This is a genomic window from Streptomyces sp. NBC_00536, from assembly GCF_036346295.1.
Classification (GTDB): domain Bacteria; phylum Actinomycetota; class Actinomycetes; order Streptomycetales; family Streptomycetaceae; genus Streptomyces.
This window is the reverse complement of sequence record NZ_CP107819.1, coordinates 402,009-516,651: the sequence shown is the minus strand read 5'-3', so window position 1 is coordinate 516,651 and position 114,643 is coordinate 402,009. Positions and strand designations below refer to the sequence as shown.

General features: G+C 73.4%; 97 protein-coding genes, 1 tRNA gene and 1 pseudogene (2 of these 99 only partly in view). 57 read left to right on the top strand and 42 right to left on the bottom strand.

Going from position 1 to position 114,643, the window contains the following annotated elements; all coding sequences use genetic code 11:
• The 3 genes from OHS33_RS02290 to OHS33_RS02280 form a co-directional block, all read left to right on the top strand.
• Positions 1–1,003: the 3' portion of a xanthine dehydrogenase family protein molybdopterin-binding subunit gene (locus OHS33_RS02290; RefSeq protein WP_330328682.1), read on the top strand. Its footprint begins 1,241 nt before the window's first position; the window shows 1,003 of its 2,244 coding nt (coding positions 1,242–2,244); its start codon lies beyond the left edge, outside the window; its stop codon occupies positions 1,001–1,003.
• Between the two features lie 9 nt (positions 1,004–1,012).
• Positions 1,013–1,468 carry a (2Fe-2S)-binding protein gene (locus OHS33_RS02285; RefSeq protein WP_330328681.1) on the top strand — a complete coding sequence of 152 codons (456 nt, stop codon included), beginning with the start codon at positions 1,013–1,015 and terminating at the stop codon, positions 1,466–1,468.
• Between the two features lie 105 nt (positions 1,469–1,573).
• A complete protein-coding gene (locus OHS33_RS02280) occupies positions 1,574–3,505 on the top strand; it encodes an APC family permease (protein ID WP_330328680.1) in 1,932 nt (643 codons plus the stop codon).
• Between the two features lie 31 nt (positions 3,506–3,536).
• On the opposite strand, the gene OHS33_RS02275 is transcribed toward OHS33_RS02280, so the two are convergent.
• The 3 genes from OHS33_RS02275 to OHS33_RS02265 all read right to left on the bottom strand — a co-directional run bounded on the left by OHS33_RS02275 (position 3,537) and on the right by OHS33_RS02265 (position 7,090).
• Positions 3,537–5,153: a hypothetical protein gene (locus tag OHS33_RS02275; protein WP_330328679.1), complete on the bottom strand. Its 1,617-nt coding sequence runs from the start codon at positions 5,151–5,153 to the stop codon at positions 3,537–3,539.
• A 140-nt stretch (positions 5,154–5,293) separates the two neighbouring features.
• A complete protein-coding gene (locus tag OHS33_RS02270; protein WP_330328678.1) occupies positions 5,294–6,514 on the bottom strand; it encodes a PucR family transcriptional regulator in 1,221 nt (406 codons plus the stop codon).
• A gap of 81 nt (positions 6,515–6,595) precedes the next feature.
• Complete coding sequence (locus tag OHS33_RS02265; RefSeq protein WP_330328677.1) at positions 6,596–7,090, bottom strand: hypothetical protein; 495 nt, start codon at positions 7,088–7,090, stop codon at positions 6,596–6,598.
• 177 nt (positions 7,091–7,267) lie between these two features.
• On the opposite strand from OHS33_RS02265, the gene OHS33_RS02260 reads away from it, so the two are divergent.
• The 9 genes and pseudogenes from OHS33_RS02260 (at position 7,268) to OHS33_RS02220 (ending at position 15,618) form a co-directional block, all read left to right on the top strand.
• Positions 7,268–7,507, top strand: coding sequence for a hypothetical protein (locus OHS33_RS02260; protein ID WP_330328676.1), 240 nt, complete (start codon positions 7,268–7,270; stop codon positions 7,505–7,507).
• Positions 7,508–7,564: 57 nt separating this feature from the next.
• Positions 7,565–8,509, top strand: coding sequence for a DUF4304 domain-containing protein (locus OHS33_RS02255; RefSeq protein ID WP_330328675.1), 945 nt, complete (start codon positions 7,565–7,567; stop codon positions 8,507–8,509).
• Positions 8,510–8,644: 135 nt separating this feature from the next.
• Positions 8,645–8,890, top strand: a pseudogene (locus OHS33_RS02250) (helix-turn-helix domain-containing protein); the annotation flags it as partial.
• Between the two features lie 209 nt (positions 8,891–9,099).
• On the top strand, positions 9,100–9,516 hold the full coding sequence (locus tag OHS33_RS02245) for a hypothetical protein (RefSeq protein WP_330328674.1): 417 nt from the start codon (positions 9,100–9,102) through the stop codon (positions 9,514–9,516).
• Entirely contained in the window at positions 9,513–10,307 is a 795-nt protein-coding gene (locus OHS33_RS02240) for a transcriptional regulator (protein ID WP_330328673.1), read from the top strand. Before OHS33_RS02245 ends, OHS33_RS02240 begins: the two co-directional genes overlap by 4 nt.
• 71 nt (positions 10,308–10,378) lie before the next feature.
• Positions 10,379–10,804 (top strand): roadblock/LC7 domain-containing protein, encoded by a 426-nt coding sequence (locus OHS33_RS02235; RefSeq protein WP_330328672.1) that lies wholly within the window; start codon positions 10,379–10,381, stop codon positions 10,802–10,804.
• 94 nt (positions 10,805–10,898) lie between these two features.
• Positions 10,899–11,270 (top strand): hypothetical protein, encoded by a 372-nt coding sequence (locus OHS33_RS02230; RefSeq protein ID WP_330328671.1) that lies wholly within the window; start codon positions 10,899–10,901, stop codon positions 11,268–11,270.
• Between the two features lie 169 nt (positions 11,271–11,439).
• Positions 11,440–15,015, top strand: a complete 3,576-nt coding sequence (locus tag OHS33_RS02225) for a bifunctional glycosyltransferase/CDP-glycerol:glycerophosphate glycerophosphotransferase (protein ID WP_330328670.1) — start codon at positions 11,440–11,442, stop codon at positions 15,013–15,015.
• 120 nt (positions 15,016–15,135) lie between these two features.
• Complete coding sequence (locus tag OHS33_RS02220; RefSeq protein ID WP_330328669.1) at positions 15,136–15,618, top strand: VOC family protein; 483 nt, start codon at positions 15,136–15,138, stop codon at positions 15,616–15,618.
• Between the two features lie 31 nt (positions 15,619–15,649).
• On the opposite strand, the gene OHS33_RS02215 is transcribed toward OHS33_RS02220, so the two are convergent.
• Both OHS33_RS02215 and OHS33_RS02210 read right to left on the bottom strand, forming a co-directional pair.
• Positions 15,650–16,384: an SIR2 family NAD-dependent protein deacylase gene (locus OHS33_RS02215; protein ID WP_330328668.1), complete on the bottom strand. Its 735-nt coding sequence runs from the start codon at positions 16,382–16,384 to the stop codon at positions 15,650–15,652.
• Between the two features lie 79 nt (positions 16,385–16,463).
• Positions 16,464–16,940, bottom strand: a complete 477-nt coding sequence (locus OHS33_RS02210; protein ID WP_330328667.1) for a VOC family protein — start codon at positions 16,938–16,940, stop codon at positions 16,464–16,466.
• Between the two features lie 170 nt (positions 16,941–17,110).
• On the opposite strand from OHS33_RS02210, the gene OHS33_RS02205 reads away from it, so the two are divergent.
• Positions 17,111–17,737 carry a hypothetical protein gene (locus OHS33_RS02205; RefSeq protein WP_330328666.1) on the top strand — a complete coding sequence of 209 codons (627 nt, stop codon included), beginning with the start codon at positions 17,111–17,113 and terminating at the stop codon, positions 17,735–17,737.
• 75 nt (positions 17,738–17,812) lie between these two features.
• Complete coding sequence (locus tag OHS33_RS02200) at positions 17,813–18,697, top strand: GNAT family N-acetyltransferase (RefSeq protein ID WP_330328665.1); 885 nt, start codon at positions 17,813–17,815, stop codon at positions 18,695–18,697.
• Between the two features lie 21 nt (positions 18,698–18,718).
• On the opposite strand, the gene OHS33_RS02195 is transcribed toward OHS33_RS02200, so the two are convergent.
• The 3 genes from OHS33_RS02195 to OHS33_RS02185 form a co-directional block, all read right to left on the bottom strand.
• Complete coding sequence (locus tag OHS33_RS02195; protein WP_443065186.1) at positions 18,719–19,141, bottom strand: SSI family serine proteinase inhibitor; 423 nt, start codon at positions 19,139–19,141, stop codon at positions 18,719–18,721.
• Between the two features lie 294 nt (positions 19,142–19,435).
• Positions 19,436–19,882, bottom strand: a complete 447-nt coding sequence (locus OHS33_RS02190) for a Crp/Fnr family transcriptional regulator (RefSeq protein WP_330328663.1) — start codon at positions 19,880–19,882, stop codon at positions 19,436–19,438.
• 103 nt (positions 19,883–19,985) lie between these two features.
• Complete coding sequence (locus tag OHS33_RS02185; RefSeq protein WP_330328662.1) at positions 19,986–20,288, bottom strand: hypothetical protein; 303 nt, start codon at positions 20,286–20,288, stop codon at positions 19,986–19,988.
• Between the two features lie 272 nt (positions 20,289–20,560).
• Between OHS33_RS02185 and OHS33_RS02180 the strand changes: the two genes are divergently transcribed.
• Complete coding sequence (locus tag OHS33_RS02180) at positions 20,561–22,537, top strand: glycoside hydrolase family 5 protein (RefSeq protein WP_330328661.1); 1,977 nt, start codon at positions 20,561–20,563, stop codon at positions 22,535–22,537.
• Positions 22,538–22,709: 172 nt separating this feature from the next.
• A complete protein-coding gene (locus OHS33_RS02175; RefSeq protein ID WP_330328660.1) occupies positions 22,710–25,451 on the top strand; it encodes a CBM96 family carbohydrate-binding protein in 2,742 nt (913 codons plus the stop codon).
• Between the two features lie 62 nt (positions 25,452–25,513).
• Here OHS33_RS02175 and OHS33_RS02170 read toward each other — a convergent pair whose 3' ends face one another.
• The 3 genes from OHS33_RS02170 to OHS33_RS02160 are packed head-to-tail and all read right to left on the bottom strand — an operon-like array spanning position 25,514 to position 28,431.
• On the bottom strand, positions 25,514–26,185 hold the full coding sequence (locus OHS33_RS02170) for a hypothetical protein (RefSeq protein ID WP_330328659.1): 672 nt from the start codon (positions 26,183–26,185) through the stop codon (positions 25,514–25,516).
• 48 nt (positions 26,186–26,233) lie between these two features.
• Positions 26,234–27,223 (bottom strand): 4-hydroxythreonine-4-phosphate dehydrogenase PdxA, encoded by a 990-nt coding sequence (gene pdxA / locus OHS33_RS02165; RefSeq protein WP_330328658.1) that lies wholly within the window; start codon positions 27,221–27,223, stop codon positions 26,234–26,236.
• The gene (locus OHS33_RS02160) at positions 27,220–28,431 is read right to left on the bottom strand and encodes a four-carbon acid sugar kinase family protein (protein WP_330328657.1); all 1,212 of its coding nucleotides are present in this window, start codon (positions 28,429–28,431) and stop codon (positions 27,220–27,222) included. The genes pdxA and OHS33_RS02160 overlap by 4 nt, the downstream gene beginning before the upstream one ends.
• Before the next feature lie 115 nt (positions 28,432–28,546).
• On the opposite strand from OHS33_RS02160, the gene OHS33_RS02155 reads away from it, so the two are divergent.
• The gene (locus OHS33_RS02155) at positions 28,547–29,467 is read left to right on the top strand and encodes a LysR substrate-binding domain-containing protein (RefSeq protein WP_330328656.1); all 921 of its coding nucleotides are present in this window, start codon (positions 28,547–28,549) and stop codon (positions 29,465–29,467) included.
• Between the two features lie 2 nt (positions 29,468–29,469).
• Here OHS33_RS02155 and OHS33_RS02150 read toward each other — a convergent pair whose 3' ends face one another.
• Together OHS33_RS02150 and OHS33_RS02145 are read right to left on the bottom strand one after the other, a co-directional pair.
• The gene (locus OHS33_RS02150) at positions 29,470–30,057 is read right to left on the bottom strand and encodes a GNAT family N-acetyltransferase (RefSeq protein ID WP_330334869.1); all 588 of its coding nucleotides are present in this window, start codon (positions 30,055–30,057) and stop codon (positions 29,470–29,472) included.
• A gap of 83 nt (positions 30,058–30,140) precedes the next feature.
• Positions 30,141–30,626 (bottom strand): hypothetical protein, encoded by a 486-nt coding sequence (locus OHS33_RS02145; RefSeq protein WP_330328655.1) that lies wholly within the window; start codon positions 30,624–30,626, stop codon positions 30,141–30,143.
• 106 nt (positions 30,627–30,732) lie between these two features.
• On the opposite strand from OHS33_RS02145, the gene OHS33_RS02140 reads away from it, so the two are divergent.
• Positions 30,733–31,053: a hypothetical protein gene (locus OHS33_RS02140; protein ID WP_330328654.1), complete on the top strand. Its 321-nt coding sequence runs from the start codon at positions 30,733–30,735 to the stop codon at positions 31,051–31,053.
• Here OHS33_RS02140 and OHS33_RS02135 read toward each other — a convergent pair.
• A complete protein-coding gene (locus tag OHS33_RS02135; RefSeq protein WP_330328653.1) occupies positions 31,025–31,855 on the bottom strand; it encodes a MerR family transcriptional regulator in 831 nt (276 codons plus the stop codon). The genes OHS33_RS02140 and OHS33_RS02135 overlap by 29 nt on opposite strands.
• Positions 31,856–31,981: 126 nt before the next feature.
• Positions 31,982–32,470, bottom strand: coding sequence for a hypothetical protein (locus OHS33_RS02130; protein ID WP_330328652.1), 489 nt, complete (start codon positions 32,468–32,470; stop codon positions 31,982–31,984).
• A gap of 366 nt (positions 32,471–32,836) precedes the next feature.
• Here OHS33_RS02130 and OHS33_RS02125 point away from each other — a divergent pair, with 366 nt between their 5' ends.
• On the top strand, positions 32,837–33,613 hold the full coding sequence (locus tag OHS33_RS02125; RefSeq protein WP_330328651.1) for a peptidoglycan-binding domain-containing protein: 777 nt from the start codon (positions 32,837–32,839) through the stop codon (positions 33,611–33,613).
• A gap of 21 nt (positions 33,614–33,634) precedes the next feature.
• Here the strand turns inward: OHS33_RS02125 and OHS33_RS02120 are convergent, their stop codons facing one another.
• A complete protein-coding gene (locus tag OHS33_RS02120) occupies positions 33,635–34,399 on the bottom strand; it encodes an SDR family NAD(P)-dependent oxidoreductase (RefSeq protein WP_330328650.1) in 765 nt (254 codons plus the stop codon).
• 183 nt (positions 34,400–34,582) lie between these two features.
• Here OHS33_RS02120 and OHS33_RS02115 point away from each other — a divergent pair, with 183 nt between their 5' ends.
• From OHS33_RS02115 to OHS33_RS02085, 7 genes are all read left to right on the top strand, one after another.
• Positions 34,583–35,893 (top strand): ATP-binding protein, encoded by a 1,311-nt coding sequence (locus tag OHS33_RS02115; protein ID WP_330328649.1) that lies wholly within the window; start codon positions 34,583–34,585, stop codon positions 35,891–35,893.
• Positions 35,890–36,987, top strand: coding sequence for a tetratricopeptide repeat protein (locus tag OHS33_RS02110; RefSeq protein ID WP_330328648.1), 1,098 nt, complete (start codon positions 35,890–35,892; stop codon positions 36,985–36,987). Before OHS33_RS02115 ends, OHS33_RS02110 begins: the two co-directional genes overlap by 4 nt.
• Complete coding sequence (locus OHS33_RS02105; protein ID WP_330328647.1) at positions 36,984–38,141, top strand: tetratricopeptide repeat protein; 1,158 nt, start codon at positions 36,984–36,986, stop codon at positions 38,139–38,141. Before OHS33_RS02110 ends, OHS33_RS02105 begins: the two co-directional genes overlap by 4 nt.
• Before the next feature lie 109 nt (positions 38,142–38,250).
• Positions 38,251–38,712, top strand: coding sequence for a hypothetical protein (locus OHS33_RS02100; protein ID WP_330328646.1), 462 nt, complete (start codon positions 38,251–38,253; stop codon positions 38,710–38,712).
• A 205-nt stretch (positions 38,713–38,917) separates the two neighbouring features.
• Complete coding sequence (locus OHS33_RS02095) at positions 38,918–41,407, top strand: glycoside hydrolase family 3 C-terminal domain-containing protein (protein ID WP_330328645.1); 2,490 nt, start codon at positions 38,918–38,920, stop codon at positions 41,405–41,407.
• A gap of 37 nt (positions 41,408–41,444) precedes the next feature.
• Positions 41,445–42,551, top strand: coding sequence for a LacI family DNA-binding transcriptional regulator (locus OHS33_RS02090; RefSeq protein ID WP_330328644.1), 1,107 nt, complete (start codon positions 41,445–41,447; stop codon positions 42,549–42,551).
• A 281-nt stretch (positions 42,552–42,832) separates the two neighbouring features.
• Positions 42,833–43,600, top strand: a complete 768-nt coding sequence (locus tag OHS33_RS02085) for a YoaK family protein (protein WP_330328643.1) — start codon at positions 42,833–42,835, stop codon at positions 43,598–43,600.
• Between the two features lie 10 nt (positions 43,601–43,610).
• Here OHS33_RS02085 and OHS33_RS02080 read toward each other — a convergent pair whose 3' ends face one another.
• Positions 43,611–44,906: an ROK family transcriptional regulator gene (locus tag OHS33_RS02080; protein ID WP_330328642.1), complete on the bottom strand. Its 1,296-nt coding sequence runs from the start codon at positions 44,904–44,906 to the stop codon at positions 43,611–43,613.
• A gap of 183 nt (positions 44,907–45,089) precedes the next feature.
• Here OHS33_RS02080 and OHS33_RS02075 point away from each other — a divergent pair, with 183 nt between their 5' ends.
• The 5 genes from OHS33_RS02075 (at position 45,090) to OHS33_RS02055 (ending at position 50,749) form a co-directional block, all read left to right on the top strand.
• The gene (locus tag OHS33_RS02075) at positions 45,090–46,409 is read left to right on the top strand and encodes an ABC transporter substrate-binding protein (RefSeq protein ID WP_330328641.1); all 1,320 of its coding nucleotides are present in this window, start codon (positions 45,090–45,092) and stop codon (positions 46,407–46,409) included.
• A 30-nt stretch (positions 46,410–46,439) separates the two neighbouring features.
• Positions 46,440–47,408 carry a carbohydrate ABC transporter permease gene (locus OHS33_RS02070; RefSeq protein WP_330328640.1) on the top strand — a complete coding sequence of 323 codons (969 nt, stop codon included), beginning with the start codon at positions 46,440–46,442 and terminating at the stop codon, positions 47,406–47,408.
• Positions 47,401–48,267, top strand: coding sequence for a carbohydrate ABC transporter permease (locus tag OHS33_RS02065; protein WP_330328639.1), 867 nt, complete (start codon positions 47,401–47,403; stop codon positions 48,265–48,267). Before OHS33_RS02070 ends, OHS33_RS02065 begins: the two co-directional genes overlap by 8 nt.
• On the top strand, positions 48,264–49,697 hold the full coding sequence (locus tag OHS33_RS02060) for a GH1 family beta-glucosidase (protein ID WP_330328638.1): 1,434 nt from the start codon (positions 48,264–48,266) through the stop codon (positions 49,695–49,697). The genes OHS33_RS02065 and OHS33_RS02060 overlap by 4 nt, the downstream gene beginning before the upstream one ends.
• 134 nt (positions 49,698–49,831) lie before the next feature.
• Positions 49,832–50,749, top strand: a complete 918-nt coding sequence (locus OHS33_RS02055) for an NADP-dependent oxidoreductase (RefSeq protein WP_330334868.1) — start codon at positions 49,832–49,834, stop codon at positions 50,747–50,749.
• 10 nt (positions 50,750–50,759) lie between these two features.
• Here OHS33_RS02055 and OHS33_RS02050 read toward each other — a convergent pair whose 3' ends face one another.
• From OHS33_RS02050 to OHS33_RS02010, 9 genes are all read right to left on the bottom strand, one after another.
• Positions 50,760–51,551, bottom strand: coding sequence for a bestrophin-like domain (locus OHS33_RS02050; RefSeq protein WP_330328637.1), 792 nt, complete (start codon positions 51,549–51,551; stop codon positions 50,760–50,762).
• A 161-nt stretch (positions 51,552–51,712) separates the two neighbouring features.
• A complete protein-coding gene (locus tag OHS33_RS02045) occupies positions 51,713–53,443 on the bottom strand; it encodes a discoidin domain-containing protein (protein WP_330328636.1) in 1,731 nt (576 codons plus the stop codon).
• A gap of 43 nt (positions 53,444–53,486) precedes the next feature.
• Positions 53,487–54,563 (bottom strand): DUF1996 domain-containing protein, encoded by a 1,077-nt coding sequence (locus OHS33_RS02040; protein ID WP_330328635.1) that lies wholly within the window; start codon positions 54,561–54,563, stop codon positions 53,487–53,489.
• 169 nt (positions 54,564–54,732) lie between these two features.
• The gene (locus OHS33_RS02035; RefSeq protein ID WP_330328634.1) at positions 54,733–56,892 is read right to left on the bottom strand and encodes a discoidin domain-containing protein; all 2,160 of its coding nucleotides are present in this window, start codon (positions 56,890–56,892) and stop codon (positions 54,733–54,735) included.
• Between the two features lie 379 nt (positions 56,893–57,271).
• Positions 57,272–60,208 carry a poly(A) polymerase gene (locus tag OHS33_RS02030; RefSeq protein ID WP_330328633.1) on the bottom strand — a complete coding sequence of 979 codons (2,937 nt, stop codon included), beginning with the start codon at positions 60,206–60,208 and terminating at the stop codon, positions 57,272–57,274.
• Positions 60,208–62,037: an RNA ligase family protein gene (locus tag OHS33_RS02025; RefSeq protein ID WP_330328632.1), complete on the bottom strand. Its 1,830-nt coding sequence runs from the start codon at positions 62,035–62,037 to the stop codon at positions 60,208–60,210. Before OHS33_RS02025 ends, OHS33_RS02030 begins: the two co-directional genes overlap by 1 nt.
• A gap of 86 nt (positions 62,038–62,123) precedes the next feature.
• Positions 62,124–62,615: a hypothetical protein gene (locus OHS33_RS02020; protein ID WP_330328631.1), complete on the bottom strand. Its 492-nt coding sequence runs from the start codon at positions 62,613–62,615 to the stop codon at positions 62,124–62,126.
• A 115-nt stretch (positions 62,616–62,730) separates the two neighbouring features.
• On the bottom strand, positions 62,731–63,969 hold the full coding sequence (locus OHS33_RS02015) for a DUF418 domain-containing protein (RefSeq protein WP_330328630.1): 1,239 nt from the start codon (positions 63,967–63,969) through the stop codon (positions 62,731–62,733).
• The gene (locus tag OHS33_RS02010; RefSeq protein ID WP_330328629.1) at positions 63,966–64,427 is read right to left on the bottom strand and encodes a hypothetical protein; all 462 of its coding nucleotides are present in this window, start codon (positions 64,425–64,427) and stop codon (positions 63,966–63,968) included. The genes OHS33_RS02015 and OHS33_RS02010 overlap by 4 nt, the downstream gene beginning before the upstream one ends.
• Positions 64,428–64,685: 258 nt before the next feature.
• Between OHS33_RS02010 and OHS33_RS02005 the strand changes: the two genes are divergently transcribed.
• From OHS33_RS02005 to OHS33_RS01995, 3 genes are all read left to right on the top strand, one after another.
• Positions 64,686–65,828 (top strand): NUDIX hydrolase, encoded by a 1,143-nt coding sequence (locus tag OHS33_RS02005; protein WP_330328628.1) that lies wholly within the window; start codon positions 64,686–64,688, stop codon positions 65,826–65,828.
• 104 nt (positions 65,829–65,932) lie between these two features.
• On the top strand, positions 65,933–66,574 hold the full coding sequence (locus OHS33_RS02000) for a GNAT family N-acetyltransferase (RefSeq protein WP_330328627.1): 642 nt from the start codon (positions 65,933–65,935) through the stop codon (positions 66,572–66,574).
• Between the two features lie 1,452 nt (positions 66,575–68,026).
• On the top strand, positions 68,027–68,953 hold the full coding sequence (locus tag OHS33_RS01995) for a class I SAM-dependent methyltransferase (protein WP_443065185.1): 927 nt from the start codon (positions 68,027–68,029) through the stop codon (positions 68,951–68,953).
• A 74-nt stretch (positions 68,954–69,027) separates the two neighbouring features.
• Here the strand turns inward: OHS33_RS01995 and OHS33_RS01990 are convergent, their stop codons facing one another.
• Both OHS33_RS01990 and OHS33_RS01985 read right to left on the bottom strand, forming a co-directional pair.
• A complete protein-coding gene (locus OHS33_RS01990) occupies positions 69,028–70,419 on the bottom strand; it encodes a DEAD/DEAH box helicase (protein WP_330334867.1) in 1,392 nt (463 codons plus the stop codon).
• Positions 70,420–70,780: 361 nt separating this feature from the next.
• The gene (locus OHS33_RS01985; RefSeq protein ID WP_330328625.1) at positions 70,781–71,275 is read right to left on the bottom strand and encodes a MarR family transcriptional regulator; all 495 of its coding nucleotides are present in this window, start codon (positions 71,273–71,275) and stop codon (positions 70,781–70,783) included.
• An 87-nt stretch (positions 71,276–71,362) separates the two neighbouring features.
• On the opposite strand from OHS33_RS01985, the gene OHS33_RS01980 reads away from it, so the two are divergent.
• Positions 71,363–71,698, top strand: coding sequence for an HGxxPAAW family protein (locus OHS33_RS01980; protein ID WP_330328624.1), 336 nt, complete (start codon positions 71,363–71,365; stop codon positions 71,696–71,698).
• A 10-nt stretch (positions 71,699–71,708) separates the two neighbouring features.
• Here OHS33_RS01980 and OHS33_RS01975 read toward each other — a convergent pair whose 3' ends face one another.
• Complete coding sequence (locus OHS33_RS01975; protein ID WP_330328623.1) at positions 71,709–73,979, bottom strand: MMPL family transporter; 2,271 nt, start codon at positions 73,977–73,979, stop codon at positions 71,709–71,711.
• Positions 73,980–74,225: 246 nt separating this feature from the next.
• Here OHS33_RS01975 and OHS33_RS01970 point away from each other — a divergent pair, with 246 nt between their 5' ends.
• The 6 genes from OHS33_RS01970 to OHS33_RS01945 all read left to right on the top strand — a co-directional run bounded on the left by OHS33_RS01970 (position 74,226) and on the right by OHS33_RS01945 (position 83,493).
• Positions 74,226–75,554, top strand: coding sequence for a sensor histidine kinase (locus OHS33_RS01970; RefSeq protein ID WP_330328622.1), 1,329 nt, complete (start codon positions 74,226–74,228; stop codon positions 75,552–75,554).
• A 29-nt stretch (positions 75,555–75,583) separates the two neighbouring features.
• Positions 75,584–76,324: a response regulator gene (locus OHS33_RS01965; protein ID WP_443065405.1), complete on the top strand. Its 741-nt coding sequence runs from the start codon at positions 75,584–75,586 to the stop codon at positions 76,322–76,324.
• 125 nt (positions 76,325–76,449) lie between these two features.
• Complete coding sequence (locus tag OHS33_RS01960) at positions 76,450–79,599, top strand: amino acid adenylation domain-containing protein (RefSeq protein ID WP_330328621.1); 3,150 nt, start codon at positions 76,450–76,452, stop codon at positions 79,597–79,599.
• 327 nt (positions 79,600–79,926) lie between these two features.
• Positions 79,927–80,769 carry a hypothetical protein gene (locus tag OHS33_RS01955; protein ID WP_330328620.1) on the top strand — a complete coding sequence of 281 codons (843 nt, stop codon included), beginning with the start codon at positions 79,927–79,929 and terminating at the stop codon, positions 80,767–80,769.
• 489 nt (positions 80,770–81,258) lie between these two features.
• The gene (locus OHS33_RS01950; RefSeq protein ID WP_330328619.1) at positions 81,259–82,293 is read left to right on the top strand and encodes a metallophosphoesterase; all 1,035 of its coding nucleotides are present in this window, start codon (positions 81,259–81,261) and stop codon (positions 82,291–82,293) included.
• A gap of 123 nt (positions 82,294–82,416) precedes the next feature.
• On the top strand, positions 82,417–83,493 hold the full coding sequence (locus OHS33_RS01945; RefSeq protein ID WP_330334865.1) for a DUF2330 domain-containing protein: 1,077 nt from the start codon (positions 82,417–82,419) through the stop codon (positions 83,491–83,493).
• A gap of 43 nt (positions 83,494–83,536) precedes the next feature.
• Here the strand turns inward: OHS33_RS01945 and OHS33_RS01940 are convergent, their stop codons facing one another.
• Positions 83,537–84,103 (bottom strand): DJ-1/PfpI family protein, encoded by a 567-nt coding sequence (locus OHS33_RS01940; RefSeq protein WP_330328618.1) that lies wholly within the window; start codon positions 84,101–84,103, stop codon positions 83,537–83,539.
• A gap of 251 nt (positions 84,104–84,354) precedes the next feature.
• On the opposite strand from OHS33_RS01940, the gene OHS33_RS01935 reads away from it, so the two are divergent.
• Entirely contained in the window at positions 84,355–85,176 is an 822-nt protein-coding gene (locus tag OHS33_RS01935; protein ID WP_443065404.1) for an endonuclease I family protein, read from the top strand.
• Positions 85,177–85,256: 80 nt separating this feature from the next.
• Here OHS33_RS01935 and OHS33_RS01930 read toward each other — a convergent pair whose 3' ends face one another.
• The 4 genes from OHS33_RS01930 to OHS33_RS01915 all read right to left on the bottom strand — a co-directional run bounded on the left by OHS33_RS01930 (position 85,257) and on the right by OHS33_RS01915 (position 90,810).
• A complete protein-coding gene (locus OHS33_RS01930) occupies positions 85,257–86,315 on the bottom strand; it encodes an ABC transporter permease (protein ID WP_330328617.1) in 1,059 nt (352 codons plus the stop codon).
• A complete protein-coding gene (locus OHS33_RS01925; RefSeq protein WP_330328616.1) occupies positions 86,312–87,931 on the bottom strand; it encodes a sugar ABC transporter ATP-binding protein in 1,620 nt (539 codons plus the stop codon). The genes OHS33_RS01930 and OHS33_RS01925 overlap by 4 nt, the downstream gene beginning before the upstream one ends.
• A gap of 26 nt (positions 87,932–87,957) precedes the next feature.
• Entirely contained in the window at positions 87,958–89,013 is a 1,056-nt protein-coding gene (locus tag OHS33_RS01920) for a substrate-binding domain-containing protein (RefSeq protein ID WP_330328615.1), read from the bottom strand.
• A gap of 75 nt (positions 89,014–89,088) precedes the next feature.
• Positions 89,089–90,810 carry an NPCBM/NEW2 domain-containing protein gene (locus tag OHS33_RS01915; RefSeq protein ID WP_443065184.1) on the bottom strand — a complete coding sequence of 574 codons (1,722 nt, stop codon included), beginning with the start codon at positions 90,808–90,810 and terminating at the stop codon, positions 89,089–89,091.
• A 283-nt stretch (positions 90,811–91,093) separates the two neighbouring features.
• Here OHS33_RS01915 and OHS33_RS01910 point away from each other — a divergent pair, with 283 nt between their 5' ends.
• From OHS33_RS01910 to OHS33_RS01900, 3 genes are all read left to right on the top strand, one after another.
• A complete protein-coding gene (locus OHS33_RS01910; RefSeq protein WP_330328614.1) occupies positions 91,094–91,903 on the top strand; it encodes a DeoR/GlpR family DNA-binding transcription regulator in 810 nt (269 codons plus the stop codon).
• 397 nt (positions 91,904–92,300) lie between these two features.
• Positions 92,301–93,383, top strand: a complete 1,083-nt coding sequence (locus OHS33_RS01905; RefSeq protein WP_330328613.1) for a quaternary amine ABC transporter ATP-binding protein — start codon at positions 92,301–92,303, stop codon at positions 93,381–93,383.
• A complete protein-coding gene (locus OHS33_RS01900; RefSeq protein ID WP_330328612.1) occupies positions 93,383–95,188 on the top strand; it encodes an ABC transporter permease/substrate binding protein in 1,806 nt (601 codons plus the stop codon). The genes OHS33_RS01905 and OHS33_RS01900 overlap by 1 nt, the downstream gene beginning before the upstream one ends.
• 60 nt (positions 95,189–95,248) lie before the next feature.
• Here OHS33_RS01900 and OHS33_RS01895 read toward each other — a convergent pair whose 3' ends face one another.
• The gene (locus OHS33_RS01895) at positions 95,249–96,289 is read right to left on the bottom strand and encodes a hypothetical protein (protein ID WP_330328611.1); all 1,041 of its coding nucleotides are present in this window, start codon (positions 96,287–96,289) and stop codon (positions 95,249–95,251) included.
• 297 nt (positions 96,290–96,586) lie between these two features.
• Between OHS33_RS01895 and OHS33_RS01890 the strand changes: the two genes are divergently transcribed.
• From OHS33_RS01890 to OHS33_RS01870, 5 genes are all read left to right on the top strand, one after another.
• Complete coding sequence (locus OHS33_RS01890; RefSeq protein WP_330328610.1) at positions 96,587–97,120, top strand: GNAT family N-acetyltransferase; 534 nt, start codon at positions 96,587–96,589, stop codon at positions 97,118–97,120.
• Between the two features lie 79 nt (positions 97,121–97,199).
• Positions 97,200–97,553: a hypothetical protein gene (locus OHS33_RS01885; protein WP_330328609.1), complete on the top strand. Its 354-nt coding sequence runs from the start codon at positions 97,200–97,202 to the stop codon at positions 97,551–97,553.
• Between the two features lie 178 nt (positions 97,554–97,731).
• Positions 97,732–100,017 carry a D-alanyl-D-alanine carboxypeptidase family protein gene (locus OHS33_RS01880; RefSeq protein ID WP_330328608.1) on the top strand — a complete coding sequence of 762 codons (2,286 nt, stop codon included), beginning with the start codon at positions 97,732–97,734 and terminating at the stop codon, positions 100,015–100,017.
• A 42-nt stretch (positions 100,018–100,059) separates the two neighbouring features.
• Positions 100,060–100,224, top strand: a complete 165-nt coding sequence (locus tag OHS33_RS01875; protein ID WP_330328607.1) for a hypothetical protein — start codon at positions 100,060–100,062, stop codon at positions 100,222–100,224.
• Positions 100,225–100,291: 67 nt separating this feature from the next.
• The gene (locus OHS33_RS01870; protein WP_330328606.1) at positions 100,292–101,323 is read left to right on the top strand and encodes an alpha-hydroxy acid oxidase; all 1,032 of its coding nucleotides are present in this window, start codon (positions 100,292–100,294) and stop codon (positions 101,321–101,323) included.
• Between the two features lie 66 nt (positions 101,324–101,389).
• On the opposite strand, the gene OHS33_RS01865 is transcribed toward OHS33_RS01870, so the two are convergent.
• Positions 101,390–101,463: transfer RNA gene (locus tag OHS33_RS01865), tRNA-Met, on the bottom strand.
• 317 nt (positions 101,464–101,780) lie between these two features.
• On the opposite strand from OHS33_RS01865, the gene OHS33_RS01860 reads away from it, so the two are divergent.
• Genes OHS33_RS01860 through OHS33_RS01840 form a run of 5 tightly spaced genes read left to right on the top strand, consistent with a single transcriptional unit; the run spans position 101,781 to position 106,602 of the window.
• The gene (locus OHS33_RS01860) at positions 101,781–102,878 is read left to right on the top strand and encodes a UbiA family prenyltransferase (protein ID WP_330328605.1); all 1,098 of its coding nucleotides are present in this window, start codon (positions 101,781–101,783) and stop codon (positions 102,876–102,878) included.
• Positions 102,879–102,922: 44 nt separating this feature from the next.
• Positions 102,923–104,350, top strand: a complete 1,428-nt coding sequence (locus tag OHS33_RS01855; protein WP_330328604.1) for a cytochrome P450 — start codon at positions 102,923–102,925, stop codon at positions 104,348–104,350.
• Positions 104,347–105,474 (top strand): methyltransferase, encoded by a 1,128-nt coding sequence (locus OHS33_RS01850; RefSeq protein WP_330328603.1) that lies wholly within the window; start codon positions 104,347–104,349, stop codon positions 105,472–105,474. The genes OHS33_RS01855 and OHS33_RS01850 overlap by 4 nt, the downstream gene beginning before the upstream one ends.
• Positions 105,471–106,124, top strand: coding sequence for a DUF6875 domain-containing protein (locus OHS33_RS01845; RefSeq protein WP_330328602.1), 654 nt, complete (start codon positions 105,471–105,473; stop codon positions 106,122–106,124). Before OHS33_RS01850 ends, OHS33_RS01845 begins: the two co-directional genes overlap by 4 nt.
• 58 nt (positions 106,125–106,182) lie before the next feature.
• Entirely contained in the window at positions 106,183–106,602 is a 420-nt protein-coding gene (locus tag OHS33_RS01840) for a DUF962 domain-containing protein (RefSeq protein ID WP_330328601.1), read from the top strand.
• On the opposite strand, the gene OHS33_RS01835 is transcribed toward OHS33_RS01840, so the two are convergent.
• Positions 106,599–106,970: a MerR family transcriptional regulator gene (locus OHS33_RS01835; protein WP_330328600.1), complete on the bottom strand. Its 372-nt coding sequence runs from the start codon at positions 106,968–106,970 to the stop codon at positions 106,599–106,601. The two genes, OHS33_RS01840 and OHS33_RS01835, sit on opposite strands and share 4 nt — an antisense overlap.
• A gap of 66 nt (positions 106,971–107,036) precedes the next feature.
• On the opposite strand from OHS33_RS01835, the gene OHS33_RS01830 reads away from it, so the two are divergent.
• Positions 107,037–108,167 (top strand): alkene reductase, encoded by a 1,131-nt coding sequence (locus tag OHS33_RS01830; protein ID WP_330328599.1) that lies wholly within the window; start codon positions 107,037–107,039, stop codon positions 108,165–108,167.
• 24 nt (positions 108,168–108,191) lie between these two features.
• Here the strand turns inward: OHS33_RS01830 and OHS33_RS01825 are convergent, their stop codons facing one another.
• The 4 genes from OHS33_RS01825 to OHS33_RS01810 all read right to left on the bottom strand — a co-directional run bounded on the left by OHS33_RS01825 (position 108,192) and on the right by OHS33_RS01810 (position 112,020).
• Positions 108,192–108,611: a hypothetical protein gene (locus tag OHS33_RS01825; RefSeq protein ID WP_330328598.1), complete on the bottom strand. Its 420-nt coding sequence runs from the start codon at positions 108,609–108,611 to the stop codon at positions 108,192–108,194.
• Between the two features lie 144 nt (positions 108,612–108,755).
• Positions 108,756–110,090: an MFS transporter gene (locus OHS33_RS01820; RefSeq protein ID WP_330328597.1), complete on the bottom strand. Its 1,335-nt coding sequence runs from the start codon at positions 110,088–110,090 to the stop codon at positions 108,756–108,758.
• Position 110,091: 1 nt separating this feature from the next.
• The gene (locus tag OHS33_RS01815) at positions 110,092–110,682 is read right to left on the bottom strand and encodes a GNAT family N-acetyltransferase (RefSeq protein ID WP_330328596.1); all 591 of its coding nucleotides are present in this window, start codon (positions 110,680–110,682) and stop codon (positions 110,092–110,094) included.
• 21 nt (positions 110,683–110,703) lie between these two features.
• The gene (locus OHS33_RS01810; protein ID WP_330328595.1) at positions 110,704–112,020 is read right to left on the bottom strand and encodes an MFS transporter; all 1,317 of its coding nucleotides are present in this window, start codon (positions 112,018–112,020) and stop codon (positions 110,704–110,706) included.
• Between the two features lie 292 nt (positions 112,021–112,312).
• Here OHS33_RS01810 and OHS33_RS01805 point away from each other — a divergent pair, with 292 nt between their 5' ends.
• Positions 112,313–113,953, top strand: coding sequence for an AMP-binding protein (locus OHS33_RS01805; RefSeq protein ID WP_330334862.1), 1,641 nt, complete (start codon positions 112,313–112,315; stop codon positions 113,951–113,953).
• 25 nt (positions 113,954–113,978) lie between these two features.
• Here OHS33_RS01805 and OHS33_RS01800 read toward each other — a convergent pair whose 3' ends face one another.
• Positions 113,979–114,643: the end of an alpha/beta hydrolase gene (locus OHS33_RS01800; protein WP_330328594.1), read on the bottom strand. The gene runs 955 nt beyond the window's last position; 665 of the gene's 1,620 nt are visible here — the last part of the coding sequence; the start codon falls outside the window, past its right edge — the gene reads right to left on this strand; its stop codon occupies positions 113,979–113,981.

Sequence of the window (114,643 nt, the reverse complement as noted above, 5' to 3'; positions counted from 1 at the left end):
CTTCGACGCGGCCCTGGAGGCGGCGCGGGTCTCGAAGGCCTGCCGCCGCCCGGTCCGGCTGATGTGGACCCGGGTGGACGACACCCGGCACGGGCGGATGCGCCCGGCCACCCACCACCGGATCCGCGCCACCTACGCGCTCGGCGAGGTGCTCAGCTTCGAACACCGGGTCGCGGCCGTCGAGACCGACTTCCGGCACGGCCTGGGCGAAATCATCACCGCGACCGCCGCCAGCCTGCCGCTGGGCATCGGCAACGCGACCCTGGCCCAGACCCTCTTCCTGACCACCGTGAAGTCCCCCTACAACTTCGGCCTCACCACCCAGTTGCTCACCGAGGTGCCCACCGGTGTCCCCACCGGGTCCTGGCGCTCGGTCTACTCCGCCAACACCCGGGGCGCGGAGGAGATCATGGTGGACGAGCTGGCGGCCCGGCTCGGCAAGGACCCGTACGCCTTCCGGCGCTCCTTCCTCAAACGGGCCGACCAGCGCGCGGTGCTCGACAAGGCGGCCACCGAGGGGCAGTGGGGGCGGACCCTGCCCGCGGGCTGCGCCCAGGGCATCGCCTTCCACGAGGAGTACAAGTCCCGCACGGCCTGCCTGGTCGAGATCGACACCCGCGATCCGCAGCACGTGCGGGTCACCAAGGCGGTCATCGCCGTGGACGTCGGCCGCCCGGTCAACCCGCGCGGGCTGGAGGCCCAGATGATCGGCGGGCTCACCGACGCCATCTCCACCACCCTGCGGGCCGGGCTGCACCTGGACAAGGGGCTCCCGCTGGAGGGCAGTTACAGCCAGTTCCACTGGGCGCTCCAGCGCGACACCCCGCCCGACGTGCGGGTCTTCGTCCTGCCCGCCACCGGTGAGGAGCCGGGCGGGGCGGGCGAACTCGGCGTACCGGCCGCGGTCGGGGCGATCGCCAACGCCTACGCGCGCGCCACCGGCACCAAGCCGCGCAGCTTCCCCCTCGACTTCGACGTCGACTTCACCCCCTACCCGCGCTAGGAGTACGCCGTGCCCTCGCACACCTTCACCGTCAACGGGCGGAGCGTCACCGTGGACGCGCCCGACGACCTGCCCCTGCTGTGGGTCCTGCGCGACCTGCTGGGCATCCGCGGACCCAAGTACGGCTGCGGGGTCGACGTCTGCAAGGCCTGCACCAGTCACCTCGACGGCGCCGACATCCGCCCGTGCGTGGTGCCGGTCAAGGCCTGCGCCGGGCGCGAGGTCACCACGATCGAGGGGCTCGCGGACGGCGACACCCTCCACCCGGTCCAGGAGGCCTGGCTGGAGCAGGACGTCTCGCAGTGCGGCTTCTGCCAGCCCGGCCAGATCATGGCCGCCGTGGCGCTGCTGAAGCGGACCGCCACCCCCACGGACGCGGACATCGACGCGATCGCCAACATCTGCCGCTGCGGGACGTACGTCCGCATCCGCGAGGCCATCAAGTCGGCGGCCGCCCGGATGTGACGCGGCGGTCCGGCCGCCGTGGTGCTTCCCGGCGGGTTTCCCGCGCTTCCCCCGGGTGCCCCATAAAACGGGCAGGAACCGTCACGAACAGCTGATCATGCATGAATGAGGCGCATCAACGCGAAACGGGTGCTGGTCGGCGAACCGCTCGACACCGCCCGGCTGGGCGAGACCCTGCTGCCCAAACGGCTCGCCCTGCCGATCTTCTGCAGCGACCCGCTCTCCTCGGTGGCCTACGCCACCGAGGAGATCCTGCTGATCCTCGCCCTCGGCGGCGTCACCCTGCTGCACCTCGCCTGGTACGCGGCCGCCGCCATCGTCTTCCTGATGGTGGTCGTCGTCGCCTCCTACCGGCAGACCTGCCACGCCTACCCGGGCGGCGGCGGCGCCTACATCGTCAGCTCCGAGAACCTCGGCCCGACCGCCGCGCTGACCGCCGCCAGCGCCCTGCTCGTCGACTACGTCCTCACCGTCGCCGTCTCCGTGGTCTCCGGCGTCGCCGCGATCACCTCGGCCATCCCGTCCCTGCACGACCACATGGTCCTCCTCTCGGTCTGCTTCGTGGTGCTGCTGACCTTGATGAACCTGCGCGGCGTGCGCGAGTCGGGCCGGGTCTTCGCGATCCCCACCTACGGCTTCGTCCTCGTCATCTACATCATGTTCGCGGTCGCGGCCGTCCGGCTGGGCACCGGCACCACCATCCGCGCGGAATCAGCCGAGCTGCCCATCACCGCCGAAGGGACCTACGCGGGACTCGCCGTGGTCCTGCTCGCCCTGCGCGCCTTCGCCTCCGGCTGCACCGCCCTCACCGGCGTCGAGGCGATCAGCAACGGCGTCCCCGCCTTCCAGAAGCCCAAGGCCCGCAACGCGGCCACCACCCTCGCCGCCATGGGCGTGCTCTCCGTGACCATGTTCGTCGGGATCACGGTGCTCGCGATGTCCTACAAGGTGCACGTCGCCGCCGACCCCACCGAGCTGGGCCTGCCCGCCGGAACAGCCACCTCCACCGCGCTCGCGCAGATCGGCCGCGCCACCTTCGGCAGCTGGGACTTCCTCTTCTACCTGCTCCAGGCCGTCACCGCGGGCGTCCTGATCCTCGCCGCGAACACCGCCTTCAACGGATTCCCGATGCTGGCCTCGATCCTGGCCAAGGACCGCTACGCACCGCGCCAGCTCTTCAACCGCGGCGACCGGCTCGTCTACTCCAACGGCGTCGTGGTCCTCGCGCTCGCCGCCATCGCCCTCATCGTCGCCTTCGACGCCGAGCTGACCCGGCTCATCCAGCTCTACATCATCGGCGTCTTCGTCTCCTTCACCCTGTCCCAGGCCGGCATGGTCCGGCACTGGCGCAAGGAACTCGCGGCCCCCGAGACCCGCCGCGAAGAGCGCGTCCACATCCACCGCCGCCTCGCCATCAACGCGATCGGCGCCGCGATGACCGCGGTGGTCCTGGTCATCGTCCTGATCACCAAGTTCACGCACGGCGCCTGGCTCGTCGTCATCGCCATGCCGCTGCTCTTCCTCGGCATGAAGGGCGTACGCCGCCACTACGACCTGGTGGCCCGGCAGGTCGCCGTCGCCCCCGGCGTCAAACCGCGCAAACCCGCCCGCCACCACGTCGTCGTCCTCGTCGCCTCCGTGCACGCCCCCACGCTCAAAGCCCTCGGCTTCGCCCTCGGCCTGCGCCCCGACACCCTCACGGCCCTCAGCGTCGCCGCCGACGAGGAGGACGCGGAACAGCTGCGCGCCGCCTGGGGCGAGCACGACCCGGGGATCCCGCTCAAGATCCTCCACTCGCCGTACCGGGAGGTCGTCGGCCCCGTCCTGTCCTACGTGCAGGAACAGGCCGCCAAGGAGGGCACGGACATGCTGTCCGTGGTCATCCCGGAGTACGTCGTGGGCCACTGGTGGGAGCAGCCCCTGCACAACCAGAACGCGCTGCGGCTCAAGGCGCGGCTGCTGTTCACCCCCGGGGTCGCCGTGATCGACGTACCGTACCTGCTCGAATCCGCGCGGCACGACGAACCCGTGGCGTAGCGACGGCTCCAGTCCCCGGTCCCACGGGCTGCTACCCGGCGGCCGTGTCCACGACCACCGCGCCCCGGGCGGTGAGATGGCGGTCGGGGGAGAAGTTCGGCGAGAAACCGAAGGGGAAGCCGTCGTTCTTGTCCGGGCTGTCGCACGGCACGTCGTAGGTCCACTCGACCACGTACCGCCCCGAGTCCACGGGCAGGGTGAAGGACAGCTCGCCCGCGTAGCCCCCCGTCGCACACCGGCCGTGGGTGCGGCGCACCGTGTGGGCGGCGGCGCCCGTGGCGTACCGGGCGCGGTACCCGGCCTCGGTGCGCACCTCGGCGGTGGCGACGTACCGGTGGTCGCGCCAGTCCCAGAAGAGGACGTCCCAGCTGAAGGTGTCCGCGCACACGGCCACCTTCACCGTCCACTCCCCGGCGTCCCGGTCCGTCAGGTCCATCGTGACCCGGCAGCGGGCGTTGACCTTCTCCCGGCCGCGGTAGGACCGCTGCGTACGGCACGACCCGTCGGCCGGATCCATCGCGGTGCGCCGGGTCATGACATCGGCGAACGAGCCGGAGCCCTCGTAGGACTCGCCGCCCCCGAACGCCTCGAAGTCCTCGTACGTCCCGTACCCTCCGTGCTGCTCCCCGTAACCGGGGTATCCGCCGTACACCGGCCAGGGCTCCGAGAGCCCCTGCGCGGGCGGCACGCTCTCGTCGGCCGACGGCAGCCGCCCGCCGTCGTCCGCCAGCACCCTGACCCCGGAGATGTCCTGGTCCTCGGAGAGCGCGAGCGTGGCGAAGTTGTCGCCGTCCTCGGCCGGGCGGGGCACCCCGCCACGGCTGAACTCGTGGTCCGCGGGGCACCGGCGGAGCACGAAGAACTCCTCGCTCTCGTGCTTCTCCCAGAACAGGTTCGCGTAGCGGGTGTGCCGGCGGTCCGGCGCCGCCGCGGTCAGCTCCGTCGGCTGGGTCTCGACCAGATCGCCGTACTCCGCGCGCACCACCGGCCGCTTGCCCTTGAGCAGATCGCGGCGCCGGGTGTCATGGGTGAGCGCGCTGTAGTCGCGGTCGCCCCCCGCGATCAGCAGGCAGTGCTCCCGGGCCAGCCGGTAGAAGGGGTGGGCGCGCAGCTCGTCCAGGGCCGGGCCGTCCAGACCCTGCGCGCCGTAGTGCTTCGCCTGCATCGCGACATCGCTGAGCAGCATGTCCAGCTCGTACTGGAGCTGCCGCGAGCGCGCCTGCTCGCGCTCCGCCGCATAGAACTCGTGGGCCGCCTTCAGCCCGGCGGTGCGGGCGGTGGCGCCGGTGAGGTCCGCCGCGAGTTCGTCGACCCGGCTCACGTCCGTGTCGTGGCCCGCGAGCGTGACGAAGAAGTCGGTCGTCTCCCCGTACGGCTGGGGGGACCGCGCCCCGAAATGCGTCCAGTGCAGCAGTGTGAGCCGGCCGCTATAGAGGTCCTTGAACACCACATACCGGTGGTCGTCCTCGCGCGGACTGGTCGGACCGAAGTACCGCGCCCGGATCTCCTTCTCGAACGTGATCCGCCGGCCGTCCGGGGTGATCCGCAGCTGGAACATCCGGCGGCCGTCACCCCCCGGCCGCTCCAGCTCGCGCAGCAGCTCGGAGGTCGGTTCGTCGAACGTGGGGGGAAGGAAGCCCTGGGACATGGAGTCTCCCGGTGTGGGGGTCGGTGCGGTGCGTCACCGAGCCTGACCGAAACACGGACGCCCGCGGGACCCGGTCGCACGAGCCTGACCGGATCGCGTCCCCGGCAGGGCCTGGTGACGGGGCGGCACCACCCGGCTGATCACCCGGCCGGGCCGGACCGGCGCGGCGTGCGCGGCGGGGACTTTGGCGCGGATGCGCCCTGCCCGTCGGCCGCCCGCTGGACCACCGCCGCGTGCGCCAGCGCCAGCTCCACGACGTGCGCCGGGTCCGTCAGCGACCGGCCGGTCAGCTGCTCCAGCCGGCGCAGCCGGTTGGAGACCGTGTTGCGGTGGCAGTACAGCCGCTGCGCCGCGTACGTCGTCGAACCCTGGCAGGCCAGCCAGGTGCCCAGCGTGGTCAGCAGCACCCGGCCGTCCTCCGGGGCCAGCGCCAGCACCGGGCCCAGCACCACCTGGCGCAGCCGCCCCGCGAGTTCCCCCTGGCCCGCGACCAGCGCCGCCGGGAGCCGCTCGTCCAGCAGGGCCGTGCGCGGGCTGCCCGGGCCGGTCGTCGTGCGCAGCGCGAGGACCGCGAGGCGCCGGGCCCGCGCGAACTCGGCGGGCGCCGCCACCACCGGGCTCACCCCGGCCCGTACCCCCAGCGGGGCCAGTAACTCCCGCACCGCCTCCAGCGGATGGTGGCCCAGCTCCACCAGGGCGCTCTCCCCGTCCGCCCGGATCCGCCACAGCACGCGCGGTCCGGCCGCGGCGAGCGGCGGACGCTCCACCGGGTCCGCGCCGGCCCGCAGCACGAGCACCGCGAACCGCCCCTGCCCGGGCAGCCCCAGCTGGGCGGCCGCGGCGGCCGCCGCCTCGGGAGCGCCGCCGTCGAGGAGGGAGTCGAGCAGGGCCGCCCGCCGCTCCCGGTCGCGGCCGCCGCGCGCGGTCTCCGCCTGCCGGTACGCCTCGGCGGTGGCGTCGGTCTGCTGGTCCAGCACGTCCCACAGCACGCTCGCACCGGGCAGCAGCCGGGGGAGCGCGGCCCGGTCGTGCGCGGTCACCGCCTCGGTGAGGGTCTGCCACAGCAGCCGCCCCGCCTGCCGGTGGCTGCGGAGCAACGAGGAGAGCGGCAGCCCCTGTTCGGCCCGCAGCACGCCCACGGAACGCGCCTCCGTCAGGTCCACCGGCAGCCCGCGGGAGCTGCGGACCACCCCCTCGACGGTCTGCCGCAGCTGCCGGTGGGCGCGCTCGCGCAGCTCGGCCCGGCCGAGCGGAGCGGCGTACGCGGGATCCTCGGCCAGGGTCCGCTCGGCCAGCCGGTCCGCCGCCACGGCGATCCGCCGGGCCAGGTCCTCGCGTATCTCCTCGATGATCCGCTCCATCCGGGCAGCGTGACACGGGAACCGCTCCGGTGGGGAGGGCCTGGACCCAAGCGGCCTCCCAGCCGGTGCCCGGGCCGTGGCCTACGGCGCGTGCAGTTCGTCCTCCGCGGTCCCCGGTATGCCCAGGCCGGCGAAGAGCAGCGCGGTGAGCTGCTCGGCGAAGACGGCCGACTCGGTCAGGGCGCGGCGCACGAGGGGCTCGTCCGGGGTCAGGCCCGCCGCCGCGGACCAGGCGAGCGCCCCGCTCAGCGCCGGGGCGACGGGATAGCGGTCCACCGGTATGTCGTACCCCGCGGCCGTCTCGCGGTCCAGCAGACCGCGCCAGCCGCTCCCGTCCGGCGCGGCGCCCTGGACGAACCCGACATCGCTGTCGAGGTAGTTGACCACGATCGCGGCCGCCCCCGTCGCCGTGACCAGGTGTGCGAGCGAGCGGCCCGCCGCGTCGCCGAACTCCGCGAACTGCCAGCCGGCGGCGGGCGGTGTCGCCTCGCCGACGTCCGTGAAACCGGCCGCGTCCATCAGGTCCGCCAGCCGCGCCGTGGACCGGATCGCCAAAGATCCCCCTGAGTTACCCATGACCGGACGGTAGCGGACGCCACCGACAGCGCCCCCGCCCGGCGTTCGGACGCTCCGGCCCCCGCCCGGACCGATACGAAAGTCGCCGCGCGCGGGCCCCCGCAGTCCCCGAAAGTCGCGGAACGCGGCGCCGGAAGCCCGACGCGGGGGTCCGCCCCCGCCTCCTACCGTCGGAGGATGACGACCTCCACCACCCGTTCCCCGCTCGGCGACACGCTCGGCCTCGTCGGCTTCGTCCTCATCGTCGGCGGCGCGAGCGGCCTGCTCCACGAGTGGTACGGCTGGATCCGCTTCCTCGGCTTCCTGCGCCACCTCATCCCCGCCGGGTACGAGGTCCTCGGCTACGTCGTCATGATCGCGCTCGGCACCGCCGCGAGCGCGGGCGCGTCCCTCGCGGGGCGGCGCCGCACCGGGTGAGCGCGGTCGTGACGCACCGCTTTGCCCCCGGAGGGTCCGGCTTGGGAGACTGCGGGAGTGAACGCGACCGACTTGTTCCATCAGATGCTCCGCGAGCGCATAGCCCCGGCACTGCGCGAAGCGGGCTTCACCGGCACCGGCCGGGAGTACCGGCTCGCAGTCGCCGCCCCCGACCACGCGCTGATCGGCTTCCAGCGCAGCGCCGCCTCCACCCCGGACCGCTGCCGTTTCACCGTCAACCTCCGCGCCGTCGGCTACCAGGAGCACGAGGACCTGCGGCGGCTGCGCCCCGCGCTGGGCACCCGGCTGTCGGCCAACCACGTCGGCCCCGTCGGCTGGCACGCCCGGATCGGGCAGCTGCTCGGCCACCCGCACGACCACTGGTGGACGATCACCGACGAGCGCAGCGCCTCCGCCGTCGCCGAGGACGTGGTGGACCTGGTGCAGCGCCATGCCGTGCCCGCGCTGTGGGGCCGGCTCACCGGGCACGCCCCGGTCCCCGGTCCGGTGATCGACCCGCTCCCCGAGTGCCTCGACACCGGGTGCGTGAACCGTCCGGGGCCCGCGGGCGCCGGGCCGGGCGCTCTCGCCTTCGACGCGGCCGATCTCGTCGGCACCGTCGTCTACGAGGTCGGCGAACGCCAGGCCTGGCCGTACCTCGTCTTCCACGACGACGAGGAGGACGTGGAGGGCCGCATCACCATCGACGCCTCGTGGCGGCTGGAACAGCCGGACTTCGGCTGGATCCGGGTAGGCCACGACCCGGCGGGCGACGAACGGATCGTCCGCTCCCCGGGCGCCACGCTCCCCGCGCACAAGATGGCCGTGCTCGGCGAACTGGGCCTGTGCCGCGTCTCGGACGCCGAGGTCAAGCGCGACGGCTCCCTGCACATCTGCTTCGAGGCGGGCACCCCGCGCGATGCCTGCATCACGGTCTCCGGCACCCCGCACGCGCTGACGGTCACCACGCCCTGGCGGTTCGACGGCTGGGTCCACGCCTGACCGCCGACGCCCGGAGGGGCGGATTCCGGCCTTAGTTGATCTTATGCTCAGGTTTACGCGAGTCAGCTGGTTTTGCGGTCGGTGAGCGACTTTGATGGGTTTGCCAGGCCGCCTACCGGAGCAGGGGGACTACTCATGGGCACCGAGCAGACTCAGCAGGACAGCGCACCGCACAACGCACCACACAGCGCACCCACCCTCATCGGCTCCGTCCAGCGGGCGCTGCGCCTGGTGGAGGCCATGTACGCGGAGGACGGCGCCACGGCCAAACGGCTGGCGCGGATCACCGGGATCCCCCTCCCGACCGTCTACCACTTGCTGCGCACCCTCACCCACGAGGGGTACGTCCGCCGCGAGGGCGGGGCCTTCCGGCTGGCCGACGGCATGCCCCTGCCGCTGGCCTCCTGACCGCCGATGAGCAGGGGATGACCGGTCTTGATCGGCATCCGGCCACCCGTGCGTAAGCATCAGGCGCATGTTCCAGGCGAAAATGCCAGAACACCCTTCCGCAGTGTGGAACTTCAGTAAGTTCCTCTCTGTCGCGCCGCACGACCGTGCACCACGCACGACCGGCCGGGAGGGGAACCCGCGTGCCCGGGATCGACGAATGCCTGCTCGAAGCCATGACCCTGCCCGGTGCGCGCGGGGCCGCGCTGGTGGACTGGAGCAGTGGACTGGCCCTCGGCACCGCGGGGGAATCACCCGTGGGGGACCACGAGACGACCGCCGCCGAGACGGCCGAGCTGGCCCGGGCCGCCGCCGAGTACGAGTCCTTCGCACCCGCCGCCGAGGATGCCGGCGGACCCCCCGACCCCGCTGACGGGGCCGGTCCCCCCATCGAGGACCTGATCGTCACCACCCGCACGGGCTACCACGTCCTGCGCTTCGTCGAGACGAGCTTCGACAGCAGCGTCTTCCTGCACCTCTGGCTGGACCGGTCCCACGGCAACCTCGCCCTCGCCCGGCTCAGACTCAGGGACCTGGCGGAAGGGCTGGTGCTCAGATGACCACCGCGCCGCCCACCGACAGCACCCCCGCCCACGCCGCCGTCTCCCCGCTGCTCACCCGGCTCGCCGCCGAGCGGGCCACCGGAGCCCTGCTGCGCGACCGCGGCACCCTCTTCCTTGAGGACGGGCGGATCGTGCACGCCGAGAGCCCGGCCACCCCGGGACTCGACGTCCTGCTCACCACCGGCGGCGGACTCGCCCCCGAACGCTGGCGGGAGGCCGTGGACCGGGCCGGCGCCCGCCGTCAGGTCGCCCGGTTCCTCGTCGACAGCGGCGGGCTCGCCGGGGGCGAACTGGAGATCTGCCACCTCGCCGCGATCTTCGACGCCGCCTTCTTCGCGCTCTCCCCGGGCAGCGGCCCCTCGCGCTTCCGGCGCGGGGCCACCCACTGGATCGGCTCCGTGCGCTCCGTGGCGGCCGCGGCCGTCGAGCGCGAGACCCGGCGGCGGCGCGAGCTGCTGGACGCCGTGTGGCCGTACCCGCTGCTCGACACCTCGCCGGTGGTGCCCCGGGCGGCCGCGCCCGGCCAGACGGTCACCAGCCGCCAGCGGTTCCTGCTGCGGCAGACGGACGGGGTCCGCACCCCCGCCGCGCTGGCCTGGGTGCTGGGCCGGCCGGCCTTCCACACCCTGCTCGACGTACGGCGGCTGGCCGCGGCCGGACTGGTCGAGACCCCGCACGCACCGGCGCCCGCGCCCGCCCCCGAGCCGCTGCCGGACTGGATGACCCAGGCCCAGACCCCCGACGTGGCCCTGCTCCGCCGGTTACGCGACGCACTGGAGGCACTGTGAGGCTCCCGCTGCGACCGCGCGCCGACCGGCGCGGCGAGGGACGGGGGCGGCAAACCGAAAGGAGACTGTCGATGGTGCCCGCCGAGGCCCAAGCCGAGATCCTCGCCGAGCTGCGGCGGCTGCGGGCCCGGGTCCCCCAGCTCACCGGGGCCCTCGCCGCCAGCGCCGACGGTCTGGTGCTCGCCCAGGACACGGCCGCCACCGAGGCAGAAGCCGTGGCGGCGCTGACCGCCGCCGCCCTCGGGGTGGCCCAACGGCTCAGCGACAGCACCGGACAGGGCGACTTCCGGGAGCTGCTCGTCCGGGGCGAGCACGGGTACGTCGCCACCTACGCCGCCGGAGACGCGGCGGTCCTGACCCTGATCGCGGAGCCGCGCGCCAACGTGGGCCGGCTCCACCTGGAGGCCCGCCGCTCCAGCCTGCGGATCGCCGAGCTGATCGACGGCGTCCTCGGCCGGCGCGGCCCGGACGCCCCCGCCCCCGAGAGACCCCGCTGACCCCCTGACCCCGAGCACCACCCGCAGCACCACCCCGGCACCACCGCACCATCCATCGCCCCATCACCAGCAGGAACACCGGAAAGGAACCCCCATGGCCAACGTGGAGACCGCCCTCAAGGAGACCAGCACCATCGACGGAGCCCTCGGCGCCGCCCTGGTCGACTACGGCAGCGGCATGGCCCTCGGCACCATCGGCGGCAGCAAGGAACTGGACCTCGCGGTCGCCGCCGCGGGCAACACCGACGTGGTGCGCGCCAAGGTCCGTACCATGGAGCTGCTCGGGATCAAGGACGAGATCGAGGACATCCTGATCACCCTCGGCTCGCAGTACCACCTCATCCGGCTGCTGCGCGGCCGCAACTCCCAGGGCCTCTTCCTCTACCTCGCGCTGGACAAGGACCGGTCCAACCTCGCGATGGCCCGGCACCAGCTGAAGCGGATCGAGTCAGAACTCGAAGTCTGACGGTACGAGCGCCTACGGTGGGGCGGCGAACGGTCGAATTCTTTGCCGTTCGCCCCCACCACCTGCGGAGCTTTGTCCGGATTGGGTGGAGTTTATAAGCCCGTTACAGAGTAAGATGCTGTAATTAGCTGATCATTGACTGATAAACCCGCTGGAGAATTCGTCACCCATGCCCCCGCGCCTGAGCATCGTCGTCCCTGTCTACAACGTCGAGCTCTACCTCGACGAGTGCCTGGAGTCTCTCGCCGCGCAGACATTCGGCGACTTCGAAGTCGTCATGGTCGACGACGGCTCCACGGACACGAGTGCCGTCATAGCCAAGGCCTTCGCCGCCCGTGACAGCCGCTTCCGGCTGGTCCTGCAGGAGAACGCCGGACTCGGCGCGGCCCGCAACGCCGGTGCCCGGTACCTGTCCGAGGGCACCGAGTACCTCGCCTTCGTCGACAGTGACGACACCCTGCCGGCCAACGCGTACCAGCTGATGGTGGACACCCTCGACGAGACCGGTTCGGACTTCGTCGGCGGCAACGTCCTGCGCTTCCGCTCCGTCGGCATGAACCAGTCGTGGGGACACAAGGCGCCCTTCGCCAAGACCCGGCTGAAGACGCACATCTCCAAGTTCGCCCCGCTCGTCACCGACCGGACCGCCTGGAACAAGGTCTACCGGCGCACCTTCTGGGACGAGCACGGCTTCCAGTACCCGGAAGGCATCCTCTACGAGGACGCCCCCGTCAGCATCCCCGCGCACTACTTCGCCGCCAGCGTCGACGTCCTCAGCGACGTCGTCTATCACTGGCGCGTCCGCGAGACCGGCGAGCGCTCCATCACCCAGCGCTCCACCGACCCGGTCTCGCTCGTCGACCGCGTCACCTCCGTCCGCCTGGTCCGCGACGCCCTCAAGGCCAAGACCGGCGCCAAGTACGCCCGTTACCTGCGCGACTACGACCACAACGTGCTGAGCGAGGAACTCCCGCTCATCTACAAGTACGTACCCGAGGGCGGCCAGGACTTCCGCGACGCGTTCGTCCGCGACGTCGGCGCCCTGGTCCGCGAGATCGGCAGCGAGCCCTGGAGCGACCTCACCGTCGCCGACCGGCTCAAGGCCTACCTCGCCCGCGAAGGCCGCGTCGAGGACTTCATCGCCCTCCTCAAGCACCAGGGCGACTTCTCCTACAGCGTCCCCGTCAAGGGGCTCGCCCGGCCGCAGGCCGACTACCCCTTCCTCCAGGGCCGCCCGCCCGTCCCCGCCAAGGTGCTCACCCTCGGCCCCCGCGAACGACGCGTCGTCAGCAGGCTCGAACAGGCGGCCTGGAGCGGCGGCAAGCTGCTGCTGCGCGGCTACGCCCTGCCCGGCCACCTCGGCGCCGAGAGCCGCCTGGGCTCCCGCAAGATGCTGATCTTCCGGGAGAAGGGCAAGCGCCGCCGTACGGTCGTCAACACCCGCACCGTCGCCGCGCCCATGGCCACCGTGAACGCCGCGCACCTCGCGCTGCGCCACGCCGACTGGGCCGGTTTCACCGCCGTCGTCGACCCCTCCGTCTTCCAGCAGGGCGGCAAGTGGCGCGACGGCACCTGGACCACCTCGGTCGCCGTCACCGGCGCCGGCGGTCTGCACCGCGCCCGGCTCAAGGGCGGCGACCACGACAGCGGCCTGACCCCGCCCGCCCACTGGGTGGCGCCCGACGTCCGGATCGTGCCCACCGTCTCCGGTGCGCTCACCGTCACGGTCGAGGTCGTCCGGGCCCGGGTCCTGGACGTCCGCCCCGCCGCCGACGACACCGCCTTCGAGATCAGCGGCGAACTCGCCGCGGACTTCGGCGCCGGAGCCGCGCTGCGCGCCGAGCACCAGAACTCCGGCACCGTCCTGACGCTGCCGCTGGAGACCACCGCCGACGCCCACGGCGGCCGCAGCGCCTTCACCGTGCGCGTGCCGATCGCCGACCTGGCCGCCGTGCCGGACGCGGTGCCCGCCCCCGGCGAATGGCTCCCCGAGCCGTGGAACCTGACCGTGACCCGCGCCGACGGCACCGCCGTCGACCTCGCGCACGACGAGCGCGGCGGGTTCACCGGCCTGGTCCTGCCCGTCCCCGGAGACGGCACCGGCCGCGCCGTGTTCGTCAAGCGCACCGCCACCGGGCAGCTCTGCTTCTCCCTCCAGCCGTCGCCCCCGCTGGTGGAGACGGTCACCGCCGAGGACGGCACGCTGACCCTGCGCGGTACGTTCCTCCCGCCCGCCGACAGCGCCGACGAGCCGTACGAGCTGGTCCTGCACAACTGGCACGGCGAGGAGTACAGCTACCCCGTCACCACCGGCGACGGCCGCTTCGAAGCGGTCTTCACCCCGGTCCTGCCGGAGCACTTCGCCGGGAAGACCACGCTGCCGCACGGCCGCTGGTGGCCGACGCTGCGCCCGGTCAGCCAGGGCGGCGCCACCGCGAGCCTGCTCGGAGTCGACCGGGGCGCCCCGGTCCAGCTGATCGCCCCCGCCCTCGGCACCGGCCCCGCGGCCGTGACCGTGGACGGCCGCCGGATGCGCGTGGAAGCACGCTTCTTCGACCGCATGGCGCTGGTCACCGACCCGCTGCTGACCCCGCACGACCGCTCCCGCTACGCACAGCGCATCGCCCGTGACGTCACCTACCCGGCGCAGCGCCGTGCCCCGCTCAAGGACGTCATCGTCTACGACACCTTCCAGGGGAACGGCGCCGGCGACTCGCCGCGCGCCATCCACGAGGAGCTGCTGCGCCGCGGCGCGGACCTGGAGCACATCTGGCTGGTCAACGACGGCCGCGCCGAGGTCCCGCCGACCGCCCGCGCCGTGCAGTACCGCAGCCTGGAGGCGTGGGACGTACTGGCCCGCGCCCGCTACTACGTCGTGAACGACAGCGTCCCCGCGCCGTTCTTCCGCCGCGAGGGCCAGGTCGTCGTACAGACCTGGCACGGCACGCCGCTCAAGCAGATCGGCCACGACTTCATCCACGACTACTACTCGTCCCCCGAGGTGCTCGAAGCGCTGGAGCACGACAGCGCCCAGTGGTCCCTGCTCGCCTCGCCGAGCAGTTTCGCCACGCCGATCCTCAAGCGCGCCCTCGCCTTCAAGGGCGAGGTCATGGAGGTCGGCAGCCCGCGCACCGACGCGCTGGTCCGCCCCGACGCCGACCGGATCGCCGGCATCCGCCGCCGCCTCGGCCTGCCCGAGGGCAAGAAGGTCGTGCTGTACATGCCGACCTGGCGCGAGAACAACGAGGGCTGGAGCGGCGGCTACAAGCTCGACCTGCGCATCGACCTGGACGAGGCCCGGCGCGAGCTGGGCGAGGACCACGTGCTGCTGGTCCGCGGCCACTACCGGGTGACCGAGCAGGTCCGCGACGCGGTCCGCGACGGCTTCGTCATGGACGTGTCCCGCTGGGCCGACGCCACCGACCTGCTGCTCGTGGCCGACGTACTCGTCTCGGACTACTCGTCCGCGATGTGCGACTTCGCGCTCACCGACCGCCCGATCCTGCTGTTCACCTACGACCTCGACCACTACCGCGACACGCTGCGCGGCCTCACCCTCGACCTTGAGGCCAAGGGGCCGGGCCCGCTGCTGCACGACTCGGCGAGCCTGATCGCCGCGGTGCGCGACGCGGACGCGGTGGGCGCCGAGTACGCCGAGCGGCGCGCCGCCTTCCGCGCCGAGTTCTGCGACCTCGACGACGGCCGCGCCGCCGAGCGCGTCGTCGACCGCATGCTGGAGATGTAGCCGCAGATGTAGCCCGTACGGGTGCTTCACGGACTGGTCCCGGGCCCACCGATGAGAATCGGGCCCGGGACCGGTCTGTATGGGTGGGACAACAGCTCACACCACCCGCAGGAGGCAGTCATGATCGGCAACGGTTTCACCACGTGCCTGTGGTTCGACGACAACGCGGAAGCGGCCGCCGACTTCTACCTGTCCGTCTTCAAGGACGGCAAGCGGGGCCGCGTCGGCCACTACAACGATGCCGGTCCCGGCGAACCCGGGTCCGTGATGGTCGTCGAGTTCGAGATCAACGGGCAGAAGTTCATCGGGCTCAACGGCGGCCCCATGTTCACCTTCAGCGAGGCCGTCTCCTTCCAGATCCACTGCGAGGACCAGGCCGAGGTGGACCACTACTGGGCGGCGCTGACCGCCGACGGCGGCGAGGAGTCGCAGTGCGGCTGGCTCAAGGACCGCTTCGGGCTGTCCTGGCAGGTCGTCCCGGCCGAGGTGATCGACCTGATCAGCGACCCCGACCCGGAGAAGGCCGCCCGGGCCAGCGCCGCCGTGTACACGATGAAGAAGATCGACCTGGCCGCGGTGAAGAAGGCCCACGCGGGCGGCTGACCCGCCCCGGCCCTGATCCACCGGGCACCCCCTACACCTGGACGTCCTGGAGCCGGTCGAGGAGCGCGGGCAGCGCGCTCCCGATCGGCTCGCGGATCAGTTCGTCGGCGAGCGCGTCGTACGGGGTCTCCTCGGCGTTCACGATGATCAGCCGGGCCCCGTGCTCGGCCGCGATCCCGGCCAGCGAGGCGGCGGGCTGCACCTGGAGCGTGCTCCCCACCGCGATGAAGATCTGGCAGCCCTTGGCCACGGCCATGGCCTGGGCCAGCACCTCGGGGTCGAGCCGCTCGCCGAACATCACGGTGCCCGCCTTGAGGATCCCGCCGCAGATCAGGCACGGGGGATCGGGCTCGCCCGCCGCGACCCGCTCCAGGGTCTCCGCCATCGGGGAGCGGACGTGACACCGGGTGCAGACGACGGCCCGGGCGGTGCCGTGCAGCTCGAAGACCTTGCGGTCGGGCATTCCGGCGAGCTGGTGCAGCCCGTCGACGTTCTGGGTGACGACCCGGACCGGGGTCCCGCCGCGCTCCAGGGCGGCGACGGCCAGGTGCGCCGCGTTGGGCCGGGCGCCGAGCGCCGCGATCTCGGCCCGCATCAGCCAGGACCGGCGCCGGATCTCCGGATCCTCCATGTAGTACTCGTACGTCACCAACTTCTCGGCGCCGGGATCCCGGCGCCACAGACCCTGCGGCCCCCGGTAGTCCGGAATCCCGGAATCCGTGGACATTCCGGCCCCGCTGAACACGACGACAAGTGGCTTCCCCATGGCTGCGACCCTACGCAGCACCCCGCTGCCGCGGCGAAGCATTAACCGGCGCGCCGGACAACCGGGGCCGACCGCCGGGTCACTGCACGCAGAACTCGTTGCCCTCGGGGTCCGCCATCACCACATGCGCACCGCCGTGTTCCTCCACGGCCCGGATCACCGTGGCCCCCAGCGCGGTCAGCCGCTCGCTCTCGGCCACCCGCCGCTCCGGGCCGAAGTGCAGATCGATGTGCAGCCGGTTCTTGCCCTGCTTGGGCTCCGGTACGGCGTTGAACAGCACCCGCCGCCCGAGCCCGACCCCGGTCTGCGGATCGACCGGGTCCCCGGGGTGGCGTACGGCCGCGGCCGACCGCCAGACCTTGCGGCCCTCCACCACCTTCCAGTCGTCGTCCGTGACCGCGCCGAAGCCGATCAGCCGCTCGATCAGCTCGGCATGGTCCTCGCGCTCGTAGCCCAGCGCGGCGGACCAGAAATGCGCCAGGCGCAGCGGATCGGCGCAGTCGACGACGAGCTTCCAGTGCACGGGGGTCGCGGCAGTGGTCATGGCTGTGGTCATGGCGGTCTCCAGGGACGGACGGGCCCGGTCTTCACGTCCGTTATAGCCGGGCCCACTGACACCGGCCCCGGCTGAGTACCCGTACTCAGGTGCCCGCGGGGTGGGGTGTGGATACTGATCGCTGCCGCCCCGCCCGCCGGGGACCGTCCGTCAGGGAGCATGGAGACGCCTTGATATCCCGCCGCACCCCCGCCGCCGTCCTGTTCGCCTCCGGTCTGCTCGCGCTGACCGCCTGCGGCACCATGTCGACCACGGGCGACGCCGCCCCGGGTCCGTCGGGCTCCCCGGCTTTCTCCCCGGCCGCCTCCCCGTCCGTGGACTACGCCGCCCGGGCCCGCGAGGCCGTCGTGCGGCACGACCGGCAGTTTCCGGAGATCGCGGCCCGGTGCGCGGGCCGGGCCACCAGCCTTCCCAAGGCGCCGGGCGCCACCGGGACGGACCCGGAGGCGAACAAGTACGCCGAGAACAACGCGTTCAAGCAGGAGCTGCCGGACACCCCCATCGAGCAGTGCCGTGGCGAGGCCCACGCGGAGCGCATCAAGGCGGCCCTGACCGGTGAGGGGAAGACCGCGCCGCGCACCGCGGCCGAGCTGCGGACCGCGCTGGAAGGTCTCGGCTACACGGTGGGACCGGAGGTCATCAAGGGGGCCTCGGCCGAGGGCAGCGGGCTCTGGTTCGAACTGCGGGTCCACGAGTCCGGTCCCTGCGTCGGCGGCCAGCTGAAGGCTCCGGTGCGGATCGACACCCACGGCTCGTACATGGAAGGCGGCTGCTGGCAGCCCCGCGGCGGCCACTGACGGCCCGTCGGGCCCCGCCCGGGACGCGCCGGGCGCCGTACCGCCACGCACCGTTCTTCTGGTACAACACCGCGCATGACGGCATTCGAGATCGCCGGCGCGAGCGCCGCGGACATGGAACTGTTCCGGGCCTGGGCCGACGACGAGGGGTGGAACCCCGGCGCGTCCGACCCGCTGGCCTTCGCCGTGGCCGACCCCGGCGGCTTCCTCGTGGGCCGGCTCGGCGGCGAGCCCGTGGCCTGCGTCTCCGCCGTCCGCTACGGCGCCGGGTTCGGGTTCATCGGGTTCTACATCGCCCGCCCCGCCGTGCGCGGGCAGGGGTACGGGATCCAGCTCTGGAACGCCGCGATGCACCGGCTCGACGGGCGCCTCGTCGGCCTCGACGGGGTCGTCGCCCAGCAGGACAACTACCGCAAGTCCGGGTTCCGTTCCGCCTGGAACAACGTCCGTCACGAGGGCGTCCCCGCGGCGGACGGGAGCGGCGGCGCCGCTGGGAGTGACGGCTCCGGCGTCGAGGTGATCGACGCCCGCTCCCTGCCCTTCGCCGAACTCGCCGCCTACGACCGCCGGTTCTTCCCCGAACCGCGCGACTCCTTCCTCGCCGCCTGGACCGGCTTCCCCGGCCGCAGTGCGCTCGCCGCCGTCCGTGACGGGCGGATCGAGGGCCTCGGGGTGATCCGGCCGTGCAGCGCGGCCTCGCGGATCGGTCCGCTCTACGCCTCCACCCCGGCCGTCGCCGCCGCCCTGATCCGGCGGCTGGCGGCGACGGTGTCCGGGGCCCCGGACGGGGGAGCGGGACCGGTGGCGGTGGACGTCCCCGACGCCAATCCCGCCGCCCTCGCCCTGATGTCCGGACTCGGCCTGGTCCCCACCTTCGAGGCCGCCCGGATGTACACGGGCCCGGCGCCCGAGGTCGATCTCCCCGGTCTCTACGGGGTGACCAGCCTCGAACTGGGCTGACGGCTCACGGGAGTCGGCAGGTCAGAAGGCGAAGACGGCGCCGCTGCCGGCCCGCATCGCGCACCGGTTGGCGAAGGTGTGGTCGTAGGTGAACCGCTTGCCCTGCCAGACCCCGTCGGCCGTCACCGTCACCGGGTCGTACTCCCTGGTACAGACCGCTGCGGCACCGCCTTCCGTGATCATGTCGGGCCGGCCCGCTGCCGCGAGTAACTCCGTACACGCGGCGGCCGGGTCCGGGTGCGTCCCGCTCGGCCGGGGCGCGCAGACGAGCGTCACGGCGCGCAGGACCGTCCCGTGGCGGGCGTCGTCGCCCGCCGTGACCCCGAGCACCAGCGCGGACGGCGCGTAGAGGCTCTCGGCGCCGGACGGGGCGGCGTCGGCCGCCCCCGACCCGGCCAGTGCGGTGAGCGCGGTGAGCGCCATGGCCGCTGAAGCGAGACCCATACCCCTTGCGATGGACCGCATTTCGAACACTCCCTTGGGTGGTTGTTTCGGATAACGGACACGAGTGTTGCCCACCCAGGGCATGACCGCGTACGCCCACCCCCATTTCGCGTCACCGAAAGCGACCGCATGATTGCAGGTTGTGCCGGTCCGGGCTCCTGTGACCTGGAGGAAGAGCGGTATGGAACGTGTATACGAAACGGCCGAAGATCGGTCCGTCGACATCGGGCCACCACGGACCCGCGCGCGGCCGGTACCCGGCCGGTGCGGGGGCCGGTACGACCCGCAAACGCCCTAGTGGGGGGCGTACAGGTCGAGCAGGCGGGTGCGGGTCTGGTGCAGCCGGTGAGCCAGAACCCGGCCCACCCACTGCCCCACGGCCGAGCCGAAAGCGGGATCGGCGTCCATGAGCATCCGCACGGTCATGCCGTCGAACTCGTACGCGCGGACCGGGGTCATCGCCTCGGCGCCGAGCTGCCAGACGTACGGCGGGAACAGCCATGACCAGCCCACCAGCTCACCGGGACCGAGGTTCTCCACCGGGGCGGGGCGGCGGCCGGGGACCGGGATCTCCAGGGTGACGGTGCCGGAGCGGACGATCCAGAAGGTTTCGGCGCGGTTTCCTTCGTCGAAGATCCGCGTACCCTCGGGGAAATTGACCTCACGGGCGTGACTCATCAGCCGTCCACGGTGTTCGGTGGACAGGGCTGCAGCGAGCCGGATGGGGGAAGGGTTGCTCACGACGGCCTCCGTTCGGGACCCCCCGCTCCACCAGTGTCGCCGAACGGCGGCCGGATGGCCGTACCCCGTCGCGAACCGGTGTCATACCGGTCCCGTACCGGTGTTATTCGTCGCCGTTGGCCTCCATGCAGGCCAGCTCCATCGCGTCGAGCACCGCCTCGTAACTGCGCTGGCTCAGCTCCGCGACGTTCTCTATCTGGGCGGTCGCCCACGCCGACAGGGTCATGACCAGGACCCGGAGCCCGTCCGTGCCGTGCTCGGCGAGGATCGCGTCCGCCAGGACCATCGCGTCCTCCGGCACCCGCTCCGGCGGCTCCAGCCCGGCCAGCTCCCGCAGCAGGGTGATGGTGCGGCGCGAGATCTCCGGGGTGATCCTCGCCAGCCGCATGTCTTCTTCCCTGTCCATCCGCCCCCGCCTTCCGCCGACCGAGAGGAGCCCCCTGGAGGCACCGTAGAGGGGCCGGGCCCACGGCGTGGCGCTTTCGCCAGGGTGGGTTCCCGCCGTACGACCGCCCCCGTGCTTCCCCGTGCCGCCCCACGCCTTCCCACCCGCACCCCCGCTCGCCCTTCCACTGTGTGCGACCGGCCGGTAACTTGACCGCGTCCCTTCACGTCGGACATGCGGCGGTCCGACGACGGGCCGACGACGGACACACGACCGGACCCGGCAGGTGCCAGATGCAGAGCCCCCTACGCGTGGCCCGCCACGCCCTCCTGCGATGCGCGCCGCTGCTGTGCGCGCTGCTGCTGTGCGCACTGTTGGCGGCCCTCGCCGTACCGGCCGGACCCGCGCGGGCCGCCGTACCGCAAGGGCCGCGGGACGCGGCGGCGGGAGCCTCCGCGCAGGACGCCGCGGCCGACTGGACCCCGCCGCTGTCCACCCGCGGCCGCTACATCGTGGACGCGAAGGGCGACCGGTTCCGGCTGCGCTCCGGGAACTGGGACGGCGCCCAGGGCTCCTGGAACGGCTCCGGAGACGCGGCCGACCCCGCCACCCACCACGCCGGCCAGGATTCCCACGGGATCCCGCTCGGCCTGGACCGCACCCCGCTCCCCGCCCTGCTCGCCGACTTCCACCGGCTGGGCCTCAACAGCATCCGGCTGCCCTTCTCCGGCGAGATGCTCCGCACCACCGCCCCCGTCCCGGACGCCGCGGTCGCCGCCAATCCGGCGCTGCGTGGCAAGACCCCGTTCCAGGTGTACGACGCGGTCGTGGCGGCGCTGACCGCCGACGGGTTCGCGGTCATCCTCAACAACCACACCAACACCACCCGTTGGTGCTGCGGCCTGGACGGCAACGAGCGCTGGAACAGCGGCCGCACCACCGCCCAGTGGGCCGACGACTGGGTGTTCCTCGCCCGCCACTACCGCGACAACCCGCGCGTGGTCGGCGCCGACCTCTACAACGAGGTGCGCCGCGACACCCTCGACGACCCCAACTGGGGCCTGGGGGACGGCCACGACTGGTACGCGGCCGCCGAGGAGGCCGCCGACCGGATCCTCGCCGAGGCCAACCCGGACCTGCTCATCGTCATCGAGGGCATCAACTGGACCGGCATCCCGCTGGACGGCCTGCCGCACGGCCGCCCCGCGCTGAGCCCCGTACGGACGCTGTCCCACACGCTCGTCGTCTCCGGCAAGCTGGTCTACTCCGCCCACTTCTACGGGTACACCGGCCCCCACCACAGCGGCGCGACCGGCCTCGGCGAGACCCATGACCCGCGCTACCAGGACATGACGGCCGCCGAACTCGAACAGGCCCTGTACGACCAGGCCTTCTACGTCTCCGCGGAGACCGGCAACCACTTCACCGCCCCGGTGTGGGTCAGCGAGTTCGGCATCGGAGCCGACGAGGGCGGCGCCGCGCCGCGCACCTGGTTCACGCGCATGACCTCGTACCTGGCCACCTCCGACGCCGACTTCGCGTACTGGCCGCTGGTCGGCTGGAGCACCACCGCCCAGGGAGCGCCGGGCGGCGACAGCTGGGCCCTGCTCCGCTACGACGCGACGGGCCGCCGCTCGGGCGTCCTGGACCCGGGGGACTGGCGCACGGCGCCCTGGTCCGGCCTCGCCGCCTCCGCCGGGCGCAGCGGCCCGGTCGCCCCCGTCACCCGCTGGTCGATGCTCACCACCGACCACCGCGACCAGGTCGCCTCGCTGCTCACCCGGGCCGGCGGCGACTGGGACGGCGGGGCCCGCAAGGCGGTCTGCCCCGATGGCTCCGGGCTGGCCGGGCTGAGCCACACCGGTGGCCGGGGCCTGTGCGTCGGCTCGGACCTGCGGGCTCCGGCGGGCGCCCAGAGCGTGGTGAGCGACGAACGGTACGTGCCCGCTGGCGGCGACTGGGCGAGCGGCTACACCAAGTTCCAGTGCCCGGCGGGCCAGTTCCTGATCGGGTACAGCGTGCGCGGCGAGCGGGTCTCCGCGGCCCTGTGCGCACCCGGCCGCGCCGCGCTGGCGGGGGCGGGCCGCACGGTCTGGTTCGACCGGGGAGACAACCGGCCGCCGGGCGCGCCGGGCGGGGAGTTCGCCTACGGCGCCTACAAGGGCCAGTGCCTGCCCACCGAGTACGCGGCGGGCATCGCCTTCACGACCCGGGCCGGATCCCGGCCCTCCGCGGCCGCGCTGCTGTGCCGCGCCACGGCGGGCGGCTGAGGGGGCGGGCGCACGGACGGGCGTACGGGCCGGCGTATCCCGTTCGGCATCCGATGGGTCAAGTGTGATGAATGGACGGCGAATTCCCCCTAAGGTGCGCCCGTACGCATGTTCCGGATCAGCTGTTTCCGGCCATGCGCACACCGTGCCCGCACACTGAACTGGGGGGTTCATGCACAGATCCAAAGGCCTGGCGACCGCGCTCGCCCTGGCCCTTTCCGGCGGCGCCGCCGCCGTCGGACTCGGCCTGGTGCCACAGGCGGCGGCGCTCACGCCGCCCGTGGCCTTCACGGCCGACGCGCTGTCGACCTGGCAGCCCAACGGCGTCGTCTGGGCGCTCGCGGAGGCGGGCGGCACCATCTTCGCCGGTGGTACCTTTTCGGCCGTCCGGCCGCCCGAGGGCGGCGCCGGAGCCGAACAGTCGGCGGTCAACTTCGTCGCCCTCGACGCGGCGACCGGCGCGCCGACCGCCTGCAAGCTCTCCTTCACCCTCGGCGGTGGCGGCACCGCCACCGTCCGTACGCTGGTCCTGTCCCCGGACAAGCAGACCCTGTACGCGGGCGGCTACTTCGGCGCCGTCAACGGCACCCCGGTCTCCAGCCTCGCCGCGATCGACGTGGCGACCTGCACCCCGAAGGCCTCCTTCCACCCGTCCTTCGCGGCCACCGTCCGCGCACTCGCCGTCACCGACGACACCGTCTACGCGGGCGGCGACTTCCTGACCGTCCAGGGCCAGCCCCGCCAGCGCTTCGCCGCCGTCACCACCACCGACGGCGCGCTCACGCCCTTCACGGCCGACGCCGACGAACCGGGCCGCGCGGTCGAGATCACCCCAGACGGCCACAACGTGCTGCTCGGCGGCGACTTCTTCACCGTCAACGGCACGAACACCCACGCGCTCGCCGTCGTGGACGCCACCAGCGGCGCGCTCACCAAGTCCTACCCGGGCTTCATCGAGACCAACTCGGTCGTCAAGGACATCGCGGTGGACGCCACCGGCTTCTACACCGGCAACGAAGGCACCGGCGGCGGGGTGTTCGACGGCCGGATCGCGCTCAACCTCAGCGACTTCAACCAGCGGTGGCGCGACACCTGCCTCGGCGCCACCCAGGCCGTACTGCCCTACCAGAACGTGCTCTACAGCGCCTCGCACGCGCACGACTGCTCCAGCGTCGGCGAATACCCCGACGGACAGCGCCACCACCTGCTTGCCGAGCCCACCACCGGCACCGCGAAGCTGGGCTGGGCGCCCGACACCAACGACGGCATCGGCGAGGGCATCGGCCCGCGCGTGATGACGGTCGGCTCCAAGGCCGGGGTCCAATACCTGTGGGTCGGCGGCGAGTTCACCGCCGTCAACGGCGCGGCGCAGCAGAGCCTGACCCGCTTCGCCTCCACCGGGGACACCGGGGCGCCGACCGTCCCGGTCGCGAGCGCGGTCAGCTACAAACCCGGCCAGGCGCAGGTCCGCTGGCGCACCAGCCTCGACCTCGACGACAGCACGCTCACGTACAAGATCTACCGCAACGGCTCGGCCACGCCCATCGCCACGGTCGACGCCGACTCGCTGTTCTTCCGGCGCCCGCAGGCGTCCTGGACCGACACCACCGTCTCGGCGGGCCAGTCCTACAGCTACCGGGTGACCGCGACCGACGGCGCGGGCAACACCAGCGCCCTCTCCGCGACCGCCTCGGTGACCGTCCCGGCCACCGTGGACGCCTACCCGAACCAGGTGCGCACGGACGGCGCCACGCAGTACTGGCGCTACGACGAGAGCGTGCTCCCCTTCGTCGCCGACTCCTCGGACGGCGGCAACTCCAGCGGCGTGCACCTGAACGCCCCGGCGCTGCGCCAGACGCCCGGCGCGGTCACCGGCGCGAGCACGGCGATCGGCTTCAACGGCACGAACACCCAGGTGTACGGCGACCGCCGCACGACGGTCGGGAACACGTACACGCTGGAGACCTGGTTCAAGACGAACACCACGCGCGGCGGCAAGCTGTTCGGGTTCGGCAGCAACCAGTCGAACAACAGCAACCAGTACGACAAGCACCTCTACATGACCAACGACGGCCGCCTGACCTACGGCGTCTACACCGGCGCCACCCGCACCATCACCACCGGCGGGACCGCCCGCTACAACGACAACCAGTGGCACCACGTCGTCGCGACCCAGGGCGCGGGCGGCATGGTCCTGTACGTCGACGGCGCACAGAAGGGCACTCTGAACGTCACCACCAACGAGAACTTCGCCGGCTACTGGCACGCGGGCGGCGACAACCTCAACGGCTGGCCGGAGCGGCCCACGAGCGACTACTGGGCGGGCCAGCTCGACGAGACCGCCGTCTACCCGACGGTGCTCACCCCCGCGCAGGTGCAGAACCACTTCGCTCTCGCCACCGCCCCGGCGGACTCGGTGGTCCAGGTCCAGGCCGCCGAGGACACCTACGCCAACGCGGGCGCGCCCGGCAGCAACTTCGGCACCTCCGGTTCGCTGGCGGTGGGCGGCAGCGCGCTCTACCAGAGCTACCTGCGCTTCAACCTGCCCGCGGCGCCCGCCGGTACGGCCTTGAAGTCGGCCACGCTGAGCGTGAAGACCAGCACGATGAGCGGAGCGGGAACGACGGACACCGTGTCCGTGGTCCCCGTCACCGGGGCGTGGACGGAGACGGGCACGACCTACAACAACCGCCCGGCCCTCGGCGGCACGCCCCTCGGGAGCTTCGCGGGGATCGCGGACGGTTCCGCGGTCGCCACGACCACGCTCGACGTGGCCACCGTCGCGGCGGCCCTGAACGGCTCGTACAGCCTGGCGCTGACCGACCCGGGCACCGACCCGGCGTGGCTGTGGTCCTCGGAAGCGGGCGCGAACGAGGGGACCCCGCAGCTGACCCTGACCTTCGGACCGCAGTAGCGGCGGTGCCGTAGCGGCGATGCTGGTCGAGGGGGCGCGGGCCGAGGTGGCCCGCGCCCCCTTCACATGCTTGCTGACAGACCGACCACGGGTGCCAGTTGGGACCGGATGGTTCCGGCGTGGGGCTGGAGGGAGCCGTCGAAGGCGGCGGATCCGATGGTGAAGGCGTCGGCTCCGGCTGATGCGAGTTCCTGTATCTGATCGGTGCCGGTGATGGAGCCGGCGACGACGAGGCGGCCGGTGGTGGCGGCGCGGGCGGCGCGGACCAGGTCGAGGGGGTCGGCATCGGTGGCGCGGTAGGCGAGAAGGTCAATGCCGGCGCAGCCCGCGGCTTCCGCGCGTCGGCAGTCGTCGGCGATGCGGTCCGGTGTGCCGGCGAGGCGGGTGGGGTGCCCGAAGGGTTCTCCGGCGAAGGGCAGGTAGCCGATGGACGTGCCGTGCAGGAGGCTGAGGGTCTCCTCGGTCCAGGTACCGCCCATCAGCCAGTCGACGCCGAGTTCGGCGGCCGTCCTCACCGAGGCGAGGGCCTGGCTCCGGTCGGTGCTGACGACTTCGAGGTACGTGGTGGCGCCCCTGTCCTTGATGCGGGCGTGGAGCCGGCCAAGGGTGTCGCGGTCGACGCCGATGTCCTTGAATCCGATGTGGGTGATGCCGAGGTCCTCGATGGTGTCGAGGACCTCAAGGCAGTCGGTGACGGTGCGATCGTCGCGGGTCAGCATGAAGATGAAGTCCACGGTGTCCTCCGGCCCTCTGTCGCGGGGTTGATGTGAGTCGGTCATCGGTCAGGGGCGGTCCGGTGCCCCTGAGGACAGGCGGTCGGCGTGGCGCAAGGCGGTCAGCAGACTGGTGTGGTCGGCCGTGCCGAGACCCGCGATGTCGAAGGCGGTGCCGTGGTCGACGCTCGTGCGGACGAAGGGCAGGCCGATGGTGATGTTGACGCCGTGCTCGATCCCGAGGTACTTGACGGGGATCAGGCCCTGGTCGTGGTACTGGGCGACCACGGCGTCGAAGGCTCCGGCGCGGGCTCGCATGAAGACCGTGTCGGCGGGCCAGGGTCCGCTCGCCCGGATGCCTTCGCTCTGCGCGGCATGGATGGCGGGGGTGATGACGTCCAGGTCCTCGCGGCCGAACAGGCCGTTCTCCCCCGCGTGGGGGTTGAGGCCGGCCACGGCGATGCGCGGGGCGGGCAGACCGCCGCGCTGGAGCGTGCGGTGGGTGAGGCGGATGACGTCGAGTTCGCGGGCGGTGGTGATCGCGTCGATCGCGGTGCGGAGGGACTGGTGCACGGTGACCAGGACGACCCGCAGCTCGTCGGTGGCCATCATCATCGCGTAGTCCGTGGTGCCGGACAGGTCGGCGAGGATCTCGGTGTGCCCGGGGTGGGGGACGCCGGACATGCGCAGTGCTTCCTTGTTGATCGGAGCGGTCACCAGGGCCCGTACCTCGCCGGCCATGGCGAGCTGGATACCGCGGCGGACGTACTGGAAGGACGCCGCTCCGGCACGGGCGTCGAGCGTGCCCCAGGGCAGGTCGACCGGAAGGCCGTTCTCGGTGAGGACGTCCACCGTGCCGGGTGCGAACGTCGCGTGGCCGACGGATGTGATGGGGCGGATGGTGAGCTGTGTGCCGGCGATCCTGTCGGCGCGGGCGAGGACGTCCGCGTCGCCGATGACGACGACGGGCACCGTGCGCCGGGGATCGGCACACGCTTTGAGGGTGATCTCGGGGCCGATGCCGCAGGGGTCGCCCATGGTGATGGCGATCGGGGTCATGGGTGGTCTCCCGGGTCGGGGTCGCAGGGATGTCGGATGAGATGGCACAGGCGCAGGAGCATGGCGTCGTCGCCGAAGCCGCCCGCCTTGATCAGCACGGGGAGGGGGAGCCGCCCGAGCAGGGTTCCGCGGGCGACGCCGGGTTCGGGTTCGTCGACCAGGCCGATGCCGGTGGCATCGAGGGTCCGGAGCACGGTCGCGGCCGTTTCTCCCCCGGTGACGACGAGCGCGTCGACCAAGCCCTCTTCGATCAGCGCCTGGACGACCGCTGCCAGCGAGCGGGCGAGTGCTCGCGCGGTGTGTGGCGCGTGGCGCTCATCGGGTGTCCGCAGGGTGAGGACGGGGGCCGTCAGGCCGCGCAGCGTCTCCACTGCCGTGGCCGGATCGCCGCTGACGGTGATCCCCTGGACATCCGCCCGGGCACGGAGCGCGGCCAGCTGAGCCCGGCTCGTGGGGTTGGCGCTTCCTACGACGATCAGTGGGCGCCGGGCCGGCGCGGGCACCGGAGCAGCGCTGCCGGCAGCGCGTGCGCACCGTCGGGCGAGGGCGGCCGCCAGACCCGGGGAGCCGACCCACAGCACGTCGTCGAGGCGTGGCACCGCCGCCACCAGGCGGTCGAGGTCGCCGTCACTGGCGGCGGAGCAGACGATCAGGTCACCGTTGCCGATCAGCCCGGGCAGCTCGGCCGCGAACCCCGGCCCCGGCCCTGGCTCTGCGAGAACGGCCTCCGGGAACAGGGTCACGAGGTCCGAGCACCGCACGGGGTGTACCGGGTCACGTGCGAAGTCGCTCTCGTGGACCGGCACACCCCGTACGTACTGGACTCCCGCCACCGTCACCCTGCCCTCCGCCGGGAAGGCCGGAGCGATGACGACGGCCCGCCGCCGCGATCCCGCCCGCGCGGCCCGGACCTCTGCCGCGACATGACCGCGCAGGGTGGAATCCACCGTCTTGAAGAGCAGCTCGGAGCCGGCGAACAGGCGCGCCGCGCGCCACGTGTGCAGAGCGGCGGACTCCTCGTCCAGGACGCGGCTCCCGAGGTCGACCGCGGTCACGCCCGTGGCGTGCCGCGGCACCGCCGCCGGGGCGGCGAGCAGGATCCGGGCCTCGTGGCCGGTCCGGCGGAACGGTGCGGCACCGTCCCCGGCGCTGGTGAGGTCATCCGCCAGGACGGTGATGCCCGACCGCACCTCGTCGCGGAATGTCATGTCATGTTCCACCTCTCCGCAGGCCAGCATTTTCTGTGACTGGATCGATGGTCGTTCAGGCAAAGGGGCTGGACAAACGATTCGTTCTCACGGGACCTGTGAATAAAATTCACGCATGCGATGGCCGGGTCTGCCCCCTCTGAACACTCTGCTGCCCTTCGAAGCGACCGTCCGGCACGCGAGCATGACCGCGGCGGCGCAGGAACTGCACGTGACGCACGGCGCGGTGAGCCGACAGATCCAGAACCTGGAGCGGTCCCTCGGGACAACACTGTTCGAGCGGCAGGCACGCGCGCTGCGCCCGACCCCGCAGGCTCGTCAGCTGGCGGCCGTCGTCCGGGACGCACTCGATCAGATCGATGCGGCCGCCCGGCAGATCTCGCACCGCACCACCGCAGGACCGCTCACCCTCTCGTGCGAGCCCACGCTCTTGATGCGGTGGCTCATTCCCCGCCTGCCCGATCTGGCCGCGAACGTCCCGGGCGTCACGGTCCACCTGTCCGCGGGCGGCGGTCCCGTCTTCTTCGAGCGGGACGACATCGACCTCGCGATCCGCCGGGACGACTTCCCGTTTCCCGAAGAGGTGAGCCGGACCCGCTTGTTCGCGGAGCGGATCGGACCCGTCTGCCGGCCCGATCTCGCGGCCCGCCTGACCGGCGCCGCCGACCTGGTGGGGGCTGCCGACCTGACGGGGGCCGCCCTCCTGCACACCGGCACGCGGCCGCAGGCGTGGGACGACTGGCGACGCATCACCGGCATGACAGCGGAGCCCGCCTCCGAGCAGACCCTGGAGCACTTCTACCTGACTCTCCAGGCTGCCGTGGCAGGCGTCGGGGTCGCGATCGCCCCGTACGCCGTCGTCCGCGACGACCTGGAGCGAGGACAACTCGTCGCACCCTTCGGTTTCGTTCCCGACGGCACCGGCTACCACCTCCTCAGCCGTCAACCACCCGAGCGGGACGCACGCGTCCGTCGGCTGACGGCATGGCTGCGGGCCGAGACGACCCGGCTCGAAGCCGATTCAGACCAGGCGTGACATCAGCGCGCGCGGGGAGGCCCGCCCCGCCGCCAGCGGACCTCGCCGTCCTGCACCTCGGAGGTGGGGGCGAGTCCGCAGGCGGCGGCCACCGCCGCCGAGGCGTGGTGGTCCGGATGGACGTGCGCGACCACCGTGTGCGCGACGGTGGCCCGGCCGTCGGAGGCGTCCGTCAGCCGGGCCACCAGCGCGTACGCGGCCTCCCGCGCGAACCCCCGGCCCTGCCAGGCCGTGCCGATCACCCAGGCCACCTCCGCGGCGCCGTCCGCGACGGTGGCCTGTACGGTCCCCACCAGCCGCCCGTCACCGCGCACCCGCACCACCCAGTTGCCCCACAGGACCGCCGGGTCGGGCGAACCCGCACTCTGCCGGGCGTAGCGTGCGCGCAGCGCGTCGACATCTTCCGGTTCCCCACCGGTGAAGCGGTACAGCGCAGGGTCACCCAGCACCCCGGCCATCTCCTCCGCATGCCCCACGGCCAACGGCACCAACTCCACCCGCGCCGCCGGAATCACCCCGGGCAGCCCCGGCGGCCCGGAGGGCCCCACCGTCTCGCCGTCGGTGACCCGGGTCGCGAAGGCGTCCATCATGCTCATCCGACGAGCGTGCACGAACGGCGTCGGGAGCGACAGTGGATTTCGGCGCGGGGGACGGGCCGGGCCGGGGGCCGTGTTCAGTGCCGCGGTTCCACCTCCAGGAAGCGGCGGCGGCGCGGGCCCCGGTAGAGCAGGCACTCCCAGCCGTGCCGCCCGAGCGTCTCGGCGCAGGCCGTCAGCCGCTCCTCCTCCGCCCCGGCGGCCCCGCCGCCCGGGGGACCCACCCAGGTCACCTCGACCCGTTCCGGGGCTTCCCCGGGCCGTACCCGGTAGCCGGTGGCGGTGCGCCCGCCCGCCGCGTCCAGCGCCGACGGCGCGAAGCCCGCCGCCTCCAGGACGAGCGCCACCGCGCGCGGCATCCGCTGCCGCTCCCAGGGCGCGGGGACGGCGTCCGGCCCCTCGGCCGCCGCGGAGCCGCCGCCCAGGATCCGGCGCATCGTGAGCAGGCCCTCGTAGGCCGTACGCACCTCCGCGGCCCGGGCCTTCGCCGCCGCCGGACCGCCCGTGGGCGCCGGTCCGTCACCCGTCGCGGGCTCGAACCCGCCGCTGTCGCCGTGCGCCATGGTGTCCTGCCCCTCCCGGCTCGCGCCGCCGACTGAGTACCACCCACCCAACGACCTGAGTACGCCGCCCGATTCCCCGCGCGGCCGCCGCTGGTCGAATGAGCACATGACATCCGACGCCGCCCTCCGCACCCGCCGCCCGAGCCTGCGGAACGTCACCACCGCCGGGAGCGCCCTCGCCGTGGCCCTGCTCCCGCTGGTCGTCGGCGTGCTGGTGGCCAAGGGGATGGCCGCCGACCCGCACACCCCGGTCAACGCCCTGATCACCGGCGGCGGGCAGCGGGCGGGCATCCCGCGCGCCGAGTGGCGCCGCCGCGGCCACCAGGCTCGTACCACCCTGCGCCGCCTGCGCCCCGCCGCGCTGCCTGCGCCGCCCGCGCGGACCCGCGGAAGAGCGGCTAGGCGATCGGCTCCTGGAGCTCGGTGACCCACTCCGCCCGGTCGGGCGGGCACGCGAGGGTCACTTCGCGCGCGTAACCGGCCGATCGCAGGCCCCGCGCGTCGATCCACCGCGCCAGGGCCTGCGAACTGGGCAGTACGTCGTCCATCGCGCCCCGGTGCACCACGGTGGCCGCGCGCTCCACCGCCGGGAGCACGACGATCGCCGTATCCGGGCCCAGGTCCTCGGCGCGGACCGCCGCCGCCACCGGCAGGGCCGCGTGGACGAGGATCGCCCCGCCGTCCGGCTCCGGCGCGTCCTCGTAGTACGCGACGCCGGGCCCCGTGGGCGTCACCCGGGCCGCCTCCAGCCGGGCGCACAGTTCGTCGTACAGCGGGCCGATGACCGGCCCGATGTCCTGCGGCGCGTAACTCGCGGCGATCCCGGTCAACTCGGCCAGCCGCACGGCGGGCAGGCTCTTGACCACGATGTCGTCGGTGGACATGGTTCCCTCGCTCTCGATGCTCCGGAGCCTCGTCTCGACCTGGCCGAGCCGGTCCGCCGCGGCGGCCATGGCGCTCTCCAGTTCCGCCCGGCGCAGCCGCAGCATGCCGCGCAGCTCTTGCGGACCCACCCGCTCGTCGAGGATCGACCCCACCTGCTGGAGGCTGAAGCCGAGTTCCTTGAGCGCGATGATCCGGTTGAGCCGCGAGAGCTGGGCGGCCTCGTAGTGGCGGTAGCCACTGCCGGGGTCGACACGGGCGGGGCGCAGCAGCCCGATGGCGTCGTAGTGACGCAGCATGCGGACCGACACCCGGCCGTGTTTGGCGAAGTCTCCGATGGTGAACATGACGCCTTCCAGTGCAGGGCCTCACACAGGGGGAGGGTCAAGTGATGATCGCGCTTTCCGGTGCGCGTTCTCCAGTGCGGTCGTTCACCTGCTGTCGTTCACCCGCGGTCGTTCACCTGCTGTCGTTCAGCCGCCGGACCGGCCCACGCACAGGTCCAGGACCGACGGCGGGAGGGCGCCCTCGGCGGCCGTGCACAGGTCGTCCATCTCCGGCTGCGCGGGCAGCCGCGCGGGCGGCGGGGCCGCGTACCGGCGCGGGTGCGACGGCGCGGGCTTGCGGGGGGCGGTCCGCCGGGGCGCCGACGGCGTCATGGCGCGCTCGCCGGTCCGGCGCGATTCCCCGGCCGCGGGTGCGGGTGCGGGCGGGGACGCGTCGGTGCCGGGGCCGGGCCGGACGGCCGGCGCCGGGTCGCTCTCCACGAACAGCGGGCCCGAGGGCGTACCGGCACGCATCGGCCCGTTGGGCCTGCCGAGCGGAGGCGGCGCGGGGGAATCGGCGGCCGGAACGGTGGGACGGGCGGGGGCCGGAGCAGGGGCGCCGTCACCGACGGAGCCGCATCCGGCGCTCGCGAGGAGCACGGCGAGGGACAGGGGAACGGCCCGGCGCAACTGCATCCCTCCACCATGCCCCATGCGCGGCCCGCACGACGGAGTCCCGTACCGCTTACGGGTGACGCCCGCTGGTCATCACGCTCGCGCTCCCGGTGGTACTGGCTCTGATCGGGACCCCGACCGGACCGGCCGCCGCGGAGGCGGCCACCTCGCTGGTGGTCGCCCCGTTCAACCCGGCCGTCGCCGCGGGGGCGTTCACCGGCGGGCCGGCGGTCGACCACCTCTCCACGCCCGCCGCCACCGTCCCGGCGGGCGTTTCCGGCCGGGGGGAACGGCCGGTTCCGGCCCCGCCGTCGGGGAGGCGTCGGGTTCGCGCTACGTTGACGCCGGGGGCCGCCCCCTGACCGCTGTCCCTGCCAGGAGACGACCGTGCCCCACCACCCCGATGAGAACGGCCCCGTCATCGACGACCGGCTCCTCGTGCGCCCCTACGTCGCCCACGGCGGGCGGCCGTCCCGCCGGGCGGCCCCGCACCGCACGGGCGCCCCGCCCTGGCCGCGGCACACCCCGGAGCCCGCACCGGCCCCCGCCCCGCGCGCCGAGGCGGCGACCGCGGCCGTGCCGACAGCGGCACCAGCACCGGCACCGGAACCGCCCACGGCCGGGCGGCGCGAACACGGCACGCGCAACTCGCTGGTGGTCCTCGCCCTCCTCGCGCTCCTCACCACGGGCACCCTGCTGGCCCTGCTCCACTCCCCGCCCGACGACCCGCCGCGCCCGGTGAGCCCGCCCGCGGCGGCCGGTCCCCGGCTGCTGGGCCGCAGCCCCGGCGCCGAGGAGCCCGCCGCGTCCTCGACCGGGTCCGTACGCCCTTCCGCGCCCGCCCCGTCGGCCTCCGCCCCGGCGGCTTCCGGCAGCCCGTCACCGGGCCGCTCCCCGTCGTCCGGGGGGCCCGTCGTCGAGCGGCCCCCGACGCCGACCGCCCCGACGGGCGGCGGCACCCTGCGGCCCGGCGACTCCGGGGCCGAGGTGCGCACCCTGCAGGAACGGCTCTTCGCGCAGGGGTTCACGTACGTCTCCGTCTCGGGCGTGTACGACGAGCAGACCCGGCGCGGCGTCAGGCAGTTCCAGCGCGACCGCGGCCTGACCGGCGACCCCTCGGGCATCTACGGCCCCCGGACCCGCGCCGCGATGGACGGCAGCTAGGCCTCTGCACGTGTGCGGGGGTCAGCGGCCGCCGGAGACGCGCAGGACCGTGCCCGTCGTGTACGAGGCGTCGGCGGACAGCAGCCAGGCGATCGCCGCCGCCACCTCCCCGGGCCGGCCCGGACGTCCCAGGGGGATCCCGGGGCCCGAGCGGGCCGCGCGGTCCGGGTCGCCCATCGCCGCGTGCATGTCGGTGTCGATGATGCCGGGCGCCACCGCGTTCACCCGGATCCCGTCCGCGCCGAGTTCCTTGGACAGGCCCACGGTCAGGGCGTCGGTACCGGCCTTGCTGGCCGCGTAGTGGACGTAGTCCCCGGGCGCCCCGAGCGTGGCGGCGGCCGAGGAGACGTTGACGATCGCCCCGCCGCCCGAGGCGGCCATGTCGCGGGCGGCCCGGCGGCAGCACAGCAGGTACCCGAGCAGGTTCACGTCCAGCACCCGCCGCAGGTCCTCGGTGCGCGCGTCCGCGAGGCGGCCCAGCGGCCCCGTCACCCCCGCGTTGTTGACCAGCCCGGTCACCGTGCCGAGTTCGGCCCGCGCCCGGTCGAACAGCCGGTCCACGTCGGCCTCCTCGGAGGTGTCCACGCGCACGGTCACGCACCGTCCGCCGGCCGCCCGCACCTTCGCCGCGGTGGCTTCGGCGGCGACGGTGTCGTGGACGTAACCGAGGGCCAGGTGGTGTCCGTCGGCGGCCAGGCGCAGGCAGGTCGCCGCTCCGATGCCCCTGCTGCCCCCGGTGACGACGGTGACCGGAGTGGTGGCGGGGGTGCTGGCCGGAACTGCCATGTGCTCTCTCCTACGGTTGGCGGGACAGGGGGGTTCCGCGAGCCGCTGGTCCGCGGCCCGGACACCCATGATCCACCGTCGCGCTGCGGGAGCACCTGTCGGCCGGCCAGTCAACAGGGGCCGGGTTTCGTCCCGACGGGGGCCGGGTTTCGTCCCCTCGGGTTCACTCCATAGGGTGAAGCCATGTCCGACGAGTCCCCCCTGATCCGGAGCCTGCGCACGGCGGTCGCCGCCGCGCCCGAGGACGTTCCCCTGCGCCTGCACCTCGCCGAGATGCTGCTCGCCGCGGGCCGCCCCGACGCCGCCGTGGCGGAGGCCGCCGTCGCCCTCCAGTACGCGCCCGCGGACGCCGACGTCCGCGCCCTGATGGTCCGTGCGATGGGCCTCCCGCCCGCCGGACCCGCGGCCCCGCCCGCCGCCCCGGCCACCCCCGGGACCCCCGCGGCCGCCCCCCGCTTCGACTGGGCCGCCGCGGAACAGGACCTCGACGGGGTCGTCGGCCCCCGCTTCGTGGCGGACTCCGGTGCCGGTGCCGGTGCCGAGGACGGCCGCGAACGGCCCCTCACCAGCGACGGCGCGGGCGGCCCGGACGGAGACGACGCCGACTCCCCCTGGGACATCGACGCGCCCGGGACCGTACGCCTCGCCGACGTCGGCGGCATGCAGGACGTCAAGGACCGGCTCGAAGCGGCCTTCCTCGCGCCCATGCGCAACCCGGAACTGCGCAAGCTCTACGGCAAGAGCCTGCGCGGCGGCCTGCTCCTCTACGGCCCGCCCGGCTGCGGCAAGACCTTCATCGCCCGCGCCGTGGCGGGCGAACTCGGCGCGAGCTTCATGTCCATCTCGCTCTCCGACATCCTCGACATGTGGATCGGCCGGTCCGAGAAGAACGTCCACGACATCTTCGAGACCGCCCGCCGTCAGGCGCCCTGCGTGGTCTTCCTCGACGAACTGGACGCCCTCGGCGCCAAGCGCAGCCGCACGGCCCACAGCGGTCTGCGCAATGTCGTGAACCAGCTGCTCACCGAACTCGACGGGGTCGGCAGCGGCGCCCACGAGGGGGTCTTCGTCCTCGCCGCCACCAACGTCCCCTGGGACGTGGACATCGCCCTGCGCCGCCCGGGCCGGCTCGACCGCACCCTGCTCGTGCTGCCGCCGGACGCCGCCGCCCGCGAGGCGATCCTCCACTACCACCTGCGCGAACGCCCCATCGAAGGCGTCGACCTGGGCAAACTCGCCAAGGCCACGGAGGACTTCTCCGGCGCGGACCTCGCCCACGTCTGCGAGACGGCCGCCGAGACCGCCCTGCTCGACTCCGCACGCACCGGCACCGTCCGCATGATCGGCATGAAGGACCTGCTCTCCGCCGCGAAGCAGATCCGCCCCTCCAGCGAGCCCTGGTTCGCCTCCGCCCGCAACGTGGCCATGTTCGCCAACGACGGCGGCATGTACGACGACCTGCTCGCCTACCTGAAGAAGAAGCGCAAGCTGTGACCGGGCAGCCCACCGTCAGGCCGCCGCGGCACGGGCGGGACCCGCTCGCCGAGCAGGGCATGGCCCTGGTCGATCTGGGCCGCGCCGACCGGGCCCTGGAGGTGCTCGGGCGCCGGCTGGCCGAAGACCCCGAAGACCTCTTCGCCCGGGTCTGGTTCGCCCGCGCCCACTTCCAGCTCCGGGACTACCAGCAGGCATACGACGCCACCGCCGAGGTGCTCGTCCGCGACCCCGAGCACTACGACGCCTACTTCGTCCGCTCCTTCTGCCTGCGCCGGGTCGGCCGCTACGCCGACGCGCTGGACATGATGGAACGCGCCGTCCGGATCGACCCGGACAACTGGCTCGCACGCGCCGGACGCGCCGAACTCCTCATGCTCGCCGACCCGCAGCGCCCCGACGAGGCCTGGGAGGAGGCGCGCGCCGCCGCCCGCCTCGGCCCCGAGGAGCGGTGGGTCCTCGAAGTGCTGCTCTACGTCGCCACCGAGACGGGACGCGCGGAGGCCGCCGAGGAAGCCCGCAAGACCCTGCTCGGCACGGACCCGGGCAACACCTTCGCCGTGCCCTACCTCGCCCGCCGCGAGGCCGACAAACCCGGGACCAGCGCGGCCCGGGCCGCCGACACCTTCGCCGCCGCGCTGGCCGCCGTACCCGGCTCGGCCGACCTGCGCTCCGGGCTTGACGCCGCCGTCTACCGGATGCTGCGCGGCACCCGCTGGCTCGCCCTCGCCTGCCTGGCCATCGCCGCGGCCGCCCTCGACGTCTTCCCGACCGAGGGCGAGGTGCCCAAGGCCCTGCCGCTGCCGATCGGCATGCGGCTGTGGGCGCTCGCCCTGATGAGCGCCGTCTGGGGCTTCGGCGCCTGGCGCCGCTACCGGCGGATGCGGCTCGGCGCGCGCCTGAGCGTGCGCCCGCTGATCGCCCGCGAGCCGTGGGCCCGGGTGGTGCTCGGCCAGGCGGCCTGGGCGACGCTCGCCGGAGTGCTGCTCGCCGTCGTCCCGTGGACCGCTCGCGGCGTTCCGCAGGTGGTGTTCTGGACCGGACTCGTCCCGGCCCTGGTGACCGTCCTCCACGACCGGAAGAAGATCAAATGAGCGCCGAGCCGCCCCGAGCCGACCCGCCCCACGACGAGGCGCCCCACGACGAGCCGCCCCGCGCGGAGCGGGCCGACGGCGACGGCGGCCTCGACCGCGCCGAGGCACTGCACGACCTCGGCCGCTTCGCGCAGGCCGCGGCGCTCGTCGGCGCCCATCTGGCCGAACACCCCGACGACGGAAGGGCGTTGATCCTGCTCGCCCGCTGCCGCCGCTCGCTCGGAGATCCGGCCGGCGCGCTGCGATGCGTCGACGAAGCCCTGCGCGTCGCACCCGACGACACCTACGCATGGCTCGTACGGGTCGACACCCTCACCAAGCTGGGCCGGTTCGCCGAGGCCGAACAGGCCGCGCACCGCTGCATCGCGCTCAGCCCGCTCTTCTGGGGTGGCCACCACTGCCTCGCGGTCGTCCTGGAACAGGGTGGACAGCGCGGCCGCCGCAAGGAGGCGTACGACGCCGCCCGGCGCGCCACCGAGCTGGAACCCCAGGCCCCGGCGGCCCACTTCATGGTCGGACTGCTCGCCCACCGCCTCGGCGACCGGGCCACCGCCCGGCTCGCCTACGAGACCACCCTCCGCCTCGATCCGGAGAACAGCGAGGCCCACAACAACCTGGCCACGCTCCACATGCGGCGCAGCTGGTTCAGCCGCGCCGCCTGGACCCGCGCCGCCGAGGGGTTCGTCGATTCCGCCGCCCTCGACCGGGACGACCGGCACGCCCGGCACAACCTGGAGGCCATGGCCTGGGGGGTCGCGGCCGGAGCCCGCTGGCCCGCCCTGATCGGATTCGTGCTCGCCATCGGCTCCCGGGCTCCGCAGGACGCCGGAGACACCGCCCGGACCGCCGTCACCGCGACCGTGGCGGTGCTGCTCGTGGGGCTGTGGGCGGGCTGGGTGCTGTGGCAGCGCGGCAAGATCTCCCCGAGGCTGCGGCGCCCGATGCTGCTCACCGCGCGCGCCTGCCCGCCGGTGGTCGCGATGGCCGTGCCGGTGGCGGTGATGGCCCTGTGCTCGGTGGTCGTCCTGGCCCTTCCGGGGCTCGGCGCCGGACTGGTCGGCGGGCTGGCCTTCCCGGTCTTCTGGGGGCTGATCCTCACGTACTGGATCAGCCGAGCGGCACTGAACCGGCGCTCACCGTCCCGGCGGCCATGATCGAGTCGACACGCGTCGGCGGAGGTCCGTAGCATCGAACCCGCATGAATCGCCCCATTGTGGGTGTTTTCGCTCCACATGGGGGAGACCGTCACGACGGGAGTCCAATGTGAACGCCACACCGAGTGACCTGCGCGGCCCGCGCGGCGCGTACGGCCCGCGCGGTCGCCGCGTCCGGATGGCCGCCGTCGGCGCGCTGTCCGCGGCCTTGCTGGCGGCCGGAGCCGCCGGTACCTTCGCCTCCGCCGCCGCGAGTCCCAAGCCGAGCCCCTCCGCCTCCGCCTCGGCCTCCACATCGACCGCCACCGTGACCCTCACGGCGACCCCGACCACGGTCAAGGCGGGCGGGAAGGTCACCTTCACCGGCCGGACGAAGGGCGTGCCGATCGGCGCCAAGGTGGTGCTGCAGCACAAGTACGGCACCAAGTGGACGACGCTGCACGCGAGTACGACCGTGAAACAGGGCAGTAGCTACTCCCTGGACAACACCTTCCGGGACAAGGGCAAGGAACAACTGCGGGTGATGGTCGGCGATGCCGTGTCGCCCACCGTGACCGTGACGGTGAACTGACCGCCCGGGAGCACCACTTCGCCGGGAAAACCTCTTCATCCGGAACAGCGCGGGAACCGAGCGGCCGCCGAGGCGTGCCGCTCGGTTCGCATGGCGTTCCGAACTCGCCGAGTGTTCACCACCGTTGACAGGCTCCGGAGGGGCCCGGGATCATCTGGGAGAGCGCTCTCCCGAGAACCCGGCGATCCGACGTGAAGGGGCCCGCATGCGCGGCGGTGGTGGTGGTGACGGCGAGGAATGCGTGCGACTGCTGGCGGACAAGCTGGACCTGCGGCAGAAGGTGCGGCTGCTGACCGGCGCGGACACCTGGCGGACCGCCGCCGAACCCGCCGTCGGGCTGCGGGAGATGGTCTTCTCGGACGGACCGGCCGGAGTGCGCGGCCCCGGCTGGGACGAGCGCGACACCTCCGCCCTGCTGCCCTCGGCGAGTGCGCTCGCCGCGCTCTGGGACGAGGACCGGGTACGCCGCCTCGGCGCGCTCCTCGGCGACGAGGCCCGGCGCAAGGGCGTCCACGTCCTGCTCGCCCCCACGCTCAACCTGCACCGCGGCCCCCTCGCCGGACGGCACTTCGAGTGCTTCTCCGAGGATCCGCTACTGGCCGGTCGCACCGGAGCCGCGCTGATCCGGGGCATCCAGTCCCGGGGTGTCGCGGCCACCGCGAAGCACTACGTCGCCAACGACTCGGAGACCGGCCGGCTGACCCTGGACGCCCGGATCGACGAGCGCGTGCTGCGCGAGCTGTACCTGGCGCCGTTCGAGCTGGCCGTGCGGGCCGGGGTCTGGCTGGTGATGTCGGCGTACAACGGGGTCAACGGCACCACCATGAGCGAGAGTTGCCTGCTCGCCGAGCCGTTGAAGGGGGAGTGGGGATTCGACGGGGCCGTGGTCTCCGACTGGGGCGCGGTCCGCTCGACGGCCGCCGCCGGGGCGGCCGCCCAGGACCTCGCGATGCCGGGGCCCTGCGGTCCGTGGGGCGAGGAACTGGTCCGGGCGGTACGGTCCGGCCGGGTCCGGGAGGAGGCCGTGGCCGACAAGACCCGCCGCCTGCTGCGCCTGGCGGCCCGGGTCGGCGCCCTGAACCCACCCGGGGGCCGTGCGGCAGCGCAGGGCCCCGCGGAGACGGGATCGGCCGCGGCGACGGAAGCGGCCGCGGCGACGGGAGCGGCCGCGGTGTTGCGGGATGCCGTGGCGGCCAGCGCCGTGCTGCTGGAGAACCGGGGGGTACTGCCGTTCGACGCGGGGCGGCTGCGCACCCTCGCGGTCATCGGCGCCCACGCCGGGGACCCGCGGGTCCAAGGGGGCGGCAGCGCCGAGGTGTTCCCGCACTCCGTGGTGAGCCCGCTCGACGGTATCCGGGCCGCGCTGCCCCCGCAGGTGCGGGTCCTGCACGCCCCGGGCCCGGCCCCGCACGACGGGGGACCGGTGCCCGTGGGGCGGGGGCTCTCCCGCGATCCGGAGACGGGTGAGCCGGGAGTGCGCACGCGCGTCCTGGACGCCCGGGGGGTCACCCTGCACTCGGTGTGCGTGCCCTCGGGCCGGGTGCTGGAGCCCGAACTCCCTCCCGGATCCGACACCGTCGAGCTGGCCGTCGTACTCCGTCCTGCGGTGAGCGGCGTCTGGACGCTCGGGCTGGGCGGCTTCGGGCGGATGCGGCTGACCGTGGACGGAGTGGATCTGCTCGACGGCGAGTTCCCGGCCGAGACGGACGACCCGGCCGTCGTGCACGTCCGGCCCCCGCTCCACACCGCCCGGATCCACCTCACCGAAGGCCGGGACGTGCGGGTGTCCGCACGCCGTCGGCTCGCGCCCGGCACCGGCCGGGCCACCGTCCTGGCCGCCGCGCCGCCCGCCCGGGACCCGGTCGAGGCGCTCGCGGCGGCGCGGGCCGCGGCGCGCGCGGCCGACGCCGTGGTCGTGGTCGTCGGCACCACCGACGGCACCGAGTGCGAGGGACGCGACCGCGGCGACCTGCGACTCCCGCCGCCCCAGGACGAGTTGGTGCGGGCGGTGCTGCGCGCCAACCCGCGCACGGCGGTCGTCGTCCAGGCGGGCGGGCCCGTCGAGCTGCCCTGGCGCGCGGACGCGGGCGCCGTGCTGCTGTCCTGGTTCCCGGGGCAGGAGGCGGGCGGCGGGCTCGCCGACGTCCTCCTCGGCCGGCGCGAACCGGGCGGCCGCCTCCCGACCACCTGGCCCGCCGTCCTCGCCGACGCCCCGGTCCGGGACACCCGCCCCGACGCCGACGGCCGACTCCCGTACGCCGAGGGGCTGCACATCGGCCACCGCGCCTGGCTGCGCACCGGCCGCGCGCCCGTGTACTGGTTCGGGCACGGACTCGGCTACACGGACTGGAACTTCGAGAGTCTGGACCGTTCCCCGGCCGAACAGGCCACGGACACCGTCGAGTTCATGGTGACCCTGCGCAACACCGGGGCGCGGTACGGCCGTCAGGTGGTCCAGCTGTACCTGGCCCGCCCCGGCTCGGCCGTGGACCGCCCGGCGCGCTGGCTCGCGGGCTGGGCCGCCGCCGAGGCCGGCCCGGGGGAGCGGGTGACGGCGGTGGTACGGATCCCCGAGCGCGCCCTCCAGTACTGGTCCCCGGCGGCCGGGACCTGGGTCACGGAACCGGGCGGGTACGAGGTGCTCGCCGGACCGACGGCGGGCGACCTGCCGCTCCGGACCGTGCTGGAGGTGTAGGCGCGGGCCGGCCCGGACCGGGAGATACAGTGCCGCCATGGACACGGGGCGGCACACGGGCGGGAGCGGTGGCGCGGGGTCGGGCGCGGGCGCCGCGCCGACCCTGGAGGACGTCGCCCGGGCCGCCGGGGTGTCCCGCGCCACCGTGTCCCGCGTGGTCAACGGCATCCGCAACGTGGATCCCGCGATCCGGCAGGCCGTCCAGCGCGCGGTGGACGCCACCGGGTACGTGCCCAACCGGGCCGCCCGCTCCCTGGTGACCCGGCGGGCCGGGGCGGTCGCGCTGGTGGTCTCCGGGGCGGGCACGGACACACCGGACGAGTTCGCGGCCCGGGTCTTCCAGGACCCCTTCTTCGGCCGGGTGGTCAGCGGCGTGGTGCGCGCGCTGCGCCCGCGCGGGGTGCATCCGGTACTGATGTGCGCCGAAACGGACGCGGACCGGGCAGAGTTGGTCGCTTACCTCGCCCAAGGTGGCGCGGACGGAGCCCTGTTGGTCTCCACCCACCCGCACGACCCGCTGCCGGGACTGCTCGCGCGGGCCGGACTGCCCGCCGTCCTGTTCGCGCGGCCCGAACCGGACGTGCCCCTGCCGTCGGTGGACCTGCGGCACCGGGACGGCGGCGCGCTCGCGGCCGGGCACCTGCTGGCGGGCGGCCGCCGCCGCATCGCGGTCATCGCGGGGCCCGCCGGCGTACCGGCGAGCCGGGAGCGGGTGGCGGGCTGCGCGGAGGCCCTCGGGGCGACCGGGCGGCCGCCGCTCGCGGTCGCCGGGGCGGACTTCACGGTCGAGGGCGGTGAAGGGGCCATGCTCCGGCTGCTCGCCGAACACCCGGACCTGGACGGGGTGTTCGCGGCCAACGACCTGATGGCCCAGGGCGCCTGCCTGGTGCTGCGCGAGCACGGCCGGCGGATCCCGGACGACGTGGCCGTCGTCGGCTTCGACGACTCCAGCGCCGCCCTGTCCTGCCGCCCGCGGCTGACGACCGTACGCCAGCCGGTGGAGGACATGGCGGCGGAGATGGTCCGGCTGCTGCTCGACGCCGTGGCGGCTCCCGTGGCGGCTGCGCCGGCGGTCGGGACCGCGGTGGAAGCCGCCACGCCGGTGCTGTTCGAGCCGCGGCTGGTCGTCCGGGATTCGGCCTGACCTGGCGACGGCCGATCCCGGGCGCCCAGACCCGCGGCGAGGTCGTGCATGCTCACCAAGCGACCTCAGCGGGCCGCGCGTGGACCGTCATGGGCGACTTCAACCGTGACCCGGAACACCATGAGAACGGGGACTCTGTCAGGGGCGCCAACGCTCCGCCAGCGAGGCGGCCCGCACCGCGTCGGCAATCCCCGCCGGGAGTCGCTGACCCCGGAGCGCACCGCTGATCAGTACGATTCCCCCGTCGGCGGCTCGGCCGCAGATCCTGAGGGAGTGCGCGCATGGAATCCGATCCGCCGCCCCGCCCGACCGCCACCGCGCGTCGCGGGGCGCTGCGCATACTGGGCGACCTGCTGTTCCCGCCCGGCCCGGCCCCCGGTCCGGCGGGAGGGGACGCGGGCGCGGGGAACCCGCACGGGGTGCTGCCCCCGCTGCTGATCGTCCTGACCTTCGTCAGCGGACTGGTCGACGCGGTCAGCTTCCTCGGGCTCGACCACGTCTTCGTCGCGAACATGACCGGGAACGTCGTCTTCCTCGGCTTCGCGCTCGCCGGGGACCGCACCCTGTCCGCGGAGGCCTCCGCGGTGGCCCTGGCCGCCTTCCTCGCCGGGGCGCTGGTGGCCGGGAGGCTGCGCCGGACGAGGGAGGCCGCGGGTCTGGCCGGCCCGTTGGTGGCCGTGCAGGCCGCCTTGGTGGGTGCGGCGCTCGCGACCCGGGAGGGCGGCGCCGGGCAGCTCGCCGTCATCGTCCCGCTGGCCCTCGGCATGGGCCTGCAGAACGGGGTCGTGCACCGGCTCGGCGTGCCCGACCTGACCACCACGGTCGTCACCCGGGCGCTGGCCGGGCTCGCCGCCGACCGCTGGGGTCCGGCCTCGGTACGCCGTCTGGTCACCGTACTGACCCTGCTCGCCGGGGCGTTGACGGGCGGCGCGCTCACCCTCGGACACGGGCCGCGCCCGGCGCTCGTACTGGCGACCCTGCTGCTGCTCGTGGTCGCCCTGGCGGCGACCCGCGCGGCCCGGGCGCCCCGGGCCCGTCCCGCGCCCTGAGGAAGGCCCGTCAGCGGCTCCCGCCCCGCGTGGCCAGGGAGGCGTGCCAGCCCGGGGGTTCGGCCGGGGGAGCGGGGGCGGGGCGGCGGCCGCCCGTGGTGAAGAAGGCCGACAGGGGCAGGGTGGCGGCGCCCACGGTGACCGCGTCCGGGCCCAGTGAGCCGAGGTCGATGGTGACCCGGTCGGCGGGGTGGCGCAGCGAGTGGCGCCGGGCGTGTGCGCGGACCGAGGGCAGGATGTGCGGGCCCAGCATCAGCCCCGCCCAGCCGCCGATCAGGATCCGCTCGGGCTGGAAGAGGTTGATGAGGTCGGACAGTCCGGCGCCCAGGTACTCGGCGGTCTCCTCCAGGACGTCCACGGCCACCGGGTCCCCGGCCGTGGAGTGCGCGAGCAGCACCGCGAGGGCCTCCTCCTCGTCCTGGACCTCCCCGGCGCCGCCGCCCCGCTCCGCCCACCGGGCCAGCAGCGATTCGGCCCCGGTGTACGCCTCCAGGCAGCCCAGGGCGCCGCACCGGCAGCGCCGCCCGCGCACCGACACCGTCAGGTGGCCCCACTCCAGCGGGGTGCCGTCGGTGGAACCGCCCTCGGGGGAGCCGTCGGTGACCAGGCTGGCGCCCACGCCGGAGCCGAACAGGACGACGACGGCCTCGCGCGCCCCGCGCCCCGCCCCGAACCACATCTCCGCCTGGCCGAGGGTGCGGGCGCCGTTGTCGATGAGGTACGGGACCTCCTCGGGCACGGCCCCGGTGGCGCGCAGCAGGGCCTCCAACGGGACCGCGTCCCAGCCGATGGTCTGGCCGTGCACCACGGTGCCGCCGGGCGCGCCGCGCTCGATGATGCCGGGGACGCCGATGCCGACGCCCAGGAGCCGGTCCGTACCGACGCCCGCCTCGGCGAGGACGGCGGCGATGCCGGTGCGGATGTGGTCGACGATGGGCCCGACGTCGTAGCAGCCGCGCGGCAGCAACGGGAGTTCGGTGCGGGCGAGTTCGGTGAGGGTCAGGTCGAACAGCTCGACCCGGACCCGGGTTTCGCCGACGTCGACCCCGATCATGTGGGCGCTGCCGGGCGCCACCCGGAGCAGGGTGCGCGGCCGGCCGCCGTCGGAGTCGACGATGCCCGCTTCCTCCAGCAGGCCGTCGGCGACCAGTTCGCCGACCACGTTGCTGACGGATCCGGAGCTGAGTCCGGTGACCGGGCCCAGCTCCTGGCGGCTCATGGGTCCGCCGAAGTACAACCGCTGCAGCACGGCGCTGCGGTTGCCGCGCCGCAGGTCCCGCACCGTACGTCCGTGACTGCCCGTCATGTGGCTCCTTCCGCCCTGACAACGATTCGCAACATACCCTTGCGCGACCCCTTGACGCGACCCTTTCCCGAGGCTTAACTCACGTCCTAAATTAAGGCCTGGAAGCGACGGGGCGGCCGAAAGGCGGCCCCCGGACCTCCAACAGGCCGCTCGCCCGACCCTGTTGAAAGGGGCCGATCCGCCATGCGCAGAACCCGAGCCGCGGCCGCCGCCGTGGTCACCGCTTCCCTGCTGGCCGCCGCCACCGCATGCGGCGGCGGTTCCACCGGCGACGAGGGCGGTTCCAACACCGCCCCCAAGGAACTCACCTACTGGGCCTCCAACCAGGGCCCCGACATCGCGGCGGACCAGGCGACCCTCGGCCCGGAGCTGAAGAAGTTCGAGGAGCGGACCGGCATCAAGGTCAAGCTGGAGGTCGTCCCCTGGGCCGACCTTCTCAACCGTATCCTGGCGGCCACCGCCTCCGGCCAGGGTCCGGACGTGCTCAACATCGGCAACACCTGGTCCTCCTCCCTCCAGGCCACCGGCGCGCTGCTGCCCTGGAACGCCGAGAACTTCGAAGCGATCGGCGGGCGCGACCGCTTCGTCGAGTCCGCGATCGGCTCCGCGGGGGCGAGCGGCCAGGACCCGGCCGCCGTCCCCCTGTACTCCATGTCGTACGCGCTCTACTACAACAAGAAGATGTTCCGGGAAGCGGGCATCGCGAAGCCGCCCGCCACCTGGGACGAGATGGTCACCACCGGCCAGAAGCTGTCCAAGGACGGCAAGTGGGCGCTGGGCGCGGAGGGTTCGAACCTTTCGAACAACATCCACCAGGCCTTCGTCCTGTCCAGGCAGCACGGCGCCGCGTTCTTCGACCAGGCGGGCAAGCCCACCTTCGACACCCCGGCCAACGTCGAAGCGGTCAAGCAGTACGTCGACCTGATGGCCAAGGACAAGATCATCGCGCCCGGCAACGCCGAGTACGACAAGAACCAGTCCCTCCAGGACTTCGCCAACAACAAGACCGCCATGGTGCTCTGGCAGAGCGCGGCCAGCAGCTTCAAGGCTCACGGCATGAAGGAGGGCGACTGGGGCGTGGCCCCCGTCCCGGTCCCCGCGGGCGGCGCACCCGGCCAGGGCAGGAACACCAACTCCATGGTCGCGGGCATCAACATGGCCGTCTTCAAGAACACCGACAACATCGACGGCGCGCTGCGGTTCGTGAAGTTCATGACCAGCGACGAGGAACAGAAGCTGCTCAACAAGACCTACGGCTCGATCCCGCCGGTCAAGGCCGCCCAGCAGGACCAGGCCTTCGCCACCGAGGACCTCACCGTCCTGCGCACCACCCTGGGCACCAGCGCCGCCCCGCTCCCGCAGGTCCCCGAGGAGTCCCAGTTCGAGACGGCCGTCGGCACCGCCGTCAAGGAACTCTTCGCCGACGCCGCCGCCGGGCGCGCCGTCACCACCGAATCCGTGAAGGCCAAGCTGTCCAAGGCCCAGCAGCAGATGGCGAAGTGAGCCCCCACCCATGACAGTGAGCCCCTCCCCATGACGTCCGCCACCGCGGGGCGGGTACGCCGCACCACCGCCCGAGTGCGCCGCACCGGACGGCTGCGCCGTACCGCCCTGCCCTACCTGCTGCTCCTGCCCGCCCTGCTGATGGAACTGCTCATCCACCTGATCCCCATGGTGATGGGCATCCTGATGAGCTTCCGGCAGCTGACCCAGTTCGTCATCCGGCACTGGTCGCGCGCACCCTGGACGGGCTTCGACAACTACTCCCTGGCCGTCGACGTCAACGCGCCCGTCGGCGCCGACCTGCTCCGATCGTTCCTCACCACCTGCCAGTTCACCCTCCTCTCGGTGGGCCTGTGCTGGCTCATCGGCACCTCGGCCGCCGTCTTCATGCAGGACACCTTCCGCGGCCGCGGCGTCCTGCGCGCACTGTTCCTCGTCCCGTACGCGCTCCCCGTCTACGCCGCCGTCATCACCTGGGGATTCATGTTCCAGCGGGACAACGGCCTGGTGAACCATGTCCTGCACGACCAGCTGGGCATGAGCGGCGAGCACACCTTCTGGCTACTCGGCGACAACAGCTTCTGGGCGCTGCTCATCGTGTCCGTCTGGAAGGGCTGGCCCTTCGCCTTCCTGATCGTGATGGCCGCCCTGCAGAACATCCCGAAGGAGCTGTACGAGGCCGCCGCCCTCGACGGCGCGGGGACCTGGCAGCAGATCCGCCGGATCACCCTGCCCTCCATCGGGCCCGTCAACCAGGTCCTGGTGCTGGTCCTGTTCCTGTGGACCTTCAACGACTTCAACACGCCGTTCGTGCTGTTCGGCAAGTCGGCCCCGCAGGCCGCCGACCTGATCTCCATTCACATCTACCAGGCCAGCTTCGTCACCTGGAACTTCGGCACCGGATCGGCGATGTCCGTCCTCCTGCTGCTCTTCCTGCTGCTGGTCACCGCCCTCTACCTGCTCGTCACCAGCCGCGGAAGGAGCAAGGCCGATGCCTGAGGCCCGGCGCAGGTCCCCGCTCGCCCCGGCCCGTTCCTTCCAGGTGGTCCGGGCGGTCTTCCTGACCCTGCTCACCGGCTTCGTCGTGCTGCCCGTCTACGTGATGATCACCAGCTCGCTCAAGCCGCTGAAGGACGTCGCCGGGGCCTTCCACTGGATCCCCAGCGGGCTCACCGTCCGCCCGTACGCCGACATCTGGCACACGGTGCCGCTGGCGAAGTACTTCGTGAACTCCCTGATCGTGGCGGGCTCGGCGACCGCCGCCTCCGTGGTCATCGCCGTCTTCGCGGCCTACGCCGTCAGCCGCTACCACTTCCGCGGCAAGCGCCTGTTCACGGTCACGGTGCTCTCCACCCAGATGTTCCCCGGCATCCTCTTCCTGCTGCCGCTCTTCCTCATCTTCGTGAACGTCGGCAACGCCACCGGGATCGCCCTCTACGGCTCCCGCGCCGGGCTGATCCTCGCCTACCTCACCTTCTCGCTCCCCTTCTCCATCTGGATGCTCATCGGCTACTTCGACTCGGTGCCCCGCGACCTCGACGAGGCCGCCACCGTCGACGGCTGCGGCCCGCTCGGCGCGCTCTTTCGCGTCGTCGTCCCGGCCGCGGTCCCGGGCATCGTCGCCGTCGCCGTGTACTCCTTCATGACCGCCTGGGGCGAGGTCCTCTTCGCCTCGGTCATGACCAACCAGCAGACCCGCACCCTGGCCGTCGGCCTGCAGGGCTACTCCACCCAGAACGACGTGTACTGGAACCAGATCATGGCCGCCTCACTGGTCGTCAGCGTCCCCGTCGTCGCCGGATTCCTGCTGCTCCAGCGCTATCTGGTGGCCGGACTCACCGCGGGAGCCGTCAAATGAGCGCCGCACCCCCGCCCACCGCACCCGGAAGGACCGTCGTGACCGAGCCCCGGCCCATCGACCTCGCCGCGCTGCCCCGCGACTTCGCCTGGGGCACCGCGACCTCCGCCTACCAGATCGAAGGCGCCGCCGACGAGGACGGCCGTACGCCGTCGATCTGGGACACCTTCTCGCACACCCCCGGCAACACCGCGGGAAACGACCACGGCGACACCGCCTGCGACCACTACCACCGCTGGCGGGGCGACATCGCGCTGATGCGCGCCCTGGGCACCAACGCCTACCGGTTCTCGGTGGCCTGGCCCCGGGTGGTCCCCGGCGGCGACGGCCCGGCCAACCCCAAGGGCCTCGACTTCTACGACCAGCTGACCGACGCACTGCTCGCCGCGGGCATCGAGCCCTGCGTCACCCTCTACCACTGGGACCTGCCGCAGACCCTCCAGGACCGCGGCGGCTGGCCCGAACGGGACACCGCCGAGCACTTCGCCGCCTACGCCGCCCAGGTGGCCGAACGGCTCGGTGACCGGGTCACCCAGTGGGCCACCCTCAACGAACCCCTGTGCTCCGCCTGGATCGGACACCTCGAAGGCACCATGGCCCCCGGCCTGACCGACCTGACCGTCGCCGTACGCACCTCCTACCACCTGCTCCTCGGGCACGGCCTGGCCACCCGGGCCATCCGCGCCGCCGCCCCGCACGCGCGGATCGGCATCGTCAACAACCTCTCCACCATCGCACCCGCCACCGACAGCGAAGCCGACCGCGCCGCCGCCCGGCGCATGGACGGACACGTCAACCGCTGGTGGCTCGACCCGGTCCACGGCCGCGGCTTCCCCGCCGACATGCGCGAGGTCTACGGCGTGGACCTGCCCGAACGCCCCGGCGACCCCGCCACCATCGCGGCGCCCCTGGACTGGCTCGGCCTGAACTACTACTTCCCGCAGTACGTCACCGACGACCCCGGCGGCCCGGCCCCGTACGCCCGCCAGATCGACCGCCCCGCCGTCCCGCGCACCGGCATGGACTGGGAGATCGACGCGGACGGGATCGAGACCCTGCTGATGCGGCTCACCGAGGAGTACGGCGCCCGCCGCCTCTACGTCACCGAGAACGGCTCCGCCTACCCCGACACCGTCGCCCCCGACGGGAGCGTCACGGACCCCGAGCGGACCGCCTACCTCGACTCCCACCTCGCGGCCTGCGCCCGCGCCGCCCGCCGCGGCGCCCCCCTGGCCGGCTACTACGCCTGGTCCCTGCTCGACAACTTCGAATGGGCCTACGGCTACGCCAAACGCTTCGGCCTCGTCCACGTCGACTTCGCCAGCCAGCTGCGCACCGTCAAGGCCAGCGGCCACCACTACGCCTCCGTCATCGAGGCCCACCGCGCCGCCCACCGCGCCGCCCACCGCGCCGCCCACGGCGCCGGCTGACCGGCCCGTGACACCGCGCCGTGCCCGCCCCGCCCCGGGGGACGGGCGCGGCGTTTCGTGGTGGGATGGGCCCGGGGGCGGTTCCACCAGCTCACGGAGAGGCGAGACGCATGTCCGAGGACAGCGAGGGCACCATGCTGGCGATGGCGTACGAGACGTACGGCGGGACGGAGGTGCTCGCCGAGACCCGGCTGCCGGTGCCCAAGGTGGGGCCCGGCGAAGTCCTGGTCCGGGTCAGGTGCGCCGCGGTCAACCCGGTCGACTGGAAGATCATGGCGGGCGGCCTCGACGGCCTCATGGACGTCGTCTACCCGGTGGTCCCCGGCTGGGACGTGGCCGGCACCGTCGAGGTCGTCGGCATCGACACCCCCGAGTTCACCGCGGGCGACGAGGTCATGGCGTACGCCCGCAAGGACTACGTGCACGGCGGGACCTTCGCCGAGTTCGTCACCGTGCCCGTCCGCGCCCTCGCGCACAAGCCCGCCGCCCTCGGCTGGGCCGAGGCCGCCGGACTCCCGCTGGCCGGGCTCACCGCGTACCAGCTGCTCACCCGGCTCGGCACCGGCAAGGACGACACCGTCCTCGTGCACGGCGCGGCGGGCGGCGTTGGCTCCTTCGGCGTCCAGATCGCCCGCGCCCTGGGCGCCCGTGTCATCGGCACGGCCTCGCCCCGCAACCACGACCGGCTGCGCGAGCTGGGCGCCGAACCCGTCGCCTACGGGGACGGCCTCGCCGAGCGGGTCCGCGCCCTGGCCCCGGACGGGGTCACCGTGGCCGCCGACTTCGTCGGCGGGGTCCTGGAGGTCACGGAGGCGGTCCTGGCCGACGGCGGCCGCCACGCCTCGATCGCCGACCCGTCCGTGCTGGGCGCCGGAGGCGAATGGATGTGGGTCCGCCCGGTCGGTACGGACCTCGCCGAACTGGCCCGTCTCGCCGAGGACGGGAAGCTCACCGTCACCGTCGCCGAAACCTTCCCGCTGTCCGAGCTGGCGGCCGCCTTCGCGCTCAGCCAGGACGGACACACCGCGGGCAAGATCGTCATCGAGGTCTGAGCCGCGGGGTTCAGACCTTGTTCCCGTCGGCCCCGCAGGGGAGCGAGACCTGGGCGTGCCCGGCCTGGAGATCGCGCAGCACCTGGTTCTCGACGGCCCGGACCGACGTGGGCGGCACGTTGATGAGCCAGCCGAACGGCCGGTCGACATCGCGGATGATGACCAGCGCGCCGCCCAGCAGGACGGTGATGACGACGAGGGCCGCGATGTGCCCGCGGTTGCTCCGGTGCGGCACCGCGATGCCCAGGGCGATCACCGTCACCGTGAGCACGGCGAGCAGGAACCAGAACATCGGCGCCGGGACGCTGGGGCTGGCCTGCGCCATCCGTTCCTCACGCGCGAGCGAGCGCTGGTCGTCGGCCGCGACGAGCATCCCGAAGGCCTGCTCGGTCCGCAACGCCTGGAACACCCGCCGGAAATCGCGGCTCCACTGGTCGGAGGCGTCCGAGGTCCGCACCTCGGCCATGGCGGGCCACTCGGCCGTCCGTACGGTACGGGCGTAGCAGACGGTGTCCTTGAGCAGCTCGGTCCGCTGCGGGTCGGGGGCGTAGGTGGCCATGGCGGCCAGATGGGCCAGCTCGTGGGCCTCACGACGGGCCGCGCTGTCCGCCATGCCGTACGAGGCCGAAGCGGTGACCAGGACGAAGGCCAGCAGCAGGATGGTCAGGGTCTGCATGGGGCCGATCAGCTCCTGCACCTTCATCCCCTGGTCCTGCGCGTCCACGAGCCGCGGGCGCAGGTACCGGTTCGCGGCGACCGAAGCCAGCAGCGCCGCGACGAGAACCACGATGATGACGATCACGACGGGCCCACCTCCTGGGCCGATCATCGCGACGCCCCTTCCCCCTTCGCCGCAGACCCGCCGCCCGCGCTGCCCGAACGGCCGAAGCCGCCGCGGACCCGACCGCGCGCCGCCCTGGCGGGGAAAGGGGGCGGCGCGCGGGGTTCAGGTGGCCGGGCCGGTCAGGAATACACGCCGAAGTGGAACAGCGAGTATCCGTAGCCGGTGCCCCGTTGGGTCATGTCCAGGCGTACGTACCGCCCCGAAGCCGCGATGTCGAAGTCGTCGACACCGCCGTCCCCGGTGGACGTGGCGTACGCCGTGCGCCAGTTCCGGCCGTCGTCGGAGACCTGGACGGTGTACGCCTTCCCGTACGCCGTCTCCCACACCAACTGCGCGTGCCTCAGCTGTTTCACCGCGCCCAGGTCCACCTGGAGCCACTGCGGATCGGCCCAACTGCTCGCCCACCGCGTGTCGTCGCGGCCGTCCGTGGCCAGCGCCGCGCCGCACGGGCAGCCGCCCCAGGTGTCCTTCTGGAAGGTGGAGGCGGTGGTCGGCCGGTTCAGCGCCACGTTCGTGCCGGACACCGGCGGCGGGACGACCTTCACCGAGCGCTGCTCCACGCCCACGTTGCCCCGGCCGTCCTTGACCTTCACGTACAGGATCCACACACCCGTCCTGGCCGGGGCCGTGGCCTTGACGGTGCCGTTGCCGAGGGCGCCCGAGGCCACCGAGAGCAGCCCGCCGCCCCCGTCGACGTACTTGCCGCCCCAGAGCACCTCGTACGACAGCGCGTCGCCCTCCGGGTCGGTCGCCGGAGCCTGGATGGTGATCTCTTTCCCGGCCGGAACCGCCGAGGCGTCGGCCACAGAGGGCACGGACACGGTCGGCGGCAGGTTGTCCCCGGCCGTGTTCCCGCCGTACATCCGCTTCACCGCGTAGTAGGCCTTGCGGCGCTCGCCCGCGGGGGTCAGGTTGAACCAGTGCCCGCCGAAGTCGTACTCGGTGCCGTAGTGGAACACGGTCGCGCCCAGCGCCACCCCCCGGTGGCCCGTGACGCAGTTCCACGCGTTGGTGTAGCCATCGGCCATGGCCTGGTCGCCGACCTGCCGCGGCACCCCGTTCGCGTCGTTCGGCACTTCCCATTCACCGGCCGGGCCGGTCTCGGTGACGATGTACGGCTTGGTGTAACCGCCCTGCTCCCAGGCCTGCTTGACCCCGCAGACCTCCTTGTAGGAGTTGACCGCGTACAGGTCGAGGTCGGGGGAGTTGCGTTTGTAGTACGTCCAGGCGCCGACCCACGCGTCGGTGGAGGTCACCGGGTGGTTGGCGTCGATCCGGTGGATGGCCTTCGCCACGTCGTTCACGAAGGTGGTGTAGGCACCCCGCTGGTTCTCCAGCTCGGTGCCCGCGTAGCAGTTCTGCAGGCCGAGCACCGATTCGTTGCCGACGTTCCACATCAGCACGCCCGGGTGGTCCTTGTAGGTCTGCACCCACCGGGTGAACTCGGCCAGCATGGTGCTCTTGTACGTCGTGTCCGTCACGTAGTCGGTGCAGCCGCCGCTGCCCGGGCCGCCGCCGGGCTGGAGCCAGAAGCCCGCGACGACCTTGATCCCGTTGGCCGCCGCCGCGTCGAACAGCGGACGGCTGCTCGCGTCGGTGCCCCAGGTGCGGATGGTGTTGGCGCCCAGCGATCTCACGTCGGGCAGCAGGCGCGCCGCGTCGGCCGGGGAAGGACCCCAGGTGACGCCCTTGACCTGGTACGGCGAACCGTCCACCTGGAGCTGCCAGTTGCCCTGGGAGCCGGTCACCTTGACCACGCTGCCCGCGGCGTGCGCGGGAAGGGCGGGCAAGGCGGTGACGGCTCCCGCGAGCACGGCTGCCGCGGTGAGGGTGCGCATGCGGGTGAGCATGCCGGAACCTCCTTGGAGGGGGTGGGGGGAGGGGAGTCGAGAGCTAGGGGAGGCGGTAGTCCGGGCCGAGTACGCCGCCGGCCTCGGGGTGGGTCTCGTCGTAGCCCCGGGCGTTGCACTGGAGGCCGCCCTTGACGCAGTGCTCGACCATGGCGTTCAGGGTGCGGTCGTCCCACGCGTTGAAGAAGTCGAAGTGGAAGGTGTGACCGGCCCCGCTGGAGAGCCTCACCTGCGACATGTCGCCGCTGACCGGGAAGGCCATCTTGAACTCGACCATCGGCAGTGCGACCGGGTGGTCGGCGGGGCAGACGTTGTCGTTGTTGCCGGGCTTTATCACCGGGTAGGCCATGTGCGCCTTGTGGTCCGGGGTGTCGAGGTACTTGCCGTCCCAGCAACTGGGAGCCTGCATGCGGATGTTGAGCTGGGTGCCCGCGGGGCAGTTCGCCGGGAACTCGACGTTCTTGAAGCTGTCGCCGCACTCCCAGCCCTCGACCCAGCCCTTGTGCGCCCGGAACTCGGCCGCCGTCTGGGCCGGGCTGCCGACGACGAACCGCAGGCCCTTGGGGAAGGGGCGCACGCTCGTGTAGTCGGTGACCCCCGTCTTGTAGTAGATCACCTGCGGGCCGGTGGGCAGGACCGGTTGGCTGCCGTTGTAGAGCGTCGGCATCCAGTACCCGGACAGGTCGCCGGGCGCGTTGCAGGCGGTGCCGCCGGCGCTCAGGGAGGCGGTGGTGCTGAAGGCGTTCGTCGTGGTGTTGCCGAGGAAGGTGTGGTCGTGCGAGGCGCCGGGGCGGCCCGCGAAGACGATCGGGTCGTCCGGGGCGGTCCTGCTGACCGCGCAGTTGGCCTGGAACTCGTGGAAGTACCGGTCCGGTGGGTTGTTCCAGGACGGGGTGACGCCCGTGACCTGCGGTACGGCGGGGATGTAGCCGTCACCGTCCGGGTCGTCGCCTCCGGCGAGCGGGGCCACCTGGGAGTGGTCCATGCCCAGGTGGACGGAGGTGCCCGGGTCGGGTGAGGCCTGTGCGGTCAGGGTGGTCAGGCCGAGACCGGCGGCGGCGGTCACGGCGCAGGCGACCCACACCAGTAAGGCGGACAGGGCCCGCGGGTGCAGTTTCATCGGTTCACAGCTCCTTGGAAGGGATGGAAGAGATGGGAGAGCGCTCTCTCGGATGGCCCGGAAAACGCGGGACGGCCACCGGGCCGCCCCGCGTCCCGCGGGAGTCAGGCGTGGATCAGGCGTGGATCAGGCGTGGAACAGGCGTGGAACAGGGGTGGATCAGGGGTGGTCAGGGGAACGAGACGACGGTGGACGGGGTGGTCGACGTACCCGACGTCGCGGCGCCCGTGTTGTTGATGACGTGCTCGTACTGCCCCTTGCCGCCGAGCGAGACCACGAGCAGGTCGTGGAACTTCACGCCGGGCTTCACCGGGACCTCGAACCCGTGGTCCTGACGGATCGTCGGGTCGACGTTGTAGTAGCAGTAGCTGCCCAGGCCCCAGCCCTCGTGCGTGGTCACCGAGTCCGCGACCTTGTACGCCGCGAAGCCCTTGACCGAACCGTTCTGCACGGCGGCCTGGTTGGGGGCGTCGTAGGCCTTCTCGTTCTGGAAGAAGATCGTGCGGCCGCGGTCGCCGTTCCACTCCACGTCGTACTTGTTGAAGTGCTCGACGAACAGGCCGGTCGCCAGCACGTCGTCACCGTTGACCCGGAAGCCGTAGTCGGAGCGGTTGGTCTCCCAGCCCACCCCGTCGCCGTGGTCGGCGCGCCAGATCCAGGTGTGGTCGACGATCGTGTCGTGGTTGTTGATGACCATCCCGGCCGTGGCCTTGCCCGCGCCCGCGCCGCCGACCCGGATGAAGACGTCCTGGACGGTGGTCGGGTTCGCCGCGTGGTCCGTGGTGGTGCCGGCCGGGCCGACCTCCAGCAGGCTCGGCGAGTTGACGGTGCCCGCGTCGATCAGGAAGCCCGCGAGCTTGACCCCGTCCACGTCGGCGACCCGCATCGGGGTCACGCCGTTGTCCGGGACGATGGTGGCGAGGCCGAGGCCCAGCACCACCGTGTCGGGGCGGTTGACCTGGATGGTCTGGTTCACGTGGTAGACGCCGGGGGTGAAGAGCAGGTGCAGGCCCTGGGCCAGCGCCTGGTTGATCGTCGCCGCGCTCGCGCCCGGCTTGACCACGTAGAACCGGCTCAGCGGGATCGAGGTCCCCTGCGGGGTGCCGTTGCCCCACGAAGTACCGCGCGCGTTCACGCGCTTGGCGGGGACGAACACCTTGTACTCGGACCCGTCCAGGTACAGGAAGGGCTTCTCCCGGGAGACGGGCGTGGTGTCGAGGGTGGTGTAGCGCGGGTCCGGGAAGCTCTGCGCGGGCGCGCCCTGGGTGCCGGAGAACACCTGGTTCCAGACCGCGTTGTTCCAGCCGCCGATCGAGCTGTCGCGGGTGTACCACTGCTGCTGCGAGTAGTTGCCGATCTGCCCGTCGATCTTCGAGTCGGCGATGTACCCGCCGGAGGCCCATCCGTAGCCGTTCGGGGCCAGGTTGAGGCCGCCCTTGACGTGCATCCGGCGGAACGGGGCCGCCTGGGAGACGGCCCAGCGGTCGGTGCCGCTGACCGGGTTCAGCGCGAGGTTCTCGGCCGAACGCCAGAAGTTCTGGGTGGCGTTGCCGCCGAACCAGCCCGCGTCGACGGTCACGTCACCGTTGATGGTGGTGTCGTCCGGGTTGAGGCCGAGGCCCGAGATCGAGGTGTAGAAGCCGATCTGGGCGTTGAGCCCGTTGTACGTGCCCGGCTTGAACAGGAACTGGTAGCGCCCGGAGCCGAATTGCGCCGACTCCTGCTGGGCGAAGACCTGGTCCAGCCGGGCCTGGATGTCCGGCGTCGACGGATCGAAGACGATCACGTTGGGGCCGAGGTCACCGCCGCCGGGCAGGGGATTGCCGGTGCCGCCCGTGGTTCCGTACACCTGGAACTCGAAGAGCGAGTAGCCGTAGCCGGTGGCGCGCTGGGTCCCGTAGACGCGGACGTAGCGGGCGGTGCCGGTGATGTCGTGGGTCTGGACCCCGCCGGTGCTCGCGGCCGTGGAGTACGCGGTGTTCCAGGTGGTGCCGTCGGTGGACAGCTCGACCCGGTAGGCCTTCCCGTACGCCGTCTCCCAGCGCAGGACCACCTGGCTGACCTCGGCCGGGGCGCCCAGGTCGACCTGTATCCACTGGGGGTCGGCGAACTGGCTCGACCAGCGGGTGGTGGTGTCGCCGTCGACGGCGGCGGAGGCCGGGGTGCCCGCGCCCTCGATGCTGGAGGCCGTCGCGGGCTTGCCCTGGGAGAGCAGCGTCGGAGCCGCCTGGGCCGCGGTCGCGGGGAGCAGCATGAGCAGGGCCGCGACCAGCGCGGCGGCGAGGGCCGCCGCGGTGAGCCGCGGCGGCCGATCGGAGAGCAGTCGCATGGGGGTACTCCTGACGTCGGGGATCCGGGGGGATCGAAGCGTGAGTGAACTGCCCCCGGGTGGGGCCGTCAAGAGGTTCAGCGTTCATGAACTGAAGATCCGCCGAAGCGTCAAAAGCGTGCCAGGCCTGTGAACTTGGGGTTTCTTCAATCCTTGTGAAAAGTGTTGACGAAAAAAGTCACCGGCGCTTGGCTGAGGATCCCAACGGCTCTCAACGGATCCCGGCGGATCCGTCCGGCCCTGCCCCGAGGAGACCCGGGAGGCCCGCTGTGTGCAGTGTGTTCGGGAAATGGCGGCACTGTCCCGTTTCCGTGGAACAGTGCCTTCGCTACTTGTCCGACCGGTGCCCGTGCCCGTGCCCGTGCCGGTGCCGACTCTGCTACGGGGCCGGGCTCGGTACGTCCCCGCCCGCCACCCAGGACACCTCCACGCCCGGCAGCCCCGCGGCCCACCGCCCGGCGATCACCGCGAGCCGCGCCGCGTCCGGCGGGGCCGCGCCCAGCCCGATCGCGTACCGGGTGCTCCCCGGCTCCGCGGCGAAGGGGCGCGGCCAGGCGTGCGCGTCCACCGCCCCCGCCTCCTCCAGCGCGGTGAGCAGCGCCCGCATCCGGCCGCGGACCCGGCCCGGCGCCGCCCCGGCCCGCGGAGCGCGCTCCGCGCGGACGGTGACCTGCGCCCAGGCCGCGTGCCGCCGGTGCAGCGGCGGCGGGCCGAGCAGGGCGGGCCAGGGCCCGACGCCGCTCCCGGTGATCTCCCAGCCCCGGTACAGCTCCCGCACCAGCAGGTCACGGAACCCCGCCCCCACCTGGGCCGTACACGTACGCACCGGCGCGGACGGGGTCAGCACCGTCACCGGCGCCTCCCCCGCGCGAAGCGCGTCCTCCCCGTCCCACAGGGCCACCGGCAGGCGCCAGTCCCAGGCCGCCCAGTGGCCGAAGAACTCCCGCAGCAGCGCGTCATGCGACAGCTCCGCCGCGCCCGCGCCGCCCACCGTGCGCGCGGCGAGCACCGACCAGGCCAGCCCGGGCAGCCCGCCGAACGGGGCGGAGTCCAGCCCCCGGGCCCGTGCCCATTCCTTGACCCGCCGGGCCAGCTCCGCGAACGCGGCGCGCCGCTCGGGCGCCACGGCCGCCCGTACCGCCTCGGCGTCGCTCACCGCGCTCAGCGCGAGCGCCGCACCCCCGCCCAGCTCGGTCCGCCGGGCCACCGCCTGCCCGGGATCGACCCCCGCGCTCGCCACGACGGCGAGGTCCACGTCCAACGCGCCGACCCGCAGCCGCAGTCCGGGGACCCGGGCGCCGCGCACCTCCCGGACCCGGACCGCCTCCGGGAGCGCGGCCACCACCCGCTCGCGCAGCCGCGCGGGGTCCACCGGTCCCGCCAGCGCCGCGACCAGGTCCAGGTCGGCCCCGGGCAGCGCGCACCCCATCCGGCGCGATCCGGCGACCTCCACGACCCCCTCGGGCAGCGCCCGCGCCAGCCGCCCGGTGACGGACCGCGCCAGGTCGTCCAGATCCCCGTCCGGCGGCCCCGGGGTGCCCTCCTCCCGGGCCTCCGGCAGCCACCGGACCTCGCCCGTCCCCAGCGCCACGGTGAACCGCACCCGCATCGGTTCCCCGCCGCGCCGGGACAGCACGGCGAGCGACCCGACCGGGGCCGGTTCCATGGCCTCCGGGGCCCCGGCGAGCGCGGCCGCGCACCGGGCCGCCGCGCGCTCGGGGTCCGTACTCCGGCCCAGTGTCAGGTGCGGGGTGAAGCCATCGGCGCGCCCCCGGCACCCGGGGAACCGGCGGACCAGCGCCGCCCGCAGCTCCTGCCACGGCGCCTCGCCGTCCGCCGCCGGGTCCAGCCACAGCGTCGCGTCCTCGCGGTGCCCGAAGGTGTGCACCCCGCCCGGCCGCGCCGTGAAGGCGGGCACCTCGGCGGCGGCCCCGGCCAGCAGCTCGGCGGCCCGCTCGAAGACGGACTCGGGTACGAACCCGAACAGCAGGTTCACGTGCGGCGGCCAGCGGTCCACCCGCGGGTCGAGGTTCCGGCGCAGCTCCTGGACGGCCGGCCACCACTCGCCGGGCGGGATCCAGGCCACGGCGGTGCGCGCCGTCGGTGCCAGGTCGAGGGCGTCCGGTCCGTCCGCCGCCTCCGGTACGTCGCTCAGGGCGGCCGCGGTCCCGGGCGCGCCGAGGTCCAGCTCCGCCTCCACCCCGAAGTGGTCCGATACGAACAGCCCGTCGGCGGTGGCGGGACGGTCCCCGATCAGCGCCGCCCGGGCCACCCGGGCCCGCCCCCGCAGCAGGATCCGGTCCAGCCGGGCGGCGCGCCCGGTCAGCGAGCCCACGGCGGCCAGCGGATTGACCGCCGGATCGAAGGTCGGGGTGGTGTCCCCCTCCCCGTGGACGTCGGCCCACGCGTCCCGCAGGCCCAGCACCGCGGCAGGACCCCCGGCGCCCCCGCGCCCGTCGTTGAAGTCGCCCATCAGCACGACCTCGCCGTCGATCCCGGCCAACCCATCGGTGAGCCGGGCCAGTTCGGCCGTCCGCCGCCCCGCGCCGTCCGCCGAGTGGTCGCTGCTGAGATGGGTGGCGGCCACCACGAGCGGACCCGCGGCCGTCTCCACCGTGAGGGCGGTGACCCCCTTGTGCGGCCCCAGGGCGTGAACTCCCGCCTCCCGCACGGGAAGCCGGCTGAGCAGCAGCAGTCCGGTGTCGGCCACGTCCCGGCCGCCCGGCGAGGTGCCCACCGTGTAGGAGGACCGTACCCAGGGCTCGGCGAGGATCAGGTCGAGCAGCGGCCGCTCGACCTCCTGGAGGGCGATCACGTCGGCGTCGGCCGCCGCCAGCCCGGCGAGCAGCAGCGGGCGCCGCCGCGCGGTCTCGATGAGCGGGCCGTCGTAGCGGTCCCACAGCGTGTTCCAGGTGAGCACGCGCACCACCGCCGCCGTCGCGGCCGTCGTGGGTACGGCGTGCGCGGGGCGCCCGGGGCGCGCGTCGTCCACGGCCGGGACCCAGCCCCGCGCCGGATCCCAGGAGTGCGCCGTGCGCGCCGTGAAGAACGGCGCGCGAAGCAGCCGGGGGGCGCGCGCCCGCCCGGCACCCGAGGACTCGACCCGGTCCACGCCGGTGGCCCGGTCCCACACCAGCTCGCCGTCCGCCTCGACGAACAGCACCCGGTGCCAGGGCACGTCACCGCCCGGCACGAACGAGGGCAGCGCGACGCGCTTGGGCGCGGCCCCGCGCTGGAGCAGCCCCAGCACGAACCGGGCCGGATCGAACCGGGGGTCCCAGCGGACCTGGTGGTACAGCTCTTCACTGGTCCGCATCACGCCGTCCCGCCCTCGTGGCCGCCCTGGTGGCCGTGGCCGGTGGCGTCGCACCGCAGGCCTCCCGCCGTGTCCTCGACCGTGCCGCCCGCCCCGATGTACCAGGTCCGGTGCGCCTGACCGGGATACGGCGGACTGTACCGGCGCAGCTGGGAGTCCAGCACGGCGTCCGGCACCGGGTGCGCGCGGGTGCCGTTGCGCCGCCGCAGCGTGTCCTCGTCGGCCAGTACGACGGCCTGCGTCACCAGCGCGTCACGCCGCTGGGCGACCGCCCCGACCAGGGCGCGCTGCGGGGCCACCAGCGAGGTGGCGTCCCACACCACCGTGCCCCCGGCCGCGAGCGCCGCGTCGAGCCGGTCCAGCCCCTCCCGCAGCACCTCGCCGTTGGCCCGCTGGTCCGCACGCGCGCCGCGCGCGGAGCGCAGGTCGTCCAGCGAGACGTACGCGTCCACCCCGGCCAGTGCCCGGCCGAAGGTGCTCTTCCCGCTGCCCGAGGGCCCGACCAGCTGGATCAGCCGCGGGAACTCCCCGCCGCGCCACCGCCAGGTCGCCGCCACCGCCTCCTCGACCCCGCCGACCCGGCCCTCGGCCCAGGCCCGGCGCGCCTGCGCCCAGCACCGGTCCGCGGCCTCCGTGCCGAGCCCGGCCAGCGCCTCCCGCAGCCCCGAACGCAGCGGGCCGTACGGCTCCGCGTCGAGCAGCCCCGCCTCCTCGGCGCACAGCGCGGACCACTCCACGCACTCGCGCGCCCCGGCCGCCTCCGCGTCGGCGCGGGCGCCCGCGACCGCCCCGGCCACCGCGTGCAGCACCCCGAGGTCGGCGGCGGCCGTCATCCCCGCCAGCCCGGCCCGGCGCTCCTCCTCGGGGAACGGCCGGTGCAGCCGCCCCTGGAGCCCGACGAGATCGGCCACCCGGCGCGCGAGCGGCAGCCCGAGCGCCCCCGCGAGCCGGGGCGCGAGGAGCCCGCGGTGCGCGCCGTGCAGTGCGGCGGCGAGCACCCCCGCGAGCCGGGCGTCCCCCGACCGCCCCAGCCCGTCGAGCCGGGCGACGGCATCGGCCACGGTCTCCGCGGTGGTCTCGGCGGCGGTCCGGGTCTCCGTGCCGTCCGTGCCCTCGGGGTCCGGCACACCGGCGGCGGACAGCACGGCCGGGACATCGGGCGCCGCGCCCGAGCGCACCGCCCACAGAGCGGCGGCCGGGCCGAGACCGTTCTCGACCACGGACGCGAACATCCAGTGGGTGCCGGTCTGCACATGACCCCCGCGCACCCATTTGGCCACGTGCCGCGCGAAGGCCGCACGGTCGAAGCCCGCCACGGAGCGCACGACGTACCCCTCGTGGCGGTTGGTGTCCAGCTTCAGCCTGCGCAGCGCGCGCTCGGCCTTGGCGTCCAGGACGCCCCGCCACAGCACGCGCGGAACCGGCACGCCCAGCCCGGTCAGGAACCGCACCGTCCGGTCCCAGTCGAGGCAGTGCTCGCCGTCCCAGACGGAGAAGCCGTAGAACCAGCTGTCGAGCGCGTCGTAGGCGAGGGAGTGGCGTGCGTAGAGGTTCTCGCCGCAGATCCGCCAACCGGCGGGAATCCCCGGGCCGATGCGTCCCTGGAGGGCCTTCACCCAGGCGCGCGAGGGATGGTGGGCGGAGTCCAGGGAGCGCGCGTGCAGGCCGTCGGCATAGAGGGTCGTGTTCTCGCCGTCCAGCTTCTCGGTCACCACGACCTCGCGCCCGGCGAGCCCCGGCAGCCCCGACAGGTCACCGGCGCGGATGTCGTCGGGCGTGGCCCCGGGGGACCACGGGACGTGCGGAGTGCGGGGATAGTGGGTGCGCATGATCCGCTCCGGTCGATGACGTGGTCACCGCCACTGTAGGAAGGCGCACCGGACGGATCTACCGAATATGTGGCCGGCCGTACCGCTCAGCGGCCGTACTGGTCTGAGCACAGCTGGGCGATCGACGGGGACACCGTGCCGTGGGCCGCCGCGCAGATCGCCGCCATGTCATACGAACGCCCCGGCGCCCCGGGCCGGGTCTGCGGGCGCGGCCGGGCGCGCGGCGTACGGGCCTTCGCCGGGGCGGGGGCGCGGACCTTCCCGGAGCGGTGCGGCGCCCCGCGCCGGGCGCCGTCCGCGCCCTCCCCGTCCTGGCCTTCCTGCCCGTCCGTCCCGTCCGCCGGGGCCGCGGCTGCCGACGCCGCCGGCGCGGCCGGCACCGGGGACGCGGCCGCCTGCGCGGGATCCTCCGGCAGCCGCCCCAGGGGCAGTACGGGATGCGGGGCGTGCGTGCGGACGGTCGCGGGGTCCGCTGCCGGTGCGGCCGGGACCGACGGCGCGACGGTCATGCATCCGGTGCACCCGGCACCGAGGAGGAACGCGGCAAGGGACAGGGGCAGGACCCGGCGCAGCTGCATCCGCCCACCCTGCCGCATGCGCGGACCCGGACCGGTGCCGCGTCACGCGTACGGGTGGTCCGCACGGCCCGTCCCGAGGGGGCGTGCGGGGTCTGATGCGGGCGTGCGCCCGCGGTCACGCGCCGGTGCGGGCGCGGGCGCGCGGAGCGGTGGCCAGCCGGAGGACGTGCTCCAACGGCCCGCGGCGCAGCGGGGAACCGGCCCACACCCGCTGCCAGCCCCAGGCCGCGGCCAGGGCCACGCCCGAGAAGGCGGCCAGCGCGGCCCAGGAAGCGGCCCCCTTCGCCGGACCGGCCAGCACCAGTGCGTGCACGACGTACGCGCTGAGCGCCATCGCGCCCAGCGCGGTGAGCGGCCGCAGCAGCCGGGCGGCGCACCGCTCGCGCGTCAGCAGCACGAGGCCGCCGATGAGCGCGGCGCCGACGCCCGCGTTGCCGAGGGTCTCCAGCGGGGTCTGGCTGTAGGGGGAGGCGAGCAGCAGCCAGTCCCACGAGGTGCTGGGGACGGCCCCGTACTGCTGGGCGAGTACGGCCCGTACCGGATCGGTGGCGGTCATGGCCTCCGGGTGGTGCGCGGCGATCGCGGCCAGCAGCCGCTGCCGTCCGCCGAGCACCTCGGTGGCCAGCCACGCGGAGCCGTACGCCACGGCCGCGACGGCCGAACCCCACAGCGCCATGCGCAGGGCGACCGCCTTCGCGTGGACGTCGCACAGCCGCCCCAGTGCCATGCCGACGAGCACGTAAGGCAAGTAGGTGACCACCGGGTAGGCGCCCGTGAGCAGCAGGGCGCGCAGGATCTCGCCGAGTCCGGTCCAGCCGCGCGCCAGATCGGCAAGGCCGGGCACCGCGCCGCGGCCCGAGGCCGTGACCCCGAAGAGCGGACCGAGGACGTACGAGAGTAGCGGGCCGGCCGCCACGCTCACGCCCGCGACCACGGCGAGCGCCTTCGTGGAGAGCCGGGTGAAGGGCTCGGCGGCGAGGAAGTAGAGCGCGAAGAAGGCCAGGATGACCAGGATCCCGGGCCAGAGCGCGGCCAGGCAGAGCCCCAGCGCGCCGAGCACCGCGGAGCGGATCAGCAGCGGACGCGCCCCTCCGGGGGTGGGCGACGCGCCCCCGCTCCCCGCGCGCCGCCGCTGGGCGAGGGCCAGCGAGAAACCGGCGAGGAGGGTGAAGACGGCGGGCGCGCGCCCGTCCGCGGCGAGGACCAGGTAGTTCGCGCCGGAGGGGCGCGCGCCGGGCCCGACGTGCACCGCGAACATCCCGAGCACGGCGAGGCCGCGCGCGGCGTCGACTCCGGAAAGCCTGTCGATTCCGGACGGTCTGTCGGCTCCGGGCAGGCTGCCGGTGACGTTCATCGGTTCCCGCAGGTGACGGTGTCGCGCGGGGTGTAACGCGTCGTGAAGGTCTCGCGCTTGACCTCCTTGCCGCCCTGCTCGAAGACCCGGTCGACGGCGACGTCGAACCCGGAGTCGACGGAGAGGCCGAGGTCGCGGGGTTCGGCCCGCTCGACGCGCTCGCCGATCCGTATCGCGAACGCGGTCGGGGCCGTGGGCCCGAAGGCGCGGTCCAGGGCCTGGCGCGCCCGGTCCCGGTCCATCCCGCCGATGTCCACGCCGCGGACCTTCGTACCCGCGGTGATCTCATCGGAGGCCAGGAGCAGACCGGCGCCGTACAGACCGGCGCAACCGAGGGCCAGGGTGCCGCCCGTGACGGCGAGCGGCCGCATCGGCCGCATAGGCCGCCGTCGCCGCTCCCCGGTGGCCGCCCCGGTTCCGTCCCCGTTCCCGGTCCCGGTGCCGCCGGCCTGTCGCATAGCTGTCCCCCTGAAGGTGGTCGTCTGGACGGGCCGGGGGCTTTCACGCCGACCGGCCCGCGCCCGAAAGCTAGCAAGGAGTACATAACCAGGTAATAAACGGCCATAGGGCCGGTAAAACCCGCAGGTCGGGCGCGCGCCCGCGCCCCTCGTGCACGGCGCCGTAACCCGGGGGCCGTGCGCGCTGTTGCACAGGCGCCGGGAACGGCGTGACGCGCCCGCCCCGGCCCTCTCCCATCCACGGTGAACGGAGTACCGATGCCGCAGCTGACCGACACGGACCACACGGACCGGACGGACCACGCGACCGCGGACCACGCCATCCCGGAACCCGCGACCTCGGAACCCGAGACGCCGCAGCCCGCGACGCCGCAGCACGCGGCCCCGGGGGAGCGGAACGGACCGGCCGCCGACACGTGGATGAGCCCCGCCGCATACGGGGCCTCGCGGGCCGCGCTCTGGAGCGGAGCGTGCGTCCTGGTCACCGACCCCGACGGGCGCGTCCTCGTCCAGACCGTGGACTACCGGCCCGACCGGCTGCTGCCCGGCGGCGCGGTGGACGCGGGGGAGGCGCCCTCCGCGGCGGCCGCCCGTGAGGTGTACGAGGAACTCGGCATCCGGGACCACTTCCCGCGCGGCCTCGCGGTGGACTGGATCCCCGCCGACGCCCCCGGCTTCGAACCGGAGATGCGCTTCCCCGGCGAGATCCTGCACGTCTTCGACGGCGGTACCTGGGACGCGGACCGCATCTCGGCCATCCGGCTGCCCGCCCAGGAGATCACCGGCGTCCACTTCGCCGAACCGGCCGACCTGCCCGGGCTGATGCACCCCGGAGACGCGCGGCGCGCCCTGTCCGCGCTGCGGGCCCGCATCGACGGCGGCGGCCCCGCCCTCCTGGAGGACGGGCGGCCCACCGCGCCGGGCGCGCTCGACCGGCTCGGGGTGCTGCGCACCCGCCGCACCCCGGAGCGGGGGGTCTGGTGCGCGGGGCCCGCCCCGGCCGACCTGCCCGTCCACGACCGGGCGGCCTGGCTGTTCGCCCCCGACGGGCGGGTGCTGGTGCTGATCGCCCACGCCACCGGGGCCGCGCGGCTGCCGGGAGGTGCCCCTCGGCCCGCCGCTGAACCGGCCGTCGCCGAAGCCGAGCCGCTGGGGTACGTGCGCGAGGAGGACGGCGTACGGATCCGCTCGGCAGCCCGGCTCCGCGCGCTCGGCCCGGCCGCCGACCCGGCGCACGCCCGCCTGCTGGCCACCCCCGAACAGGTCCGGGACCTCTGCGACTGGGGCCCCGGCGCGGCGGACCAGCTGACCTCCGTCCACGCGGCCCGCGCCCGTCTCGGCCTGCCCCGGCCCGCGCGCCGCCCCGCCACGGAACTCCCGGCAGAGGGCCTGACCTGGTGATTCCGTCGTGATCCCGTGCATCCCCGTACGGGCGGCCCGTATATCGTTTCAGCCGCCACGCGTCCGTCCGGGCGCGGTGCGGGGAGAAGGGCGGGGACGACGGCATGGGCCGGACACTGGGGGAGATACTCGACGCGGCGGCCCGGGGGCAGTTCCCGCCGCCCGACGGCGGGACGACCGTGGTCGCGCAGGAGAACCACCGGGACGCCGGGGTCATCGCCTTCACCGCGCACTCCGTGGTCTTCACCGACGAGGACCCCGCGTGGGTACGGTCGACCCTGGCGGGCATCGAATGTGACGGACTGGCCGCCACGATGAACCCCCGCTTCCTGGCCGCCCTCATGGACCGCACCGGGCGTCGGCACGACACGATCGACCTCATGACGGTCGCCGGTCCGCTGCCGGGGGAGCCGCCGGTCGCGCTGCGGGAACTCGCCGACCGGGACCACCCCCGCGTGGTCCGGGCCCGCGCCCGGCGCGACGACGTCCGCGTGTGGGCCGCCGACGGCGGGGTCGTCGTCCTCGGCCGCGGGATCGCGGGCCGCTGGGAGACCGCGATCGAGGTGGACGAGCACGTACGGCACCGGGGGCTGGGCCGCGCCCTGGCCACCGCCGCCCGCCACCTCGTCCCCGACGGCGCCCCCGTCTGGTCCCAGCAGGCCGCGGGCAACGCCCGTAGCATCCGCGCCTTCCAGGCCGCCGGTTTCCGCCCGGTCGGCTCGGAAGCCCTGCTGATCGCCCGCTGACCGCCTGACCGGTCACCTTCGCTTCCGTGAAGCATCGGCTACCCGTTCCCCTCCATGCCGCCGGGCCGCCCGGCCCCAACCCCGGACCATGAGCCCCGAGCCTCCGCCCTGCCCAGCGCCCGCCGGGCGGGGCGCGCCCGCCCCTGCCCGACCACCCGCCTGCGGCCCAGCCCTGAAAGCGCGAGCCTCGGTGCGTACACGGATGTTTCGCGGCGGCAAAGGGAACGCACCAGCGCCCTGCGGCCTGGCGGCCTGGCGGGTTTGTGCGGCCAGGCCCGGGCTTGCCTGCCCGCGCAGCCAGCGCCGCGGCTCGGGGCGCCCGTAACGCCGCAGCCCACCGAGCGGCGTCCCCGCGACGCGACGCGACGCAGCACGGCACCGAGACCGGCACCGGCCGGGCACGGGCATGGCACCGGCTCCGGCATCGGCGCGGCGCGCCACCGACGCGGCACCGGCAGTGGCACCCGCCCCGGGCCCGCCCCGAGCGGTGGGCGCGGCGGGCGTCGGCCGGGCGCTGCCACGCGCGGCATGCGCCCGGGCCCGGGACCCCGGGGCCCCAGGACGCGCCTCAGGGTCCCGCCCGCAGTCCCGGGTCCCGCACCCGGAGCGGCCCCCCGCATCGTCCCGGGGTACCGGGACCCCCGCGCCCCGCCCGCGCCCCGGGACCCCGGGGGTCCCGGGGTCCGCCCGCGGTCCCGGGTCCCGAGCCCGGAGCGGCCCGGCATGCGCCCGGGCCGGGGGCTCGCCCCCGAGCGGTGGGCGCCGCGTGTGCCCGGGCCCGGCATGCGCCCGGGCCCCCGGGGCGCGGCCCCGGGTCCCGCCCGCGCCCCCGGGGTCCGGCGCCCGCGCCCGGGACTCCGGGCCCCAGGCTCGGAGCGGCCCGGCGTGCGCCCGGGCCCGGGACGTGCCCCCGAGCGGTGGGCGGTGCGGGAGCCGGCCGGGCGCTGCCACGCGAGGCGTGCGTCCGGTCCCGGCATGCGTCCGGCCCCCCCTGATTCGGCCCCGGGCCAGAGACCCGGCCACGCGCCCCGCCCGCGCCCCCGGGGCATGTGCCCGCCCCCCGGGCCGTGCTCCCGAGCGGTGGGCGCGGCGGGAGCCAGTCGGGCTGTGCTGGCCCGGGATGCGCCCGGGCCCCGGGACGCGCCCGAGCCCCGGACCCCGGGTCCCGCGCCCGGGGCGGCCCCGGCGGGCACCCGGGCCCCGGGACGTGGCCCCGGGGGCAGAGACGCGGCCCCGGGCCGGGGGCGCGCCCCCGGGGCGCGGCCCCGGAGCGCCCCCGGCGGCAGCCATCGGCAACGCCCCACGTGGGGCGATCCGTTCCCTCTTCGGCCTCCGTCTTGCGCCTCGGGCCCTCCGCAGCCTCGTCATGTACCCGTCCCGTGGTCTAAGGTCTGGCTACCCGGCCAGGTGTCAGTGCTGATTCCGTGCCATATCCCCGGAGGACGACTCTCCATGTCGCAAGCTGCGCGTCTCCCTCTCACCGACCCCGAAGTGCTGTCCGCAGCACCGGTTCCCACGGGGTTCAATGACGTGAAGGGATGGTTCTGGAACGTCGATCAGCTGCTGTTCGACTGGTTCCTGGAGCACCAGAACGCCGATGCCGAACACCGCGGCGATCTCCTGGAACTCGGCGCGTACATGGGCAAGAGCGCGATATTCATGGGTCGTTACCTGCGGGACGGCGAGGAGTTCACGGTCTGTGACCTCTTCGACTCGCCCGCCGAGGACGAGTCCAACCTCGCGGAGACGCGGTCCTCTTACGCGTCGCTGACCCGTCAGGCCTTCGAGGCGAACTACCTCGCCTTCCACGAGGAGCTGCCGACCGTCATACAGGCCCCGACCTCCGTGGTCGGCGACCGGGTCCGCGCCGCCAGCTGCCGTTTCATCCACGTGGACGCATCCCACCTCTACGAGCACGTGCACGGGGACATCGAGGCCTCCCGCCTGCTCGCGGCGCCCGGCGCGGTGGTGGTGTTCGACGACTACCGTTCCGAGCACTGCCCGGGTGTCGCCGCCGCCGTGTGGGGCGCGGTCACCTCCGCCGAGCTGCGCGTGATCTGCGTGTCCGGTACGAAGCTCTACGCGACCTGGGGCGACCCCGCGCCGCTGCAGAAGGCGCTGCGCGAGTGGCTGGAGGCCCGCGAGGACCTCTGGCACGGGATCGACCAGGTCGCGGGCGCCCCGCTGGTGCGGATAGGGGGCCAGAAGGCCATCGCGCCGCCGGAGCCGCGGCCGCTGCGGGCCCCCGAGGTCCCCGTCCTCTCGGCGGTCCCGGCCCAGCAGAAGCCCGTACCGCGTGCGCGGCGGGTGCGCCGCCTCGCGAAGGACCTGCTGCCGCCGATCGTGACGCGGGCGATAGTGGCCGGCCGCCGCCGCTGACCGACGGGCTCCAGGGTCAAAAGAAGGGGCCGGGTGCGCAGCGCGCACCCGGCCCCCTTCGCACCCCGGCGGGGTCAGACCCCGCGGCGCACCCGCGCGGCCGCCCGCGCTTCGGCGGCCTGCCGGGCCTCGGTGGTCTTGCGGGATTCCTTGGCCTTGCCGCCCGGCCGTCCCGGCCGGGTGCCGATGCCGCGGAAGGCGAGGGTGCTGTTGCCCTTGCCGCCCTTCCCGTCCTTGCCGCCCTCGGCGGGCGCGGCGCCGGCCAGCGGGATCCCGGACGGCTTCTTCGCCCCGGTGATCTTGCTCAGCAGGGAGTCGCCGGACCGCACCTGGGTGATGGTGGGGCGGATCTTCGCGTCGGCCAGCAGACGGGTCATGTCGCGGCGCTGGTTCGGCGTGACGAGGGTGACGACCCGGCCGGACTCGCCCGCGCGCGCCGTACGGCCGCCGCGGTGCAGGTAGTCCTTGTGGTCGGCGGGCGGGTCGACGTTCACGACGAGGTCGAGGTCGTCGACGTGCAGTCCGCGCGCCGCGACGTTGGTGGCGACCAGTACGGTCACCGCGCCGGTCTTGAACTGGGCGAGCGTGCGGGTGCGCTGCGGCTGCGACTTGCCGCTGTGCAGGCCTTCGGCCCGTACGCCGTTGGCCCGCAGGTGCCGGGTGAACTGGTCCACGGCGTGCTTGGTGTCGAGGAACATCAGCACCCGCCCGTCACGGGCCGCGATCTCGGTGGCGGTCTCGTACTTGTCGGCGGCGTGGATGTGGAGCACGTGGTGCTCCATCGTCGTCACCGTGCCGACCGAGGCGTCCACCGAGTGGACGACCGGGTCCTTGAGGTACGTACGGACCAATTGGTCGACATTGCGGTCGAGGGTGGCCGAGAAGAGCATCTTCTGGCCGTCGTGGTGCACCTGGTCGAGGATCTCGGTGACCTGCGGCATGAAGCCCATGTCGGTCATCTGGTCGGCCTCGTCGAGCACCGTGATCTTGACGCGTTCCAGGTGGCAGTCGCGCCGCCCGACCAGGTCGCTGAGCCGCCCCGGGGTGGCCACGACGATCTCGGCGCCGGTCTTGAGGGCGCCCACCTGGCGGCCGATGGAGAGTCCGCCGACCACCGTGGCGATCCGCAGCTTCATGGCGTGCGCGTACGGGGTCAGCGCCTCGGTCACCTGCTGGGCGAGTTCGCGGGTCGGTACGAGGACCAGCGCGAGCGGGCGCTTCGGCTCCGCCCGGCGTCCGGCCGTACGGACGATCATCGCGAGCCCGAAGGCGAGGGTCTTGCCGGAGCCGGTCCGGCCGCGGCCGAGGATGTCCCGCCCGGCGAGGGCGTTCGGCAGGGTGGCGGCCTGGATCGGGAACGGCTCGCGCACCTCCAGCTCCGCCATCGTCGCCATCAGCTCCTCCGGCAGCCCCAGCTCGGAGAACGCCTCCACCGCGGGCAGTGCCGGGGCGATCGTCTGCGGCATCGCGAACTCGCCCTGCGGCGCGAGCGGCCGCGCGGACTTCTTGGGGGACTTCGCGGTCTTGGGGGGCCTGCCGGGCTGGACGCCGAAGCGGCCACGAGCTGACGGATTCAAACGGAGAACCTTCCTCGATACGGAGCGCGTCGTCGAGGAGTCCCGGACCGGCCGACGGACGGCCGGGCGGGCATGCGCGAGAACGAGCCGGAACGGAACGGGGGCCCGTACCCAGCGGTACGGGCCCCGGCTTCGTCGTGCGTCGGCGACCGGTCCGAATGCCGTGCGCCGCAAGTAACCAACCCATTTTACCACCGGGTACCGGACGCCCGGCGGCCGGTCCGGAGCGGTCCCGCGGTCCCGGCCGTGGCTACGGCGCCGCGAACCGGCCGCTGGTGGAGCGTACGTGCTCCAGGTGGGCCCGGGCCTCCTCGGTGGCGCGCCCGAACCAGTCGGCGATGACGGCGATCTCGTCGGGGGAGTAGTCGGCGAAGAGGGCGGCGAGCCGGGCGTAGAACGGCTCGTACACCGAGACCACCCGCGCGGCGGCCGTCGGATCGGCGACCACCCGCACCCGGCGCCGGTCCGACGGGTCCGGCTGCCGGCGGGCGTACCCGGCGCGCTCCAGCCGGTTGAGCACCCCGGTGACGGCCCCGGTCGTCAGGTTGGCCCTCTCGGCCAGATCGCCCGCGCCGAGCGGGTTCTCCCCGGCGCCCAGGATGTGGCCGAGGCAGGTCAGGTCCGTGACGTTCAGCCCCAGCAGCTGGGCCACCTCCTGCTGGCCGACCAGGCCGAGGCTGACGTAGGCGTCCATGCGCTGGATCGCCTCCCCGGCCGAGGCGGGGGGGCGGGGCTTGCCGTCCACGCGAATACTCCTTAGCATCTAAGTAACTTAGCTCGTGAGATGAAAGATCCTGCTCCGAGCCTACTGCCGCCTGCCCCGGGGAGAATCATGAGCGCGCACGGAGACGTCGACATGGGCCACACCGTGGCCGGCTGGACCGGAACCGTCGTGGCCGTCCTCGGCTCCACCGTCACGGGCGGCGCGCTCTGCCTCGGCTGGACCCCGGGCCTCTGGCTCGGCCTCGCCCTGCTCGTCCTGTCGGTCCTCGCCACCTGGGTCCTGCACCTCGCCGGATGGGGCAAACCGAGCGGGCCCCGCCCGCACTCCCAGCGCGACTGGCGGGTGCGCGACACCGCCGCGCACGCCGGGCACGCGCAGTGCGTCGGCTGCCGCGTCGCCGCCCGCGGGGTGCCCGGCCCGGCGGCCGCGCCCGCCCTGCCCTAGGGCCTGTCGCTCAGGAGGCCGGAACGCGGTGCGGCTCCGGGCCGGTCCGCGGGCCGTTCAGCGGGTCCGCCGACGGGCCGGTCCGCGGGCCGGTCCACGGGTCGCGCCCGGCCTCCGTACGGGGCCGCGCGCGGCGCCCGGGGCGTACGGGCCACCAGGTGCCCCGGCCGAGCAGCGCGGCCAGCGCGGGCACGAGCACCAGCGAGAGGACCGAGGCCGAGAGCACGATGCCGAGCGCGGTCGCGAAACCGACCTGCCGGGACCCGGGATCCGGGGCGACGGCGAGGCTGCCGAAGGACCCCGCCAGCACCAGGCCCGCCGTGACGACGGCGGGCGCGGTGCTGCGCACGGCGCGCGCCACGGCCGCCCGGGCCGGACCAGGCAGCTCCATCTCCTCCCGGATCCGGTCACTGATCAGGATGTTGTAGTCGGTGCCGAGCGCCACGACGAACAGGAACAGCACCAGCGGGAGGGTGAAGGCGACGCCGGGACGGTCCAGCAGGTGCTGGAAGACCAGCGCGGAAGCACCCAGCGTGGCCGCGAAACCGAGCCCGACCGAGACCATCAGGATCACCGGCGCGAGCAGACTGCGCAGCAGGACGACCAGGATCAGGGCGATCAGCGCCGCCGCGACCGGGAACACGATCCGCAGGTCCCGGTCGACGGCGGTGGCCACGTCCACGAACACCGCGGCGGTACCGCCCACATGGGCCACGGTCCCCTCGGGGGAGTGCGCGGCGACCGCGCCGCGCACCGGCCCGGCGACCAGCGCGCGGGCCCGCTCCGTCTGCGGATCGACGCGCAGGTACAGGTCGATGCGGGCGGCCCGGTGGTCCCCGTTCAAGGTGACGGGCCCGACCCGGCCGACGCCGTCCACCGCGCCGAGCGCCCGGGACAGCCCGTCGAGCCGCCCGGTGGTGAGGGCGCCGCCGTCCCGCGCCGTCACGTACACCGTCGTCGGCTCCCACGCGTCCGCCGGAAGCGCGCGGCCGATCTCGTCCGCGGTCGCGGAGGCCGCGGTCCGCTCGCCCCCGCCGCCCTGGCCGTAGTCCATGGCGATCCCGGCCAGCCCGGTGGCCAGCGCGCCCAGCAGCGCCACGGAGGCGAGGACCAGGGCCACGGGACGCCGTGCCACCAGCTCACCGAGCCGCCCCGCCGCACCCTCGCGCGGCGCGCGCTTCAGGGCCCGCGAGGGCCAGAACATCCGGCGCCCCGCCATCGCCAGCATGGCCGGCATCAGCGTCAGGCTGCCGAAGAGCATCACCAGGACGGACACGGCGATGGCGGGGCCGAGCACCCGGAACTGCCCGAAGGAGGCGATGGCGAGCGTGGCGAAGGCGGCGACGATGGTCAGCGCTGCCGAGGTGATCGCCGTACCCACCCGGCCCGACACCTCGGCGGCCACGGCCCGGGCGTCGCGCTCCGGCTGCTTCCGCAGCTGCTCGCGGTAGCGGAAGAGCAGGAACAGGAAGTAGTCGATCCCGATGCCCAGCAGCACCACCCCGATCAGGCTCGGGGTGGACCCGTCGAGCTTGATGCCGGTGAGCAGCGCGGTGCCCGTCACCGCGCCGCCCGCCGCGCCGCCGATGAAGGTGATCGCGAGCAGCGGCAGCAGGGCCGCCAGGACGCTGCGGAAGACGAGCACGTTGAGCAGCAGGATCAGCGCCGTGGTGAGGGCGCCCACCACCTTGGTCCTGGTCGCCCCGGCGTCGGTGGTGTCGGTGGTGGACGCGATTCCTCCGGTGAACCCGGTGCGCAGGCCCGCGTCGGCGAATTCGGCCCGGGCGTCCGCGCGGAAGGCGCGGAAGACGTCCAGCAGACCGGGGTCCATGGCATTGCCGGTCAGCTGGACGGAGAGCAGCTGGAAGCTCCGGTCCGGGGCGAGGGTGGCCGGAGCCACCTTCGGGGTCTGCGAGTGGTCGATGAGGAGGAAGGACGGAGCGTCGTCCTTGGGCGGCGGCATGACCACCCGGCGCTGCCCCAGCTTCTGCGCCCCGGCGCCGATGCGCCGCTCGTCCGCGGCGGTCAGCGGCGCTCCGTCGGACCGGCCGACCAGAACGGTCACCGTGTTCGCGTCCGGTTTCACCCCGAACCGCTCCTCGGCGACCTTCAGCGCGGCGGCCGAATCGTAGGTGGCGGGCAGGAAGTCCCCCGGCTGGGCTCCGGTGACCCGGTAGACGAGCGCCTGGTTGAGGAAGGTCAGGGCCAGGCCCAGCACCGTCCACACGGCGATCACCTTCCATGGGTTCCTGGTGGAGAAGCCGGTCAGGGCGCGGATCACGAAATTCCTCCGGTGGTGCGGCGTTGAAGGGCCGTTGAGGGGCTGCGGTGCCACGGGGCAGGGCAGGGGCTCGGGGTGCGTTCCGGCCTGGTTCCAGACCATCAGCGGGAAGCGGCCCCGTCGTCCGGGCGCGGGATGAGAAGCGGACGGGGACCGTGGTGGGGCGGCGGCCGGTACCCAGGACCCTGCTCCTGGTCCGCGGCTCCCCCCACGGTCCGTGGCCGCCGTACGGGCCCCGGTGCGAGAATGGATCTCAGCGTGGTGGTCGCGGCGCACCGGCACGGGCCGGAGGGACGGGTGGCGGCTCCGGGAGAGGACCGCATGAGGGGCCGTGACGCGAGGGGCCGTGGCCTGGGGGGACGCGATCCGAGGGGCAGCGATGCGCGGGGCAGCGATGCCGCGACACCGCTGTGGACGCGCGAGGACGGGCTCGTCACCATCGGCGCGCTGGCGGTGGACCTGATCGGCTTCGGCATGGCGAAGCAGTCCGGCGACTGGCCCGTCACCGGGGGCGGCATGCTGCTCCTCGTGGTCGCCGCGCTCCCGTTGCTCGTACGGCGCCGCCACCCGGTCCCGGTCTTCGCGGTGGTCATGGCCCTCGAAGTGGTGCTGCGGCTGGGACTCCCGGTCGCGCCGGGGCTCAACACCAGCCTGGTGGTGGCCCTGTTCACGGTCGTCCGGACCGGCCGCCCGGCGGCCACCGTGGCGGCGGGCCTCACGACCGCGTCGCTGGCCCTGCTCGGCCCGGTGCACGGGCTGTCACTCGCCTGGGCCGCGTTGGGGTACACCACCTCGACCGTGCTCGTCGTCGTGGCCGCGCTGCTGGTCAACCGCTGGCAGCGGGAGGTGGACGCCAACCGCGGGCTGCTGGCCGAACGGGCCGTCGCCGAGGAACGCCGCCGCATCGCGCGGGAGCTGCACGACATCGTGGCCCACCACATCACCGTCATGCAGCTGATGGCGGGCGGCGCCCGGGCCAATCTCGCGCACGCCCCGGACGCCGCGCGCGAGGCGCTGGTCACCCTGGAGGACTCCGGACGGCTCGCCTTGAGCGAGATGCGCCAGCTCCTCGACGTCCTGCGGGCCGACGACCCGCCCCACGACGCGACGCGGCACCCGGACGGTCCGCCGCCCCGCCCGGCCGGACCCGAGGCGCCGCAGCCGGGCGCCGACGACCTGGACCGGCTCGTCACCGAGTCCCGGCAGTCGGGGCTGCCGACCGAACTGAGCGTCCGGGGCGAGCCGTACCCGCTGCCGCCGACCGTCGGCCTCACCGTGTTCCGGCTCGTCCAGGAGGGGCTCACCAACACCCGCAAGCACGCGGGGGACGCGCGGGCGTCCGTACGCCTCGCGTACCACCCGGACCGGATCACCGTCGAAGTGCGCGACGACGGCGCGGCCCGGCCGGGGCGGCCCGGCTCCGGCTACGGGCTGACCGGCATGCGCGAACGCGTCGCGCTGCAGGGCGGCACGCTGGACGCGGGGGCGCTCGACGACGGCGGGTTCCGGGTGGCGGCCGACCTGCCCACGGGCCCGGGCGTGGGTACGTCGATACGCGAGGAGGTACGCCGATGAACACGCCGATGAACGGGCCGGTCACGTCGATGAACGCCGAGGCGAGGGCGGATGCGGGCATGGCCGGGAACGGCGGGGCGCAGGAGCCGATCCGGGTGCTGATCGCCGACGACCAGCCGCTCGTCCGGCGCGGTCTGGCCCTGATCCTCGGGCCCGACCCCGCCATCCGGGTGGTCGCCGAGGCGGGCGACGGCGAGGAAGCCGTGGCCCTCGCCCACCGCCACCACCCCGACGTCATCGTGATGGACATCCGGATGCCGGTCCTCGACGGGGTGGGGGCCACCGGGCGGATCGCCGCGGAACTGCCGGGGTGCCGGGTGCTCGCCCTGAGCACCTTCGATCTGGACGAGTACGTCGTGGCCGCCCTGCGCGCCGGCGCCTCCGGCTTCCTGCCGAAGGACGTCTCCCCCGAGGAACTGCTCGCCGCGGTCCGCACGGTCCACACGGGCGAGGCCGCCGTCGCCCCACGCCTGCTCACCCGGCTGCTCTCCGCCTACGTCACCGCACCTGCCCGGACCCGGCCCCGGCCGACCGACCGCGTACCGGCCGTCGGCGACCTCACGCCCCGGGAGGCCGAGGTGTGGCGGCTGATGGCCACCGGCCTCGACAACGCGGAGATCGCCGGGGAGATGGACATCAGCGGGTCCACCGTCAAGAACCACATCACGAACGTCTTCGGCAAACTCGGCGTGCGCGACCGTGCGCAAGCGGTCATCGCCGCCTACGAATCCGGGCTCGTCGAGGCGGCCCGTACGGGGGACTTGGCTTAGATGTCCCGCTGATCCGGTGGATTCGCGCCGTGTTGACCCTCTTCGGTGGCCGGATGACGTCGGCCCGCTTCCGGGAAACCGAGCGGAGGATACGTTTCCGTCTCCGAGGAAGAGGGGGAGCGTCGATGACCGAGACAGTGGTGGACCCGGCGGGCCGGGCGGACGAGAACGTCCACGCACGGCCGGTGGCGGAGCTGTTCTTCGAGCGGGCCCGGCGGTACGCGGAGCGCCTCGCCGTGGACGAGCCCGGCGGCACGCGCTACACCTACGCCGAACTCGCGCTCCATGTGCGGGAGTTCGCGTCCGGGTTGCGCTCCCTGGGGGTCACTCCCGGAGCCGTGGTCGCGGTGGCGGGCTCGCGCGGTCCCCAGGCCTGCGTCGCGCTGCTGGGCGTGGTGTGCGCCGGAGCCACCTATCTGCCGCTGGATCCGACCCTGCCCGCGGCCCGGGTGACCGGCATGCTGGAGGACGCCGAGGCCCTCGCCGTCGTGCGGCTGCCCGGTGCCGGTTCGGTGGATCCCGAGATCGCCCCGACCTGGGACCACGAACGGATCCTGGCCGCCGGCCGGGCGCAACTCCGTAAGGGGGAGGGGGTCGGGGCCGGGATCCGGGCCGACGTGCCCGCGTACGTCATGTTCACCTCCGGCACCACCGGGCGCCCCAAGGCCGTGCCCGTGCCCCAGCGCGGGCTGGTCCGGCTCTCCGTCGGCAACGGCTTCTTCGACGTCCGGCCCACCGACCGGGTGCTGCACGCGGCCACCCTCTCCTTCGACGCCTCCGTCCTGGAGATGTGGCCCGCCCTGCTGAACGGGGCCTGCCTGGTCCCCGCCGACTCGACCCTGCTGCTCGCCCCGTACGCCCTCGCCGCCTTCCTGCGCGAGCAGGAGATCACCGTCCTCTTCGCCACCACCAGCGTGTTCCACCACATCGCGCACGAGCGCCCCGAGACCTTCGCGGGCCTGCGCTACGTCCTGACCGGCGGCGAGGCCCTGCGCCCGGACGCGGCCCGCCGCGTCCTGGAGCAGGGGCGGCCGGAGCGGCTGATCAACGCCTACGGTCCCACCGAGACCGCGTGCGTCGCGGTCGCCCACCAGGTGGAGGCCGTTCCCGAGGGCGCCACCGGCATACCCATAGGCCGCCCCATCGCCGACACCGTCTGCCTCGTGCTCCGGGAGGACGGCACGCGGGCCGGGCCGGGGGAGGAGGGCGAGCTGTGGATCGGCGGACCCGCCGTCGCCGCGGGCTACCTGGGCAACCCGGCCGAGAGCGCCCGCCGGTTCGTGACCCTGGAGGCCGGTTCCGGGAACCCGGAGTCCGGTGCGGAGTACGGTGCGGAGCGCGGGCGCTTCTACCGCACCGGTGACTTCGTACGCCGCCACGCGGACGGGGAGATGGAGTTCTGCGGCCGCCGTGACGACCAGGTCAAGGTGCGCGGGTTCCGGATCGAACCCGACGAGATCCGCGACGCGGTCGCGACCCACCCGGCGATCACCGACTCCGTGGTGCTCGCCCGCGAGGACGGCGCCACCCGCCACCTCGCCCTGTTCGCGGCCGCCACCCGGCCCGGCCGCCACCCGGACGTACGGGAACTGCGCGCCCACCTCGCCGAGCGGCTGCCCGCGTTCATGGTCCCGGCGACGATCACCGTGCTCGACCGGCTGCCCCTGGCCGCGAACGGCAAGGTGGACCGGGCCGCGCTGCTCGCCCTGGCGCCGTCCCCGGCCACGGGCGAGGGCGAGGGCGAGGGTGAGGGCGTGGGCGAGGGCGTGGGCGAGGCCACGGCCGAGACCATTGCCGCCCTCGTCTCGCGGATCTGGGAACAGACCCTTCCGCAGGACGTTTCGCACGCCCCCGACGACGACTTCTTCGTCCGCGGCGGGAACTCCCTGATCGCCGCCCAGCTCGTCAACACCGTCCAGGCCGCCCTGTCCATCGGCGGCGCGCACAGCTACCGGCTGGTCGGCGACCTCCTGAACCAGCCCACCCTCAAGGCCTTCATCGTCGCCGTCGAGGCCACCGTCCACGACCGGTCGACCCCGCGCGGGGCGCCCGTCGCGGGCCGCTGGCTCGCCGATCTGGAGCGGCCGGTCCCGCGCGTCACCCCCGTCCCCATCACCGCGCACGACCGCCCCGACTGGCGGGTGCCGCGCCACGTACTGCTCACCGGGGCCAGCGGCTTCCTCGGCGCCCACCTGCTGCGCACCCTGCTCGACCGCACCGACGCCGAGCTGCACCTGCTGGTCCGCGCCCGGGACCTCGCGCACGCCCACCGCAGGATCGCCCGGGCGCAGCGGCGCCACGGCATCACCCGGCCGCTGCCCGCCGAACGGATCCACCCGCTGCTCGGCGACCTGGCGGCGCCCCGCCTCGGGCTGACGGAGGCCGAGTTCGACCACCAGGCCGCCCGCGCGGACGTCATCCACCACTGCGGAGCCGACGTCAACTTCCTCTATCCCTATGAGCAGTTGCGTCCCGCCAACGTCGACGGCACCGGGGAACTGATCGCGCTCGCGGCGCGCCGGGCCGTACCGCTGCACTACGTCTCCACCATCGGGGTGGTGCACGGATTCGGCGCGGCCGGGGTGCGCGAGGTGAGCGAGGACACCCAGCTCGACCACGTCGAGCTGCTCTCCATGGGGTACACCGAGAGCAAGTGGATCGCCGAGGAACTGCTGCGCAAGGCCGCCCGCGCCGGGCTGCCGGTGGCCGTCCACCGGCCGCACGAGATCACCGGCGACACGCTCAGCCACACCTGGGACAGCGGAGCCGCCCTCTGCGAACTGTTCAAGGTGATCACGGAGCTGGGGCTGGCCCCCGACCTGCCCGTGGCCCTCAACTTCGTCCCCGTGGACCACGTGGCCGCCTCGATCACCCACCTCGCCACGCACCGGGAGGCCCAGGGGCAGACGTACCACCACGTGAACCCGCGCGAGGCGCTCCTCGCCGACCTCGTCCAGCGGCTGCGCGTCCACGGGCACCGGATCGAGACCGTCGGCTACCACCGCTGGACCGGGGCGATGGAAGCCCATCTGGCCGAGCGGCCGGGCCACTCCTTCGCGCCGTTCGCTCCCCGGTTCACCACCCTGGCCGCCGGCAGCGACCTCACACTTGAGGAACTCTGCACGACCGATCACTTCCCGGCCCTCGGCCGGGAGCGGATCGACGCCGACCTCGCGGGCAGCGGACTGAGCTGCCCACCCGTCGACGCCGCGTTCCTCGACGCGTGCATCGGCTACTTCCACGCCTCCGGATTCATCCCGTCACCCGCGGGCTGACCCCCGCGGGCCGGGGCCCGGGCGGGGGCGCGCCCGCGTCACGAGATGGCGACGGAGCGTGCGCCGACTTCCCGTACCCCGTAAGGTCGGACGACCCCGCAGGTCAGGACATTGGTCCCGGCCTCAATTCACGTGCCGTTCACCTGTCCGGTTCCGCGGCTTTCGTCCGGACTGGTGGTGTGTGTTCCACGTGACGGGTTGAGGGGTCGACGGGTTTGGTTTCGCGGGAGTTCGAGGGGGTCGGTGGTGGGGACAGCCACGTGGGCGCCGGTCGGTGAGGCAGCGGTCGGTGAAGCGGCGACGGGTGAGGCAGCGGTTGCGGATGGGGTGGATGGGGCGGATGAAGCGGCCGTCGGCCAGGCCGAGCCCACCACCGCGCCCAATGCCGCGCCGACCTACCAGGTCAAGCTGCTCGTCGACCCCCGCCGGATCCTGGGCGCCGACGGCGCCCCCCTCGGCCGGGCCGCCGGCGCGCTCGGGCTCGGGGAGTCGAGCGGCTTCGAGGTGGCCCAGTACATGGACGACGCGGAGCTGAGCTTCGCCGGACAGGGCTGGATCATCCGGTTCCGCCACGACGGTGCCGAGGACCGGCTGCGGCTGACCTACAAGACGCGGTTCGACATCGTCGGCGACGGGACGGACCTCGCCGCCGTCGAGGAGGCCCTCGACCGGGCCAACGCGCACCGCTTCGACTGCCGGGACACCAACTACGACCCGCAGGTCAACCTCAGCTACTCGCGGGCCACGCTCGACTTCTCCAACAAGAAGCGCGAGCCCGCGCCGGACCTCGCACCGGGCGCGCTGCCGGATCCGGTCGCGTGCCGGGCCATCGCGCTCGACCGGCTGCCCGGAAAGATGCGGAAGTGGCCCGCCAAACCCGCGGGTTGGGCGGAGGCCGTCGCGGCCGCACCCCTGATCCACGGGCCGGTCCGGCAGACCAACTACCCCGGCGAGATCCTCGGTCACGCGGTGGAGATGCAGATCACCCCGCTGTGCGACGGGGACGGGCGGGAGTCCTGGTTCACCGAGATCACCGCCAAGGCGGACACCTTCGGCGAGGCGGTGCGGCTGCGCGCCGACCTGATGGGCAAGCTGCGCGCCGAGGGCTGGCTGCTGGAGCGCAACGCGTTCAAAACCGACCTCGTCCTGGGCAACCACCGTGCCGGTTGATTCCGGTCCGGACGCGGTACGAGCGCCCAGCGGGCCGTCCTGCCCGGCCTGGTCGTCCCGCCTGGCCCGCCCGGCCGGTGGCCCGGTGTGCGCGCCCGGAGCCGCGGTTCGGCCGGCCCGCGTCCCGGCAGGCTCCTGGTGGGCTCGCCGGTCGCCGACCCGTTCGCCTTTCCGATGTCCTGGATCCGCCCGCGGGGGTGCCGTCGGGCCGCCCGTCTCGGCATGCTGGCGAGCATGACAACGCCGTTCGTACCGGCCCCCGCCCGGCCGGGCCCCGTCCGGGACGCAGGACGCGCGGAGCAGCCCGCAGGACGTACGGGCCCCGTCCTGCCGCGCGCAGCAGAGCCGCCCGAGGCGGGCGCGCCGCCGTTCCCGGACCGACCGCTCCCCGGGCACCCGCACCCACACGTCAACCCGGGCAGACGTGTTTCGGTCGGATCGGACGGGCCCGGAAGCGGAGCCGAGGGCGGAGGCGAAGCCCCTGCTCCCGTGCCCCCCGCCCCGGGGCGAATACGGCTGGCCCACCTTGCCGATCTGCACATCGGCTCGCCGCTGCGTGGGCTCGATGACCATCCGGGCGCCCCCGCCATCGACCCCGAGCAGGCTCCGTACGATGCCCTGGACGCGCTCGTGGGCCGGGTCGCCGACGGCCGTTACGACGGGGTCCTCGTCGCCGGGGACGTCTTCGACCGGCATCACGCCGACGCCGCCGCCCTGACGGCCTTTCAGGACGTGCTCGGCCGCTTCCACGACGAGGGGCTCGTGACCGTCGTCGTCTCCGGCAACCACGACGCGGAATCGCCGCTGCCGCAGAAACTGCACCTGCCGCCCTCCGTGCGCTGGCTGGGCGCCCACGCCCCGGAGACCGTCCACTGGGAACACCTCGGGACCGCCGTGCACGGCCAGTCGATCGCGGAGGCCGATGACCTCCGCGACCTCGCGGCGGACTATCCGCGCCGGATCCCGGGACTCGCCAACATCGGCTTGCTGCACACCAGCCTGCACGGTGCCTGGAGCCGCAAGACGTGTGCCCCGACCGACGTGCGGACGCTGGCGACCGCGGGATACGACTACTGGGCCCTGGGGCACGTCCACCATCGGCTGGTGCCCGCGCGCGGTTTCCTCGCCGTGTATCCGGGCAACACGCACGCGCGCGGCCCCGCCGAGAACGGCGGGCGCGGCTACACCGAGCTGCTGATCGACGGCGAGACCCTGACCGCGAGCGCCGTGGACACGGCCCCGGTGCGCTACGAGTCCCTGGTCGTGGCCCGCGCCGCGACTGCCGAGGCGGACATCCGGGCCCGCTTCGCCGCCGTCCCGCCCCCGGCCGGATCGGCAACGGCCGGGGCGGGGCGGGTCGTTGTGTGGACGCTGTCCGGTCCGGGCGGCGAGGACCTGGTCCGGCTGGCCCGTGAGGTGGCGGACGAGCTGGGGCGGGCCGACTTCATGGTGTGCCGCGCGCCGTGCGCCGCGACCGTCAGGGCGGTCTCGCCCCCGACCGCTCCGGAAGGTCCCGCCGGCTAGGTCGGCCCCGGCCCCACCGGCTTCGCCGCCCGCCTCGCGGCGACGCGCGACCGGAACCGGAACCGGATCACGGTGGTTGCCGTCTGAGACCCCGTGTGGAGGAAACGAAGAATTCTCGCCGTGCTGCTCGCCCTGCTCGCGACCCAGCTCGGCTCGCTCATCAGCCCGGCCTACGCCTGCGGTTGCGGCGCGATGATCCCCGACGGCCGGTCCCGGATCGGGGTCGGCCGGGAGAGCTCCGTGGTGCGCTGGGACGGCGCCACGGAGCAGATCGTGATGCGGTTCAGCGTCAGCGGGGACGCGCACCGGGCGGCCTGGATCATGCCGGTGCCCGGGCGGGCGACCGTGGAGCTGGGCAATCCCGACCTGTTCGTCGACCTGGCCGAGCTGACCCGGCCCGAGTACCGGACCCGGAGCTACTTCTGGCCCCGGGACCGTGACTGGCCCTTCCGCTCGGGGGACGGGGCCCGGGTGGGCGGCGCGCCCCCCGCGGGGGCGCCGCGGGTCGGTGTCGTCGGGCGCGAACAGCTCGGCGACTTCGATGTCGCGCGGCTGACGGCGACCGACCCGCAGGCACTGCGCGGGTGGCTGAGGGACAACGGCTTCGAGCTGCCCGACGGCCTCGCGACCGAACTGAAGCCGTACGTCGACCAGAAGTGGGAGTACGTGGCGGTGCGGCTCGCGCCCAAGGATCCGGGCCGGACCCTCGCCGGTGACCTGGATCCGCTGCGCATCCGCTTCGCCAGCGACCGGCTGGTCTATCCGATGCGGCTGTCCCGGCTGGCGAAGACCCCGCAGTCCCTCGGCCTGTACGTCCTCGCGGACCACCGGATGGAGCCCCGCTCGGCCATCGGCGGGGGCGCCCCCGAGGTGACGTTCGCGGGCCGGATCGACCCGAAGGCCGCGGGCGTGCACGACGCGGTGGCCCAACTGACCGAAGGCAAACCGGTGTTCCTGACCGCCATCGAGCAGCAGTTCCCGCAGCCCGCCCGGATCGAGGGCGATCACGAACTGCGGGCGACCGCCGCCGACACTCCCTACCGCCCGGTGGTCTACGAGGACCGGCTCCTGACGGTCGGCGACGGCATCCCGGTGTGGCTGCTGACGCTCGTGGGCGCGGCGGCGGCCGTCGCGGGTGCGGGGGTGGTGGCCCTGCGGGTACGCCGCCGCGCGCTGGGCGACGTACCCGCACAGGCCTGACGGACGACCCGCAGGGACCGGACGGCAGGGCCGGTCGGCGGGGTCAGGCCAGCGGGGCCTTGCCGCGCAGCACGGTGAGGAACTCCCGCATCCACGCGGAGTGGTCGGGCCAGGCCCGGGCGGAGACCAGGGTGCCGTCCACGACGGCCTCGGAATCCTCGAAGGTGGCGCCCGCGGCCGCCATGTCGGGGGCCAGCGCCGGATAGGCGGTCACCCTGCGGTCCGTCAGCCCGCCGCCGACCGCGGTGATCAGCGGACCGTGGCAGATCTGGGCGATCGGCCGGTCCGTGCCGGTGAAGGCGGCCACGATCCGCTGCACCTCGGGGTCGTTGCGCAGGTACTCCGGTGCCCGCCCGCCCGGGATGACCAGGGCGGCGTACTCCTGCGGGTCGACCTCGGAGAAGGCGAGGTCGGCCGGCCAGGAATAGCCGGGCTTCTCCGTGTAGGTGTCGAAGCCCTCCTCGAAGTCGTGTACGACGAAGCGGAGTTGCTTGCGCGAGGGGGCCGCGACGACCACGTCGTAGCCCTCCTCGCGCAGGCGCTGGTAGGGGTAGATGACTTCCAGTGACTCCGCCGCGTCGCCGGTCACGATGAGGATCTTCACTGCCATGGGCTGCTCCTGGTGGGGCTGTTCACGGACATGGCCCGGGTGGGCCATGGTCACCGTGCCCGCGCGGCGGGATTCTGCCAAGAGGGCGTCACCCGACCGGCGGGTCCATCGGGGTCCATCGGCAAGGTCCAGGCTCCCGACATGTGTTCTTCATCTGTTCGGCACATGACAATGTGAACCTCGCTCTGCCACCTGATGTCCCGCCAATTCCCCGGGCGGGAGCGGTGCGTGTGGAGAGGTCCCCCCACGTGATCAGAATCTCGCGCCTTGCGCCGTTGACCGCGGGTCTCGCGGCGACGGCCCTGCTGTTCGCCCCGGCGCACGCCTCCGCGGGTCAGCCGCCCGCCCAGGCGGCGCCCGTCACCGCGCCCCTCGCGGGCTCCGTCTCGGTGGACGCGTACTACGCCGCCGCCGAGGGCAAGACCGGCCCCGCGCTCAAGAGCGCGCTCCACGAGATCATCAAGGTCCAGTCCAAGATCACCTATGACCAGGTGTGGAACGCCCTGAAGGTGACGGACGAGGACCCCGCCAACCACAACAACGTGATCCTGGTGTACTCGGGCCGCTCCCAGTCCAAGTCCACGAACGGCGGCGGCGCCAACGACTGGAACCGCGAGCACGTCTGGGCCAAGAGCCACGGCGACTTCGGCACCGCCACGGGCCCCGGCACCGACCTGCACCACCTGCGGCCCGAGGACGTCACGGTCAACAGCACCCGCGGCAACAAGGACTTCGACAAGGGCGGCAGCCCGGTCGCCGAGGCCCCGGGCAGCTTCACGGACTCCGACTCCTTCGAACCGCGCGACGCCGTCAAGGGCGACGTGGCGCGGATGCTGCTCTACATGGCGGTCCGCTACGACGGCGGCGACGGCTTCGCCGACCTTGAGCTCAACGACCAGGTCAACAACGGCACGGCCCCCGCGATCGGCCGCATCAGCGTCCTGAAGCAGTGGAGCCAGCAGGACCCGCCGGACGCCTTCGAACAGCACCGCAACCAGGTCATATACGACACCTACCAGCACAACCGCAACCCGTTCATCGACCACCCGGAATGGGTCGCCCAGATCTGGTAGCCCCACGCCGGGCAACAGTCCGGGCGGAGCGGTGGCGCCGTGAACCGTACGCGGGGTACGGGGCCTGGGTCGGGTCCCGGCTACGTCGGCAGGCCCACGGCGCGTTCGCCCGTGCGGCGTTTCTGGATGACCACGGCCGCGACCAGCAGGGTGCCCTGGGCGACGTTCTGCCAGAACGGGTTGACGCCCTCGACGGTCAGGCCGTTGTCGAGGGCTCCCAGCAGGGTGATCGCCAGCAGGGTGCCGCCGACACCGCCGCGGCCGCCGGTCAGCAGGCAGCCGCCGAGGGCGGCCGCGGTGATCGCCTTCAGCTCCAGGCCCTCGCTGCCCGAGACCGGGTGGCCGAAGCCGGTACGGGCGGTCAGCAGCACCCCGGCGACCGCGGCCACGACCCCGGCCAGGCCGTAGACCGCGATCAGGTACTTGTTGATGTGGATCCCGGCCAGCCGCGCCGCCGTGTCGTTGCCGCCGATCGCGTAGACGTTGCGGCCGATGTCCGTGTACTTCAGCAGCAGGTGGATGCAGACGGTCACCAGGGCGAGCACCCACAGCAGTACGGGTACCCCGGCGATCGCCCCGTTCGCGAGGAAGACGAAGACGTCGTCGTTGCTGACGTAGCCCTGCGCCGCGCCCTTCGAGAGGAGCTGGGCGACCCCCTTGTACACGGCCAGCGTCGCCAGCGTGGCGATGACCGGGTTGATCCGCCCGTAGACGATCACCGCGCCGTTGACCAGACCGGCGAGCAGGCCGACGCCGAGCGCCGCGGCGATGCCGAGCAGCGCGTTGGAACCGGTCGAGGTGAACACCATCGCGGAGACGACGGAGGCGACACCGACCTGGGACCCGACGGAGATGTCGAGCGCGCCGCAGATGATGACGACCGTCTGCACCAGGGCCAGCAGGCCCGAGATGGTCACCGCGTCGCCGATCACCTTGATGTTGGCCCAGGTGAGGTAGGCGGAGTTGAGTGAGCCGAAGAGGGCCGTCACCAGGATCAGACCGCCGATGAGGCCGACGTTCTGGCCGCCGACCGCGCCGAGCCAGGCCGCCGCGCGGCTCCGCGGGGCCGTGGACATCCGGTGCTGGTCCTGGTCCTGGTCATGCTCCTGGCCCTCGGGGCGCATCGCTTTCGTCGTCATGTCCGGCCCTCGCTGTCGTGCGTACGGTCGTCGTGCCTGCGGTCGTGCGTAGGGTCGTGCGGGCCGTCGCCCGGGGTCAGGTCATCGGCCATGGCCAGCGCGAGGATCCGTTCCTCCGTGGCCTCGGACCGGCTCAACTCGCCAGTGATCCTTCCTCCTTGCATGACCAGCACCCGGTCCGCCAGGCCCAGTACCTCGGGCAGCTCGGAGGAGATCACCAGCAGTGCCACCCCGGCCTCGGCGAGGTCCGCGATGATCCGGTAGATCTCGGCCTTGGCCCCGACGTCGATCCCGCGGGTCGGTTCGTCGAGGATCAGGACCTTCGGCCGCCGCGCCAGCCAGCGGGCGAGCACCACCTTCTGCTGGTTGCCGCCCGAGAGCCCCCGTACCTCGTGCTCGATGGAGGGCGCGCGCACCCGCAGCCGGTCGGTGAACTCCCGGGCGAGGCGCCGCTCCGAACCCCGCCGGACGAACCGCAGGCGGCTGAGCCGCCCCAGCATCACCAGCGTGGTGTTGTCCCGGACCGACCGGTCCATGAACAGCGCCTGCGCCTTGCGCTCCTCGGGGGCCAGGCCGATCCCGGCGCGCACGGCGTCGGAGGGGCGGCGCAGCCGCAGGGCGCGGCCGTCGACCGCGACCGAGCCACCGCGCAGCGGGAGGTCACCGACCAGGGCCCGGGCCAGTTCGGAGCGTCCGGCGCCGACGAGCCCCGCGAGGGCCACGACCTCCCCGGCCCGGACCCGCAGGCTGATCCCGCTCACGTCGTCGGTGCGCACGTCCCGGACGTCGAGGACGACCCGGTCGGTGGCCACGTGCGCGCGGGCGAAGAGGGCGGACAGGTTCCGGCCCACCATCATCCGTACGATCTCGCCCTCGTCCGTGTCCGCCGCGTCCCGTACGCCGACCAGCGCGCCGTCGCGCAGTACGGCGACCCGGTCGGCGAGCTGGAAGATCTCCCGCATCCGGTGGGACACGTACACGACCGCCAGGCCGTCCGCGCGCAGCCGGCGGATGAGTGCGAACAGGGCCGCCACCTCGTGCTCCGACAGGGAGGAGGTCGGTTCGTCGAAGGCGATGACCTTGGCCCGCCCGGTCAGCGCCCGCAGGATCTCCACCAACTGGCGCTGCGCCGCGGTGAGATCGGCGCCGAGGGTGTCGGCGTCGAGGACCTCGGCGAAGCCGATCCGCAGCAGGTCCGCTTCGAGGCGGCGGCGCAGGCCGGTGCGGTCGAAGCGGCGCCCGGCCCGGGTCGGCAGGGCGCCGAGGTAGACGTTCTCGGCGACGCTGAGGTGCGGGACGATCTCCGGCTCCTGCGGGATGAGCCGGATCCCGGCGGCCCGGGCGTCGGCGGGGGAGTGCAGGCGCAGCGGGACGCCGTCGAGCCCCACGGTGCCGGAGTCGGCGCCCTGGTCACCGCAGACGATCTTGAGCAGGGTGGACTTGCCCGCGCCGTTCTCGCCCATCAGGGCGGTGACGGTGCCCGCCGGGAAGTCCAGGCTCACGCCGAGCAGGGCCCGCACGGCGCCGTAGCTCTTGACGAGTCCGGTGACGCGCAGCCCGGCCTCGCCCGCGCCCCCGCCCCCGCCCGCGTTCTCGTGCACAGGGGCGCCACTCATTTCGGCGCCACTCAGTCCGGCGTCACTCATTTGCAGCCGAACCCGGCGTCTTTCCAGGTGCCCGCGTCGACCATCCTGGTCGGTGCGAAGGACTCCGGGGCGAACTCCTTGCCGTTCTTGAGCTTGTCGTACATGGCCTGCACGGCGAGCTTGCCGACCTCGTCACCGGGGATGTAGAGCGCGGCCTTCATGCCGTTGTCGGCGCCGGCCTGCCAGTCCTTGCAGGCCAGATAGGCGCCGAGGCCGATGCCGACGATGTCCGCGCCCTTCACCCCGGCGTTGCCCAGGCCCTTGACCCCGCCCGAGACGTTCTCGTCGTTGCAGCCCATGACCACCCAGTGCTTGACGCCCTGGTTGGCGGTCACCGTGGCCTCGACCTTCGCCTGCGCGCCCGCCGGGGTGTTGTCCGTACCGACCTCGATGGCCTGGACCTCGGGGCCGCCCGCCTCCTTCCACGCCGCCTTGGCGCCGTTGACCCGGTCGGTGCAGACGGTGGTGTCCTGCTTCCAGGCGTAGATGATCCGGGTGTCCGCCGCGCTCCAGCCCGCCTTCAGGAACTCGGCGGCGGCCCGCTTGCCGACCTCGTTGCCCATCTGGAGACCGGAGAAGCCCACCCGGGGTACCAGGTTCGCCTCGTCGCAGTCGGCGGGCTTCGGACCGTTCGCGCAGACCTGGTCGTCCGAAGTGAGCAGCGCGATACCGGCGTTCTTCGCCTCCGCGACGACCTGCGGCCCGACGGCCGATTCCGGAACCACGATGATGATGCCCTGGTTCTTCTGCGCGGCCGCCGACTTCACCTCCGTGATGGTCTTGGACGCGTCGTTGCCGAGGTTGACCACCCGCAGTTTGATGCCGAGTTCGTCGGCCTTGCGCTGCGCGCCCGCTGCCTCGGAGACGAAGTACTCCTGGTCTCCCTGCTTCTGCAGGTAGGCGATGGACAACGGGCCGTCGGCCGGCCCCTTCCCGCCCCCGCCGCCGGAGGGCTTGCCGGAGGAGCAGGCGCCCAGGGTGAGCGCCAGCGCGAGCACGCCGCTCAGGGCCGCGGCGCGGCGCAGCGAACGGAGGGGGGAGGAAGGGTGCATGCGAGAGGACTCCCGTGTCGAGGTGGAGACGGTGGTGATGGTGGTGACGGCGGAGACGGTGGTGACCAGGGATGGTCAGCTGCAGGTGAGCCGGGGGGTGGCCCAGTCCGCGTGATCGGAGTTGATGCCGTTGCCGCCGTCGGTCACGACGAGCTTCAGCGTCTGGCCGCCGGTGAGGTCGGCGGTCAGTGTGCGGGCGGTGTCCGCCGTGGTGAGCAGACCGCTGTCGGCGGCCTTGACGGAGTCCCGGTAGATCTGGAAGACCACCGAGCCGTAGCTGCTCTTCTCGTCGTCGACGCCCACGTTCACGCTGAGCGTGCTGCACCGGCCGCCCAGGTGGTAGGTCACGGTGCTGGCCGCGTGGGCGCCCAGGCCCTTGGCGTACGTCACTCCGCCCACGGTCAGCGTGCGGCCGTCACCGGCGGCCTGCTCGCCGTTGCTGCGGTCCTTCTCCACCGGGCCCCAGCCGTTGGACGCGCTGGTCCACGACAGGTCGGAGAGCGCCGAGGTGCCGGCGGGCGGGAGGGGGAGGGCGCCGGGGGTGATCCGGAAGACGGTGGTGGCGTGCGCGCCGACGGAGGCGCTCAGCGCGGGGCCGCCGGTGGTCGAAGTCGCCTTGCTCCACAGGTCCTTGAGGGCGTACGGGGCGCGCCCGCCGATGCCGAGGGCGTCCATGGTGGTGGAGACCGTGGCGGTGGATCCCGTCTCGTTGGTCAGGGACACGGCCCGGTCGCCGTTCTGGAGTTCCTTGACCATGACCACCAGGCCGCCGTTGGCGGAGACCACGGTGCCCTGCCGCCCGAGCGGGTCCTGGTCGAGCGCGATGACATCGGGGTTGGACAGGACGGCGAAGGTCTCGGCGCTCGCCGTGCGCAGATCACTGCCGATGAGGAGCGGCGCGGCCATCATCGACCAGAGGCTGAAGTGGGTCCGGTACTCGGCGGCCGTCATCCCGCCGTTGCCGACCTCCAGCATGTCGGGGTCGTTCCAGTGGCCGGGCCCGGCGTACTGCGCGAGTCCCTGGTTGGTGTGCGCGATGTTGATCATCGAGGACCAGCTGTCGCCGATGTCGCCGGTGGTGCGCCAGAGGTGACCGACGTCGGCCGCCCAGGTCCACGGCTGGTTCTGGCCCCATTCGCACAGCGAGAACACGATCGGCCGTCCGGTGGTGCGCAGCGCGTCCCGCATCGCCGTGTACCGCTTCTTGGCGTCCACGCCCTGGTTGTTGCAGTTGTCGTACTTGAGGTAGTCGACACCGAAGGCGGCGAACAGGTTCGCGTCCTGCTGCTCGTGGCCCAGACCGCCCGGGAAACCGGCCGTGTCGCAGGTCTTGGTCCCGGCGCTGGTGTAGATCCCGAATTTCAGGCCCTTGCCGTGGACGTAGTCGGCGACCGCCTTGATGCCGTTCGGGAAGCGGACCGGGTCGGCGACCAGATCGCCCTGGGCGTTGCGGTTCGGCAGCGCCCAGCAGTCGTCGAGATTGACGTACTGGTATCCGGCGGCCTTCAGTCCCTTGCTGACGAACAGGTCGGCTATGCCCTTGACCATGCTCTCGTTGAACTCGGCCCGGCAGTGGGTGGAGTTCCAGTTGTTGAACCCCATGGGCGGGGTGAGCGCCTGACCGTCCGGAAGGGCGGCGGCGGGTGACGCGGCGGTGACCACCACGGCTCCGGCGAGCGCGGCGGCTCCCGCCGCGGGTAAGAGAAGCGGCAGCGCCGCGAGGACCGCGGTCAGGCGGCGGCGGACGGGCGACGAGGGCGATGTGTGCACGGACGGCTCCTGGGGACGAGAAGTCATGTGCGAGAGGGTGTCCCGGCGGTTCCTGGGGCGCGAAATCATCAGGATCGAACGGAATCCAACGGGACGGCCCACATCACACTGCCGTTTCGTGAGCATGTCAATATGGCGCGCACCGTCATCCACCGTCATCCACCGTCATCCACCGTCGTCCAACAACCGTCCCGTGCCGTTCTGTTGGAACCTGTTGACGTCGGGGCCGACCGTCAGGATGCTCTCGGTGACCCCGAAACCCGCAAACCCGCCAGTCCGCTCACCCGCCCCCGAGGAGAGGAACCGCAGGATGGCCGACCCCGGCACTCTGCTGGCCCACCAGCGCCGCGCGCACATCCTCGAAGAGGTGCGCCGGCGGGGCGGCGTACGGGTGAACGAGCTGACCCGCTCGCTGAACGTCTCCGACATGACCGTGCGCCGCGACCTGGACGCCCTGGCCCGGGAGGGCCTGCTGCAGAAGGTGCACGGCGGCGCGGTCCTCGGCGGCGAGCCCAGCAGCCACGAACCGGGATTCGCGGCGAAATCGGAGTGGGAACGGGCCGCGAAGGGATCCATCGCGCGCGCCGCGGCCGCGCTGGTGGCCCCCGGATCGGCCGTCGCGCTGTCCGCGGGGACCACCACCCACGCCCTGGCCCGGGAACTCACCGAGGTCCCGGGCCTCACCGTCGTCACCAATTCGATCCGGACCGCCGAGGTCTTCGAGGCCGCACGGCTCGGCGGCGGCGCGAGCGGCACCACGGTGCTGCTGACGGGTGGCATCCGTACGCCCTCGGACGCGCTCGTCGGGCCCGTGGCCGACCGGGCCATCCGGTCCCTGCATGTGGACCTGCTCTTCGTCGGCTGCCACGGGCTGGGCACCTCGACCGGCCTGACCACCCCGAACCTCGCCGAGGCCGAGACCAACCGGACCTTCCTGCGCGCGGCGCGCCGCACCGTGGTGCTCGCCGACCGCACCAAGTGGACGACGGTCGGGCTGACCACCTTCGCCACGCTCGACCAGATCGACGTGCTCGTCACCGATGCCCTCCCGCCGGACGAGGCGGCGGCCATCGCCGAGCGGGTCGGCGAGATCGTCCTCACCGAGGGTCAGGCGGGCTGACCGGCGTCGGCGGGACCGGCGAAAGTCAGGAACACCCACGGAAAGGCCGGGAACGCTCGCGCTGTCCGCATGGTGAGACGCCCGATCGGCCGGCGTTCCGGTTCCGTGCGGGCTTTCCTGGGGGCTCCGCGCCCCAACTCCACTTCCGGGTCCGCGCCATGGCACGCCCGCGCCCGCGGACCGGCTCCCGGTGAGGACTCCGTCCCCGTACGCCCGAAACGTGAACTGGATCACGTTTGTGTTTGCTCATTCACAGACAGGGCATTTGCGCCTCTTGAGCGAACCCCGCTCCGGTGCTGTCGGCCGGGCCGGGACGACGCGGGCGGATCCCGCATCGCTCCACGGCCGTGGGTCTGCGGACCCGCATGCCGTGCTCACTACGACCCGCGAGGTACATGTGTCCAGGCTCCAGACCGAGCACGTATACAAAGTGTTCGGAAGACGGCCCGAAGAGGCGGTGCGGTCCCTTGAGACCGGCGCCGACCGCGATGATCTGCGCGCCGACGGAACGACGGCAGCGGTGATCGACGCGTCCTTCAGTGTCGAGCCGGGGCAGATCTTCGTCGTCATGGGCCTCTCCGGATCCGGAAAGTCCACTTTGCTGCGCATGCTGAACGGTCTCCTCGAACCGACCGCCGGGCGCGTCCTCTACGACGGCCAGGACCTCACGGCCCTCAGCCCGGGTGAGCTGCGCCACGTCCGCTCCACGAAGATCAGCATGGTCTTCCAGCACTTCGCGCTCTTCCCGCACCGTGACGTACTGGAGAACGCCGCCTACGGCCTCGAAGTCCAGGGTGTGCCCCGGGCCGAACGCGAGCGCCGGGCCACCGAGGCCCTGGAGCTGTGCGGTCTGGCCGGCTGGGAGCGCTCCTGGCCCGACGAACTCTCCGGCGGCATGCAGCAGCGCGTCGGCCTCGCCCGCGCCCTGGCCACCGATGCCGACCTGCTCCTGATGGACGAGTCCTTCAGCGCGCTCGACCCGCTGATCCGCCGCGACATGCAGGACCAGCTGCTGGAGATCCAGCACCGGCTGAAGAAGACCATCGTCTTCATCACCCACGACCTGAACGAAGCGATGCGCCTCGGCGACTCCATAGCCGTCATGCGCAACGGGCGGATCGTCCAGCTCGGCACCGCGGAGGACATCCTCATGCGGCCCGCCGACGACTACGTCGCCTCCTTCATCCAGGACGTCGACCGCTCCCGCGTGCTCACCGCCGACGCCGTGATGACCGCGCCCGGCGGCGCCGGGGACCGCGCCTGCGACTGCCCCACCGTCAGCGCCGACACCCCGCTCGCCGAGCTGTGCGCGGTCAGCGCCCGCGTCCCGCACCCCGTCGCCGTCACGGACGCCGACGGCGCCATCGTGGGCCGCGTACCGCAGTCCCGGCTGGTCGCCTTCATCGGCGACGAGCACCGCGCTCCGCTCCGCTGCGACCGTACGGTCGTCCCGCGCCAGAAGAAGGAGGTGACCGTCTGATGCCCCGCCTCCACCTCGGTGTGTGGGTCGACCACACGGTCGACTTCCTCCAGAGTCACCTGGCCTGGCTCTTCGACGCGATCAGCGCCGTCGTCACCGGCCTGTACGACGGCTTCGACGCCGTGCTGTCCTTCCCGCACCCGCTGCTCTTCGCGGGCATCCTCGCCGTCGCCGCCTGGTGGCTGCGCGGCCTGCTCGCCGCGCTGCTCGCCTTCGCGGGCCTCGCCGTCATCGACTCCGTCGAGCTGTGGAACGAGGCGATGTCCACGCTGTCCCTGGTGCTCGTCGCGACCCTGGTGACCCTCGTCATCGCGGTCCCGCTGGGCATCTGGGCCTCGCGCTCCGCGCGCGTGAGCGGCGTACTGCGCCCGGTCCTGGACTTCATGCAGACCATGCCCGCCATGGTCTACCTGATCCCCGGCATCATCTTCTTCGGCGTGGGCGTGGTCCCCGGGATCATCGCCACCATCGTCTTCTCCCTGCCGCCCGGCGTACGCATGACCGAACTCGGCATCCGCCAGGTCGACGGGGAACTAGTCGAGGCCGCCGACGCCTTCGGCACCACCCCCCGCAACACCCTCGTCAAGGTCCAGCTGCCCCTCGCCCTGCCCACGATCATGGCGGGCATCAACCAGGTGATCATGCTGAGCCTGTCGATGGTCGTGATCGCGGGCATGGTCGGCGGCGGCGGTCTGGGCGGCGCGGTCTACCGCGCCATCGGCAACATCGACATCGGCCTCGGCTTCGAGGCGGGCATCTCCATCGTCATCCTCGCCATGTACCTGGACCGGATGACCGGTGCGCTCGGCCGTCAGGTCTCGCCGCTCGGCCGCCGCACGCTCGCGAAGGCCCGCGCCCTGGCGAGCGGACCGAAGAAGGTGTGGAACCACCGTCCGCAGCCCGCCTACGCCCTCACGGGAGTGGTGGTACTGGCCCTGGTCGCCGGCGGCCTGAACGCCTTCGGCGGCCCGGGGAAGGCCACCGTCGACGCGGCCGACGACATCGGCAAGGGCCGCAAGATCAGCATCGGCTACATCCCCTGGGACGAGGGTATCGCCTCCACCTTCCTGTGGAAGGAACTGCTGGAGCGCCGCGGCTTCCAGGTGGAGGCCCGCCAGCTCGAACTGGGCGCGCTCTTCACCGGCCTCGCGGGCGGGCAGGTCGACTTCCAGACCGACGGCTGGCTGCCGGTCACCCAGGCCGAGTACTGGGCGAAGTACGGCAACAAGCTCGACGACCTGGGCTCCTGGTACGGGCCGACCTCCCTGGAGCTGTCGGTTCCCTCCTACGTGAAGGACGTCAAGTCCCTCGCGGACCTCAAGGGCAAATCGGCCGAGTTCAAGGGCCGCATCATCGGCATCGAGCCCAGCGCGGGCGCGATGGGGCTGCTCAAGAGCAAGGTCCTCAAGGAGTACGGCCTCGACGGCGAGTACAAGGTCGTCGACGGTTCCACCCCCGGCATGCTCGCCGAACTCAAGCGGGCGTACGACAAGAAGGAGCCCGTCGCGGTCGTGCTCTGGTCGCCGCACTGGGCCTACGCCTCGTACGACCTGACCAAGCTCGCGGACCCCAAGGGCGTCTGGGGCCAGGGCGACGGCATCCACAGCCTGGCCCGCAAGGGATTCGCCGCCGACGAGCCCGAGGTGACCTCGTGGCTGCGCGACTTCAAGCTGACGGAGCAGCAGCTCACCGGCCTGGAGGCGAAGATCCAGGAGACGGGCAAGGGCAAGGAGCAGGAAGCCGTGCGCGCCTGGCTGAAGGAGAACCCGAAGATCGGCGGCAAGGCGGCGGTCACGGCCCACTGACGGCCCGGCCCGTCCGGCGGCGCTTCCCACCCCAGGATGGGAAGCGCCGCCGGGTCGGCCTCAGCGGCGGTGGAGGACCGCCTCCCGCGTGGTCCGGGCGAGGTCGGAGACCTGGTCCCGGCTCAGCGCGGCCTTGCGGATGATCACGCTGCCGGTGCTTCCCTTGTCGGCCCACGTGCACTGGTGCCAGACCGCGCTGATGCCCTCGGCGGAGAAGCACTCCATCCACCCGCCGAACGCGCCCGGACCGGGTCGCCAGACATCGATGACGCGCGCGTCCCGGGAGGCCGCGATGACTCGGCGGTTGATGCCGACCAGGTCTTCCCCCACGTCGTGGAGGTCGGCGGTGCCGCCGTAGACGACGATCCCCCGGTTCTCGTCGTCGTCCTCGGTGTAGGCGAACGCGAACGGCTCCCCGAAGCTGATGGTGTCCGGGAGGAGGTCGGCCATTTCCTTGAGCGGCCCGGCGGCGGCGGGCGTCATGCCGGACAGGGTGGCGGGCGCCGCGATCTCGTAGCGCGGATATTCCAGGTAGCGGGCATAGGCCCAGGCCGATGAGCCGATGACCGAGACCACCACCAGGCCCAGAGGGATCAGCGCGTGCGTCACTTCGCGACGGGAGTACCGCGGGACGGGCGGCAGCCCGCTCGCGGAAGCCGTGTCCGGTTCCAGGGCCGCGGCGAAATCGTCCCGGGGCCACGTGCCCGCGGCGCGGCGGGCCTTGCGCAGCAGCCGCGTCACCGCCAGCCGCGGCAGGCGCAGGACGAGGACTCCGGCGAGTACCACCCACGAGGGCCCGTCGAGGACGAATCGGCCGAGGATGAGCGCGATCAGGCACCCGGCATGGAACAGGCCGTAGGCGAACGGCCGCAGCAGGATCGGCAGGAGCCGTGCCGCCGTCGGACGGGCGAAGGCGGCGAGCGTGTGCGCCAGTACCACCCGCCGTACGTCGTCCGGGTGCGCCTCGGCGGCGATCCGGGACTCCTCGGCCGCCGCGGCCCGGTCGGCCGTACCCGCCAGGGCCCACTTCAGGTCGTACGTCTGCACACGGTACGAGGAGGGGCCCTTCGGCGGCCGGCTCAGCACGGGATTCCGCTGCACCGCGATCGTCCGGCGTCCGGCCCCTCCTCTTCAAGGAACGCGTTCGCAACCTCGCGTGCTTCCTCCAGCCGGCCGAGCCGTATGCATTCCTCTGTGCGTGTTCGCACCTTCCCGGACTCGACCGGATCCCCACTGACCTGCATGTCCCCACCCCTGATGTGCTGTGCCGATCATGTCGGCGCAGTCATTATTTCTTCCTTATGTGGATCGTCAAGGGTTGCGAGGGCAAAAGGTTCAGACCGTGGTGGCGAGGTAGCCGATTACCTCTGACCGGCGGCGTTCGGCAGGATGTGGGGCATGACCGAGATCCGCACCCCCCGACTCCTCCTCCGCCGCTGGAACGACGACGACCTCGTTCCGCTGTCGGAGATCAACGCCGACCCGGAGGTGATGCGCTGGATCGGCGACGGCTCCGTCCGGGACCTGGACGAGACCGCCGGAGACATCGAGCGCTGGGAGGAGGAGTGGGACGACGAGGGCTTCGGCCTGTTCGCCGTCGAACTGCTGGCCTCGGGAGAGCTGATCGGCGCCGTCGGGCTGACCGTCCCGGACGCCCTGCCGGAGTTCGCGCACGAGGTGGAGATCACCTGGCGGCTCGGCCGGTCCTTCTGGGGCCAGGGGTACGCGTCCGAAGCCGCGCACGCGACGTTGGAGTTCGCGCTCCAGGACCGCGGTCTCGACCGGGTCATCGCCATCAACCGGGCGGGCAACGACGAGTCCGAGAACGTCATCCGCAAGCTGGGCATGGAGCTGGACCGGAACGCGACGCACCCCGTCCACGGCCACTTGCTCCAGGTGCACACCATCGACCTGACCGAGTACGACGCCTGACGGCCGGACGGGTAGGCCAGCGGGGTGGGAGTGGCGGTCATCGGCCGCCGCGGCCGTGACCTGCAACTAAGGTGTGCACATGAGTGCCGACGGCGTCAGCCCCGCAACCCAGTGGCCGCCGACCCCGGCCTGGATGTCCGACTGCGCCGAATGCGTCCGGCTGTACGGGGCGATGCAGCACTTCCACGTGGTGGCCGACGGGCCGCGGGACGGGGCGAGGGCCTCGCGCACCCGGCTGGCCCGGCACCTGGCCAACATGCACCTGGAGCACATCCCGCACTGGACCCCCGGCTGCGAACCGTGCTCGGAACACCGGCAGGCCCTCGCCCGCGCCACGGCGTCGGGTCTGCTGGGCGCGGGTGCGTCCTGGCTGGCGGCGGAACACCGGGCCTCGCACCTCTTCGCACCGCGGGCCGGCACGGGTCTGTCGTAGCGCGTACGCCTACATCCGGACGAAATTCGGATATTTAGGGCCGTTTTCCAGGGAACCAATGAGTGCCCCCCAGGTCTCTACATGATCGAGTGGCCCCTCTGCGGGGGTGCCACCGACGACACCAAGAGACAGAGGGCGGGCTGGTGTCCCGGCCGGTACAAGCTAGGTGGCACGACGGATGAAGGCGGTATCAGTGGCGGGCGAGTCGCCCGACACGTCGAAGAGCGCGCAGGGTTCGACCGTGGACGCGGCGGACACCCCCACCCCCGAACCGGCGCCCCCCGAAGCCACCCCGGCCGCCGAGCCGACCGACCCCCGGCCCGCCGCCGACCCGGCGCCCGTGCCCGTGCCTGCGCCTGCGGCCGAGGCGGGGGAGGGGTCCGAGCCCGAGCCGGACTCCGGGGCCGCGCCGGTGGGCGAGGCGGCGGCGGAGGCTGAAGCGGACTCCCGGCCCGCGCCGGATCCCCGATCCGCGCCCGCGGACGGGCCCGGGACGGACCCGGCCCTCGGGTCCGTGCTGGTCACCGAGCCCGTGGCCGCGGCGCGGAAGGGATCCGCTCCGGAGGCCGACACCGGCCCCCGGGCCGAAGCCGAGCCGGAGCCGGACGCCGATCCCGTTGCGGAGTCGGAGGTCGGGCCCGACGCCGATGCCGACGCCGACACCGCCGAGGGTGCGCCCGTATCCGAGGCGTCGGCCGAGCGGCCGTCCGGCACATCCGTGCCGGAGGTGAAGGAGGCGAAGGAGGCCAAGGAAACGAAGGAGGCTTCGTCCACCGCAGGGCCCGCGCCCGATACCGCGCCCGCGCCCGCGTCCGAGGCCGGATCCCCCACCCCGTCAGGCCGTAAGGCCGTGCCGGAGTCCGACAACGAGCGGACGAGCACGTTCGTCGCCCTCAAGCCCCTGGATCCGGACACGGCACCGGCCGAGGCGGCGGCCGCCCCGTCGGCACCGCCCACCCCGACCTGGGCCAAGCGTCCGGCCACCGCACCGGCCCCGGCCCCCGCCCCGGCGGATGCGAAGCCCGACGGGACGACCCCCGCCGGGGCGACGGGCTGGCCCCGGGTCCCGGCCCGGAGTGAGGCCCCCCGCCCCGCGGCGACCACGGCACCCCCGCGGCCCGCCCCGGAAGCCCCCGCCCCGGAACGTTCGCAGCCCCTCCCGCCCCTCGACCTGCTCGCTCAGCTCACCAACACGCCCCCGCCGCCCGAGACGGCCGCCCGTACCGTCGGCCGCCGGTTCAAGATCTGGACGCCCGTCCTGCTCGCGCTGCTCGGCGCGGGCGTCGTCGCGCAGACCGTCCGGCCGCTGCCCGCGCCGACCGTGACCACCGGGGACGCCCCGGCCTCCTTCACCTTCGACGGGACCTACACGGCCCCGTGGCCGGGCGCGGGCCAGGGCGCGGTCCGTGTCGTCGGCAGCGGCGACGTCGGCACCTTCGGTGAGCAGAAGCCCGTACCGATCGCCAGCGTGGCCAAGGTGATGACGGCCTACGTCATCCTCAAGGGCCATCCGCTGAAGAAGGACGAGGCCGGTCCGCTGATCGAGATCGACGCCAAGATGGTCGCGGACGGCACGTCCGAGGACGAGTCGCGCGTCGAGGGTCTGACCGCGGGTTCCAAGTTCAGCCAGCAGGACGTGCTGAAGATGCTGATGGTCCCGTCGGGCAACAACGCCGCCCGGCTGCTGGCCCGTTGGGACGGCGGCAGCGACTCGGAGGCCGCGTTCGTCGAGAAGATGAACGCCGCCGCCAAGGAACTCGGCATGACGAACACCACCTACACCGACCCCAGCGGGCTGGACGCCGGGACGAAGAGCACCGCCGAGGACCAGCTCAAACTGGCCGAGGCGGTCATGCGGTTCGACGCGTTCCGGCCGATCGTGATGCTGCCCAGCGCCCCCATCAAGGGCCTGGCGACGCCGCTCATCAACAACAACGGCAACCTGCTGCTCGCCGGACTCAGCATCACGGGCATCAAGACCGGTTCCAGCTCCGCGGCGGGCGGCGCGCTGATGTGGGCGGCGTACAAGTCGGTCGGCGGCAAGGACCAGTTGATCATCGGGACCACGCTGGAGCAGCGGGCCCCCGCACCCGACAAGGACGCCATCAACAGCCTGGCCCTCGTCAAGGAGAACAGCAAGAAGATCATCGAATCGGTACGGGGCGCCCTGACGGCGGCCGGAGCCGTGAAGAAGGGCCAGGTCGTCGGGTACGTGGACGACGGCCTCGGCAAGCGCACCCCGCTCGTGGCCACCCGCGACGGCCAGGCCGTCGGAGTACCCGGCCAGCAGGTACGGCTGGCGCTCGCCGACGGCGGCAAGGCGCTGCCCCACGCGGCCAAGGCGGGCACACCGGTCGGTGAGCTGGTGATCGGCGACGGCCCCGGCGCGGCGAAGGTCCCGCTGGCCCTGAAGGAAGACCTGGCCGAACCCTCCTTCGGCGCCAAGCTGCTGCGCTTCGGCTAGCCCGCGCCCAGGCCGGCCCGCGATCATCGGCATGACTCCGCCATGCTCCCGCCCGGCAGCATAGGGTGGGCGCTGCTCGCCGGGATCTTCGTGCTCGCCGCGGTCGTCGTACGGGCCACCGGCGGCCCGCGTCCGGACCCGGGTGGCGACCCCCGGGGGCCGGGCGCGGTCCCGTCCACCCCCGCGACCACCGAGGTGACCACATGACCGAGCACGTACTCATCGTCGGCGGCGGCCGGGAGGTCCCCGGACGAACGGGTCCGAGGCGGCCCCGGTGAACGGCATCACAGCGGGCCCCGAACTGGCCGGGCGCGCCAGGGCGGTGCTCCCCGAAGCGGCCTACGACTTCTACGCGGCGGGCTCCGACGAACAGATCAGCACGGGCGAGGCGGCGGCGGCCTGGCGGACCCGGCGGCTCGCCCCGCGCGTGCTGCGGGACGTCTCCGCGGTGGACACCTCCGTGGAACTGCTCGGCAGCACGCTGGCCTCGCCCGTCCTGGCCGCGCCGACCGCCTTCCACCGGATGGCGCACGACGAGGGCGAGGTGGCCACGGCCACGGGCGTCCGGGCCGCGGGTTCCCTCATGGTGCTCTCCTCCCGGGCCACCCGGTACCCGGAGGACGTCGCGGCGGCCGCCGGGCCCTGGTGGTTCCAGGTCTACTGCCTGCGCGACCGGGAGATCACCCGCCGCCAGGTCGAACGGGCCACGGCGGCCGGAGCCCGGGCGCTGGTCCTCACGGTCGACGCGCCGTACGTCGCGCCGAAGCCCACGGCGGGCGCGCCGCTGCCGCTGCCGCAGGACGACGAACTGTGCCGCTCGGTCGGACTGGGCACCCGTACGCCCGGCTGGGAGCAGGACCCCTCCATCGGCCCCGAGGTGATCGGTGAACTGGCGCGGCTCTCCGGGCTGCCCGTGCTGGTCAAGGGCGTGCTGCGGGCCGACGACGCGCGGGCGTGCGTGGCCGCCGGGGCGGCCGGTGTGATCGTCTCCAACCACGGAGGCCGCCAGCTCGACCGCGCGGCCGCGACCGCCGAGGTGCTGCCCTCGGTGGTCCGGGCCGTGGGGGACACCGTGCCGGTGCTGGTCGACGGGGGCATTCTGACGGGCACGGACGTCCTGGTCGCCCTCGCCCTGGGCGCCCGCGCGGTCCTGGTGGGCCGCCCGGTCCTGTGGGCCCTGGCCCTGGACGGCGCCGACGGGGTGGCCGCCCTGCTCGACTCGTACCGGAAACAGCTCTCGCTGCGGATGGCGCTGGCCGGAGCCGCCACCCTGGGCGAGATCGGCCCGGACCTGCTGCACGGCTAGCACCAGCCGGCCCGGAACGTGATGAGGCCCCCTCGACGTGAACGTCGAGGGGGCCTCATCCATGAGTAGCGGGGACAGGATTTGAACCTGCGACCTCTGGGTTATGAGCCCAGCGAGCTACCGAGCTGCTCCACCCCGCGTCGGTAAACCTCACTCTACGCGAGTTTCCGGGCCCGGCTCACCACAGCGCTCCTCCAGTGGTCCTGGACCGGATCCGGACGGCTTCCGGACGCCTTCCGTAGCGGTGTCCAGCGGTGTCCGCCCAGGTCGGCGCCGGACGGCCGAGGCGCGGTGTGCATCACCGGGCCGGTCCGGACCGGCTCTCGAAGCGATCTCAAGGCAGAGCTGAGTGGTCGTCAAGTGATCGCCGTCATCGTCGGACCACCGAACCGTGAGGCACGGTCCGGCCCCCGCTCGACACGTGTGGGCCGGACCCGGTGGATGGAGGACGACCCCCGTGACCGTGAACGCCGCCCCCTTGCCCGCACAGGCCCCGCCCCTCCCCGGACCCGAGGAGTTCGCCGCGCTCAGCCCGCACCGGCGCGAGGAAGTGGTGCGCACCACCCCCGGCAGCTCCGGGTGGGCCGAAACCGTACGGATCACCCTGATGCTGGGCCGGCCGCGGACCTGCGTCCCCGGGATGCTGACCTTCGCGCTCGGCTGGACGGTGGCCGGCGGCGGGGTCACCGGGCTGTTCTTCGCGGGACTGGCCGTCTCCCTGGTGTACGGACTGCTGGCCAACACCTACAACGCCTACACCGACCTCGCCGAGGACAGCCGCAACCTGCCCGGCCGGGTCTGGCAGGTCCTGCGCATCGGGCACCGCCGACTGCTGTGGATCAGCCACGCGATGAGCGCCGTACTCATCGGCGTCTCGCTCTTCTACAGCGCGGCGTACGTGGTGCCGATGACCCTGGCGCTCGTCGGCGCCCACCAGTACTCCTTCCTCCCCGGGCGGCTCAAGGCCCGCCCCGTGACCGGGCTGTTCGCCTTCAGCCTGGCCGTCTTCGGCCCGTACCTGCTCGGCTACTTCGCGGCCCCCGCCGGGGTGCGGCGGCTGACCACCGACGCCTGGGCGATCCTCGCCTTCCTGATCATCTGGTTCGTGGCCAAGGGAATGGTCAAGAACATCCCCGACTACGAAGGTGACCGCGAGGCCGGGCTGCGGACCTCCGCGACGGTCTTTCCCGACCGGCTCTCCGCCGCCCGCGCCGCGACCGTGGTCACCCTGATCGGCTACCTGTCACTGACGGGCTTCGTCCTGGCGGGCAGCCTGCCGCTGCGGACCCTGGCGGCGCTGCCGTGGGCGGTCGCGGCCTTCCGGCAGTGCCTGGCGATGGCCCGGGCCGTCGAGAATCCGGCGGCCAACGCCGTCCTGAAGGCCGACATGCTGCTGTCGACCGCGTTCCTCGCCTCCGTGCTCGTGCTCCGCACCCCGGGCTGGGCGACCGCCCTCTCCGTGGTGATCGGCGCCGTGATCCTCTTCGGCAGCGACCTGCTGGCCCTGGACTCGCGGCGCAAGGGCGACGGCGCCGCCGCGCCGCGGACCACCTGAGCCCACTCTTTTCTTACCGCCCCCCGCCCCGAAGGAGTTCCCGCATGGCCGCTGTCCCCGGACCGCGCACACCAGCTCAAGTCGTGCGCACCGTCAGAGCGTTCCAGCGCTCGCTGCCGGAAGGGCTGGAGCACCTCAAGGACGAATACGGTGAGGTCAGCGCCTTCGGCCTGGGCCCCACCCGCACCTACTTCCTCTTCGGGGCCGACGCCAACGCCCTCGTGATGCGCAACCCCGACAACTTCCGCTTCGCCGGGGCCTACGACATGCTCCGCCCCATCGCCGGCGAGACGGCCCTGGTCGTCACCGACGGCGAGCCGCACGCCCGCCGCAAGCGCAAGGCCCTGCCCTCCTTCCAGCGCCCCGGAGTCGAACAGGCCACCCGGCTCATCGTCGAATCCGTCGACCGGGCCATCGACGGCTGGCGGCCCGGGCAGCGCCTGGACATCCACGCCGCCCTGCGCGAGGCGATCCGCGGCGCGATGCTCGTCCTGTTCTGCGGCGACCGGCTCGCCACGCAAGCTCCGTATCTGATCGGCCAGTTGGACCAGATCCATGAGCTGATGGACAATCCGCTGCCGCAGCAGATGGTCGCCTGGAGCCTGCCGACCCGCGCCCGCAGGCGCGCCCTCGACGGGATCGCCGCCGTCGAGGAGCGCATCTACGAGGAGATCGCCCGCAGGCGGCACACCGGCGAGGCCGGAGCGCGCGGCGGCGAGGACCTGATCTCCGTGATGCTGGCCGACGGCGGCGCCGTGATGACGGACCAGGAGATCCGCGACATGGTCGTCAGCGCGCTGATCGCGGGCTACGACCCGGTGGGCTCCGGAGTCGGCTGGGCCGTCTACAACTCCCTGGCCCACCCCGGCGTGTGGCAGCGGCTACGGGCCGAGGCCGACGAGGTCCTGGGCGGCGCCCCCGCCACCCCGGCCGCCGTCCGCAAGCTCCGCTACACGGGCCGGGTCGTCCAGGAGAGCCTGCGACTGCACCCGCCCGTGGTGATGAGCCCGCGCCGCGTCGTCAAGGCCTTCCGCCACCGCGGTCACCTGATCCCGGCGGGCGCCACCGTGGCGGTCAGCGAATACATCACGCACCGGCTGCCCGCCGTCTGGGACGCCCCCGACGCGTTCCGCCCCGAACGCTGGGACACCGACCAGGAGGGCTACCAGTCCCCGTCGCCCTTCGAGTACCTGCCCTACGGCTACGGGGCCCGCCGCTGCATCGGGGCCGGGATCGCCGGAGCCGTGCTCCCCGCCGTCCTCTCCCGGCTGGCCCAGCGCACCGAACTCGACCTGCTGACCCTGCGGCCGCAGTACGGCGGCATTCCGGCGCTCATCCCGCGCGGCGGACTGCACGTCCAGGTCGCCGAGCTGCCCGTCCGGGAGCGGGCCCGTACCCGGACCCGCGACACCGACCGGACCGACCGGACCGATCGGCCCGACCGCGCCTTACTGGTGGAGGAAACCCGATGACGACCCGGACCGTCCGCCCGCCCGGCAGGGTCGCCGTCCCCGACGGCGCCCAGGCCCGGCACGCCTGGCGGATGCGCGAAATGATCTACGGCCAGCTCCGCTCCCGCGCCATCAGCGCCATGGCCGAACTCGGCCTCGCCGACGTCCTCGGCGACGGAGCGCTCACCGCGGCCGAACTCGCCGACAAGGTCGGCGCCGACCGCGCCCTGCTGCCCCGGCTGCTGCGCGCCCTCGCCTCCTTCGAGATCCTGCACCTCGAACGCCGGGGCAGCCGCGAGGAGTTCTCGCTGACCCCGCTCGGCGAGACGCTCCGCTCGGACGGCCCCGGCTCCGCACTGCCGACGGCCCTGCTGGTCGCCGCCACCGTGGCGCCCGCCTGGGAGCGGCTCACCCAGGTGGTCCGCACCGGGCGCGCGGCCTTCCCGGAGGTCTTCGGCCAGGACTTCTTCTCCCACCTCGGCGACGACACCCGGCTGCGCCGGATCTTCGACCGGTCCCAGGAGACCGGCCTGGCCCTCGAACTGGAGGGGCTGCTGGGCGCGGTGGACTTCACCGGCCCGCTCAGCGTCGTCGACATCGGCGGCGGGGACGGGGCGCTGCTCACCGGCCTGCTCGCCGACCGGACCGAGCTGCGCGGCACCCTCGTCGACCTCGCGGCCGCCCTCCCGCCCGCCGCGCTGCGCCTGACCGGCGCCGGACTCGCGGACCGCTGCGAACTGCGCGAGGGCAACTTCTTCGAGCCCCTGCCGGGCGGCGCGGACCGCTACGTCCTGCGCCACATCCTGCACGACTGGGACGACGAGTCCTGCGTGGCGATCCTGCGCAACTGCCGCGCCGCGATGGGACCGGACGCCCGGCTGGTCCTCATCGACCACCTCGCGGCCGCCGATCCGACCGGCGACGCGGGGGAGGGTTCCAGCGGCCAGTGGGGCGGCCTGATGGACCTCTACATGATGTCCCTCTTCGACGGCGGCCGGGAACGCACCCACGAGGAGACCGCGGCGCTGCTGCGGGAGGCGGGGCTGACGGTGCTGCGGGTGACCCGGCTGCCCGGCGGCACCGGGGTGATCGAGGCGCGCGGCACGCTCGGTACGCCCCCGGCGCCCGAGGGCGGTGACCGATGACGCTCCACGACCAGTCGGCGCCCGTGGCGGTGCTGCCCCCCGCCTGCCCGGCGTCCGTCACGGAACGGGCCGAGGCCGTGGTCCAGGAATGGCTGCGCGACTACGTGAGCCAACCCCACGAACAGCTCGGCCGCGACGGCGACGTCTGCCCCTTCGTGGAACCCGCCGCCCGGGCCGGAACCCTGATGATGCACACCCGCACCGGACTCACGGAGGCGCGCGGCGCCGAACTGCGCGCCCTGGTACGGGAGATGGCGCGGACCTTCCGCACCACCCGCTGGCCGCGCACCAACCCCACCATGTACGCCTACGTCCTGATCCTGCCCGACCTGCCGCGCGAACAGTGGGCGGAACTCGACGCGGTGCAGGCCGGTCTGAAGGCGGAACTGGCCGAGGGCGGGCTGATGCTGGGCCAGTTCCACCCCGAATGCCCCGAACCCGCCGCCCGCAACCCGCAGTTCCCGGTCTCGCGGAGCCCCGTACCGCTCCTCGCCATGCGGAACATGGCGCTGCACGACGTGCTGTTCCTGCACAACGACAGCCGGCTGTTCGCGGAGTACCAGCACCGCTTCGGCACCCGATACGAACGGGGAGCGGTCGCCGACCCGCTGCTTCGCTCGTCGTACGAGGCGGGCTCCGCTGTCGGCTGATGGCATGACCCGGTACCGCACGCAAGCCACCGACCCACCACACCTGAGGAGTTACGCGATGAGGGAGTTCGACCAGCGCTTCGAGGAGTACATGCGCGGGCACACCAGCGAGGCGAGCCGCTGGATGCACGTCGTGGGCATGTCCGCCGCCGCGGTGGCCGCCGTGACCATCGTCCGGCGCCGTCGGCCGAAGCTGCTGTGGACCGTGCCCGCGGCCTTCTTCACCTTCGCCTGGAGCGGCCACTTCATCTTCGAGCGCAACCTGCCGGTCGGCTTCACCGACCCGGGAGCGGCCTTCTCCGGCGACCTGAAGATGATCTACATGATGGCGACCGGCCGCAACGGCGAGCTGAAGGAACTGCTGGCCCGCCTCGAACAGCGGGACGCGGCGGCCGAGTTCGTCGACACCTCCGCCGCCGACTTCGCCTCCGCCGAGGCCGCTGCCGAGTGCCCCCGCTCGCTGGACCACGCGGCCTAGTGCTGTGAGGGCGGCTCGGACGCCGCGTCGATCGCCTCGTCGAGCACCCCGCGGGACCGGACCAGATCGGTGATCATCCGGTCGATCCGGTCCCGCTCCGTGGTGAGGTCGGCGACCAGCCGGGGCGTGGCGATCTCGCTCGGACCGCCGTCCGTGTCCCGCATGCAGGGCAGCAGCTGCGCGATCTTCGCACTGTGCAGCCCCGCCGCGAACAGCTCCTGTACCCGGATCACCCGGTCGACCGCGGCGTCCGGATACTGCCGCTGGCCGCCGGCCGTCCGCTCCGCCGACAGCAGCCCCTGCTCCTCGTAGTACCGCAGCGACCGCTCGCTCACCCCGGTCCGCCGGGCCAGTTCACCGATCCGCACGCGCCACCCCGCCGCTCAGCCGAAGGACTTGAACCTGACATTGATGTCAACTCTTACCTTACGTGCATGACGCAGCGAGGCATCCTCCCCGACCTGTTCACCGCCACCCGGCTCGGCCCCCTGAACCTGGCGAACCGCCTGGTGATGGCGCCCCTGACCCGCAACCGCGCCGACGCCGACGGGGTTCCCCTGCCGATGATGGCGACCTACTACGCACAGCGCGCCTCCGCCGGACTGATCATCGCCGAGGGCTCCACCCCGAACGCCGTGGGCCAGACGTATCCGAACATCACCGCCATCCACACCGCGGCGCACGTCGCGGGCTGGCGCCGGGTCTCCGACGCCGTCCGCGCGGCGGGCGGAGTGATGTTCCTCCAGCTCCAGCACGGCGGCCGCAACGGACACCCGGACACCAGCGGGCTGGTCCCGCTCGCGCCCTCCCCGGTCCCGCTGCCGGAGACCATCCACACACCGACAGGGCGCCAGGAATCTGTGGTTCCGTGCGAGATGACCGCCGCGGACATCGCCACCACGGTGGCGGACTTCGCGGCCGCGGCCCGCAAGGCGGTCGACGCGGGATTCGCCGGGGTCGAGGTCCACGCGGCCAACGGCCACCTGCTCCACCAGTTCCTCGACGCGGGCTCCAACCGCCGTACCGACGGCTACGGCGGCCCGGTGGCCCACCGCATCCGTTTCACCCTGGAGGTGGTCCGCGCCGTGGCCGAGGCGATCGGCTCCGAGCGCGTCGGCGTACGGATCTCGCCCGGAACCACGGTGAACGGGATGACAGAAGGGGACACCGACACCCTCTACCCGGCGCTCGTCACGGCATTGGCACCGCTCCCGCTCGCCTACCTGCACCTGGTCCACGCCGATCCGGCGCAGCCCCTCTACCACCGGATCCGCGCCCTCTGGCCGGGCACCCTGATCGCGAACCCCGTGTTCCGGAGCGAGGACCTGACCTCCCCGGACACCCTCCGGGAGAGCGAGCGGCTGCTGGCCGCGGGCGCCGATCTGATCGCCCTGGGCCGGGCGTTCCTGGCCAATCCCGACCTGACCGACCGGCTGCGCGCCGGGGCACCGCTCAACCAGGTCCGCTCCCCGTACCTGATGTATGTGGGCGGGGAGACCGGTTACACCGACTACCCCGCCCTGGCCGTGGCCCGCCCGGCGGCGCGGATCGCCGCCCACGCGTGACGCGCGCCGCGGGCCACGGCTCCGTCAGGCGGCGACCTGACCGGTCATCCGGCCCAGCAGCTGGTCCATCTCGGCGCGCCACAGCCGGTGCACGTTCATCCGCGTCGGCTTCGCCTGGCCGGGCAGCTGGAGGCGGAACGAGCTCCACACGGTGTTGCGGTCGATGCCGGTGACGATGCCGACGGCCTCGTGGGCCGGGATCGCGAAGGCGATCTCCTGGGGGCGGTTGCTCATCCGGCTGGCCTTGTGTATCACCACGGCCTGCTCGGTGACCGTGATGAAGTAGTAGGTGAGGAACGCCTGGCCGATCAGACCGAGCATGCTCATGAGCCACACGCTGGGGCCCGCGATGGCCTGGATCGTGACGACCGGGCGGTCCGCCGGGTTGACCTCGGCGATGGCCTGCGCCACCTGCTGCTGAATGGTGGCCTTCTTGACGGCCATGGGTTCCTCCTGAGCGGGGGGTCGATCGCCCCCGGTCTTCGAGGGCACCGCAGAGTACCCACCCGACCTGGGGGCCCCACGCCCACCCCCCGCACCGCACGCAGGGGGCGAGGGCAAGGCTTGTCGGGGCCCCGCCGAAGCGCGTCACGAGGGCGCGGCGGACTCCCCCCGCACGTCCTCCCGTACGTCCCCGAGCGCCGCGGACCGCTCCGCCGCGGGCGTCCTGCGCAGCGCCCACAGACTCGGGGCGGCGAAGAGCACCACGGTCGCCAGGGTCATCGCCGCCGCCGCGGCCCACAGGACGGGCGCCGCTCCCCAGGACGTCGCGGCGGCCCCGACGAGGAGGTAGCCCAGCGGGACGGCCAGCTGCTCACCGATCGAGCTGAACGAGCCCAGCCGTCCCAGCAGTTCGGAGGGAAGCTGCTGCTGCATCACGGTGTTCCAGCACACGATCGCGATGTCGACCCCCACCCCGGCCAGCGCCGCGGACACCGCGAGGACGGACAGCGGGGCGCCGGCGGCCAGCGCCAGCAGGGGCAGCGCCAGCGGCAGGTTGGCGGCCACGCACGCGATCATGATGCGGGACGGTTTCCAGCGCAGCGAGAGCACCCCGCCGAGGACCAGCCCGACCGCGAAGGACCCCTGGACGGTGCCCCACCCGGCCGCGCCGAGGTCCGAGTCGTGGGCGATGACCGGACCGAGCAGCGCGTACCCGCCCAGCCAGCAGGCCACCACGAAGGTGCCGGACAGCGTGTACGACCACAGCCAGAAGCGGCCGCGGAACTCGTCCCAGCCGGTGCGGAAGTCGCGGAGTACGGAACCCCGCGCGGCGACCGGTCCGGCGATCGAGAGCCGGCCGTACAGGAGCGCGGCGACGGCGAAACTGGCCGCGTCCCAGGCGAGGGTGAGCTGCGGCCCGACCAGCGCGACGAGGACACCGCCGAGCGCGGGTGCGAGGATGCGGACGAGGTTCGTGGGGAGGCGGAGCAGCGCGTTCGCCTCCTGGAGCCGATCCGCCTCGACGAACTGCGGCAGCAGACTGTTCATGGCGGGCGAGGCCAGGGCGGACGCCCCGCTCGCGACGGCGGCGAACACCGCGACGCGGGTGGTGGTCGCCGCTCCCCAGAAGACGAGCAGCGCGACCGTGCCCTGGGTGAGGGCCGGGACCACATTGCCGAACACGATCAGCCGCCGCCGGGAGAAGCGGTCCGCGGCGACCCCGCCGACGAGCAGCAGGAGCAGCTGGGGAACGGCGCTGCCCGCCAGGACGATGGCCAGCGAGCCGGGACGGCTGTCGAAGCCGAGCACCGTGAAGGCCAGGGCGACCGGCGCCATCGCCGACCCGCTCGCCGAGATGAGGCTCGCGAGCAGCAGCGTCCGGAAGCGCTTGTTCCGGAGCAGGGCGGACGAGGCGGGCGAGGCGGACGAGTTGGATGAGGCGGACGAGTCGGATGAGGCGGGCGAGGTGGGGAGGTGCATCTCAGATATCGCCCTTGATCATCGCGTGCAGGTGCATGTCGTGCCACCCGTCCGCGTGGAGGACCGCGCTGCGCATCGTGCCTTCGAGGGTGAACCCGGCCTTGTCCGCCACCCGGCAGGACGCCGGGTTGTCCACCGCGTGCAGCAACTGAAGCCGGTGCAGGCCGAGTTCCTCGAAGGCCCAGTGGCAGGCGCGGCGCGCCGCGGCGACGGCGACACCGCCCCCGCGGGCAGCGGGCAGGATCCAGTACAGGATCTCGGCGGTGCCGGCCGCGAGGTCGATGCCGTTCCACCCGACGAGGCCGACGGCCGCGTCGTCACCGGGGCGGGCGATCGCCCACAGCGCGCCCGACTCGGCCTGCCAGCGCTCCCGCATCCGATCGATCCGGCCGCGGGCCTCGTCCTCGGTCCAGGCCTGGATCAGGTTCCACAGCCGGATCGACGGATCGAGCCCGGCGGCGACCAGCGCGTGCGCGTCGTCCGGCCGCCACGGGCGCAGCCGCATGCCGTCCGGCAGGTCGAGCACGGGCTGTTCGGTGCGGGCCATCCGGCCCTCGGGAACCACCGGAGGGACCGGCTCATGGGAGATCATCACGGCATCCTGCCAAAGGGGTCAGGCCCGTGCCACCTCAGTTTTCGCGCCCGGCCCGGGCGCCGCCGCGCCGCTGACGGGGTGCGGCCGACGCCGCCCCGCGACCAGGGTCCGGGCCCGGGCCGCGACCGCCGACAGCAGCACCACGGTGGCCATCAGCGCGAAGCACCCCGCCACCGGGACCCGCCCCACCAGCAGCCCGATGGCGGCGCTGCCGACCGCCGTGCCCGCGTTGAGCGCCGTATTGACCCAGGCACCCGCCCGGACCCGGTGCGCCGGAGCGGCCGACTCGTCCGCGATCAGGTAGGCGGTGGTGATGGCGGGGGCGATGAACACGCCCGCGAGGGCCGCCAGCGGGATCAGCGCCCACGCGTTCGGCGACAGGCCCGCCGCGGCCAGGGTGACCGCCAGCCCCACGGAGATCAGCGTCAGGCGCCGCCGCCCGGACAGCCGCCAGGCCACCGCGCCGTACGCCAGCCCCCCGAGCGCGCTGCCCGTGGACATCGCGGCCAGCACCCAGGACACCGCCCCCGACTGGTGGAGCTGATCGGCGAAGGCCACCACGAGCAGGTCCAGGCCCCCGAGCCCGGCCCCCACGCCCGCCGCGACCACGACCACACCGCCCAGCCCCGAGGACCACGACCCGCCCCGCCCGGCGGCCGGTCCGCCGGTGGGCGCCTCGGAGGGACCATCGGAGAGACCGTCGGAGGGCCCGCCGGCCGGCCGCGGGCCGGAGGATCCGCGCACGGTCCGCGCGACGGGCGAGGAGACGAACGCGAGGGTGCCCACCAGGACCAGCGCCGCACTGGCCGCGATGCCCGCGGCCGGAACGGCGGCGCGCACCAGCAGGCCCACGATCAACGGGCCGCTGACGAAGAGCAGTTCCTCGGCGACACCGTCCAGGCTGTACGCGCGTTGCAGCATCAGCCGGTCGGGGAGCATCGTGCTCCACAGCGAACGCATCACCGGCCCGAGCGGCGGAATGCAGCACCCGGCGGCCAGGGCCAGGGCCGCGATGGCGGACCCGGAGGCGCCGGGGCGCCAGGTCAGCCAGGCCAGCGCCGCCAGCAGGAGCGCGTACGCGGCCGCCAGCGGGACCAGGGCCCGGCGCGGACCCCAGCGGTCGACCAGCCGGGCGCGGGCGGGGGAGAGCAGGACGCTCGACAGACCGAAGAGGGCCGTGACGGCCCCCGCCACCCGGTACGACCCGGTGGTGTCCTTGGCGGCGAGCAGCAGGGAGAGGCAGACCGTTCCGTTCGACAGCCGCCCGAGCAGGGCGGAGCCGAAGGTACGGCAGGCGTACGGAGCGCGCAGGACAGCGCGATAGGACGAGAACATGACGGATCGATTTCCTCTGGAGGGCGGCGCGCGCGTGGGCGCCGCGGACATGCGGGGACGCCGGAGGACCGCCCGGGGCGGGCGGTCGGCAGCGGGTCCTACGCACAGAGGAGAGACATGCCGGTGAGGTTAGCAGTGGACCGGTGTACGGGACAACGGGTTACCGCGGCCCCGCGGTCCGGCGGTCCGGCCGCCCCGCGGTCCGGCCGCCCGCGCGGCGGTGGACGCCCGCGCGGGCGGCGGGGATCATGAGGGCACGCCGGCCCGCCGGGGCCCGCGCCCGCCGCCCCGCCTGGAGGTACGTGTGTCCGTCACGTCGAGCCATTCGTCCGGAGACTGCGAAACACCCCTGCTGGGCGACACGATCGGGGAGAACCTCGACCGTACGGTGCGCAGGTTCCCGGACCGCGACGCCCTCGTCGACATGGCCACCGGGCGCCGCTGGACGTACGCGGAACTCGCCGCCGACGTCGACGCCCTGGCCCTCGGCCTGCTGGACCTCGGCATCACCAAGGGCGACCGGGTCGGCATCTGGGCCCCCAACCGGGCCGAGTGGACCCTGGTGCAGTACGCCACGGCGAAGATCGGCGCGGTCCTCGTCACGGTCAACCCGGCCTACCGCTCGCACGAGTTGGAGTACGTGCTGCGGCAGTCGGGGATCCGGCTGCTGGCCGCGGCCGAGCGGTTCAAGACCTCCGACTACGCGGGCATGATCGAAGAGGTCCGGCCGCGCTGTCCCGGCCTGGAGTTCGTGGTCCTGCTGGACGGACCCCTGTGGTCCTCCCTGCTGGAGCGCGGACGCGCGGGCGATCCCGCCGAACTGGCCCGCGCCCAGGCCTCGCTGAGCCCGGACGACCCCATCAACATCCAGTACACCTCGGGCACCACCGGCTTCCCCAAGGGCGCGACCCTCTCGCACCACAACATCCTCAACAACGGTTTCTTCGTCGGGGAGTTGTGCCACTACACCGAGCAGGACCGGGTCTGCATCCCGGTCCCCTTCTACCACTGCTTCGGCATGGTGATGGGAAACCTCGCCTGCACCAGCCACGGCGCGGCGATGGTGATCCCCGCCCCCTCCTTCGACCCGGGCGCCACCCTGGCCGCCGTCCAGGCGGAAGCGTGCACCTCGCTCTACGGCGTCCCCACGATGTTCATCGCCGAACTGGCCGACCCCGCCTTCGCCACCTACGACCTCTCCAGCCTGCGCACCGGCATCATGGCCGGCTCGCCGTGCCCGGTGGAGGTGATGCGGGAGGTCATCGAACGCATGGGGATGGCCGAGGTGTCCATCTGCTACGGCATGACCGAGACCTCGCCGGTCTCCACCCAGACCCGCGCCGACGACTCGGTGGAGCGCCGGGTGTCGACTGTGGGCCGGGTGGGGCCGCACCTGGAGGTCAAGGTGGTCGACCCGCACTCCGGCCGCACCCTGCCCCGCGGCGAGCCGGGCGAACTGTGCACCCGCGGTTATTCGGTCATGCTCGGCTACTGGGCCGAGCCCGGGCGGACGGCCGAGGCCATCGACGCGGCCCGCTGGATGCACACCGGCGACCTCGCCGTCATGGACGACGAGGGCTACCTGAGCATCACCGGTCGGATCAAGGACATGGTGATCCGGGGCGGGGAGAACGTCTACCCGCGGGAGATCGAGGAGTTCCTGCACGCCCACCCGGACGTCCTGGACGTCCAGGTCATCGGCGTACCCGACGCGAAGTACGGGGAGGAGCTGATGGCCTGGGTCCGGATGCGGGAGGGGGCCGAGCCGCTGACCGCGGACGCCGTGCGGGCGTACTGCGCGGGCCGGCTCGCCCATTTCAAGATCCCGCGCTACGTCCATGTGGTGGAGGAGTTCCCGATGACCGTCACCGGGAAGATCCGCAAGATCGAGATGCGCGAACAGGCGGTCCGGCTGCTGGCCGGTACCGCCTGACGCGCGCGGCCCCGGCCGCGCGGTTTCAGCCGCGCTGCGCGGGCGCGGGCGTAGGCGCGGGGACGGGAAGCGGGCCGCCCGGGCAGTGGGTGCCCTCGGCGGGCAGGGCGCCGTCCAGCAGGTACGCCTCGACGTGCCCGTCGACGCACGCGTTGTGGTTCTGGTACTGGCCGTGGTCACCGCCGTCGACCGTCAGCAGCCGCGAACCGGCCAGCCCGCGGTGCGCACGTACGGCCGCCTCGTAGTACGTCGCCGGGTCGTTCGTCGAGTTGAGCATCAGCACGGGCGGCAGCCCCGCGCCGGTGACCTTGACCGGCGGCGTCGCGGTCGCGGTCCGCGGCCAGTTCGCGCAGATCGAGCTGAAGGTCAGCACGCGGGCCCCGACGAGCGGATCGTCGCGGGTCGCCGCGCCGCTCTGCTCCAGCCAGAACCTTCCGCTGCGGTTCCACGGGGTGTCCGCGCAGGTCACGGCGAAGTAGTCGGCGACGAATGCGGCGCCCATCGGGTGCTTGAGCCGGGCGGCCACCGCGGTCCGCACCGGCGCGGGCGCCTGCTCCGGGTGTTCGAGGACCCCGAGGAGGGTGGCGAAGGACGCGAAGCGTTCCGCGTTGTACATGGAGTCGCTCGCGGCCACGTCGAGGTGGTTGGGCGTGATCACCGTCCCCTCGATGTCGAGCGGGTGCTCGCGCA

Bases quoted from the DNA above. Each gene is read 5' to 3' on its own strand.
- OHS33_RS02235 (WP_330328672.1), top strand. From the start codon at position 10,379: ATGGTGCCCGCCGAGGCCCAAGCCGAGATCCTCGCCGAGCTGCGGCGG.
- OHS33_RS02095 (WP_330328645.1), top strand. From the start codon at position 38,918: ATGCGCGGCGGTGGTGGTGGTGACGGCGAGGAATGCGTGCGACTGCTG.
- OHS33_RS01885 (WP_330328609.1), top strand. From the start codon at position 97,200: ATGAGTGCCGACGGCGTCAGCCCCGCAACCCAGTGGCCGCCGACCCCG.
- OHS33_RS01980 (WP_330328624.1), top strand. From the start codon at position 71,363: ATGAGCGCGCACGGAGACGTCGACATGGGCCACACCGTGGCCGGCTGG.
- OHS33_RS01965 (WP_443065405.1), top strand. From the start codon at position 75,584: ATGAACGCCGAGGCGAGGGCGGATGCGGGCATGGCCGGGAACGGCGGG.
- OHS33_RS02150 (WP_330334869.1), bottom strand. From the start codon at position 30,057: ATGATGGACGCCTTCGCGACCCGGGTCACCGACGGCGAGACGGTGGGG.
- OHS33_RS02130 (WP_330328652.1), bottom strand. From the start codon at position 32,470: ATGCAGTTGCGCCGGGCCGTTCCCCTGTCCCTCGCCGTGCTCCTCGCG.
- OHS33_RS02265 (WP_330328677.1), bottom strand. From the start codon at position 7,090: ATGGGTAACTCAGGGGGATCTTTGGCGATCCGGTCCACGGCGCGGCTG.
- OHS33_RS02215 (WP_330328668.1), bottom strand. From the start codon at position 16,384: ATGGGGAAGCCACTTGTCGTCGTGTTCAGCGGGGCCGGAATGTCCACG.
- OHS33_RS01830 (WP_330328599.1), top strand. From the start codon at position 107,037: ATGACGCAGCGAGGCATCCTCCCCGACCTGTTCACCGCCACCCGGCTC.
- OHS33_RS02005 (WP_330328628.1), top strand. From the start codon at position 64,686: ATGCCGCAGCTGACCGACACGGACCACACGGACCGGACGGACCACGCG.
- OHS33_RS02270 (WP_330328678.1), bottom strand. From the start codon at position 6,514: ATGGAGCGGATCATCGAGGAGATACGCGAGGACCTGGCCCGGCGGATC.
- OHS33_RS01875 (WP_330328607.1), top strand. From the start codon at position 100,060: ATGCTCCCGCCCGGCAGCATAGGGTGGGCGCTGCTCGCCGGGATCTTC.
- OHS33_RS02065 (WP_330328639.1), top strand. From the start codon at position 47,401: ATGCCTGAGGCCCGGCGCAGGTCCCCGCTCGCCCCGGCCCGTTCCTTC.
- OHS33_RS02115 (WP_330328649.1), top strand. From the start codon at position 34,583: ATGTCCGACGAGTCCCCCCTGATCCGGAGCCTGCGCACGGCGGTCGCC.
- OHS33_RS02075 (WP_330328641.1), top strand. From the start codon at position 45,090: ATGCGCAGAACCCGAGCCGCGGCCGCCGCCGTGGTCACCGCTTCCCTG.
- OHS33_RS01960 (WP_330328621.1), top strand. From the start codon at position 76,450: ATGACCGAGACAGTGGTGGACCCGGCGGGCCGGGCGGACGAGAACGTC.
- OHS33_RS02155 (WP_330328656.1), top strand. From the start codon at position 28,547: ATGCGATGGCCGGGTCTGCCCCCTCTGAACACTCTGCTGCCCTTCGAA.
- OHS33_RS01910 (WP_330328614.1), top strand. From the start codon at position 91,094: ATGGCCGACCCCGGCACTCTGCTGGCCCACCAGCGCCGCGCGCACATC.
- OHS33_RS02060 (WP_330328638.1), top strand. From the start codon at position 48,264: ATGAGCGCCGCACCCCCGCCCACCGCACCCGGAAGGACCGTCGTGACC.
- OHS33_RS02275 (WP_330328679.1), bottom strand. From the start codon at position 5,153: ATGTCCCAGGGCTTCCTTCCCCCCACGTTCGACGAACCGACCTCCGAG.
- OHS33_RS02080 (WP_330328642.1), bottom strand. From the start codon at position 44,906: ATGACGGGCAGTCACGGACGTACGGTGCGGGACCTGCGGCGCGGCAAC.
- OHS33_RS01970 (WP_330328622.1), top strand. From the start codon at position 74,226: ATGGATCTCAGCGTGGTGGTCGCGGCGCACCGGCACGGGCCGGAGGGA.
- OHS33_RS01900 (WP_330328612.1), top strand. From the start codon at position 93,383: ATGCCCCGCCTCCACCTCGGTGTGTGGGTCGACCACACGGTCGACTTC.
- OHS33_RS01930 (WP_330328617.1), bottom strand. From the start codon at position 86,315: ATGACGACGAAAGCGATGCGCCCCGAGGGCCAGGAGCATGACCAGGAC.
- OHS33_RS02145 (WP_330328655.1), bottom strand. From the start codon at position 30,626: ATGGCGCACGGCGACAGCGGCGGGTTCGAGCCCGCGACGGGTGACGGA.
- OHS33_RS02135 (WP_330328653.1), bottom strand. From the start codon at position 31,855: ATGTTCACCATCGGAGACTTCGCCAAACACGGCCGGGTGTCGGTCCGC.
- OHS33_RS02105 (WP_330328647.1), top strand. From the start codon at position 36,984: ATGAGCGCCGAGCCGCCCCGAGCCGACCCGCCCCACGACGAGGCGCCC.
- OHS33_RS01990 (WP_330334867.1), bottom strand. From the start codon at position 70,419: ATGCCGCAGACGATCGCCCCGGCACTGCCCGCGGTGGAGGCGTTCTCC.
- OHS33_RS02195 (WP_443065186.1), bottom strand. From the start codon at position 19,141: ATGGGTCTCGCTTCAGCGGCCATGGCGCTCACCGCGCTCACCGCACTG.
- OHS33_RS02210 (WP_330328667.1), bottom strand. From the start codon at position 16,940: ATGACCACAGCCATGACCACTGCCGCGACCCCCGTGCACTGGAAGCTC.
- OHS33_RS02045 (WP_330328636.1), bottom strand. From the start codon at position 53,443: ATGCTCACCCGCATGCGCACCCTCACCGCGGCAGCCGTGCTCGCGGGA.
- OHS33_RS01890 (WP_330328610.1), top strand. From the start codon at position 96,587: ATGACCGAGATCCGCACCCCCCGACTCCTCCTCCGCCGCTGGAACGAC.
- OHS33_RS02220 (WP_330328669.1), top strand. From the start codon at position 15,136: ATGATCGGCAACGGTTTCACCACGTGCCTGTGGTTCGACGACAACGCG.
- OHS33_RS02200 (WP_330328665.1), top strand. From the start codon at position 17,813: ATGACGGCATTCGAGATCGCCGGCGCGAGCGCCGCGGACATGGAACTG.
- OHS33_RS02175 (WP_330328660.1), top strand. From the start codon at position 22,710: ATGCACAGATCCAAAGGCCTGGCGACCGCGCTCGCCCTGGCCCTTTCC.
- OHS33_RS02120 (WP_330328650.1), bottom strand. From the start codon at position 34,399: ATGGCAGTTCCGGCCAGCACCCCCGCCACCACTCCGGTCACCGTCGTC.
- OHS33_RS01915 (WP_443065184.1), bottom strand. From the start codon at position 90,810: ATGACTTCTCGTCCCCAGGAGCCGTCCGTGCACACATCGCCCTCGTCG.
- OHS33_RS01850 (WP_330328603.1), top strand. From the start codon at position 104,347: ATGACGACCCGGACCGTCCGCCCGCCCGGCAGGGTCGCCGTCCCCGAC.
- OHS33_RS02020 (WP_330328631.1), bottom strand. From the start codon at position 62,615: ATGCAGCTGCGCCGGGTCCTGCCCCTGTCCCTTGCCGCGTTCCTCCTC.
- OHS33_RS02180 (WP_330328661.1), top strand. From the start codon at position 20,561: ATGCAGAGCCCCCTACGCGTGGCCCGCCACGCCCTCCTGCGATGCGCG.
- OHS33_RS02260 (WP_330328676.1), top strand. From the start codon at position 7,268: ATGACGACCTCCACCACCCGTTCCCCGCTCGGCGACACGCTCGGCCTC.
- OHS33_RS01815 (WP_330328596.1), bottom strand. From the start codon at position 110,682: ATGATCTCCCATGAGCCGGTCCCTCCGGTGGTTCCCGAGGGCCGGATG.
- OHS33_RS02010 (WP_330328629.1), bottom strand. From the start codon at position 64,427: ATGCGACAGGCCGGCGGCACCGGGACCGGGAACGGGGACGGAACCGGG.
- OHS33_RS02035 (WP_330328634.1), bottom strand. From the start codon at position 56,892: ATGCGACTGCTCTCCGATCGGCCGCCGCGGCTCACCGCGGCGGCCCTC.
- OHS33_RS01825 (WP_330328598.1), bottom strand. From the start codon at position 108,611: ATGGCCGTCAAGAAGGCCACCATTCAGCAGCAGGTGGCGCAGGCCATC.
- OHS33_RS01845 (WP_330328602.1), top strand. From the start codon at position 105,471: ATGACGCTCCACGACCAGTCGGCGCCCGTGGCGGTGCTGCCCCCCGCC.
- OHS33_RS02225 (WP_330328670.1), top strand. From the start codon at position 11,440: ATGCCCCCGCGCCTGAGCATCGTCGTCCCTGTCTACAACGTCGAGCTC.
- OHS33_RS01840 (WP_330328601.1), top strand. From the start codon at position 106,183: ATGAGGGAGTTCGACCAGCGCTTCGAGGAGTACATGCGCGGGCACACC.
- OHS33_RS01925 (WP_330328616.1), bottom strand. From the start codon at position 87,931: ATGAGTGGCGCCCCTGTGCACGAGAACGCGGGCGGGGGCGGGGGCGCG.
- OHS33_RS02240 (WP_330328673.1), top strand. From the start codon at position 9,513: ATGACCACCGCGCCGCCCACCGACAGCACCCCCGCCCACGCCGCCGTC.
- OHS33_RS01855 (WP_330328604.1), top strand. From the start codon at position 102,923: ATGGCCGCTGTCCCCGGACCGCGCACACCAGCTCAAGTCGTGCGCACC.
- OHS33_RS02025 (WP_330328632.1), bottom strand. From the start codon at position 62,037: ATGCGCACCCACTATCCCCGCACTCCGCACGTCCCGTGGTCCCCCGGG.
- OHS33_RS02185 (WP_330328662.1), bottom strand. From the start codon at position 20,288: ATGGACAGGGAAGAAGACATGCGGCTGGCGAGGATCACCCCGGAGATC.
- OHS33_RS02140 (WP_330328654.1), top strand. From the start codon at position 30,733: ATGACATCCGACGCCGCCCTCCGCACCCGCCGCCCGAGCCTGCGGAAC.
- OHS33_RS02090 (WP_330328644.1), top strand. From the start codon at position 41,445: ATGGACACGGGGCGGCACACGGGCGGGAGCGGTGGCGCGGGGTCGGGC.
- OHS33_RS02055 (WP_330334868.1), top strand. From the start codon at position 49,832: ATGCTGGCGATGGCGTACGAGACGTACGGCGGGACGGAGGTGCTCGCC.
- OHS33_RS02160 (WP_330328657.1), bottom strand. From the start codon at position 28,431: ATGACATTCCGCGACGAGGTGCGGTCGGGCATCACCGTCCTGGCGGAT.
- pdxA (WP_330328658.1), bottom strand. From the start codon at position 27,223: ATGACCCCGATCGCCATCACCATGGGCGACCCCTGCGGCATCGGCCCC.
- OHS33_RS01920 (WP_330328615.1), bottom strand. From the start codon at position 89,013: ATGCACCCTTCCTCCCCCCTCCGTTCGCTGCGCCGCGCCGCGGCCCTG.
- OHS33_RS02085 (WP_330328643.1), top strand. From the start codon at position 42,833: ATGGAATCCGATCCGCCGCCCCGCCCGACCGCCACCGCGCGTCGCGGG.
- OHS33_RS01995 (WP_443065185.1), top strand. From the start codon at position 68,027: ATGTCGCAAGCTGCGCGTCTCCCTCTCACCGACCCCGAAGTGCTGTCC.
- OHS33_RS02030 (WP_330328633.1), bottom strand. From the start codon at position 60,208: ATGCGGACCAGTGAAGAGCTGTACCACCAGGTCCGCTGGGACCCCCGG.
- OHS33_RS02070 (WP_330328640.1), top strand. From the start codon at position 46,440: ATGACGTCCGCCACCGCGGGGCGGGTACGCCGCACCACCGCCCGAGTG.
- OHS33_RS01880 (WP_330328608.1), top strand. From the start codon at position 97,732: ATGAAGGCGGTATCAGTGGCGGGCGAGTCGCCCGACACGTCGAAGAGC.
- OHS33_RS02015 (WP_330328630.1), bottom strand. From the start codon at position 63,969: ATGAACGTCACCGGCAGCCTGCCCGGAGCCGACAGACCGTCCGGAATC.
- OHS33_RS02280 (WP_330328680.1), top strand. From the start codon at position 1,574: ATGAGGCGCATCAACGCGAAACGGGTGCTGGTCGGCGAACCGCTCGAC.
- OHS33_RS01940 (WP_330328618.1), bottom strand. From the start codon at position 84,103: ATGGCAGTGAAGATCCTCATCGTGACCGGCGACGCGGCGGAGTCACTG.
- OHS33_RS02230 (WP_330328671.1), top strand. From the start codon at position 10,899: ATGGCCAACGTGGAGACCGCCCTCAAGGAGACCAGCACCATCGACGGA.
- OHS33_RS02040 (WP_330328635.1), bottom strand. From the start codon at position 54,563: ATGAAACTGCACCCGCGGGCCCTGTCCGCCTTACTGGTGTGGGTCGCC.
- OHS33_RS02000 (WP_330328627.1), top strand. From the start codon at position 65,933: ATGGGCCGGACACTGGGGGAGATACTCGACGCGGCGGCCCGGGGGCAG.
- OHS33_RS01820 (WP_330328597.1), bottom strand. From the start codon at position 110,090: ATGCACCTCCCCACCTCGCCCGCCTCATCCGACTCGTCCGCCTCATCC.
- OHS33_RS01810 (WP_330328595.1), bottom strand. From the start codon at position 112,020: ATGTTCTCGTCCTATCGCGCTGTCCTGCGCGCTCCGTACGCCTGCCGT.